Source organism: Microbacterium sp. Leaf159 (assembly GCF_001423615.1).
GTDB lineage: Bacteria > Actinomycetota > Actinomycetes > Actinomycetales > Microbacteriaceae > Microbacterium.
Genome location: NZ_LMOU01000001.1, coordinates 1247626 through 1361354 on the forward strand (window position 1 = coordinate 1247626; position 113729 = coordinate 1361354).

At 68.8% G+C, this 113729-nt stretch carries 102 protein-coding genes and 1 riboswitch (2 of these 103 only partly in view); of the genes, 61 read left to right on the forward strand and 41 right to left on the reverse strand.

What is annotated here, in order from left to right:
* On the reverse strand, nt 1-1230 hold the 5' portion of the coding sequence (locus ASF80_RS06015) for a glyceraldehyde-3-phosphate dehydrogenase (RefSeq protein WP_056308859.1). Its footprint begins 219 nt before the window's first position; 1230 of the gene's 1449 nt are visible here — the first part of the coding sequence; the start codon lies at nt 1228-1230; the stop codon falls past the left edge of the window.
* A 213-nt stretch (nt 1231-1443) separates the two neighbouring features.
* Between ASF80_RS06015 and ASF80_RS06020 the strand changes: the two genes are divergently transcribed.
* Both ASF80_RS06020 and ASF80_RS06025 read left to right on the forward strand, forming a co-directional pair.
* Nucleotides 1444-1815, forward strand: coding sequence for a DMT family transporter (locus tag ASF80_RS06020; RefSeq protein ID WP_056308862.1), 372 nt, complete (start codon nt 1444-1446; stop codon nt 1813-1815).
* On the forward strand, nt 1812-2135 hold the full coding sequence (locus ASF80_RS06025; RefSeq protein ID WP_157520980.1) for a DMT family transporter: 324 nt from the start codon (nt 1812-1814) through the stop codon (nt 2133-2135). The genes ASF80_RS06020 and ASF80_RS06025 overlap by 4 nt, the downstream gene beginning before the upstream one ends.
* On the opposite strand, the gene ASF80_RS18870 is transcribed toward ASF80_RS06025, so the two are convergent.
* Both ASF80_RS18870 and ASF80_RS06030 read right to left on the reverse strand, forming a co-directional pair.
* On the reverse strand, nt 2061-2324 hold the full coding sequence (locus ASF80_RS18870) for a hypothetical protein (RefSeq protein WP_157520981.1): 264 nt from the start codon (nt 2322-2324) through the stop codon (nt 2061-2063). The genes ASF80_RS06025 and ASF80_RS18870 overlap by 75 nt on opposite strands.
* Before the next feature lie 29 nt (nt 2325-2353).
* Nucleotides 2354-2884, reverse strand: a complete 531-nt coding sequence (locus tag ASF80_RS06030) for a hypothetical protein (protein WP_157520982.1) — start codon at nt 2882-2884, stop codon at nt 2354-2356.
* Nucleotides 2885-2949: 65 nt separating this feature from the next.
* On the opposite strand from ASF80_RS06030, the gene ASF80_RS06035 reads away from it, so the two are divergent.
* Both ASF80_RS06035 and ASF80_RS06040 read left to right on the forward strand, forming a co-directional pair.
* Nucleotides 2950-3534: a TetR/AcrR family transcriptional regulator gene (locus ASF80_RS06035; protein WP_056308866.1), complete on the forward strand. Its 585-nt coding sequence runs from the start codon at nt 2950-2952 to the stop codon at nt 3532-3534.
* Nucleotides 3535-3668: 134 nt separating this feature from the next.
* The gene (locus ASF80_RS06040; protein WP_056308867.1) at nt 3669-5648 is read left to right on the forward strand and encodes a primary-amine oxidase; all 1980 of its coding nucleotides are present in this window, start codon (nt 3669-3671) and stop codon (nt 5646-5648) included.
* A 70-nt stretch (nt 5649-5718) separates the two neighbouring features.
* Here the strand turns inward: ASF80_RS06040 and murQ are convergent, their stop codons facing one another.
* Nucleotides 5719-6654, reverse strand: a complete 936-nt coding sequence (gene murQ / locus ASF80_RS06045) for an N-acetylmuramic acid 6-phosphate etherase (RefSeq protein ID WP_056308869.1) — start codon at nt 6652-6654, stop codon at nt 5719-5721.
* Nucleotides 6644-7594: an N-acetylglucosamine kinase gene (locus ASF80_RS06050; protein WP_056308873.1), complete on the reverse strand. Its 951-nt coding sequence runs from the start codon at nt 7592-7594 to the stop codon at nt 6644-6646. The genes murQ and ASF80_RS06050 overlap by 11 nt, the downstream gene beginning before the upstream one ends.
* Nucleotides 7595-7672: 78 nt before the next feature.
* On the opposite strand from ASF80_RS06050, the gene ASF80_RS06055 reads away from it, so the two are divergent.
* Nucleotides 7673-8527 (forward strand): MurR/RpiR family transcriptional regulator, encoded by an 855-nt coding sequence (locus ASF80_RS06055; protein ID WP_056308875.1) that lies wholly within the window; start codon nt 7673-7675, stop codon nt 8525-8527.
* Between the two features lie 27 nt (nt 8528-8554).
* Here ASF80_RS06055 and ASF80_RS06060 read toward each other — a convergent pair whose 3' ends face one another.
* Nucleotides 8555-9661, reverse strand: a complete 1107-nt coding sequence (locus ASF80_RS06060) for a DUF998 domain-containing protein (RefSeq protein ID WP_056308878.1) — start codon at nt 9659-9661, stop codon at nt 8555-8557.
* Nucleotides 9662-9773: 112 nt separating this feature from the next.
* On the opposite strand from ASF80_RS06060, the gene ASF80_RS06065 reads away from it, so the two are divergent.
* The 8 genes from ASF80_RS06065 to ASF80_RS06100 all read left to right on the forward strand — a co-directional run bounded on the left by ASF80_RS06065 (nt 9774) and on the right by ASF80_RS06100 (nt 17650).
* Nucleotides 9774-10730, forward strand: a complete 957-nt coding sequence (locus ASF80_RS06065; protein WP_056308880.1) for a helix-turn-helix domain-containing protein — start codon at nt 9774-9776, stop codon at nt 10728-10730.
* A 254-nt stretch (nt 10731-10984) separates the two neighbouring features.
* A complete protein-coding gene (locus ASF80_RS06070; protein ID WP_056308885.1) occupies nt 10985-11776 on the forward strand; it encodes a MoaF C-terminal domain-containing protein in 792 nt (263 codons plus the stop codon).
* 53 nt (nt 11777-11829) lie between these two features.
* The gene (locus ASF80_RS06075) at nt 11830-12219 is read left to right on the forward strand and encodes a nuclear transport factor 2 family protein (RefSeq protein ID WP_056308887.1); all 390 of its coding nucleotides are present in this window, start codon (nt 11830-11832) and stop codon (nt 12217-12219) included.
* A gap of 127 nt (nt 12220-12346) precedes the next feature.
* Entirely contained in the window at nt 12347-13516 is a 1170-nt protein-coding gene (locus ASF80_RS06080; protein WP_056308889.1) for an ABC transporter substrate-binding protein, read from the forward strand.
* A 119-nt stretch (nt 13517-13635) separates the two neighbouring features.
* A complete protein-coding gene (locus tag ASF80_RS06085) occupies nt 13636-14496 on the forward strand; it encodes an ABC transporter permease subunit (RefSeq protein WP_056308892.1) in 861 nt (286 codons plus the stop codon).
* The gene (locus ASF80_RS06090; protein WP_056308894.1) at nt 14483-16255 is read left to right on the forward strand and encodes an ABC transporter permease subunit; all 1773 of its coding nucleotides are present in this window, start codon (nt 14483-14485) and stop codon (nt 16253-16255) included. Before ASF80_RS06085 ends, ASF80_RS06090 begins: the two co-directional genes overlap by 14 nt.
* Complete coding sequence (locus tag ASF80_RS06095) at nt 16252-16944, forward strand: ABC transporter ATP-binding protein (protein WP_056308897.1); 693 nt, start codon at nt 16252-16254, stop codon at nt 16942-16944. The genes ASF80_RS06090 and ASF80_RS06095 overlap by 4 nt, the downstream gene beginning before the upstream one ends.
* 52 nt (nt 16945-16996) lie before the next feature.
* Entirely contained in the window at nt 16997-17650 is a 654-nt protein-coding gene (locus ASF80_RS06100) for an HAD-IA family hydrolase (protein ID WP_056308899.1), read from the forward strand.
* Nucleotides 17651-17853: 203 nt separating this feature from the next.
* Here the strand turns inward: ASF80_RS06100 and ASF80_RS19565 are convergent, their stop codons facing one another.
* The 3 genes from ASF80_RS19565 to ASF80_RS06120 form a co-directional block, all read right to left on the reverse strand.
* A complete protein-coding gene (locus ASF80_RS19565) occupies nt 17854-19155 on the reverse strand; it encodes a DUF222 domain-containing protein (RefSeq protein ID WP_414845682.1) in 1302 nt (433 codons plus the stop codon).
* A 780-nt stretch (nt 19156-19935) separates the two neighbouring features.
* Nucleotides 19936-20751 carry an SDR family NAD(P)-dependent oxidoreductase gene (locus tag ASF80_RS06115; RefSeq protein ID WP_056308906.1) on the reverse strand — a complete coding sequence of 272 codons (816 nt, stop codon included), beginning with the start codon at nt 20749-20751 and terminating at the stop codon, nt 19936-19938.
* A 69-nt stretch (nt 20752-20820) separates the two neighbouring features.
* Nucleotides 20821-21567 (reverse strand): SDR family NAD(P)-dependent oxidoreductase, encoded by a 747-nt coding sequence (locus tag ASF80_RS06120; RefSeq protein ID WP_056308908.1) that lies wholly within the window; start codon nt 21565-21567, stop codon nt 20821-20823.
* A gap of 241 nt (nt 21568-21808) precedes the next feature.
* Here ASF80_RS06120 and ASF80_RS06125 point away from each other — a divergent pair, with 241 nt between their 5' ends.
* Genes ASF80_RS06125 through ASF80_RS06135 form a run of 3 tightly spaced genes read left to right on the forward strand, consistent with a single transcriptional unit; the run spans nt 21809 to nt 25799 of the window.
* The gene (locus ASF80_RS06125; protein WP_056308910.1) at nt 21809-23266 is read left to right on the forward strand and encodes an APC family permease; all 1458 of its coding nucleotides are present in this window, start codon (nt 21809-21811) and stop codon (nt 23264-23266) included.
* Nucleotides 23267-23308: 42 nt separating this feature from the next.
* Nucleotides 23309-24148 carry a molybdenum cofactor biosynthesis F family protein gene (locus ASF80_RS06130; RefSeq protein WP_056308912.1) on the forward strand — a complete coding sequence of 280 codons (840 nt, stop codon included), beginning with the start codon at nt 23309-23311 and terminating at the stop codon, nt 24146-24148.
* A 1-nt stretch (nt 24149) separates the two neighbouring features.
* Nucleotides 24150-25799, forward strand: coding sequence for an amidohydrolase (locus tag ASF80_RS06135; protein ID WP_056308914.1), 1650 nt, complete (start codon nt 24150-24152; stop codon nt 25797-25799).
* An 81-nt stretch (nt 25800-25880) separates the two neighbouring features.
* Here the strand turns inward: ASF80_RS06135 and ASF80_RS06140 are convergent, their stop codons facing one another.
* From ASF80_RS06140 to ASF80_RS06150, 3 genes are all read right to left on the reverse strand, one after another.
* Entirely contained in the window at nt 25881-27344 is a 1464-nt protein-coding gene (locus ASF80_RS06140; RefSeq protein WP_056308915.1) for a GMC family oxidoreductase, read from the reverse strand.
* Nucleotides 27341-28786 carry an aldehyde dehydrogenase family protein gene (locus tag ASF80_RS06145; RefSeq protein ID WP_056308918.1) on the reverse strand — a complete coding sequence of 482 codons (1446 nt, stop codon included), beginning with the start codon at nt 28784-28786 and terminating at the stop codon, nt 27341-27343. Before ASF80_RS06145 ends, ASF80_RS06140 begins: the two co-directional genes overlap by 4 nt.
* A 133-nt stretch (nt 28787-28919) precedes the next feature.
* Nucleotides 28920-29357, reverse strand: a complete 438-nt coding sequence (locus tag ASF80_RS06150; protein WP_200934745.1) for an Lrp/AsnC family transcriptional regulator — start codon at nt 29355-29357, stop codon at nt 28920-28922.
* 151 nt (nt 29358-29508) lie between these two features.
* On the opposite strand from ASF80_RS06150, the gene ASF80_RS06155 reads away from it, so the two are divergent.
* From ASF80_RS06155 to ASF80_RS06165, 3 genes are read left to right on the forward strand one after another with little or no spacing between them, the layout of a single operon-like run.
* Nucleotides 29509-30636 carry a thiamine pyrophosphate-dependent enzyme gene (locus tag ASF80_RS06155; protein WP_056311848.1) on the forward strand — a complete coding sequence of 376 codons (1128 nt, stop codon included), beginning with the start codon at nt 29509-29511 and terminating at the stop codon, nt 30634-30636.
* Complete coding sequence (locus ASF80_RS06160) at nt 30633-31676, forward strand: alpha-ketoacid dehydrogenase subunit beta (RefSeq protein ID WP_056308920.1); 1044 nt, start codon at nt 30633-30635, stop codon at nt 31674-31676. The genes ASF80_RS06155 and ASF80_RS06160 overlap by 4 nt, the downstream gene beginning before the upstream one ends.
* Nucleotides 31673-33052, forward strand: a complete 1380-nt coding sequence (locus tag ASF80_RS06165) for a dihydrolipoamide acetyltransferase family protein (RefSeq protein WP_200934746.1) — start codon at nt 31673-31675, stop codon at nt 33050-33052. Before ASF80_RS06160 ends, ASF80_RS06165 begins: the two co-directional genes overlap by 4 nt.
* Nucleotides 33053-33083: 31 nt before the next feature.
* On the opposite strand, the gene ASF80_RS06170 is transcribed toward ASF80_RS06165, so the two are convergent.
* Nucleotides 33084-34367, reverse strand: coding sequence for a sensor domain-containing protein (locus ASF80_RS06170; RefSeq protein WP_056308922.1), 1284 nt, complete (start codon nt 34365-34367; stop codon nt 33084-33086).
* A 262-nt stretch (nt 34368-34629) separates the two neighbouring features.
* Between ASF80_RS06170 and ASF80_RS06175 the strand changes: the two genes are divergently transcribed.
* The gene (locus ASF80_RS06175; RefSeq protein ID WP_056308925.1) at nt 34630-35949 is read left to right on the forward strand and encodes an MFS transporter; all 1320 of its coding nucleotides are present in this window, start codon (nt 34630-34632) and stop codon (nt 35947-35949) included.
* 37 nt (nt 35950-35986) lie between these two features.
* Here ASF80_RS06175 and ptsP read toward each other — a convergent pair whose 3' ends face one another.
* The 3 genes from ptsP to dhaK are packed head-to-tail and all read right to left on the reverse strand — an operon-like array spanning nt 35987 to nt 40124.
* Entirely contained in the window at nt 35987-38491 is a 2505-nt protein-coding gene (gene ptsP, locus ASF80_RS06180; protein WP_082488199.1) for a phosphoenolpyruvate--protein phosphotransferase, read from the reverse strand.
* The gene (gene dhaL / locus ASF80_RS06185) at nt 38491-39132 is read right to left on the reverse strand and encodes a dihydroxyacetone kinase subunit DhaL (protein ID WP_082488200.1); all 642 of its coding nucleotides are present in this window, start codon (nt 39130-39132) and stop codon (nt 38491-38493) included. Before dhaL ends, ptsP begins: the two co-directional genes overlap by 1 nt.
* Entirely contained in the window at nt 39132-40124 is a 993-nt protein-coding gene (dhaK, locus tag ASF80_RS06190; RefSeq protein ID WP_056311854.1) for a dihydroxyacetone kinase subunit DhaK, read from the reverse strand. The genes dhaL and dhaK overlap by 1 nt, the downstream gene beginning before the upstream one ends.
* A gap of 157 nt (nt 40125-40281) precedes the next feature.
* Here dhaK and ASF80_RS06195 point away from each other — a divergent pair, with 157 nt between their 5' ends.
* Nucleotides 40282-41049, forward strand: a complete 768-nt coding sequence (locus ASF80_RS06195; protein WP_056308929.1) for an IclR family transcriptional regulator — start codon at nt 40282-40284, stop codon at nt 41047-41049.
* Nucleotide 41050: 1 nt separating this feature from the next.
* Here ASF80_RS06195 and ASF80_RS06200 read toward each other — a convergent pair whose 3' ends face one another.
* The 3 genes from ASF80_RS06200 to ASF80_RS06210 all read right to left on the reverse strand — a co-directional run bounded on the left by ASF80_RS06200 (nt 41051) and on the right by ASF80_RS06210 (nt 44436).
* Nucleotides 41051-42583, reverse strand: a complete 1533-nt coding sequence (locus ASF80_RS06200) for a GMC family oxidoreductase (RefSeq protein WP_056308934.1) — start codon at nt 42581-42583, stop codon at nt 41051-41053.
* Between the two features lie 173 nt (nt 42584-42756).
* On the reverse strand, nt 42757-43761 hold the full coding sequence (locus ASF80_RS06205) for a helix-turn-helix domain-containing protein (protein ID WP_056308936.1): 1005 nt from the start codon (nt 43759-43761) through the stop codon (nt 42757-42759).
* A gap of 63 nt (nt 43762-43824) precedes the next feature.
* Complete coding sequence (locus ASF80_RS06210) at nt 43825-44436, reverse strand: TetR/AcrR family transcriptional regulator (protein WP_056308938.1); 612 nt, start codon at nt 44434-44436, stop codon at nt 43825-43827.
* Between the two features lie 111 nt (nt 44437-44547).
* Here ASF80_RS06210 and ASF80_RS06215 point away from each other — a divergent pair, with 111 nt between their 5' ends.
* Genes ASF80_RS06215 through paaI form a run of 5 tightly spaced genes read left to right on the forward strand, consistent with a single transcriptional unit; the run spans nt 44548 to nt 49859 of the window.
* Nucleotides 44548-45735 (forward strand): thiolase family protein, encoded by a 1188-nt coding sequence (locus ASF80_RS06215; RefSeq protein ID WP_056311855.1) that lies wholly within the window; start codon nt 44548-44550, stop codon nt 45733-45735.
* A complete protein-coding gene (locus ASF80_RS06220; protein WP_056308939.1) occupies nt 45732-46463 on the forward strand; it encodes an enoyl-CoA hydratase/isomerase family protein in 732 nt (243 codons plus the stop codon). The genes ASF80_RS06215 and ASF80_RS06220 overlap by 4 nt, the downstream gene beginning before the upstream one ends.
* A complete protein-coding gene (locus tag ASF80_RS06225) occupies nt 46460-47392 on the forward strand; it encodes a 3-hydroxyacyl-CoA dehydrogenase family protein (protein WP_082488201.1) in 933 nt (310 codons plus the stop codon). The genes ASF80_RS06220 and ASF80_RS06225 overlap by 4 nt, the downstream gene beginning before the upstream one ends.
* The gene (gene paaZ, locus ASF80_RS06230) at nt 47389-49470 is read left to right on the forward strand and encodes a phenylacetic acid degradation bifunctional protein PaaZ (RefSeq protein WP_056308941.1); all 2082 of its coding nucleotides are present in this window, start codon (nt 47389-47391) and stop codon (nt 49468-49470) included. The genes ASF80_RS06225 and paaZ overlap by 4 nt, the downstream gene beginning before the upstream one ends.
* Nucleotides 49471-49475: 5 nt before the next feature.
* A complete protein-coding gene (paaI, locus tag ASF80_RS06235; protein WP_082488356.1) occupies nt 49476-49859 on the forward strand; it encodes a hydroxyphenylacetyl-CoA thioesterase PaaI in 384 nt (127 codons plus the stop codon).
* An 88-nt stretch (nt 49860-49947) separates the two neighbouring features.
* Here the strand turns inward: paaI and ASF80_RS06240 are convergent, their stop codons facing one another.
* Nucleotides 49948-51357 (reverse strand): aldehyde dehydrogenase family protein, encoded by a 1410-nt coding sequence (locus ASF80_RS06240; RefSeq protein ID WP_056311860.1) that lies wholly within the window; start codon nt 51355-51357, stop codon nt 49948-49950.
* Between the two features lie 184 nt (nt 51358-51541).
* Here ASF80_RS06240 and paaK point away from each other — a divergent pair, with 184 nt between their 5' ends.
* Nucleotides 51542-52855 carry a phenylacetate--CoA ligase PaaK gene (gene paaK, locus ASF80_RS06245; protein WP_056308945.1) on the forward strand — a complete coding sequence of 438 codons (1314 nt, stop codon included), beginning with the start codon at nt 51542-51544 and terminating at the stop codon, nt 52853-52855.
* Between the two features lie 30 nt (nt 52856-52885).
* Here paaK and ASF80_RS06250 read toward each other — a convergent pair whose 3' ends face one another.
* Nucleotides 52886-55009 (reverse strand): RecQ family ATP-dependent DNA helicase, encoded by a 2124-nt coding sequence (locus ASF80_RS06250; RefSeq protein ID WP_157520984.1) that lies wholly within the window; start codon nt 55007-55009, stop codon nt 52886-52888.
* A gap of 158 nt (nt 55010-55167) precedes the next feature.
* On the opposite strand from ASF80_RS06250, the gene ASF80_RS06255 reads away from it, so the two are divergent.
* The 8 genes from ASF80_RS06255 to ASF80_RS06290 all read left to right on the forward strand — a co-directional run bounded on the left by ASF80_RS06255 (nt 55168) and on the right by ASF80_RS06290 (nt 61868).
* Nucleotides 55168-55587, forward strand: a complete 420-nt coding sequence (locus ASF80_RS06255; RefSeq protein ID WP_056308949.1) for a hypothetical protein — start codon at nt 55168-55170, stop codon at nt 55585-55587.
* 87 nt (nt 55588-55674) lie between these two features.
* Nucleotides 55675-56652: a 1,2-phenylacetyl-CoA epoxidase subunit PaaA gene (gene paaA / locus ASF80_RS06260; RefSeq protein ID WP_056308951.1), complete on the forward strand. Its 978-nt coding sequence runs from the start codon at nt 55675-55677 to the stop codon at nt 56650-56652.
* On the forward strand, nt 56652-56957 hold the full coding sequence (paaB, locus tag ASF80_RS06265; protein WP_056308954.1) for a 1,2-phenylacetyl-CoA epoxidase subunit PaaB: 306 nt from the start codon (nt 56652-56654) through the stop codon (nt 56955-56957). Before paaA ends, paaB begins: the two co-directional genes overlap by 1 nt.
* On the forward strand, nt 56954-57808 hold the full coding sequence (gene paaC / locus ASF80_RS06270; protein WP_056308956.1) for a 1,2-phenylacetyl-CoA epoxidase subunit PaaC: 855 nt from the start codon (nt 56954-56956) through the stop codon (nt 57806-57808). Before paaB ends, paaC begins: the two co-directional genes overlap by 4 nt.
* A complete protein-coding gene (paaD, locus tag ASF80_RS06275) occupies nt 57805-58308 on the forward strand; it encodes a 1,2-phenylacetyl-CoA epoxidase subunit PaaD (protein ID WP_235559899.1) in 504 nt (167 codons plus the stop codon). The genes paaC and paaD overlap by 4 nt, the downstream gene beginning before the upstream one ends.
* Entirely contained in the window at nt 58308-59486 is a 1179-nt protein-coding gene (gene paaE / locus ASF80_RS06280) for a 1,2-phenylacetyl-CoA epoxidase subunit PaaE (protein WP_056308961.1), read from the forward strand. Before paaD ends, paaE begins: the two co-directional genes overlap by 1 nt.
* A 10-nt stretch (nt 59487-59496) precedes the next feature.
* The gene (locus tag ASF80_RS06285; RefSeq protein WP_056308967.1) at nt 59497-60267 is read left to right on the forward strand and encodes an enoyl-CoA hydratase/isomerase family protein; all 771 of its coding nucleotides are present in this window, start codon (nt 59497-59499) and stop codon (nt 60265-60267) included.
* A gap of 77 nt (nt 60268-60344) precedes the next feature.
* Nucleotides 60345-61868, forward strand: a complete 1524-nt coding sequence (locus ASF80_RS06290; RefSeq protein WP_056308969.1) for an ATP-dependent DNA ligase — start codon at nt 60345-60347, stop codon at nt 61866-61868.
* A gap of 2 nt (nt 61869-61870) precedes the next feature.
* Here the strand turns inward: ASF80_RS06290 and ASF80_RS06295 are convergent, their stop codons facing one another.
* The 4 genes from ASF80_RS06295 to ASF80_RS06310 are packed head-to-tail and all read right to left on the reverse strand — an operon-like array spanning nt 61871 to nt 65870.
* Complete coding sequence (locus ASF80_RS06295; protein WP_056311861.1) at nt 61871-62380, reverse strand: phosphoribosyltransferase; 510 nt, start codon at nt 62378-62380, stop codon at nt 61871-61873.
* 48 nt (nt 62381-62428) lie between these two features.
* Nucleotides 62429-63274 (reverse strand): transglutaminase family protein, encoded by an 846-nt coding sequence (locus ASF80_RS06300; protein WP_056308971.1) that lies wholly within the window; start codon nt 63272-63274, stop codon nt 62429-62431.
* Complete coding sequence (locus tag ASF80_RS06305) at nt 63271-64197, reverse strand: alpha-E domain-containing protein (RefSeq protein WP_056308973.1); 927 nt, start codon at nt 64195-64197, stop codon at nt 63271-63273. Before ASF80_RS06305 ends, ASF80_RS06300 begins: the two co-directional genes overlap by 4 nt.
* The gene (locus tag ASF80_RS06310; protein WP_056308976.1) at nt 64191-65870 is read right to left on the reverse strand and encodes a circularly permuted type 2 ATP-grasp protein; all 1680 of its coding nucleotides are present in this window, start codon (nt 65868-65870) and stop codon (nt 64191-64193) included. The genes ASF80_RS06305 and ASF80_RS06310 overlap by 7 nt, the downstream gene beginning before the upstream one ends.
* A 204-nt stretch (nt 65871-66074) precedes the next feature.
* On the opposite strand from ASF80_RS06310, the gene ASF80_RS06315 reads away from it, so the two are divergent.
* From ASF80_RS06315 to ASF80_RS06325, 3 genes are read left to right on the forward strand one after another with little or no spacing between them, the layout of a single operon-like run.
* Nucleotides 66075-67838, forward strand: a complete 1764-nt coding sequence (locus ASF80_RS06315) for a thiamine pyrophosphate-binding protein (protein ID WP_056308978.1) — start codon at nt 66075-66077, stop codon at nt 67836-67838.
* A gap of 27 nt (nt 67839-67865) precedes the next feature.
* Nucleotides 67866-68720, forward strand: a complete 855-nt coding sequence (locus ASF80_RS06320; RefSeq protein WP_056308981.1) for a PhzF family phenazine biosynthesis protein — start codon at nt 67866-67868, stop codon at nt 68718-68720.
* 35 nt (nt 68721-68755) lie between these two features.
* Nucleotides 68756-69190, forward strand: coding sequence for an NUDIX hydrolase (locus ASF80_RS06325; protein ID WP_056308983.1), 435 nt, complete (start codon nt 68756-68758; stop codon nt 69188-69190).
* A gap of 19 nt (nt 69191-69209) precedes the next feature.
* Here the strand turns inward: ASF80_RS06325 and ASF80_RS06330 are convergent, their stop codons facing one another.
* On the reverse strand, nt 69210-69590 hold the full coding sequence (locus ASF80_RS06330) for a VOC family protein (protein WP_056311863.1): 381 nt from the start codon (nt 69588-69590) through the stop codon (nt 69210-69212).
* Between the two features lie 139 nt (nt 69591-69729).
* Between ASF80_RS06330 and ASF80_RS06335 the strand changes: the two genes are divergently transcribed.
* A complete protein-coding gene (locus ASF80_RS06335; RefSeq protein ID WP_157520985.1) occupies nt 69730-70944 on the forward strand; it encodes a hypothetical protein in 1215 nt (404 codons plus the stop codon).
* A gap of 3 nt (nt 70945-70947) precedes the next feature.
* Here the strand turns inward: ASF80_RS06335 and ASF80_RS06340 are convergent, their stop codons facing one another.
* From ASF80_RS06340 to ASF80_RS06360, 5 genes are all read right to left on the reverse strand, one after another.
* Complete coding sequence (locus tag ASF80_RS06340; RefSeq protein WP_056308987.1) at nt 70948-71577, reverse strand: response regulator transcription factor; 630 nt, start codon at nt 71575-71577, stop codon at nt 70948-70950.
* A complete protein-coding gene (locus tag ASF80_RS06345) occupies nt 71574-72788 on the reverse strand; it encodes a histidine kinase (protein ID WP_056308988.1) in 1215 nt (404 codons plus the stop codon). The genes ASF80_RS06340 and ASF80_RS06345 overlap by 4 nt, the downstream gene beginning before the upstream one ends.
* Nucleotides 72789-72824: 36 nt before the next feature.
* Entirely contained in the window at nt 72825-73580 is a 756-nt protein-coding gene (locus ASF80_RS06350) for an ABC transporter permease (RefSeq protein WP_056308990.1), read from the reverse strand.
* A 1-nt stretch (nt 73581) separates the two neighbouring features.
* Nucleotides 73582-74556, reverse strand: a complete 975-nt coding sequence (locus ASF80_RS06355) for an ABC transporter ATP-binding protein (protein WP_082488203.1) — start codon at nt 74554-74556, stop codon at nt 73582-73584.
* Nucleotides 74557-74636: 80 nt separating this feature from the next.
* Nucleotides 74637-76508: an FAD-dependent monooxygenase gene (locus ASF80_RS06360; RefSeq protein WP_056308992.1), complete on the reverse strand. Its 1872-nt coding sequence runs from the start codon at nt 76506-76508 to the stop codon at nt 74637-74639.
* A gap of 132 nt (nt 76509-76640) precedes the next feature.
* Between ASF80_RS06360 and ASF80_RS06365 the strand changes: the two genes are divergently transcribed.
* Entirely contained in the window at nt 76641-77342 is a 702-nt protein-coding gene (locus ASF80_RS06365) for an IclR family transcriptional regulator (RefSeq protein ID WP_056308994.1), read from the forward strand.
* A gap of 113 nt (nt 77343-77455) precedes the next feature.
* On the opposite strand, the gene ASF80_RS06370 is transcribed toward ASF80_RS06365, so the two are convergent.
* On the reverse strand, nt 77456-78835 hold the full coding sequence (locus ASF80_RS06370; protein ID WP_056308997.1) for an MFS transporter: 1380 nt from the start codon (nt 78833-78835) through the stop codon (nt 77456-77458).
* 141 nt (nt 78836-78976) lie between these two features.
* Here ASF80_RS06370 and ASF80_RS06375 point away from each other — a divergent pair, with 141 nt between their 5' ends.
* From ASF80_RS06375 to ASF80_RS06410, 8 genes are read left to right on the forward strand one after another with little or no spacing between them, the layout of a single operon-like run.
* A complete protein-coding gene (locus tag ASF80_RS06375) occupies nt 78977-80458 on the forward strand; it encodes a fumarylacetoacetate hydrolase family protein (protein ID WP_056308999.1) in 1482 nt (493 codons plus the stop codon).
* Nucleotides 80455-81141 (forward strand): GntR family transcriptional regulator, encoded by a 687-nt coding sequence (locus ASF80_RS06380; protein ID WP_056309001.1) that lies wholly within the window; start codon nt 80455-80457, stop codon nt 81139-81141. The genes ASF80_RS06375 and ASF80_RS06380 overlap by 4 nt, the downstream gene beginning before the upstream one ends.
* On the forward strand, nt 81138-82634 hold the full coding sequence (hpaE, locus tag ASF80_RS06385; protein WP_056309003.1) for a 5-carboxymethyl-2-hydroxymuconate semialdehyde dehydrogenase: 1497 nt from the start codon (nt 81138-81140) through the stop codon (nt 82632-82634). Before ASF80_RS06380 ends, hpaE begins: the two co-directional genes overlap by 4 nt.
* A gap of 14 nt (nt 82635-82648) precedes the next feature.
* The gene (hpaD, locus tag ASF80_RS06390; RefSeq protein ID WP_056309006.1) at nt 82649-83812 is read left to right on the forward strand and encodes a 3,4-dihydroxyphenylacetate 2,3-dioxygenase; all 1164 of its coding nucleotides are present in this window, start codon (nt 82649-82651) and stop codon (nt 83810-83812) included.
* Between the two features lie 38 nt (nt 83813-83850).
* A complete protein-coding gene (locus ASF80_RS06395; protein ID WP_056309008.1) occupies nt 83851-84636 on the forward strand; it encodes a fumarylacetoacetate hydrolase family protein in 786 nt (261 codons plus the stop codon).
* The gene (locus tag ASF80_RS06400) at nt 84621-85424 is read left to right on the forward strand and encodes an HpcH/HpaI aldolase family protein (protein ID WP_056309010.1); all 804 of its coding nucleotides are present in this window, start codon (nt 84621-84623) and stop codon (nt 85422-85424) included. The genes ASF80_RS06395 and ASF80_RS06400 overlap by 16 nt, the downstream gene beginning before the upstream one ends.
* Before the next feature lie 59 nt (nt 85425-85483).
* Nucleotides 85484-86731 carry an MFS transporter gene (locus tag ASF80_RS06405; RefSeq protein WP_056309013.1) on the forward strand — a complete coding sequence of 416 codons (1248 nt, stop codon included), beginning with the start codon at nt 85484-85486 and terminating at the stop codon, nt 86729-86731.
* 22 nt (nt 86732-86753) lie between these two features.
* Nucleotides 86754-87476: a DUF6882 domain-containing protein gene (locus ASF80_RS06410; RefSeq protein WP_056309015.1), complete on the forward strand. Its 723-nt coding sequence runs from the start codon at nt 86754-86756 to the stop codon at nt 87474-87476.
* A gap of 21 nt (nt 87477-87497) precedes the next feature.
* Here the strand turns inward: ASF80_RS06410 and ASF80_RS06415 are convergent, their stop codons facing one another.
* A complete protein-coding gene (locus ASF80_RS06415) occupies nt 87498-87974 on the reverse strand; it encodes a DUF4188 domain-containing protein (RefSeq protein ID WP_056309017.1) in 477 nt (158 codons plus the stop codon).
* Between the two features lie 66 nt (nt 87975-88040).
* Between ASF80_RS06415 and ASF80_RS06420 the strand changes: the two genes are divergently transcribed.
* Both ASF80_RS06420 and ASF80_RS06425 read left to right on the forward strand, forming a co-directional pair.
* On the forward strand, nt 88041-88601 hold the full coding sequence (locus ASF80_RS06420; protein WP_235559900.1) for a TetR/AcrR family transcriptional regulator: 561 nt from the start codon (nt 88041-88043) through the stop codon (nt 88599-88601).
* Nucleotides 88602-88659: 58 nt separating this feature from the next.
* Complete coding sequence (locus tag ASF80_RS06425) at nt 88660-89217, forward strand: hypothetical protein (RefSeq protein ID WP_056309019.1); 558 nt, start codon at nt 88660-88662, stop codon at nt 89215-89217.
* Between the two features lie 103 nt (nt 89218-89320).
* Here the strand turns inward: ASF80_RS06425 and ASF80_RS06430 are convergent, their stop codons facing one another.
* Entirely contained in the window at nt 89321-90199 is an 879-nt protein-coding gene (locus tag ASF80_RS06430) for a bifunctional methylenetetrahydrofolate dehydrogenase/methenyltetrahydrofolate cyclohydrolase (protein ID WP_056309021.1), read from the reverse strand.
* The gene (glyA, locus tag ASF80_RS06435; protein WP_056309024.1) at nt 90196-91470 is read right to left on the reverse strand and encodes a serine hydroxymethyltransferase; all 1275 of its coding nucleotides are present in this window, start codon (nt 91468-91470) and stop codon (nt 90196-90198) included. The genes ASF80_RS06430 and glyA overlap by 4 nt, the downstream gene beginning before the upstream one ends.
* Nucleotides 91471-91507: 37 nt before the next feature.
* A riboswitch (ZMP/ZTP riboswitch) is annotated at nt 91508-91592 on the reverse strand.
* A 52-nt stretch (nt 91593-91644) separates the two neighbouring features.
* On the opposite strand from glyA, the gene ASF80_RS06440 reads away from it, so the two are divergent.
* The 6 genes from ASF80_RS06440 to ASF80_RS06465 all read left to right on the forward strand — a co-directional run bounded on the left by ASF80_RS06440 (nt 91645) and on the right by ASF80_RS06465 (nt 99008).
* Nucleotides 91645-93156 carry a family 20 glycosylhydrolase gene (locus ASF80_RS06440; RefSeq protein ID WP_056309025.1) on the forward strand — a complete coding sequence of 504 codons (1512 nt, stop codon included), beginning with the start codon at nt 91645-91647 and terminating at the stop codon, nt 93154-93156.
* Nucleotides 93153-94319, forward strand: coding sequence for an N-acetylglucosamine-6-phosphate deacetylase (gene nagA / locus ASF80_RS06445; protein ID WP_056309027.1), 1167 nt, complete (start codon nt 93153-93155; stop codon nt 94317-94319). The genes ASF80_RS06440 and nagA overlap by 4 nt, the downstream gene beginning before the upstream one ends.
* A 474-nt stretch (nt 94320-94793) precedes the next feature.
* On the forward strand, nt 94794-96803 hold the full coding sequence (locus ASF80_RS06450; protein ID WP_082488205.1) for a sigma-70 family RNA polymerase sigma factor: 2010 nt from the start codon (nt 94794-94796) through the stop codon (nt 96801-96803).
* Between the two features lie 72 nt (nt 96804-96875).
* Nucleotides 96876-97247 (forward strand): YrdB family protein, encoded by a 372-nt coding sequence (locus ASF80_RS06455; protein WP_056309031.1) that lies wholly within the window; start codon nt 96876-96878, stop codon nt 97245-97247.
* Entirely contained in the window at nt 97244-98608 is a 1365-nt protein-coding gene (locus ASF80_RS06460) for an FAD-binding oxidoreductase (protein ID WP_056309032.1), read from the forward strand. Before ASF80_RS06455 ends, ASF80_RS06460 begins: the two co-directional genes overlap by 4 nt.
* Entirely contained in the window at nt 98601-99008 is a 408-nt protein-coding gene (locus ASF80_RS06465) for an NUDIX hydrolase (protein WP_056309034.1), read from the forward strand. The genes ASF80_RS06460 and ASF80_RS06465 overlap by 8 nt, the downstream gene beginning before the upstream one ends.
* 10 nt (nt 99009-99018) lie before the next feature.
* Here ASF80_RS06465 and nagB read toward each other — a convergent pair whose 3' ends face one another.
* The 5 genes from nagB to ASF80_RS06490 all read right to left on the reverse strand — a co-directional run bounded on the left by nagB (nt 99019) and on the right by ASF80_RS06490 (nt 106526).
* On the reverse strand, nt 99019-99798 hold the full coding sequence (nagB, locus tag ASF80_RS06470; protein ID WP_056309036.1) for a glucosamine-6-phosphate deaminase: 780 nt from the start codon (nt 99796-99798) through the stop codon (nt 99019-99021).
* Nucleotides 99791-100756 carry an ROK family protein gene (locus ASF80_RS06475; protein WP_200934747.1) on the reverse strand — a complete coding sequence of 322 codons (966 nt, stop codon included), beginning with the start codon at nt 100754-100756 and terminating at the stop codon, nt 99791-99793. The genes nagB and ASF80_RS06475 overlap by 8 nt, the downstream gene beginning before the upstream one ends.
* 40 nt (nt 100757-100796) lie before the next feature.
* Entirely contained in the window at nt 100797-101984 is a 1188-nt protein-coding gene (locus ASF80_RS06480) for an ROK family transcriptional regulator (protein WP_056309042.1), read from the reverse strand.
* A gap of 79 nt (nt 101985-102063) precedes the next feature.
* The gene (locus ASF80_RS06485; RefSeq protein WP_056309044.1) at nt 102064-105318 is read right to left on the reverse strand and encodes a family 20 glycosylhydrolase; all 3255 of its coding nucleotides are present in this window, start codon (nt 105316-105318) and stop codon (nt 102064-102066) included.
* Nucleotides 105309-106526 carry an alanine racemase gene (locus tag ASF80_RS06490; protein WP_082488206.1) on the reverse strand — a complete coding sequence of 406 codons (1218 nt, stop codon included), beginning with the start codon at nt 106524-106526 and terminating at the stop codon, nt 105309-105311. The genes ASF80_RS06485 and ASF80_RS06490 overlap by 10 nt, the downstream gene beginning before the upstream one ends.
* 25 nt (nt 106527-106551) lie before the next feature.
* On the opposite strand from ASF80_RS06490, the gene ASF80_RS06495 reads away from it, so the two are divergent.
* Together ASF80_RS06495 and ASF80_RS06500 are read left to right on the forward strand one after the other, a co-directional pair.
* Nucleotides 106552-106962 carry a RidA family protein gene (locus ASF80_RS06495; RefSeq protein WP_056309046.1) on the forward strand — a complete coding sequence of 137 codons (411 nt, stop codon included), beginning with the start codon at nt 106552-106554 and terminating at the stop codon, nt 106960-106962.
* Between the two features lie 94 nt (nt 106963-107056).
* Nucleotides 107057-108583 (forward strand): L,D-transpeptidase family protein, encoded by a 1527-nt coding sequence (locus ASF80_RS06500; RefSeq protein WP_056309048.1) that lies wholly within the window; start codon nt 107057-107059, stop codon nt 108581-108583.
* A 179-nt stretch (nt 108584-108762) separates the two neighbouring features.
* Here ASF80_RS06500 and ASF80_RS06505 read toward each other — a convergent pair whose 3' ends face one another.
* Nucleotides 108763-110982, reverse strand: coding sequence for an NADP-dependent isocitrate dehydrogenase (locus tag ASF80_RS06505; RefSeq protein ID WP_056311874.1), 2220 nt, complete (start codon nt 110980-110982; stop codon nt 108763-108765).
* Nucleotides 110983-111163: 181 nt separating this feature from the next.
* Here ASF80_RS06505 and ASF80_RS06510 point away from each other — a divergent pair, with 181 nt between their 5' ends.
* From ASF80_RS06510 to ASF80_RS06520, 3 genes are all read left to right on the forward strand, one after another.
* Entirely contained in the window at nt 111164-111622 is a 459-nt protein-coding gene (locus ASF80_RS06510) for a GNAT family N-acetyltransferase (protein WP_056309050.1), read from the forward strand.
* Nucleotides 111623-111829: 207 nt separating this feature from the next.
* A complete protein-coding gene (locus ASF80_RS06515; protein WP_056309052.1) occupies nt 111830-112843 on the forward strand; it encodes a LacI family DNA-binding transcriptional regulator in 1014 nt (337 codons plus the stop codon).
* A gap of 124 nt (nt 112844-112967) precedes the next feature.
* Nucleotides 112968-113729: the 5' portion of an ABC transporter substrate-binding protein gene (locus ASF80_RS06520; RefSeq protein ID WP_056309053.1), read on the forward strand. It continues 546 nt past the right edge of the window; 762 of the gene's 1308 nt are visible here — the first part of the coding sequence; it begins with the start codon at nt 112968-112970; its stop codon lies off the right edge, out of view.

Genomic DNA, 113729 nt, shown 5'->3' on the forward strand with positions numbered 1-113729 from the left:
GACGTAGTCGATCTGCTGGCGCAGCTTCGAGTGCAGCGAGACACGGCGCAGGTAGTCGTTCAGCTCGTCCTTGACCGCAGGGCGCTCGAGGCTCAGGTGCAGCACGGCCAGCGAGACGTCGGGGGTGGGCACCCGGATCGCAGAACCGGTGAGCTTGCCCTCGAGCTCGGGGAGCGCTCGTGCCACGGCCTTCGCTGCTCCGGTCTCGGTGATCACCATGTTCAGCACGGCCGAGCGACCCCGCCGATCACCGCTGTGGAAGTTGTCGATCAGGTTCTGATCGTTGGTGAACGAGTGCACCGTCTCGACATGCCCCCGGACGATCCCGTACGCCTCGTCGACAGCCTTGAGCACGGGCGTGATCGCGTTCGTCGTGCACGACGCCGCGGTGATGATGCGGTCGTCGGGTTCGATGGTGCTGTCATTGATCCCGTGCACGATGTTCTTCAGCGCACCCTTGCCCGGGGCGGTGAGAAGCACCCGCGCGACGCCGGTCGCCTCGAGGTGACGGCTGAGCCCCGCCTCGTCGCGCCAGCGTCCGGTGTTGTCGACGACGATCGCGTCGTCGATCCCGTAGGTGGTGTAGTCGATCGCCGAGGGGTCATCGGAGTAGATCACCTGGATGCGGGTGCCGTTCGCGATGATCTGCTCGGCGTCCTCGTCGACCGTGACGGAGCCGGCGAAGCGGCCGTGCACCGAGTCGCGCAGCAGCAGCGAGGCGCGCTTGACGAGGTCGTTGTCCGAGCCGCGGCGCACGACGATCGCTCGCAGGCCCAGACCGCTGCCTCCGCCGTTGTGGGCGATGAGGATGCGGGCGAGCAGCCGGCCGATGCGGCCGAATCCGTAGAGCACGACGTCGGTGGGTGCGGCGGCGATCGCCCCGACAGCGGGCGCGAGCGCCTCGGCGAGGTAGGCGTCGAGGGTCAGGCCGCTGTCGGCGTGACCGGCGACGAGGCGGGCGAGATCGAGAGAGGATGCGCCGGGCGCCAGCTCATGGACGCCCTCGAGCACGGCGAGGGTCTCATCGACCTCGAGGCGTTCGTGCCCGAGCTGCGCGACCCGGTCGTGCACCTCGACGATGCCCGTGGCCGAGAGCCCCAGCAGTCGGTGCCCGTGGAGCGAGGTGACCACGTCACGTTCGCGCTTGAGGGCACCGATCAGCGGGATCATCCGCTCGGCCAGCTCTTCTCTCGCCGTCCAGTCGTCGTGGGGTGCGGCGGTAACGTTCATCTGCGTCCTTGCATGTGTGAGCGCGCCGAGGTCGCCGGCGCGCGAGATTGCCGGGTGAGCTTCGGGGGATGCATCCAGGGTACGCGCCGTGCGCGAGTGTTCCGAATCGCGGTCTCCCGCCCGCCGTTCACCTGCACGACAGGGAATCGTGCGAGCATCCGATGCGTTCTCCCCCACGCACCCCTCGCGCATACCTCGTCGAAAGGCCCGCCGATGACAGAACGCCCTCGCCGATCGGCCTGGCCGCCGCTGCTGATCGCGATCGTTCTCGAGGTCAGCGCCACCCTGTCGTTACGCGCCGCCGAGGGCTTCGCCCATCCGCTGTGGCTGATCCCCGTCGTGATCGGCTACACGGGCTCGTTGTGGCTGCTGTCGATCGTGCTCGACCGCGGGATGCCGGTGGGTGTGGCCTACGGCATCTGGTCGGCGATCGGCGTCGTGCTCACCGCGATCATGGGCGCGGTGCTCTTCGGCGAGCTGCTCGGAACCGTGCAGATCATCGGGATCGGCGCGATCGTGGTCGGCGTGCTGCTCGTCGAGCTCGGATCCCACGCGCGCGAGACATCGACCGAGGTGGCGTCGTGATCTGGGCGCTCCTCGTCCTCGCGATCGCGAGCGAGGTGACCGCGACCCTCAGCCTGCGCGCATCGGAGGGCCTGCGGCGCAAGCGGTGGATCCCGGTGATCGTCGTCGGGTACCTCGCCGCTTTCACACTGCTCGGCACGATCCTCGCTATGGGGATGCCGGTGGGTGTCGCCTACGGCGTGTGGGCCGCCGCCGGTGTCGCGATCACGGCGATCCTGGGCCGAGTGATCTTCAAGGATCACTTCTCAGTCATGATGGCGATCGGCGTCGCGCTGATCGCCCTGGGTGTGGTGCTGATCGAGTTCGGCGGCACGCACTGACGCGTCCCGTCGACGGCGCTGGGCGTCACGACGGCGGTCGATGATCATGTACCACGTCACGAACACCGCGATGACACCGAGAAAGATCCCCAGCACCCCACCCATCCACAGTCCGCTCGCGCTGCCGTCGGCGGGAACGGCGAGGATGTCCGTTGCGGATTCTGCAGCCACGAGCAAGGATGCATCCATGGTGCGAGGCTAACGGAGCGCCTCGCCCTTCAGAACCCCAGGCACATCACGGTGACTCCGGCGGCCATCGCCCACGACTCGACGGTGAGCAGGCGGGCGGTACGCCCCTGATGCACGGGAACGAGAACCCACTCCGAGACGACCGTCCAGAGCACCACCCCGATGACCCCGACGATGACGAGCGCCGACAGCAGCCCGTCGAGTCCGTGCCCGCCGTGGCCGCCGGCCTCGACCAGGGATTCGCCCGTCGACAGGCTCTCGAACGAGCAGATCGCCATCACGAGCGACACCAGAGCGCGGTGGCAGCACGTCGCCGCCGCGGGCGTTCCCCGCACGCCGACGGTGCCGAGCATCGCCGACACGAGAAGGACGACCCCGAGCATGAGTCCGGTCATCGCGTCGCCGCCCGTGGCCGCGATCACGATCATCGCCGCCGCCATGATGAGGGCGCTCTGTCTCCCCTGCCACGGCACAGCCCGCCAGGCGGCGATGCACGCCGCTGCCGAGACGACGGCGGCGAGCGCCATCAGCCACCGCGCTGCGGGGAGGAGTGGATCCACACCCGCATCATATTGATCAGTCGCTCAAAATAGCCAGACCCCCCGCGATGCGACAGGATGGGCTGGTGCCCCGCGTCGTAGATCACGATGAGCGCCGACGGCAGATCGCCGAGGCGCTGCTCGCCGTGGCAGCGCGCGACGGACACGAGGCGGTGTCGTCTCGCGCAGTGGCCAAGGAGCTCGGCGTGGCGACGGGATCGCTCTGGCACTACTTCGACGGATTCGACGATGTCGTGCGCGCCGCAGCGGCCGAGATCACCCGCCGCACCGACGAGCGGATCAGATCGGCGACCACCGGGCTGCGCGGCCTGGCCAGACTCGACGCCCTCATGCGCGAGGTCCTTCCCGTCGATGACGGCACGCGCACCGAGGCCTACGTGGTGGTCGGCTTCTGGGGCCGCCTCGCCGCACTCGCCTCCAGTCCGGATGCGGGGTCACCGACGTTCGCGACCTGGCAGGACGGCATCAGCGAGTCACTCGACGAAGCCGTGGCCGACGGCGAGCTCTCGCCCGCGACCCCGAAGCATGCGCTCATGTCGCTGCTGCGTTCGATCACCTACGGGCAGCAGGTGCTCGAGGTCACCGAACCTCACGGCGCCGAGGCGCACCTCGCGGTGCTCGACAGCATCCTCTCGCCCTGGCGAGCCTGAGCCTCGACCTCAGCGACCCGCTCCCCCTCCACCGGAATCCTCTCCCCCGACACTCTTGTGCGCGTCGGCACCATCGGCGTACCATCATGCCAATCCGTTTATTGAGCGCTCGCTCGAAATAGTGAGGTACGACGATGTCCCACCCCCAGCCCGTCACGATCGACCGGATCGCCACGCCGCACCCGCTCGACCCGCTCACCGGCGAGGAGATCGCCGCAGCCAGATCCGTGCTCGAATCCGCCGGCCTTCTCGGAGAGACCGTGCGTGTGCCGATGCTCCTCCCGGACGAGCCCACCAAGCAGGAGCTCGCGACGTGGAAGCCCGGCGCGCCCATCGACCGACGGATCGACGCGACCCTGCTCGACACCGCGACGGGCGCAGCGACCGAGGTCATCGTCTCGATCACGCGCGGCGAGGTGCTTCGTACCGAGCGGGTGCCGAACGACGCCCCGCCCTACGGACAGCCGCAGTACCTCTTCGAGGAGTACGGCCGCGCGGAGGAGATCGTCAAAGCCTCCCCCGAATGGCAGGCCGCGATGACGCGCCGCGGTCTCGCGGAGCACATGGAGCTCGCCTTCTGCGGCCCACTCGCTCCCGGGTACACCGGCCGGGCGGACGAGGTGGGTCGCCGCGTGATCCGCTCGCTCACCTTCCTGAAGTACGACGAGAACGACTCGCCCTGGGCGCATCCGGTCGAAGGCCTCGTGGTGCACATCGACCTGACCGCGGGCAGCGTGATCCGCATCGACGACGAGGGCGACGTGCCGGTTCCCGCCGGCCACGGCAACTACTACTCGGAGGTGCAGGGCGCGGCCCGGACGACCCTCAAGCCGATCGAGATCACGCAGCCGGAAGGGCCCAGCTTCGCGGTCAGCGGATCGCTCGTCGAGTGGGAGAACTGGTCGATGCGGGTGAGCTTCAACGCCCGCGAGGGGCTCGTGCTGCACGACGTCGCCTTCGACGGACGCTCCGTGCTCAGTCGGGCGAGCGTGCCCGAGATGGTCGTGCCCTACGGCGATACCGCCCCGGGCAGATTCTGGATCAGCTACTTCGACGCAGGCGAGTACCTGCTCGGCAAGAACGCGAACCACCTCGAGCTCGGCTGCGACTGCCTGGGCGTGATCCGCTATCTCGACGGCTACGTCGCCGACGATCACGGCAACCCGGTGCGCATCCCGAACGTCGTCTGCATGCACGAGGAGGACTACGGGATCCTCTGGAAGCACACCGACCTCGCAGGGCGCTCGGACGTGCGCCGCTCGCGCCGCTTCGTGATCTCGTACTTCTCGACGATCGGCAATTACGACTACGGCTTCTACTGGAATTTCTCCCTCGACGGCTCGATCGAGGTCGTGGCCAAGGCGACCGGAGTCGTGTTCGCCGGCGCGGGTGAGCCCGGCGTGCGGCAGAAGCACGCCACCGAGCTCGCACCCGGAGTGTTCGCCCCCGTGCATCAGCACCTGTTCTGCGCGCGACTCGACGTCGCGATCGACGGTGACGAGAACCGCCTCTTCGAGGTCGACGCGCAGCGCATCCCGATGGGGCCGGAGAACCCGTTCGGCAACGCCTTCACCTGGTCCGAGACGCAGCTCCTCACGGAACTCGAGGCGCAGCGCGAGGCCGACACCTCGGTCGCCCGCGCCTGGGAGGTGCAGAGCACCACCCGCACGAACCACGTCGGACGGCCCACCGCGTACCACCTGATCCCCGAGCCGACGGCGCTGCTGATGGCGGATCCGGCGTCGTCCGTCGCCGCTCGCGCGACGTTCGCGACCAAGCACCTGTGGGCGACGCAGCATGAGCAGGGGCAGAACTGGCCGGCCGGTCGCTACCCCAACGCGCACCAGGGCGGCTCCGGTCTGCCCGAGTACTCGGCCGGTGACCGCTCGCTCGACGGCGAGGACATCGTGCTGTGGCACACGTTCGGCCTCACGCACTTCCCGCGCCCGGAGGACTGGCCGATCATGCCCGTCGACTACGCCGGATTCTGGTTCAAGCCGAACGGCTTCCTCGACCAGAACCCCGCGATGGACGTGCCCCCGTCATCTCAGGCGCACGGCTCGGCAGAAGCCGGATGCTGCGGTGGCGGAGAATCCTGCACCTGCGGCCACTGACCCGAGCCGGGGTTCGCGGCGTCGCTCTCGTCGGGTGCTCCCCGGCGGAAGCACGCGTCGAAGGTGCCCCTCACGAGAGGTCGGCGATCGCGACGCGCAGGATGCCGTCCGCATCACGGAGCGCCTGCGCCGAGCGGTCCGCCGATGCCCCGGTCGACAGCATCAGGATCGCGAGCTTGACCGAGCCGTCGGCCGAGGCGAGGGCAGCGGCGGCTTCGTCGACGGTGGAACCGGTGAGTTCGGTGACCGTACGGATCGAACGGGCGTGAAGCTTCTCGTTCGTCGCGAGAAGGTCGACCATCACACCGCGATGCGTCTTGCCGAGTTTGATCATCGACAGCGTGGTCAGCATGTTCACGACGAGCTTCTGCGCGGTACCCGACTTCAATCGCGTCGATCCCGAGATGAACTCGGGCCCCGTGACCACCTCGATCGCGATGTCCGCCACCGCGCCGATGTCGGATGCCGCATTCGAGGCGATCGCCACGGTGAGAGCGCCGACCCCGCGGGCGAACTCCAGTCCCCCCACCACATAGGGCGTGCGCCCTGAGGCGGAGATCCCGACGACCGTGTCCCACTCGGTCAGCCCGATCTCGCTCAGCGACAGACCCGCAGCCTCGGCGTCGTCCTCGGCGTTCTCGACCGCGGATCGGATCGCCGTCTCGCCCCCGGCGATGAGCCCGACGACCATCGACGGATCGGTGCCGAAGGTCGGCGGGCACTCGCTGGCGTCGAGCACGCCTACGCGGCCGGCGGTACCCGCACCGATGTAGATCAGGCGTCCGCCTTCGCGGAACCGCGCGGTGATGCCATCGACGGCGGCGGCGATCTCGGCGCGGCGTTCGGCGACCGCTTCGGGGACGCGGTGGTCCTCGGCGTTCATCCTGTCCACGAGCTCGATCGTGTCGAGCAGGTCGAGGTCGCCGCGGTCGGTCGACGATGCTTCGGTTGCGAGCGTCGACAGCACGTCGAGAAGGTCGGCCAGTCGGGAGGGATCATTCGGCACGGTGGACGAACCTTTCATGGGGAAGATCGGTGCGGTCTGCGATGAGCAGCGCCCCGTCGAGAGCATCACCGGCAGAAGCCACGACCGTCCGCCCCGCAGTGCGCAGGGCGTCTTCGATCCCGGCGCGGAACCAGACATGCTCGGTGAGGCCGCCGTGCAACGCCACCCGATCGGCGCGCGACGACGCGGCGACCGCTGAGGCGGTGAGGAGGCGAATGCTCTCTGCGGCGATCCCGGCGGAGACGACGTCACCGGACTCCGCGGCGTCGAGCACGAGCGGGGCGAGGGTCGCGAGGCGTCGGGGCAGCGAGCCGTCCTGAGCGAGCCAGCCGGGGATCGCGGACGGTGCGCCGATCGGCATCGCCACGGCGTCCGTGAGTGCGGTGCTCTGCCCGAGGCCGACGGATGCTCGCAGCACCGCGCGCAGTGCCTCGCGCCCGAGCCACGAGCCGCTGCCGAAGTCGCCGAGCTCAGGACCCCAGCCATCCACGAGCATGGCTCGACCGCTGTCGAGGCCGCCGTCGATCCCACCGTCGATCCCGAGGGCCGCCGCACCGGTGCCCGCGATCAGGAGCACTCCCGCGTCGCCGTCGAGGGCGCCGACATGCGCCGACACGACGTCGGACGCCACGGCGGCGGGGACGCCCAACGCGTCGGCGAGTCGCCGAGCGAGTTCGGATGCCGCGGTCGGTGCGGCCCAGGCGCCGGCAGCACCGACGGAGATCGACGAGATCGGCTCGTCGAGGTGAGCCGTCAGCGGAAGGATCGAGTCGAGCGCGGCGGTGACACCACCGGCTGAGGCGAGACCGGGCGCTCCGACCCCGTCATGAAGGGCGCGACGGGCCGATCGGCGGCCGGTGACGGCATCCGGCTCCGAGACGACCACGCGGCACCGTGACTTGCCGAGATCGACGGCCACGACGGCGGATGGAGGAGACATGGAAATAGTCTACGCACTGAGCACCCGACGTGAAATAATTATTCAGCAGTGTCCTGAATCGCCGAACGCAGGAGAGCGATGAGCATCCAGACGACGATCGCGACAGCGGCCGAGAAGCTTCCGCCGTCGCTCGCGCGCATCGCCCGCACAATCTCGAACGATCCGACGATCGTCGTCGACAGCACGATCACCGAGATCGCCGCGACCTGCGCCACCTCGGTCGCCTCCGTCGTGCGATTCTGCCGAGCGATCGGCGTGAACGGATACGCTGCGCTGCGCATGGCCCTGGCTGCCGAACTCGGGCGCGAATCCGCGCAGTTCCCCGCGTCGGCCGGTTTCGGTGCCGAGATCTCGGCGGCGGATTCACTGCAGGAGGCGACCGCGAAGGTGGCGGCGCTGGAGCTGCTCGCCATCGAGGAGACGATCGCCGGAGTCGACTACGACGTGCTCGCCGCAGCGGTGGATGCGATCGACGACGCCGACCGCATCCTGCTCTTCGGCATCGGTGCGAGCGGTCTCGTCGCGGCAGACCTCGGCCACAAGCTCCTGCGCATCGGCCATGCGGCGATCGTCCTCACCGACGCGCACGAGGCGAGCGCCGCGGCCGCACTCGGCGCCAAGAAGACCGTGGCGATCGGCTTCTCCCACTCGGGCACGACCCGCGAGACGCTTCACTTCCTGCAGACCGCTCGGTCGGCGGCGAGCACCACTATCGGCGTCATCGGCGCATCCGGCTCCCCGCTCGCCTCAGAGGCGGACCACGCACTGCTCAGTCACGCCCGCGAACCCCGTCTGCGAGCCGGCGCCATGGTCAGCAGGATCGCGCAGCTCGCCCTGGTCGACTGCCTCTTCGTCGGGGTGGCTCAGAAGCGCCACGCCCACTCCGTGCACGCTCTGCAGCGCACAGCCGAAGCCACGCAGACACTGCGCTGACCCGCACGCAGTGAACCCGCTCTGCCCTCAGGCGGCCACGGGATCGCTGCGGTGCTCGGTGCCGACCGAACCCGCGGTGCGCAGGAACACGATGATCCAGCTGAAGATCAGCACCGCGGCGATCAGCTCCACCGCCGTGAGGTTGTAGTACCCGACGGCGAAGAACGCCGCCAGCAGGATGATCACGAGCACGTAGACCCAGCCGAACACCACGAAGACCCGTGGGATGGTGCGCACGAACCACGGCATCCCGACGACGATCACCCCGAAGGCGACCGTCATCCCGGTGGCGACAGTGTTGTGCACGAGGAAGAACTCGTCGACGGGGAAGACACCCACGCAGGCGAGGAAGATGCCGATCAGGATCAGCCCTCCGCGCACGATGAATCGACCCCGTCGATCGACGGGGTCATCGACGGGCAGGCCCGCCGTCGCATATCGAGCGATCGTCGTCACCAGCACTCCGGCGATGATGAGCGTGGTGTTGAAGGCCAACGAGGCACTGTTCGTGCTCATGCCGAGCGCTGAGAGGTTGTCCCGCCACCAGTGCACGTCGCTCGAGGCGAGCATCGCCGCGAACGCCCCCACGACGAGGAACATCGCGAGCACGAGTGACAGCACGGTCGGCGAGAGCGCGACGGCGCTGAGGAACGTGACATAGGCGGTGAGTGCGAACGCCACCGCGACGAGGACGGCTCCCGGGAAGGGGAACACCGGAGCATCCGTGAAGCTCCGCTCGAGCAGCTCGGCGATACCGAGCCAGCCGAGATATGCGATGGCTGCATGCGCGAAGGCGATCGCGACGAGGTCGTACCACCGCAAGCGGTCGCCGGGAACGCTGAAGCCGTCACGTGTGCCGTCGGGCGCCACGGTCGCCGGCCGCGAGACGAGACGACCGAGTGCGAACGCGAGCACCGCGGTGACCGCTCCCCCGTACGCCGCGAACGAGCCGATAGACCCCGTGCCGCTGATCGCCATCTCATGCCCCCAGAAGACAGGGAATCCGATCGCGAAGCCCAGAAGCAGGAAGACGGCGCCGACGATCAGTGCGGTCGCCTCGAAGACGGCGTCCGAGGTGTCGGGTCCTCGCAGCTGCCGCAGGACCTGCATGACCCTCTCACCGATGTTTCTCATAGCCGGCCTCCGTCGACATCATAGAAGCCTCGCGGTTCCGAACGAGCCGGTGGTAGCATCACGACACGGATCGTATACAACGTCGTCGTTCCACCACCCGAGGTAGTCAGTCATGAACGGTGTGCCCGCAGCCCCCGCCGAATCGGTATCCACGCTCATCGCGCGCAACATCAGCGAGTTCAGAGCGGCCGTGTCGGAGTCGTTCGTCCCGCTTCAGGTGTCGACGTCGGGTCCCGACCACTTCCGAGGTGTGATCCGCGGCGCTTCCGTCGACGAGGTGCACGTGAACGAGGTGCGCGCGACCTCGCATGTCGTCGAGCGCACCCCCGAGCTCATCGCCCGCAGCGACAGGTCGTACTTCAAGCTCAGCCTGATGCTCGCCGGAACCGGAATGCTCATCCAGGACGACCGCGAAGCCGTACTGCAGGCGGGCGACCTGGCCGTGTACGACACAGATCGCCCGTACTCCCTCGTGTTCGACGACGACTTCCGCACCATGGTCGTGATGTTCCCCAAGCACCTCATCAGCCTTCCGGCCGACATGGTCGGTCAGCTCACGGCCGTGCGGATCTCAGGGCAGGGCGGACTCGGCGGAATGGTCGTGCCCTACCTCACGCAGCTCGCCGGCAACCTCGATCAGCTCGCCGGCACCACCGGAGCGCGCCTGGCACACAGCGCTCTCGACCTCGTCACGACGGTCTTCACGCGTGAGCTCGGGCTCGACGAGGTGTCGGCAGATCCGCACCGCGCACTGGTGCAGCGCATCCGCTCGTACATCGACCGCAATCTCGCCTCCACCGACCTCGGCCCCGCCTCGATCGCGTCGGCGCACTTCATCTCGACCAGGCACCTGCACGGGCTCTTCCAGGAGCAGGGCGTGACGGTCTCGACCTGGATCCGCACGCGGCGCCTCGAGCAGTGCCGCAAGGACCTGCTCGACCCGATGCTGGCGGATCGTCCCGTCGCGGCCATCGCCGCACGCTGGGGGTTCGTGGATGCCGCGCACTTCAGCCGCGCGTTCAAGACGGCCTTCGGCATCTCCCCCAGCGAGTACCGCGCCGCGCACTGATCGCCTGTTACGACGTGACCTGATCGCGCGTTCCGACACGAGCTGAGCGCGCGTTCCGATGCGACCTCTGTCCGTCATCGGCCGGTCCACCGGACACGCCTTGCCCCGGAGGGCACGCCGGTTGACTCTCGGCGCGCGATGGCACCGCATCCCTTGAGCGGATGCCGTGCAGCGCCGGAGCATGAGGCAAGCACACCGCGAGGATGCGGTGCCCGGAGCGAGGATGCTCCGCAGCATGCGACGTCAGGACCCCCATGATCGCCCCTGTCACGACCGATCCCGCGCTCGACGAATGGCGCACGTACGACGAGTTCGCCGCGGGGATCGACACGTTCCGCCTGCCGAACGCCTCACTCTCAGGCATCACGATCACGCTGACGCTCGATGACGATTCCACGCTGTCTCTCTCGTTCGATGCCGTGGCCGTCACGTGGTCGGGTCTCGGCGAGTCAGGCACAGACCCTTACGACGCCGTCGCGGTGCGCGATGACGTCGTGTTCGTCAACATCCCGCTCGAGAGTCGCGAACGCGAGGCGATCACCGTCGTCTACTCGACGACGACGCACCGCGCCACGGTCGTACGATCGCGCATCGCCGCCGAAGCCGTCGAGGGCACCCCGCAGGTCGGGCAGGACTTCTGGGCGGCCACCACCGATCGAGGCACGGCCACCGGCGAGGTGCCGGGGCCGAGCCGCGACCTGATCGGCAAGCGGAACGTCTACCGCTACAGCCCTCACCACCTCTACGAGCACGCGTACATCTCGAGCCGGCGCTATGCGTGGCAGTGCCTCGAGGGTGTGCAGCGCGGGCACGGCGACATGGACCTCTCGACAGTCTGGAAGTTCGCCGACGGCCTCTACCTGTTCTGCTTCCGGGAGTTCCGCATCGCGGTCGCCAGCGTCTGGCTGCACGATCTCGGCTATCAGCTGATGACGACCGGCATCTTCCTCGGCCTGAACGGCGACGGCGACGCCGAGCACTCGCGGGGCGGCGGGCACATCTATCCGCTCGGCTCGGTCGACTACCCCGACGCGCAGCCGGTCTGACGCGACCGCTGCCGTCGCACGCGCATCTGGACACGCAGACGAAGGGATCCCTCATGGGCAATGCAGACATCATCGCGGCGCACTACGCCGCCAACGACCGTGGAGACCTCGACGGCATGCTCGAGTCGTTCGCCGACGACGTGCGGTGGACCGAGGCAGCAGGATTCCCCTACGCCGGCACGTACATCGGGCCGGATGCCGTGACAGCCCACGTCTTCGCGCGCATCCAGGAGGAGTGGGATGACTACTCCGTCGCGATCGATGAGGTCATCGACGGCGGCGACGTGGTCATCGGAATCGGCACCTACTCGGGCACCTACCGCTCGACCGGCCGGTTCTTCGCCGCCCGCGTCGCCCACGTCTGGCGGCTGGCCGGCGGCAAGGTCGTCGGCTTCGAGCAATTCACCGACACCGAGCTCGTGAACCGCGCGCTGCGCGACTGAGGCCGCGGACCGCCCGACCACACAGCATCACCCGAACACAGAGCATCACCCGAACACAGAGCACCACCCGAACACACAGCACCACCCGAACACAGAGCATCACCCGAACTCGAGAGGCAGGAACCACATGAACAAGCGAGTATCCGGCACCGCGGCGCTCATCGCCGTGGCAGCCCTCACCCTGGCAGGCTGCGCCGGCGGAGACGGAAGCGGAGGCGGCGAAGGAGCCCCCATCGTGGTCGGCTCCGTGAACACGATCAGCGGCCCCGCGACCTTCCCCGAGGCGTCGCAGGCGGCAGCAGCGGTCTTCGACGCGTTCAACGAAGCCGGCGGCCTGGACGGTCGGACCATCGAGTACAAGACGCTCGACGACAAGGGTGACCCGGCGACCGCCACGGCATCCGCCCGCGAACTCGTCGGGAGCGACGGAGCGGTGGCGCTCGTCGGCTCGGCCAGCCTCATCGAGTGCGAGATCAACGCGAAGTACTACGAACAGGAGGACATCCTGTCGATGCCCGGCATCGGCGTCGACACCGGATGCTTCGCGAGCGACAACATCTCGCCCGCGAACGTCGGTCCGTTCAACGACATGACCCTCACGCTGCAGTACGGCTCGGAGGTGCTCGGGCTCGACGACATCTGCATCCTGCTCGAGATCGCAGGATCCACGCGTCCGACCTACCAGGCCGCGATCGACAAGTGGACCGAGATCACCGGCAAGGAGCCGAAGTACGTCGACGACACCGTGCCGTACGGCGCCTCGGACTACACCCCGTACATCGTGAAGGCGCGCGAACAGGGCTGCAAGGCTCTCGCGATCAACCCCGTCGAGCCCGACGCGATCGGCCAGGTCAAGGCGGCGAACGCCCAGGGCTGGGACGACGTGACGTGGCTGTACCTGACGAGCGTCTACAGCGAGAACTTCGCCGGCGCGATCGACAACGCGGGTGCGGGCATCTACGTCCCTGCCGAGTTCTACCCGTTCACGGATGACAACGAGATCAACTCCGAGTGGCGCGAGCTGATGGAGGCGAACGACATTCCGCTCACGTCCTTCAGCCAGGGCGGATACCTCGCGGCCAAGTACTTCATCGAAGTGCTCGAGGGCATGGACGGCGACATCACCCGCGAGAGCGTCACCGAGGCGCTGCGAGGCATGGATCCGATCGAGAACCCGATGGTCGGAACGCCGTATGTCTTCGGCACCCAGAACACCGCGGGCTGGCCGATCATCCTCGAATCCGGCACGAACGCCTGGGAGAAGGTCGCGGACGACTGGCTGCGCATCGGCGAGTAGCCACCCTTCGCCTGCCGCCGAGCGCATTCTCGGCGGCAGGCCCTCCCCCTCCCGGTTCCGAGCTCGTCGCAGAACAGATGCCCTCGGAGCCGAACCTCTCAGATCAGAAAGGACGCCTCATGCTGCAAGGCGCCATAGCCGGTCTCGCCGCCGGCGGTCTCTACGCCGTCCTCGGCGTATGCCTGACCTTGATGTCGCGTCTCGTGCGGGTCGTCAACTTCGCACAGGCCGCGACCGCGATGTTCGGTGCGTTCAGCGCCGTGTGGTTCGTCAGCGAACTCGGAGTACCGATCTGGCTCGGATCCGTGCTCGGTGTGCTCGTCGGCGGGCTGCTCTCGGCCGCGATCGGATGGATCGCGGCGACGTGGCTCTCCGAGGCATCCACGACGACTCGATCGGCGATGACCGTCGGGCCGCTGCTTCTGCTGATCTCCCTGTCGTTCATCCTGTTCGGCAACAAGCCGCAGCCGTTCACCCCGATCATCGCCGGTCCCGCCTTCTCGTTCGGCGGCGTCGTGGTCAGCCAGGTCACCGTCGCGACCGTCGTCATGGCCGTCGTCACCGCGATCGCCGTACGCGTGGTCCTGCGCCGCACGAGGGTCGGCACGCAGCTGCGCGCGCTCTCCGAGCGTCCGACCACGGCGGAGCTGCTCGGCATCCGCTCCCGTCCGCTCTCGATCGCCGTGTGGTTCGTCACGGGTGTGATCAGCGCGATCGCGATCATCATCGTGGCGCCGTCGCAGTCGAACGATGCGACGAGCCTTGCCATGCTCATCGTCCCCGCGGCGGCCGCCGCACTTCTCGGAGGCTTCCGCCGCCTCGATCTCGCCGTCATCGGCGGCGTGGTGCTCGGTGTGCTGAGCGGTCTCGTCGCGCAGATCGACGAGGTCGCCCTCGTGCGCAACTTCCTTCCGTTCCTGTTCATCGTCGTCCTGCTCCTGTGGACGCAGCGCAAGGAGGTGTGGGATGCCGCTCGCTGACCGTCCCTGGTTCCGTCTGTCCTGGCCCTTCGCCGTCGCGGTCGCCGCGATCGGGGTGGGCGCCATCCTGAGCACGGCACTGCCGGGCTACTTCGTCTTCCTCGCGATCAGCGCGGTCATCGCGGCGATCGCGATTCTCGGTCTCGGCATCGTCACGGGGTCGGCCGGCATGATCGCCCTGTGCCAGCTCACGTTCGCGGCTGTCGGCGCCTGGATCGTATCGCTGCTCAACGTCATGCAGGCCCCCGGCGGCTTCGTCGTCTGGCTGGTGTTCGGCGGCATCGCGGCGGGGCTCGTCGGCATCCTCGTGGGGTTGCCCGCCCTTCGGCTGCGGGGCGTCAACCTCGCAGTAGTCACTCTCGGGTTCGCCGCAGCGGCCGACGTGACTCTGGTGCAGATCCAGTTCCCGGGCTCCGCCGACGGCACCGCGATCGAGCGACCGGAATTCTTCTCGAACGATCGGGAGTTCTTCTTCCTGTCGATCGTCGTGCTCGCCGTCTGCGCTCTCGGCGTGTTCTTCCTGCAGCGCGGCCGGTGGGGCTCGAGCTGGAAGGCCGTCGCGTTCTCCGAGCGCGGCACCGCCGCGGCCGGGCAGAGCGTGCAGACCGCCAAGCTCACGGCCTTCGCGGTCTCGGCCGCGCTCGGCGGCATCGCCGGTGGACTGCTCGCAGGCCAGGTGCAGCTGCCGTTCGCGTCGAGCTTCACGCCTCTGCAGTCCCTCGCGCTGTACGTGCTCGCCATCATGTCGGGGGCGCACCTGATCGACATGGCGATCTTCGGCGGCATCCTCTGGGTTCTCGTCCCCGAGCTGCTCAAGCGCTGGGGCGTGCCCCAGGACTGGGCCTTCGTCGTCTTCGGCGTACTGGGGGTGCAGGCGCTCACCAGCGGCACCAACCTCGGGCAGGGAATCCGCAACCTGATCTGGAAGCGCGCGGATCGCAGGACCGCGACAGCGAAGCTGACGGCGCTCCCTCCGGATGCCGACGCCGAGGCCGCCGTGATCACCACGACGACGACCGCGACCGTGGACGAGCGTGCGCTCGACGGCGCTCCGGTGCTCACGGTCGAGGGGCTCACGGTGCAGTTCGGTGCGCTCAAGGCGTTGGATGACGTGTCCTTCGAGATGCCGGCGGCATCGATCATGGGGCTCATCGGACCGAACGGCGCCGGGAAGTCGACGTTCGTCGATGCGATCAGCGGGTTCCTGCCGAAGCACGGCGGTCGTGTGCTTCTCGGTGACCGGGACCTCGGCGGACTGTCGCCCACTCGGCGCGCGCGGCTCGGGCTGCGACGCACCTTCCAGCAGGACAGGGTGCCGCCGGCGCTCACGGTCGGGGCGTACGTGCGGTTCGTCGCTCGACGTCGACTCGCTGCATCCGACATCGACGAGGTGCTGGAGTTCTTCGGTTGCCCCTCTGCGCGCTCACGTCTGTCGAGCGTCGATGTCGGCACGCGCCGGCTCGTGGAGGTGGCGGCGAACGTGCTCGCGCGTCCCCGGCTGCTGATCCTCGATGAACCCGCCGCAGGGTTGTCGCACGACGAGCACCTGGCGCTCGCGGCGCGGTTGCGCGAACTGCCCGCTCGGTACGGGGTGGCGCTGATCATCATCGAGCACGACCTGGACCTCGTGCGCTCGGTCTGCCCGACGCTCACCGTGCTCGACTTCGGTCGGGTGCTGGCGTCGGGGCCTCAGGCCGAGGTGCTCGCCAACCCGGCCGTCGTGAAGGCCTACATGGGAGAGACGGAGCTGCTGAAGTGAGCGAACTCGTATTGGATTCGGTGACTGTCAGCCGTGGAGCGGGTCCCGTGATCTCCGACGTGTCGCTGACCGTCAGAGGTGGCGAGGTATTGGCCCTCGTGGGCCCGAACGGCGCCGGGAAGACGAGCCTGATCGAATCGGTGTCGGGGGTGACGCCGCATTCGGCGGGGACGCTCACGCTCGACGGCGAGCCACTCGACAAGCTGTCGCGAGTGGCGAGGGCACGCCGCGGCATCGTGCACATCGAACAGGGTCGCGCGGTGTTCCCCTCGTTGACCGTGCGCGAGAACATCTCGCTCACCGCACGAACGCAGGCGGAGGTGGATACTGCGCTCGAGCAGTTTCCCGAACTCGAGAAGCGCATCGATTCGCCGACCGCGCTCCTGTCGGGCGGTGAGCAGCAGATGGTGGTGCTCGCACGTGCGTTCGCCGCGAAGCCGAGGATCCTCCTGATCGACGAGATGTCGCTCGGGCTCGCGCCGGTCGTGTTCATGCGGCTGATGCCGATCGTGACCTCGATCGCGGAGTCGGGCGTCGGCGTGCTCCTGGTCGAGCAGTTCACGCAGCTCGCGCTGGGTCTCGCCCGCGATGCGGTCGTCGTGGCCGGCGGACAGGTGTCGTTCCAGGGCACCTCGGAGGCTCTGCAGGAAGACCCGCAGCTGCTCCACCGCGCGTACCTCGGCGGGTGAGGGTGAGGGTGATCTGAGCGCGCCTCAGATGCTCTCGCAGTAGCCTGAGTGGATGACCGAGACCATCAGCGCCCGCGCCGTCCTGCTCGACATGGACGGCACCCTCGTCGACTCGACGGCCGTCGTGGAACGTCTGTGGCTGGCGTGGGCTGCGCCGCACGGGATCGACCCCGCGAGGGTGCTGAGCGTCGTGCACGGGCGCCAGGGCCATCAGAGCATGGCGATCATGCTGCCGGAGCGCGATCACGAGATCAACATCCGCGAGAACGCCGTGATGCTGGCGAACGAGAGCCAGGACGTCGACGGAGTAGTCGCGATCGAGGGCGCGGACGTGCTGCTCTCGGCGCTGCTCCCCTTCCCGCACGCGATCGTGACATCGGCCGATGTCACGCTGATGAAGGCGCGTATGGGGCAGGCAGGACTCACCGTGCCCTCGCTGACCGTGACGGCCGAGAACGTGTCGGCGTCGAAGCCGGATCCTGAGGGCTTCCTGCTGGGCGCGAAGCTGCTCGGTGTGGACCCCGCAGACTGCGTGGTGTTCGAGGACTCGGGTGCGGGGATCCAGGCTGCTCACGCTGCCGGGATGCGTGTGATCGGGGTGGGCTCTCACGCCACCTCGCATGAGCCGACCTTCCATGTCGACGACCTCACCCAGGTGGCCGTCGTGCCGACGGCCGACGGTGGGTTCGAGCTCACTGTCCGGTGATGCGGTGACGCGCTGACGCGCTGACGCGACGACGCACCGACGCGACGACGCGACAACGCGACGACGCGACGACGCGACGACGCGACGACGCGACGACGCGACGATGCACCGATGCACCGATGCGACAACCGTCGTATCGGTGACGAGCCAGCCATCGCGTCGATGATCGAGTGATGAGGTCGCGTCGATGACACTCGCCCAGGTCATCCAGTGCGGGCAAGCCGCGCGGGGATTTTCGATCGCGCCCGGCTGAGTCGCGGGGTGCGCCATCGTTGCTCGGGATCCCACCATCTCGGGCCCCGCACCTGCGGGAGGCCGTCGTCCATCCGGATCTCCCACCCTGAGCTGCCGAGGGATCGGTGGTGCCACCAGCACAACGGCACACCGTTGTCCGTATGCGTCGGCCCACCTCTCGCATGCTCAACAACGTGATGGATCTCGCACCACGACGCCGGAACGTGACATCCGGGGATCAGGCACTCCTTGTCCCGGGCGACGATCGCCCGCCGTTGATGCACGGTGAACACGCGGTCGGTGGTCGAGATCCCGATGATCCGCCCCTCATCGAACAACACCCGTTGGATGGTGCCGGCGCAGCCGATGTGCGCGGCGACGGAGACGGGGAGGTGGGCACCCGATCCGGGGATCGTCGCCCACCCGCCATTGCCGCCCGCTTCGCCGGCAGCAGGCCCGAAGGGCGCCCCGGCGCCGTGACCAAGGTGAGCGGCGAGGTCTTTCGCGTCGACGTTCACGACGAGGACGGGTGATGACCCACCAAGGGTGGGCATCGCGTTGTGGCGGGCAGCGATCGCGCACACCATCGCCAGGGCATCGTGGCGCTTCTGCGCCGCGGTGCGGTCATCGAGCACGCACCGCGGGTCCGAGTTGAACGGATCCGTGTCGTCACCCTCGGCGCCACCCTCCGCCTGCGCCTCTGCGTTCGCCTCCGCTCCCCCGTCCGCATCCGCATCCGCATCGACGTCAGTGTCAGTGTCGGCGTCCGCCCCATCGCTGGGTGCGAAGTGCACGCCGGGCATCGGCGGGCCATCACCTTTCGGGTTCAAGATCGCGTCGATGATCAGCTGCAACTGCGCCGCGACGTCCGGGGTCAGATACCCGCGGATCGCATGCACACCGTCTTTGAGACGGCCGATCGTGATGCCCCGCCGACGCTTCGAGTCCTCATCCTTCGGCTCTTCCCCGTCCGGGTCGAACATCGACGCGAGATCCTCCGCAAGCGCCTTCAAGTCCTGAGCCGTCGGCGCCGGACCCGGCGCATCAGCCCCGAAATCGTCAGCATCTGCATCGTCAGCATCGCCATCATCGTCGACCACGAGACCGTGCCCGCGCGCGCACCCGGCCAACGCGACATCGGCCGCCAGGCGTTGATCGACCGTGAGGCGATCCCACACCTTCTCGATCGGCGCGGTCGCCGCCAGGAACCCCGCGACACCGACCACCCCGTCGAGCAGCGCGAGCCGCAGCTCGGACCAGCGGGCCGGCATCCGCTCCCCCGACAGACTCGTCGGGCGCCGCACCAGATCGACGACCGTGTCGACCCGGGACGCTCCCCGCACATCGACCCGCACCGTCCGCTGCAGCAACNGGACGAGTGCGGGAAGTCCACTGCATCGCCCGTCGCGATGGTCTCCACGATCACGGCTTCCGCACGGCGGAAGGCCGCCCCCGCGCCCTGCAGAACCGTGATCCGGTCCGCGTCGGTCAGCCCGGCGAGCGCGTCGTCGGACAGCACTGTGTCGAGGTCGGCGATGACCCGATCCAGAAGCTCCGCGGTGCTGTTCATACCCGTAAGTCAACCCGGGACCACCGACATTCAAGACCCGAAACCACCCCGTTTTACCCCAGATCAGATCCGTATTCCAATCTCCCGGAATGACACAGCAGGAGGCGCCCAGATCACTCCCGAGAAGCGATGGTGAACTGCAAAAAAGGTGCGACCGAGCAGGGAGATGGCGAGTGACGCGAACCCGAGACGCGAACCCGAACCTCGGGATGCGGAACTCGTATGCGGGACTCAGATGCGGGGCTCGGAAGCGGGACGCGGGACTCGGAAGCGGGACTCAGATGCGGGACTCAGATGCGGGGCTCGGAAGCGGGACGCGGGCTCGGGATGCAGGACTCAGATGCAGGACCCGGAAGCGGGACTCAGATGCGGGACGCGGGCTCGGGATGCGGGCGCACAAGCACAAGCACAAGCACGGAACGGGGAGGCGTCACCGGAGCGGGAGGTCCGACCCAGAATCCCAGACGAACGAACGAAGCCCCTACATCCCCGCGTGATCGAAGGCGATGGTCGGCACGTCCACGACATGCGATCCGCCGTCAGCCACGATCACGGCCCCGGTGATGTACGACGACTCCCCCGATCCGAGGAACCGCACCACCGAGGCGATCTCCGCGGGCCGTGCCGGTCGACGCAGCGGCACGTCGGCCGTCACAGCCGCATACGCCTCCTCGCGCGACCCGAGCCCTGCATGGGTCGCGAACTCGTCCATCTCGTCGTCGGCCATCGGCGTCTGCACCCACCCGGGGCAGATCGCGTTCACCCGGACCCCCTGGCGTCCGTAGTCGCGCGCCAGGGTGCGAGTCAGGCCGATGAGCGCATGCTTCCCCACCGTGTACCCGGCCACCGACGGCCCCGCGAACAGCCCCGCCAACGACGAGACGATGACGATCTGCCCCTTGGCCTCGATGAGCGCGGGGAGCGCCTCCCTCGCCATGATGAACGCGGTCGTGAGGTTGGCGCGGATTGCGGCATCCCAACTGTCGTCGTCGGTGTCTGCGACGGGCGAGAACCCGTGGCCTCCGGCATTGGCGACGAGCACGTCGAGACGGCCGAAGGTGGCGAGCACCTCGGCGACGGCGGCTCGAGCAGATGCCGTGTCGGCGGCGTCCGCGACGATCGGATGCGCCCCTACCGCGGCTTCGACTGCGCGCAGCGGTTCTGCGCGGCGCCCCACCACGACGACGTGCGCCCCCTCGGCGGCATACCTCTCGGCGATCGCCGCACCGATGCCCGTTCCTCCCCCGGTGATGACCACGACACGTCCGGAGACGGTGGATCCGACTGCAAGTCCCATTTCTGCTCCTGTTCTTCTGCGCTCTCGCGCGGTTCTCCGCGCTCTGCGCGATCATCCGGTCGATGGGGATCAGGCGGGGAAGCCTGACCGGGCTGAGTACCCGAAGTCGCTCACGACGGTCGTGCCGTTGATCGCACGGCTGCGAGGCGACACGAGATAGGCCACGTGCGAGGCCACCTCGTCAGCGGTCTGCACCGGAAAGGACGGTGCTGCGAACGCCTCGGCTCCGAGGTCGCCGCGACTCATCGGCGTGTCCACGATCGACGGCGCGACCGTGTTCACTCGGATGCCGTCGTCTGCCAGGTCGACCGACAGCGCGCGACCGAACTGCATGAGCGCCGCCTTCGACGCGCAGTACGGCACCATGCCGGCGGAGGCGACGAACGCCGAGTCGCTCGACAGCAGGACGACGGATGCTGCGGCGGCGGCGCGCAGCGCGGGAAGCGCTGCCGACACCACGAGGAACGCCCCCGTGACATTGACCGCGAACACCGCATTCCACTCAGCCAGTGAGATCCCATCGATCGGTGATCCCACAGGTCCTGAGATCCCCGCGCAGCACACGACCGCGTCCAACCCGCCGAGCGCATCCACCGCCGTCTCGACCGCCCTGGCGACCTGCGCCTCATCCGTGACGTCGGCCACGAGCACGACCGCTCCTCCGATGACGCCGGCCACCTCGGCGAGAGATGCACCGTCGCGATCGAGCAGCGCGACGCGCACACCTTCCGCGGCGAGCACCAGCGCGATTGCGCGGCCGATGCCGCTTGCCGCTCCCGTGACCAAGGCGGTGGTGCCGTGCAGCTGCAGATCCATGGTCTCCCCGAGACTCCGCCGCTGCGCCGGTGGCGCGGTGAGGACGGCGGTGTCTTCACCGTCATCCTGCTCCCGGCCATCCGCTCCGAGAATGCGCCGAGGATTGCTGTGCGCGCTGGAACCATCGTCCTTCGCTCAGCGTCAACCGCCACGGGCACCACCCGAGCAGAATCGCTCTATCGGCGACGTCTCTCGTCGTCGAGGCCGTCTCGCACGGCCGTCACCGAGCAAAGGAGCCGACGTGGCAGACCCGACATCTGCGTCCACGACGCAGCAGGACCACACCTCTCTCCGACCCGGCGCACTGGGCGTCGCCGGGATCGTCTTCCTCGTCCTCGCCGCCGTCGCTCCGTTGACCGGCATCGTGGTCGTCGCCTCCCTCGCGATCGCGCTCGGCAACGGCGGCGGCACTCCGATGTCGTTCTTCCTCGTGGCGGTGATCCTGCTGCTGTTCGCCGTGGGCTATGCGCAGATGTCGAAGCAGCTGGTCAACGCCGGCGGCTTCTACGCCTTCGTCGTGAAGGGCCTCGGACGCACGGGCGGACTGATCGCCGGTCTGATCGCGACGCTCGGCTACAACTTCTTCGTCGTCGGCACGATCGGCACCAGCGGCTTCTTCATGCAGAACATCATCCGCGACCTCACCGGCCTCGACGTGCACTGGTTGGTCTGGGGTCTGCTGTCGATCGCCGTGTGCTTCGTGCTGGCGAGGGTCGGCGTGGACTTCTCGTCGAAGATCCTCGGTGTGTGTCTGGTGCTCGAGGTGCTGATGCTGGTCGTCTTCGACGTGTCGGTGCTCGTCCAGACGGGATACGACCTGGCGGCGTTCAGCCCCGAGGCCGTGTTCTCGGGCTCGCTGCCGATCGGGCTGCTGCTCGCTGCCACCGGCTTCCTCGGTTTCGAGGCGACCGCGCTGTTCAGCGAGGAGGCGAAGCAGCCGCTGCGCACCATCCCCCGGGCGACCTACACGTCGATCATCGCGATCGGCGTGATCCTGGGCGTCACCACATGGGCCGTCGTCAGTGCGACCGGCGTCGCGCAGGCACAGGCCACGGCTCTCGAGCACCTGCCCACCGGCGACCTGATCTTCATGCTGTCCCAGCAGTACCTGGGCGGCCCGCTCACCACCGTCATGATGGTCCTGCTGCTGGTCAGCCTGTTCGCGGCCATGCTCGCGTTCCACAACTCCGCGACCCGCTATCTCTACTCCCTCGGACGCTCGCGGATCCTGCCTCGCGCCCTCGCCCGCACGCGCGCCAACGGCGCCCCGCAACTGGCCGGCATCGTGCAGGCGTCGTTCGCCGCGCTCGTCGCGATCATCTTCGCGATCGCCGGAGCCGACCCGATCCTCACCCTGGTCCCCGCGATGCTGGGCTTCGGAACGCTGAGCGTACTGATCCTGCAGGGACTCGCAGCGATCTCGATCGTCGTGTACTTCCGGCGCAAGGGCGACCCCCGCTGGTGGAGCACGTTCATCGCTCCCGGCATCGGGTTCCTCGGGATCGCCGCGATCTCGGTGCTCGCGATCGTGAACTTCAACATCGTCGCGGGCTCTGAAGAACTCGCGATCCGCCTGATGCCCCTGCTCCTCGTACTCGCGCTGATCGGCGGCATCGTCTACGGCGCCTATCTGAAGCGATCGAAGCCGGCCGTCTACGAGGGACTCGCCTCGGACCTCGAGCGCTTCAGCGACCGCTGACGCATCCGCACACCTCACAGCCACTCACATCCAAGGAGAGACATGACGACTCTGAACCCCGCAGACACCTCCACCTGGCTGCCCCTCGAAGGCCTCGCCCCCGGCTTCGATGCGAACAAGGCACCGCACTCCACCGCTCTCAGCGGCACGGAGATGACGGTCGTCGATGCACGAGGAACACGCATCTCGCACCGGTTCGCCGACACCACGGTGACGTGGGACTACCGCCCGGGCGCAGAGGACACCACGGAGGCCACCACCGACACCGATGACTACGAGGCTTTCGAGGTCGATGACGACCTCTACTTCGTGCAGTTCCACCACGACTACCTGCCGAACGAGGCTGTCTCGCTGGTCGTCGATCTCCGCCACGGCCGGGCACTCGCGATCATCTCGCTGATCCTGCCTTCTCCGGAGCAGGGCCGCACCCGTGTGCAGCATGTGTTCGCGCCGTCGGTGATCGAGGGTGCGACCGTGACCGGGGTGGAACCCGCACCCACCACGACCCTCATCGGCCGCAGAGTCGAGTGGGTGTACAGCGAAGAGCACGCATACGAGCACGTCTACCTCTCGGAGCGCTGGTACTCGTGGCAGTGCCTGGCCGGCCCCGAGCGCGGGCTCGCCGACACCGACGAGAACAGCGTGTGGGAGGTGCGCCCCGGCATCTACATCTTCGCGTGGCGAGAGAAGGTCATCCCCTGCGCATCCGTGACGATCGCCGACCACCGCGACGTGAACGCGATCCGCTCGCACGGCGTGCTCTTCGGCCTCGACGAGTCGGGCGAGGTGCCGACGCACTTCACGTTCGGCGCTCACGGCCGTCTGCTCTCCACCACCCACCACGCGGCGGGTCTCGAGCCGGCGCTCTTCGGAGCCGTCTGACATGGCGGCGGCCGAGGCCGATCTGATCGTCACGGGATCGGTGATCCGCACGGCGGATCACCGGCATCCGGTCGTCGAGTCGTTCGCGGTGCGTGAAGGGCGGATCCTCGCCGTCGGCACCAGGGGCGAGATGGATGCTCATCGCGGGCCGCACACACGGATGCTGGATGCCGGGGATGCCGCGATCTACCCCGGCTTCGTCGACGTGCACAATCATCACGCGATGGCCGGTCGCACCGAGCTCTTCGAGCTCTCACTGCCGCCGTCACTGACCCTCGACGAGATCCTCGACCGAGTGCGGGACGAGGCATCGACGTTGCCGCCCGATGCCTGGATCATCGGCGGGGTCGTGGCCACGACATTGCTGTCGACCCTCGCGAACACGGCGAGCCGGCAGCGACTCGACGAGGCCGCAGGCGGACGCCCCGTCGTCATCGTCGAGGACTCACGCCACAACCGGTGGGCGAACACGCGTGCGCTCGAACTCGCGGGGATCACCGCCGACAGCATCCCGTCCGGAGGTGTCACCGTGCTCGACCCCGACGACGGGACGCCGACCGGTGTCCTGCTGGAGGCAGCGGGCATTCCGGTGCAGGAGGCCTATGACCGCAGCGGTGGATTGACCAGCGAGCAGCACGTCGCCGCCTCCCGCCGGGGGGTCGAGATCCTGAACTCGTTCGGCATCACGACGTTCCAGGATGCCGGGGTCTCGACCGACATCCTGGGCGCCCTGGCCGCGCTCGACCGTGCGCAGGAGCTGAACGCCTGGGTCGTGTCGTCCCTGCTGATCAATGACGAGATCTTCGGATTCGATCCGATCGGAGAGCCGCTCATCGCCCGCGGGGAGGAGTTCCGCACGCCTCACCACCGACCGGACTTCGTGAAGATCTTCCTCGACGGCGTTCCGCCGGCGCGCACCGCGACGTTCCTCGAGCCGTACGTGGCCGATGCGGTGCACGGCGCGCACTTCCACGGCGAGACCACGATGACGTTCGACGAGCTCTATGCCTGGTTGCGTTCTGTGGCAGAGCGGGGACTCGGCGCCAAGGTGCACTGCACGGGCGACGGGTCGGCCCGGCTCGTGCTCGACGTCGCCGAGAGAATCCGCGCCGACGGCTTCACGACCCCGATCCAGATCGCGCACGGACAGTTCCTCGCGGACGACGACATCCCTCGCCTGCGCGCGCTCGAGGTGTCGGCCGACATCTCGCCGTTCATCTGGTTCCCGGGGGTCATCCCCCAGGCACTGGCCGAGGTCCTCGGCGACCGCGCGCAGCACTCGCAGCCCAACCGCGCGCTGCTCGACGCCGGTGCTCTCGTCGCCGGCGGCTCGGACTGGCCGGTCAGCGAATCGCCGAACACTCTCGAGGGGCTGCAGGGGCTCGTCACGCGCGCCGACCCCCTCGGCCGCGCGCCGGGTGTGCTGTGGCCCGAGCAGGCGATCACGGCGGAGGAGGCCCTGGAGGTCTTCACGATCAACGCCGCGACGGCCATGGGGCTCGGCGCAGAGACCGGATCTCTGACACCCGGCAAGTCCGCCGACTTCGTGGTGCTCGCCCGCGATGCGATCACCGGCCCCGCCGACGCGATCGTGCGCACGCGCGTGCTCTCGACCTGGTTCGAGGGCCGCGAGGTGTTCACCGGGAGCTGACCGTCGCAGAACGCCGAGACCCCCTCCTGCGCACGTCTGCAGGAGGGGGTTTCGGCGTTCGCGGAGGGCTCGGTGCCGGCCTCAGCCCGCGAGCAGGAAGCTCGCGCCCCGCTCGCCGATCATCGCCGCGGGCGCATTCGTGTTGCCGGTCGGCACGGTCGGGATCACCGAGGCGTCGATCACGCTGAGCCCCGCGACCCCTCGCACCCGCAACGTCGGATCGACCACCGCCTCGGCATCCGACCCCATCCGGCAGGTGCCGACCTGGTGGTGGTAGGTGATGGCGGTGCGGCGCACCCAGTCCTCGATGTCGGCGTCCCCCACCTCGCGGCCCGGATACGCCTCGGTCGCGCCCCACTGCTCTGCGAGGGCGGGCTGCGCACCGATGCGGCGGCACTGACGGACGGATGCTGCGAGCGCCGCGACATCTCGCTCGTCTTCGAGAGCCGCGAGGTCGATCAGAGGCGGGTCGGCGAGTTCGGGGCCGGAGAGCGTGAGCGCGCCACGGCTGTGCGGGGTCACGAGCCCGGCCATGAGCGTGAACCCGTCGTCGCCTCGCGGTTCGAGGTCGCCCCACATCGGCACCGAGAAGTGGATGGGCTGAGTGTCGGGTTCTGCGAGCCCCTCGCGACTGCGCCAGAACAGATGCGACTGCGTGACGGAGACCCCGGTCTGCGGCGGGCCGACAGGTCGCTCAGTCGTGAAGATGACCGGCGAGAGCAGATGGTCGTGCAGGTTCTTGCCCACCGAGGGCGAATCCACGACGAGGGGGATGCCGAGCGCCGCGAGTTCCTCGGCCGGGCCGATGCCCGACCGCAGCAGGATCACGGGGGAACCGATCGCGCCGGCGGACAGCACGATCTCGTCGGCGAAGAGCTCTTCGGAGTCGATCCCCGACCCGAGGCGCACGCCGACGGCGCGACCCCCTTCGACGATCACCGAGTGCACCTCGCGACCGGTGACGATCGTGAGCCTCTCGGCGATCGGCTGCGCATACGTCATCCACGTGTTCACGCGCCGCCCGTCTCGGATCGTCACCTGCTGCTGCGAGACGCCGTCGAGCGTGCCCCCGTTGTAGTTCGGGTTGTGCGGCAGCCCCTCCTCGACCGCGGCGTCGATGATCGACGCCTGGATCGGAGACAGCGCATAGTCGTCGGTCACCGGCAGCAGGTCGTTCTCGATCGCGTCGTACACGGGTTCGACCGCGTCCCATCCCCATCCCGTCGCGCCGGCGCGCTCCCAGGAGTCGTAATCGGATGCGGCTCCCCGCACCCAGATCATCGCGTTCAGCGCGTGCGAACCGCCGGTGACCTTGCCGCGAGGCAGATGCAGTCGCCGGCCGGCCGCGTGCTCCTGGGGCACGGTGAAGAAGTCCCAGTCGTCGGCGGAGTGCCAGAGCTCCCCCGCCCTCGACGGATCGTGGATGGCGGGGTTCGAGTCATAGCCGCCGGCCTCGATCAGCGTCACCTCGACACCGGCATCCGCAAGCCGCCGCGCGACGATCGCGCCCGAGGTGCCGGCACCGACGACGATCGCGGTCTTCATGCCTGAGCCTTCCGTCCGGGGCCGGACACGACCTGCGATACGGCGACGGATTTGAGCCCTTCGATACCGAACTCCAGGCCGTAACCCGAGCTCTTCACCCCGCCGAACGGCACCATCGGATGCAGTCCTCCGTGCGAGTTGATCCACACCGTGCCCGACTGCATGCGGGTCGCCGCCTCGCGCGCGGCATCCGGATCGCTCGACCAGACCGAGGCTCCGAGACCGACGTCGACCGCATTGGCGAAGGCGAACGCCTCGTCGACGTCGCTGTAGCGGATCACCGGCAGCGCGGGGCCGAACTGCTCCTCCTGCACGAGGGCTGCGTCGTTGTCGATGTCGGCGACTATCGTCGGGCGATAGAACAGCTCGCCGAGTTCGGGAGCCGCTTCACCACCGGTCACGATTCGAGCACCGCGGCTCTTCGCCTCCTCGACGAGCCGCGACACGATGTCGAACTGCGCCCGGTTCTGCAGCGGCCCCAGCACGTTGTCCTCGTCGAGCCCGTTGCCGATCGGCACGGAGGCCGCGATCCCGGCGAGCGCCTCCACCACCTCGTCGTAGACCGAGTCGTGCACGTAGAGGCGCTTCATCGCCGCACAGGTCTGCCCCGTGTTGATGAAGGCACCCCAGAAGAGATCCTCCGCGATCGCCGCCACATCCGTCCCCGGCAGCACGATCCCGGCGTCGTTGCCACCGAGTTCGAGGGTCAGGCGCGCGAGGTTGCCGGCCGAGCTCTCGATGATCCGGCGACCGGTGGCCGTCGATCCGGTGAACATGATCTTGTCGATGTCGGGGTGGGATGCCAGGCGAGCCCCGACCTCGCGGTCTCCCGAGACCCCGATCAGCACATCGGCCGGGAGCACGTCGTTCATCACCGCCAGCAGCGCGAGCACGCTCAGCGGGGTGTACTCACTCGGCTTCGCGACCACCGTGTTGCCCATGCGCAGCGACGGCCCGATCTGCCAGATCGTGATCATCAGCGGCCAGTTCCACGGACCGATCGCCCCGACGACGCCCGCCGCCTTGTAGACGAGCTCGGCGTGCAGCGTCTCGTCGTCGACGAGCACCTGGGGTTCGATCTCGATCGCGGCATTCGTGCGCAGCCAGGCCGAGCAGGCGCCCAGCTCGAAGCGCGCGTTCGGCCCGTTCAACGGTTTGCCCTGTTCGCGCGAGAGCAGGTGGGCGAGTCCCTCCGCATTGGCGTCGATCGCGTCAGCGGCGGCGACGAGCAGAGCGCTGCGCTTCTCGTGGCCGAGCGCCTCCCAGCCCTGCTGGGCCGCCTTCGCCCGCACGATCGCGTCGTCCAGATCATTCACCGAGTGCACGGGTGCGCGACCGATGACGTCACGCGTCGCGGCATCCGGGATCTCTCGCCCACCACCCTCCGGTGCCTGGATGCGGTCGAGCAGCGCGGCGGCTGCGGATGCGGCGGATTCGGACATCGGAACTCTCCTTCGAGCGGATGCGTGCCAAGGATCCGGCGCGCTCGTCTCATTGTCGAATGGCTCGCGACGGCGCGCTTGTCGAGGAGTGCGCCGCAGATGTCCGAGTGCGAAGGGATGCCGTCTCAGACGCTCAGATCAGGGTGAAGTCCTCGAAGATCAGTGTCGTCCGCGTCGAGCGGATCGACGGGATCGCCTGGATGTCCTCGAGGACGATGCGTCGGAGGTCTCGGGCATCGCTCGCCCGCACGAGCAGGATCACATCGAAGTCACCGCCGACGAGCGCCATGTGCTCGATCTCGGGGATCGCCCGCAGTCGCGCGCTGACCTCCTGCCAGGTGGCCTGCTCGATCGCCAGCGTGACGTACGCGCTCGCATGGTGCCCGAGCAGCACCGGGTCTGTGCGCACCGAGTAGCCGGTGATGATGCCCGCATCGGTGAGTCGCTTGATGCGCGCGTGCGCTCCTGCTCGCGAGATGTGCACCGCCTCGGCGATGGACGTCATCGAGGCGCGGGCGTCGCGTCTCAGCTCGCCGAGGATCGCGTCGTCGGTCTCGTCCAGCGTGATCATGGCACCCCTTCGTCCGGTCACGGAATTCTGACATTTTGGCACGAAGAACAGCAAGCTGCGCGCATCCGTCCACGATCCGATGAATCCTCTTGGACGAGTGTCGCGTGCGGGGCAAGCTGGCCTCATCGAGTTCGGCAAGGAGGGCGAACGGATGGAACACGCAGATCTGCTTCCGCGCGACGCGGCGGTGCAGCTGATCGATGCCGACGGTGCGACCGTCGTCGACGAGCAGTACGCGATGCCCGGCGCAGACACGCTGCTGGCCGCATACCGGGGGCTCGTCGAAGGACGCCGCATCAACGACCAGGCCAGTGCCCTCGTGCGTCAGGGACGCCTCGCCGTCTACCCGTCGTCGCACGGCCAGGAGGCCTGTCAGATCGGCGCAGCGCTCGCCATCGCCGCCGATGATTGGCTCTTCCCGACTTACCGGGACTCCGTGGCCGTGATCGCGCGGGGCGTGGCCCCTGCCGAGGCGATGGTGCTGTTGAAGGGCGATTGGCACTCGGGCTACGACGTGCGCGCGCACCGCGTCGCCCCGCAGGCCACTCCCCTGGCCACGCAGCTGCTGCACGCCGTGGGCTTCGCGTACGCCGCGAAGCAACGAGGAGAGGACACCGTCGTCATCGCGCTATGCGGAGACGGCGCCACCAGCGAGGGTGACTTCCACGAGGCCATGAACTTCGCCGCGGTGTTCCACGTGCCTGTCGTCTTCTTCGTGCAGAACAACGGGTTCGCGATCTCCGTGCCTCTCAGCCGGCAGACCGCCGCCCCCTCTCTCGCGCACAAGGCGATCGGCTACGGCATGCCGGGCCGGCGCGTCGACGGCAACGACGTCGCCGCGGTGCTGGCCGTGCTCGGCGAGGCCGTCGACCGCGCCCGCGCGGCGGGCGGCCCCACTCTGGTCGAGGCGCACACCTATCGGATGCAGGCGCACACGAACGCCGACGACGACACCCGCTACCGCGAGCGCGCCGAGGTGCAGGCATGGGTCGCTCGAGACCCGCTGGCACGTCTGCGAGCGCACCTGAGCGACATCGGCGCACTCACGGCCGAGCTCGAGGCCGAGTATGCGGCCGGGGCCGAGCGCATCGCGGCCGCGATGCGAGAGGCGCTCAACACAGATACCGACATCGACCCCGAGGATCTCTTCCGCTTCGTGACCGAGACGCGTTCCCCGCAGCTCGAGGAGCAGTGGCAGATGCTTCGAGGCGAGGTCGAACGGACCCGTGCCGCGGAGACCGGAGCGACCGCGCAGGCGACCCCCGGAGGTGCCCGATGACCATCGCACACGACGACGTCCGCGTCGATGAGCGCTCGACGAGCGTGTCGACCATGAGCATGGCGGCTGCGCTGAACCTCGCCCTCGCAGACGCCATCCAGTCCGACCCCGAGGTCGTGGTCTTCGGTGAGGACGTCGGCGCCCTCGGCGGAGTCTTCCGCATCACAGACGGGCTCACCGCGCGGTTCGGCGAGGAGCGCTGCTTCGACACCCCGCTCGCCGAGTCCGGCATCGTGGGCACCGCGGTCGGCATGGCCATGAACGGCATGCGACCCGTCGTCGAGCTGCAGTTCGACGCGTTCGCCCTGCCGGCGTTCGAACAGATCGTCAGCCATGTGGCGAAGCTCGGCAACCGCACCCGCGGAGTCGTGCGGATGCCGCTGGTGATCCGCATCCCGTTCGGCGGCGGCATCGGCGGGGTCGAGCATCACTGCGACTCGTCCGAGGCCTACTACGCGCACACTCCGGGACTCACGGTCCTCAGCCCGTCGACGCCGCAGGACGCGTATTCGATGCTCAGAGCAGCCATCGCCTCGCCGGATCCGGTGGTCTTCCTCGAGCCGAAGAAGCTCTACTGGACCAAGGGCGAGGTCGACACCTCCGTCATGGCCGAGGTCGGCACCGCCCGCATCGCTCGCGACGGCACCGACGTCACGCTCCTCGCCTACGGCGCGTCCGTGCCGCTCGCTCTGGAGGCGGCCGAGGTCGCCGCATCCGAAGGCCGCAGTGTGCAGGTCGTCGACATCCGCTCGCTCTCGCCCTTCGACGATGCCACCGTGACCGCAGCCGTGCGCGCGACCGGTCGTGCCGTCGTGATCGCCGAGGCGCCCGGCTACGCCAGCGTGGCATCGGAGATCCAGGCACGGGTCTTCGAGCGCTGCTTCGAATACCTCGAAGCACCCGTTCGCCGCGTGACCGGCTTCGACACCCCCTTCGCGCCGCCGAAGCTCGAGCACTGGTACCTGCCGGATGTCGACCGCGTCCTCGACGCGATCGACTCGCTGCACTGGGAAGACGAATGCCGGGAGGACGAGTCATGACCGCCCTGACCACCCGGGTATTCCGTCTGCCGGACCTCGGTGAGGGGCTGACCGAAGCGGGCCTCGTGCAGTGGCTCGTCGCGGTCGGCGACACCATCGTCACGGATCAGGCGATCGCCGAGGTCGAGACCGCGAAGAGCATCGTCGAGCTGCCCTCGCCGTTCGCGGGAGTCGTCACTGCACTGCACGGAGAGCCGGGCGAGACCATCGACGTCGGAGCCCCCGTGCTCGAAGTGGACGATGGCGCAGGCTCAGGTTCGCGTCCTGCTTCCCCCGAGTCCGTCGAGCACGACGCCTACCGCGAGGAGGAGCGCGCGGGGTCCGGCAACGTGCTGATCGGCTACGGCACGTCCGAGCGCGCCACATCCGGCCGGAGGAGGCCCCGTGCCGGCGCGAGGGTCGATTCCCCACCCGCACCGCCCTCGACCGAGCAAGCGCGGAGCACGCCTGAATCGGATGCCTCGGCACGACGCCCCGTGGCAGTCCGCTCACCGCTCGTGCGACGCCTCGCACGCGACCTCGGACTCGACGTGCACACCATCGCCGCAACAGGACACGACGGCGCCGTGACCCGCGCCGACGTCCTCGCCGCGGCGGTCGACGTCGCGGTCGACGGCGCCGCCGCCCAGCATCACGGCACGGGCGCAGGTGCGAGCACCGATGAAGGCGTCCTCGACGGCCTCTCCGTCGCGTCACGCGAGCGCCTGTCTCCGCTGCGCAAGGCCGTCAGCGCGAAGCTCGCCCGCAGCCGCTCCGAGATCCCCGAGGCGACCGTCTGGGTCGATGTCGATGCGACCGAGCTGTGGAACCTGCGCGCGCAGATGGCTCCCGAAGGAGGCAAGGCGCCGTCCGTCACCGCGCTCCTCGCCCGGTTCGTGCTCCTCGCGCTCGAGGACCACTCTGTGCTCGCGTCCCGTCTGAGCGACGACGCCTCGGAGCTCATCTCCTTCGAGGGCGTGAATCTGGGCGTGGCGGCAGACACCGACCGCGGCCTGATGGTGCCGGTCATCCCGCGGGCGCACGAGCTCAGCATCGAGCAGCTCGACACGACACTGCGCGAACTGTCGGCGACCGCACGATCCGGGTCCATGCCGGCCGAGCGCCTGCGCGGCTCGACCTTCACGCTGAACAACTACGGCGGGCTCGGCGTCGACGGCTCCGCGGCCATCATCAACCACCCCGACGTCGCGATCCTCGGAATCGGACGCATCATCGAGCGCCCCTGGGTGGTCGATGGGCAGATCGTCGCGCGCCGCATCGTGCAGCTCTCACTCGTGTTCGACCATCGGGTGTGCGACGGCGGCTACGCCGCGAGCTTCCTGCGCCGAGTGACGGAGCTCATCGAGCATCCGATGCGTGCATTCGGGAGGGTGTGAGGGTCGCCCGCACGCGGACGACCCTCACTACTCAGCTGAAGACGGCCGCCTTGCGAGCCGTCGCGTCCTCGACGGTGATACCCACGATCACGGCGTCATCCTCGACGACGTCGCGGTCCGATACGAACCGGAAGACCTGCCCGTCGCGGGTGGTGACGGCGTAGAAGTCCTCACCGGAGGACACGACGTCGACGATCGTGCCACCGGGGAACGCGGCGATCGCGGATGCGACAGGAGCGCCGATGCGGATGTCCCCTCGCGCCGGAAGCGCGGCACCATCCTGCACCGAGTCGAGGCTTCGCGCATCCCCGACCGTCACCGACCAGACGGCACTGCCATCCTCGACGGGCTGCACGAGGATCGTTCCGTCTCCCTCCGGATCGACGAGCGTCCACGGCCCGCCGCTGTATGTCGGATCGATGACCTCGGCCCCGCCGGCGGCGGCGAGAGCATCTTCCACCTCGGCGCCGAGCCGGAGCGGTCCGACGCCGCCGACTTCGATCTTCCAGTCGCTCCACAGTGCTCCCGGGTCGGTCGACGACTCCTCCTCGGCGACCGGCGGGTTCTCTGTGAGCGCCTCGATGAGGTCCGCTCGCGCCTCCGCGGCGCGGCTCTGCAGAAGGAGAGCAGCGGCCTCGGCGTCGAACGAACGGTCACCGGTGAACGGCTGCATCACCTGCACGATCACGTTCCCTGTGGAGGCGAAGGCATGGAACACACGCCAGTCGTAGCCGGCGTCGACATCGATCAGCGTTCCGGCGAAAGCACTGACGTCGTCTGCGCTCTCGGGTATGACGGCGTCGAAGGTGGCAGGGGCCTCCTTGGTGAACTGCCCGCACTGCTGGGCGGCCTGCAGCAGCTGGTCCATGCGCGACTGCGCCTGTGCCTCGTCGGCGAACTGCAGGATGTACAGTTCGCCGGACCCGTAGTCCGGATCCGTCGGCACCTTCCACTCGACCGTTCGGGCGCCGACTGTGCCGAGGGACTGCTCCGCGTAGAGCGCATCGCAGATGGCGGGAGTCGCGGGCATCCCCCCTCCGTCCGAGATCTGCTCGAGCACGGGCGACACGTCGCCGATGTCTGTGGCCTCCGGGAGCAGCCCGGTGATCTCGGATGGCGTCAGCAGGAAGCCGTCCAGCTCGTCACCGACGAACACCACGGGCCCAGCGTAGGGCGTCGGCTCCGAGGTCTCGGGTGTCGGCGACGATGTCGTCCCTGCCTCCGGCGAGGGCGCACAGGCGGTCAGCGCGAGGAGCGCTCCGACGCCGATGAACCCGAGTGCGGCCCGCCCTCGACCATGATTCTGAACATGCATGATTCACCCTCCGATACGCCCTTCACACCGTGATCCGGTGCCCCTGCGGCGAGCATATGGGCGCTCCGGGCGTGATGGGGAGGGCTGCGTTCATGTCGATATCAGAATGAGAGAAATCACATTCCGGAATCCGCATACGTCGAGGTCGGTACTTGGGCTGCGTGCCCGTGTGCGCTACTCTCGCTTTACTGACCGATCATTCGGTAAGTGACCCGGGCGATGGTGCATCGCTCTTGCCCCACCGCAGAACAATGGAGTTCGCATGACGTCAGCAGTATCCGCACGCAGTTCGACCACCCGGATGCCCTCCGAGGAGCGGCGGGTCCTCGCCAGCACCCTCGTCGGCACCTCGATCGAGTGGTACGACTTCTTCATCTACGCGCAAGCCGCCGGCCTCGTGCTCGCTCCCCTGTTCCTCGCGCCGATCGCCGAGGAGAACAAGGGGTTCGCGCAGATCCTGTCGTTCGCCACCATCGGAATCTCCTTCCTCTTCCGTCCACTCGGAGCCATCGTCGCCGGGCACCTCGGCGACAAGCTGGGCCGCAAGAAGATGCTCGTCTTCACGCTCGTGATGATGGGACTCTCCACCTCCCTGATCGGCCTGCTGCCGACCTACGCGGCGATCGGCGTCGCCGCCCCGATCCTGCTCATCCTGCTCCGCATCCTGCAGGGATTCTCGGCCGGAGGCGAGTGGGGCGGGGCAGCACTGATGGCCGTCGAGCACGCGCCGACCACCCGCCGGGGGCTCTTCGGCGCGTTCCCGCAGATCGGCGTCCCGATCGGCATGATCCTCGCCACGGCCACGCTCTGGGTGCTCACGAGCTCGATGTCGCCCGAGGCGTTCCTCGAGTGGGGCTGGCGCATCCCCTTCCTGCTGTCGATCGTGCTGATCGCCGTCGGCTACGTGATCAGGCGCGCGGTCGACGAGAGCCCGGTCTTCGAAGACCTGCGTCGTCGCCGTCAGGAGGCCTCGGCCCCGCTGGGCCGCCTGTTCCGCAAGAACACCAAGCAGGTCGTGCTCACCGCGCTCATCTTCATCGGCAACAACGCCGCCGGATACCTGCTCATCGCGTTCTTCGCCACGTACGCGGTCACCGCCCTCGGCATGGAACGTCCTCCCGTGCTGCTGGCCACGACCCTCGCCTCGTTCGGATGGCTCATCTTCACGCTCTGGGGCGGTCATCTCTCCGATCGCCTCGGACGCGTCCGCACCTTCCAGATCGGGTACATCGCGCTCGCGCTCTGGGCGGTGCCGATGTGGTTCCTGATCGACACGGCGAACATCCTCTGGTACTTCGTCGCGCTGTTCGTGATGACGTTCGCGCTCGGCCTCTCCTACGGTCCGCAGGCGGCACTCTATGCCGAGATGTTCCCCGCCAACGTCCGATACTCGGGCGTCTCGATCGGTTACGCACTGGGCGCGATCCTCGGCGGGGCGTTCGCCCCGATGATCGCGGAGGCTCTGATGAATCAGTTCCAGGCAGCCTGGACCATCGGCGTCTACATCGCCATCACGGCCGTGATCTCCCTCATCGCCGTCTCGATGGTGAAGGAGACGAAGGGCGTGGACCTGCACGCCTGAGCGGAAGCTCGCCAGACACTGTCGGCGGGTCGGTCGCTCAGTCGACCGACCCGCTGACGCTCTCGGATCCGAGCAACGCGACTGCCGCCGCACGGGCGTCCGCGGTGGTCGCCGCCTTCAGCACGGCCTCCGCCGCCGCTCGACACTGCGCTTCGGTGACGGCCTCGAGTGCTGCCGCCACACGACCCAGCGCCCGCGGCGTCATCGAGAGCGAGGTGACGCCGAGGCCCACGAGCACCGGCGCGAGAGTGGGATCCGCAGCGGCCTCGCCGCACACTCCGACCGGAAGATCCCACGTGCGACCGGCCGCACCCACCGCACCGATCAGGCGGAGGACGGCGGGCTGCCACGGATCGTTCAGCTCGCCGAGCTCGGCGAGCAGACGATCCGCCGCCAGCGTGTACTGGGCGAGGTCGTTGGTGCCGAGGCTGACGAAATCGACGACCTCGAGCATCTCCGAGGCGAGCAGCGCCGCCGAGGGCGTCTCGATCATGACGCCGACAGTCATGAGCCCGACCGCACGAGCGCTCTCGGCGAAGGCACGAGCCTCGTCGACCGTGGCCACCATCGGAGCGATCACCTCGACGACCGCCGATTCCGCCTCAGCCGCCCGTGCCAGCGCGCGCAGCTGATCGTCGAGCAACGCGGGCGACCGTCGGGCGATACGGAGGCCGCGAACTCCCAGAGCGGGATTGTCCTCGTGATCCGCGTTCGCGAACGGCAGAGGTTTGTCGCTGCCCGCATCGAGCGTGCGCACGACGACCCGGCGACCGGAAAACGCTGCGAGGACACCGCGGTAGGCCGCCACCTGTTCGTCGATGGACGGCGCATCGACCCGGTCGAGGAAGCAGAACTCGGTGCGGAAGAGCCCGATGCCCTCCGCGCCGGCGGCAGCAGCGGCCACCGCCTCCGCCGCTCCCCCGACGTTCGCGAGCAGACGGATGCGTTTCCCGTCGGCGAGCACGCCCTCCCCGTCGAAGGGCACCACGACCGATTCGGCCCTCGCCGCGTCGGCGCGCACCGGGTCAGGTTCGACCTCCGCGGTGCCGCGGTCGCCATCGACGAGCACGACGGCATCGGGCGCGATCCCCGTCGCTCCGGCCACTCCGACCACAGCCGGGATGCCCAGCGAGCGCGCGATGATCGCGGTGTGCGAGGTGGGACCGCCCTGCTCGGTCACCAACCCGACGCAGCTGCCGCCTTCGAGGGCGGCGGTGTCGGCCGGGGCGAGGTCGACGGCCACCAGCACGAACGGCTCCTCACGCTCAGGGACGCCCGGGACGTCGACCTCGAGGATCTCCGCGACGATGCGATCACGGACGTCGCGGATGTCCGCCGCCCGCTCGGCCATCCGTCCGCCGAGTGCCGCGAGGCCCTGCTCGTGCGAGACCGCGGTCTCCCACACGGCCCGCGCCGCTGTGCGCCCCTTGATCCGGACGAGCGCCGAGGCCTCGGCCACGAGCTCCGGATCGGAGGCGAGCAGACGCGAGGCATCGAGGATCGCCCGTGCTTCCCCGGTCGCTGTCGACGTACGCGCACGGAGCTGGTCGGCCACCGCCACCGCAGCCCACTCGATCGCGGACACCTCGCTCTCGCGATCAGCCGGCGCGACGACCGCGCTCGCATCCGGCTCGTCGAGTGGCGCGGCGAGGATCACCGCCGGGGCCGCGACCCGTCCGCCGCTCACTCCCCTCCCGCGCAGCACGGTTCCCGCCGCGATCGGCGAGCGAGCCGGCGTCTCCGTCTCGACCGACGGCGTCGCCGCGGCCACCGGAGAGTCCGTGACCTCGGTCGTCCCCTCCCCGAAACCGTCGTCGAAGAGAGCCGCGAGACGCTCGACGACACCCTCCGCGTCGGCTCCGGTCGCAGACAGCTCGACTGAGTCACCCTGTCGAGCGCCGAGGATCAGCAGTCGGGAGAGGCTCGCCGCGGCGGCGTCGGGTCCGTCCGGCAACTTGCGAAGTCGCACATCAGCTCCCGCCGATGTCTCGGCGATGAGCGCGGCCGGACGCGCATGGATGCCGAGCGGATTCCGCACGGCCACCACGCGCACGACGGCATCCGGGCGAGCGTGCGAGCCGTCATCGACGGGATCCGTCTCGACAGCCGGAGCACCGGCGTTCGCGTCGCCGAGCTGACCGGTCTTCGCGCCGAGGGCGGCCGAGGCCTCCTGCGCGACGACGTCGAGCGATCCGCCCGCCGCAGCCGACACCACCGCCGCGAGCAGTCCCTCCACGAAGGGCGCGGGCGCCAGGCGCACCGGCACGTCGCTCATCCGCAGCTCGAGCGCGAGTTCGGCGCTGAGCACCGCAGACCCCAGGTCCATCAGCACGAGCACCCCGTCGCAGTCTGTCGCGAGTTCGTCGATCGCCGCGGCCACTGCGACCGCGTCCGTGCCGAGGACGGGTGCGCCGTCGGCATCCGATCCCGCACCGGCTGCGACCCGCACGCGCACTCCACCCCCCTGCACCATCTGCAAGGCGAGCTCCAGCGCCGCCTCCCCGAGTCGAGCACTGTGGGAGACGGCGACGATGCCGATCATCAGGACGATTCCGCGGTGGCCCGGGCGAGTGTCTCGAACAGCAGCGTGGTCGATGCGGCGCCGGGGTCGAGATGACCGGCGCTGCGCTCACCCAGGTAGCTCGCACGTCCCTTGCGGGCGACGAGAGCCTCGGTGGCATCGCGACCGGATGCCGCGGCCTCCGCTGCGGCCGCCGTCGCCGCCCCGAGATCCGCTCCGCCGGCGATCGCCTCATCGAGCGCGTCGACCGCCGGAGCCATCGCGTCGAACATGGTCTTGTCCCCCGCTTCGGCCTTGCCGCGAGCGACGATCCCGTCGAGTCCTGCCCGCAGTGACGCGGCGAGCGCGGAGGAATCGAGCTCGGTGACCGGGCCCGCGGCCATCCCCATGCGCAGGAACAGCGTTCCGTACAGGGGACCGCTCGCGCCGCCGACGGAGCTCACCAGGGTCATGCCCACCGTCTTGAGCAGCTCGTCGACGGTGGCCGGCGCTCCTGCGTCGAGCTTCGCGACGACCGCCTCCATTCCTCTCGACATGTTCGCGCCGTGGTCGGCGTCGCCGATCGCCGAGTCGAGCTCGGTGAGCCACTCGCGCTTCTCCGCGATCACGTCGCGGAAGCGATGGATCCAGTCGATGAGCACTGCCGTGTCGACGCCCGTCATCATGCTCCCCACCGGAGGCCCGGGGTGCTGACCGGAGCATCCCACAGCCGCAGCAGCTCGTCGTCGGCCTTCAGCACCGTGAGCGAGCAGCCGGCCATGTCGAGCGAGGTGATGTAGTCGCCGACCAGGTTGCGGGCGATCTGCACGCCGGCCTTCTCGAGCAGCGGCACGACCTCGCCGTACATGAGGTACAGCTCGATCAGTGGCGATCCGCCCATGCCGTTCAGCATCACGATCGCAGGACCTGCGGCGTCGAGGTCGGCGAGGATCGGATCGACGAGCTGGCGGGCGATCTCGGCTGCCGGAGCCAGCGGCTCGCGGTGACGACCGGGTTCGCCGTGGATGCCGATGCCGATCTCCATCTGATCCTCAGGCAGGTCGAACGTCGGCTTGCCGGCGGCGGGCACGGTGCAGCTCGTGAGCGCCATGCCCATCGAGCGGCCCTGGCCGTTGATGCGCTTCGCGAGCTCGACGATCGAGGCGAGATCCTGACCCTCCTCCGCGGCTGCGCCGACGAGCTTCTCGAGCAGCACGGTGAGTCCGACGCCCCGGCGACCAGCCGTGTAGAGCGAGTCCTGCACGGCGACGTCGTCATCGACGATCACGGTGCCGACCTCGATGCCCTCCATCTCGGCGAGCTCGGCGGCCATCTCGAAGTTCAGCACGTCTCCGGTGTAGTTCTTCACGATGTGCAGCACTCCGGCACCCCGGTCGACCGCCTTGGTCGCGGCATGCACACGATCGGGAGTCGGCGAGGTGAAGACCTCGCCCGCGACGGCGGCGTCCAGCATCCCGACGCCCACGTAGCCACCGTGCAGCGGCTCGTGCCCGGACCCTCCGCCCGAGACCACCGCCACCTTGCCCGCGTCCTTCGGCGTGGCCCGGGTGATCACGCTGTTCTCGAAGTCCACCGACAGCTCCGGATGCGCGAGGGCGACGCCCCGCAACGATTCGGCCAGCACATCGGCGGGGTTGTTGATGAGCTTCTTCATCGTTCGATCTCCCTTGATCTCTGCGGTGGCGATCTTTCGCAATATTGGAAAGTTATTCGTCAATGTCGAATATGCTCGGGCGCAGTCGAGTTGTCAAGATCTACCTGGCGGCCGACGAGACCGCCCGGCTCGACGTCGACCGGAGGGAGGAGCCGCTGTGATCCAGGCCATCGATCGCGCAGCCAAAGTGCTCGAACTGTTGCAGGGCGCGCGCCACCTCGGCATCACCGATCTGGCTCTCGCGCTGAACCTCCCGCCGTCGACCGTGCACGGGATCGTCAAGTCCCTGCGCGAGCATGGACTGGTCGCGAAGGAGCGCGGAGGGCAGCGCTACATGCTCGGCCCGACGCTGCTGCGCCTGAGCAACGTGTACCTCGACACCCTCGATGTCAGGGCGCGCGCCATGCGATGGACGCAGGAGCTCGCGCGCCGGACGAACCTGCCCGTGCGACTCGGGGCGCCGCACTTCCATGAGGTCCTCGTCATCCACCACGACCTGCGTCCGGACGACAGCCAGCAGATGCTCGAGACCGGCGTCGCCATCCCCGCTCATGCCTCCGCGATGGGGAAGGTCCTTCTCGCGCACGATCTCGGCTTCCAGCGCACCGTCTTCGAGCGCCCGCTGCCCAGCCTCACCGGAGACACCATCACCGACGTCGCACGTCTGATCCTGGAACTGCCGGTGATCGCCGAACGTGGCAGCGCCACCGAGGTCGACGAGGCTGTGCTCGGCGAGTCGTCGATCGCAGCGCCCGTGGCCGACTCCTCGAACGACATCGTCGCGGCGGTCGCCGTCGTGATGCCCACCTCTCACGCTCCCGCCTCGGATGCCGTGCTCCACGCGCTGCGAGAGACCGCGCGGAACATCTCGCGGGAGCTCGGCGCGACGTCGTGGCCGCCGCGCGTCGCTCCCGCAGACGACTGACCTACTCGGCCAGCAGCAGATCCGCCGCGCGCTCGCCGATCATGATCGAGGGTGCGTTCGTGTTGGCGCTCGGCACGAACGGCATCACCGACGCGTCCGCGACCCGGAGCCCTGCGATGCCCCTGACCCGGAGCTGGGGGTCGACGACCGCGAGGTCATCGACGCCCATCCGGCACGTCCCGACCTGGTGGTGATAGGTCCCGACGGTCCGGCGGGCGAAATCGCGCAGCTCCTCGCGGGTCGTGACGCTCTCACCCGGGGCGAACTCGGACGCACGGAAGGGTGCGAACTCGTCGCGACCGCCGATCGCCCTGACCAGCTCGATCGCGTCGACCATCGCCTCGAGATCCCTCTCGTCGGCGAACACGTTCGGATCGACGAGAGGCGCGACCGACGCATCGGCAGCCGCCAGCCGCACGCTGCCCCGCGAGTGGGGCCGGACGATTCCGGCCGCGATCGTGTAGCCCTGCGCCGGAGCGGCACCGCCGTCCGTCGGATACGGAACATGGATGAACAGCGGCTGCAGATCTGGGGCGTCACCGGCGGCCACGACACTCGAGCGGGCATACAGCTGACTCTCGAGCAGGTTCCACTGCGGCGGGGCCACCGGGTCGACGGCGTCGTACAGCACGCTGACGAGCAGGTGGTCATGGAGGTTCTCCCCCACGCCCGGGATGTCGGCGACGACCTCGATGCCCAGCTGCTCGAGATCGCCCCGCGATCCGATCCCCGAGCGCAGCAGCACGGCGGGCGAGCCGATCGCTCCGCCGGACAGCACGACCTCGCGCCGCGCCTTCGCGAGGTGACGGACTCCGTCGACCTCGTACTCGACGCCGACCGCTCGGCCCTCCTCGACGACGATCCGGTCGACCAGCGCGTTCGCGGTCACCGCCAACGCCTCATGCCCCAGGATCGGTGCCACGAACGACTGCCAGGCCGATGCCCGCTTGCCGTCCTTGGTCGTCGTGTGGTTGAACCCCGCCCCGTCGAGGGTCTCCCGGTTGAAGTCCTCGGTGCGCGGGATGCCGCTCGCCACCGATGCTTCCACGAACGCCGCCGCGAGCGGATGCCGCTTGTCCGCAGGGATCCGCTCCACATGCAGCGGACCACCGGCTCCGTGGAACTCGTCGGCGCCGTCGACATGATCCTCCGACCTGCGGAAGTACGGGAGCACGTCCTCCCAGGACCAGCCGCTCGCGCCCTGCGCCGCCCAGCCGTCATAGTCACGGCGATCACCGCGCATGTAGATCATGCCGTTCAGGGAGCTCGATCCGCCGAGCGTCTTGCCCCGCGGCCAGTAGAGGACCCGCCCGCCGAGCTGCTCCTGCGGTGTCGTCATGACCGCCCAGTCGTTCGGCGACATCAGCAGCCCCGGCCATCCCTGTGGCGAGTGGATGTTCGGATCGCTGTCGACGGAGCCCGCTTCGATCACGTGCACGCTGTGCCCCGCATCCACGAGTCGACGTGCGATCGCACTGCCTGCGGATCCCGCGCCGATCACGATGTAGTCGGCACCCTCTGTGAGCTCGGTCATCACTCGTTCCTCTCTGAACGACAGGCGGTCACCGCCTGCTCTCAGACCAGGATCGCTCGCGTCGGGCGCTCCTGACCGGCCACCGGCGAACAGCGATATGCCGGATGCGCACGGATGTTCGTCCTCATGCGAAGCTCCCGCGCGCAGCGGAAGACGGCTCGGCCGGAGACGGCTCAGTGAGCGACGCTGAGCGTCTGCGCGCGGTACTCGCTGGGAGTGATGCCGAACCGGGTGCGGAACGCGCGGGTGAAGGCGGTCGCGTCCGTGAAGCCCCAGCGCGCGCCGATCGACGAGATCTGCTGTCCGCTCTGTGTCGGGTTGCTCAGGTCGCGCCGCGTGGCGTCGAGCCGGCGGTGCCTGATCCAGGCGCTGACGGTGTCGTTCTTGCCCTCGAACAGCTTCTGCAGGTACCGCACCGAGATGTGGTGGGCGACCGCGATCTGCGTGACGGTGAGCTCCGCGTCGCCGAGATGCGCGGCGATGTACAGCTCGATCCGCGTGAGCAGTGCGCGGCGGCCGACCTCCTCGCCGCCGTCCAGCTCCAGTTCGAGCCGCTCGCCCAGTGCGGCGGTGAGCAGGTCGAGCACGGCGTCGGACAGCGGCATCCGATTCTGCAGCGTGCCGTTCTCGAGCGTCGTGTCATAGGCCCGCAGCATCGACGACGCGATCGCACCGACGCCCTCGCGCCCCGAGAACCGCGAAGCCGTGAGTGCGCGCAGGCGTGCCCGATCGATGCGCAGCGTCTCGAGGGGGAACATCACCACGAGCATGCGGAAGGGCCCGTCGAAGTCGAGTGCGTACGGCCGCGTGGTGTCGTAGACGGCGAAGTCGCCGGGCATCAGGATCGCATCCCGGCCGTCCTGGCTGATCACGCTGCGCCCCTGCAGCTGCACGCCCAGCTTGATGTGGCCGGGGTCGTCTCGGGCGATCTCGGCCTTCGTCCGGCTCACCCGCACGGCAGACCCCGCGACGCTCGATACCGACAGCGGCCCCACGGGTTGAGCGACCAGCTTTCCTTCGAACCCCGACCGCACGGCACCGTCGGTCGACCAGGCGCGCAGCGGAACGAAGCTGCGGTTCACGGCATCGGTCCACATGTCGAACCGCTCGGCGGAGGGCACCGCACCGCAGTCGACGACGACTCTGCCGGCGACCGCCTCGGGTGTGCGATCGTCCATTCGTCACTCCTCGCTTCATCGCGTGTCGGACAGCATACGCGCATCACCTCGGCGTGGAGGGGGTCAGCGCGACTGCAGACCGTCCAGGCTCACCCGCAGGATGTCTTCGCCCAGCTCGTCAGGATCGACCGGTCCACCGGGCCGATACCACTCGACGACCGAGTTGATCATGCCGAAGATCAGCCTGGTCGCGACCGCGGCATCGACATCGTCGCGGATCAGCCCCTCGGTCTGAGCCTCGGTGACGATCGCGGTGACCCGCTGGTCGAACGCGCGGCGGCGCACGAGTGCAGCGGTCTCGACATCGCCGTTGCCCCGCACCCGCAGCAGCAGGGTCACCGACGGGAGCTTCTCGGTGAGCACGCGAACCGCCCCGCGGATGATGGATCGCAGCCGATCGGCGGCGAGCGGATGCCGTGCCGTCGCGTCGTCCACGACGGCCTCGAGAGCGTCGAGGGCGTCGGTCAGCGCGAGTTCGAGGATCGCCGACTTGGATTCGAAGTGATGGTAGAGCGCGGACTTGGTGAGCCCGAGGGTGGCGCTGAGGTCGGCGACGCTGGTCGCGTCGTAGCCCTGCTCGTTGAACACCTTCACGGCGACCGCGAGCACCTGCTCGCGGTCGTAACCTGGCCGGCCGCGCTTCGGGGCCGGCGCGTCGAATCCGGGCTGCGCCATGGGCCCAGTCTGTCATTCCCGATGAGTTGCCATTCGTCCGCCGATCTGAGATCGTATTCCTGACCGATCGGTCTGAAATTATCGCCAGCGTTGGTGATCGAGAGGATGACGATGTCCGAGGCCTATCTCGTCGATGGCGTCCGCACCCCCGTCGGCCGCTACGGAGGAGCACTCGCGTCCGTCCGTCCCGACGATCTCGCAGCCCTCGTGGTGGGCGAGACCGCCCGCAGATCCGCGGTGCCCGTGGAGGAGATCGACGAGGTGATCCTCGGAGCCGCGAACCAGGCGGGTGAGGACAACCGCAACGTCGCACGCATGGCCGTGCTGCTCGCGGGCCTCCCCGACTCGATCCCCGGCTTGACCGTCAACCGCCTCTGCGCTTCGGGGATGTCGGCCATCGCCCTCGCCGCGAACGCCGTTCGCGCAGGAGACGCCGACCTCGTCGTCGCCGGCGGCGTCGAATCCATGACCAGAGCGCCCTGGGTGCAGGCCAAGCCCGAGAGATCCTGGGCCAAGCCCGGTGCGGCCTTCGACACATCGATCGGCTGGCGCTTCACCAACCCCCGGCTCAGCGAGCGCGACAAGGCGACCTTCTCGATGCCGGAGACGGCGGAGGAGGTCGCCCGCATCGACGCGATCAGTCGGGCGGATGCCGACGCCTTCGCCTTCCTGAGCCATCAGCGGGCCATCGCCGCGATCGATGCCGGGCGCTTCGCCCCTGAGATCGTCGGAGTCGAGACGGGCCGCGGAATCGTCGACACCGATGAGGGGCCGCGACGGGACACCACCCTCGACGCGCTCGCACAGCTGCGAGCTGTCGTCGCAGGCGGCGAGGTCGTCACCGCCGGCAACTCGAGCTCCCTGAACGACGGAGCCTCCGCGATCGTCGTGGCGAGCGCCGAGGCCGTCGAACGTCACGGGCTGCGTCCGCGCGCGAGGATCGTCGCTTCGGCGACGGCTGCGCTCGCCCCCGAGATCATGGGGCTGGGGCCGGTGCCTGCCACGCAGAAGGCGCTCGCGAAGGCGGGCCTGCAGGTCTCCGACCTCGGGGCCGTCGAGCTGAACGAGGCCTTCGCGTCGCAGTCCCTCGCCTGCATCCGCCGCCTGGGGCTCGACCCGGCGATCGTCAACGCCGACGGCGGCGCCATCGCGCTCGGCCACCCGCTCGGATCCAGCGGGTCTCGCCTGATCGTGACGCTGCTCGGTCGACTCGAGCGCGAGAACGCACGCTACGGACTGGCCACGATGTGCGTCGGCGTCGGGCAGGGCACCGCCATGATCGTGGAGCGTCTGACGTGACCCTGCACATCGACGAGCAGGACGACCGAATCGTCGCCACACTCGACCGACCCGACAAGCGCAATGCCATCGACCAGGCGACGGTCGATGCGCTGCACGAGCTGTGCGCGATGCTCGAAGAGGCTCCGCGCACGCTGATCCTCACGGGGTCGGGCAGGGTCTTCGCCGCCGGTGCGGACATCGCCCAGCTGCGCGATCGCACCGCGGACGACGCCAGGCGCGGCATCAACGCGACGGTGTTCATCCGCATCCAGGAGCTCCCGATGCCGGTGATCGCGGCGATCGACGGGTACGCGCTCGGAGGCGGAGCCGAGCTCGCCTACGCCGCAGACATCCGCATCGCGACGCCGTCGCTCCGCATCGGCAACCCCGAGACCGGGCTCGGCATCATCGCGGCGGCCGGTGCGACCTGGCGGCTTCCCGAGATCGTCGGCGACGCCCGCGCGAGCGAGCTGCTGCTCACCGGGCGAGCGCTCGATGCCGAGGAGGCGCTGCGCTGGGGGCTGGTCTCGTCTCTGCATCCGGCCGAGGAACTGCTCGCCGCCGCGCACGGGATCGTCGACCGGATCGCGGCGAACGACCCTCTGGCGACGCAGTACACGAAGCGCGCGCTGCGCACCCCGCGCGCGCAGCATCCGGCGATCGAGCTCGAGCTGCAGGCCGAGCTCTTCGAGTCGCCAGAGAAACGCCGACGCATGACCGCGTTCCTGGAGAGGAAGAGCCGATGAGCGACACCGATGCCCGGTCGTCGAGCGAGCCCCACCCCCGGTCGTTGAGCGAGCGAAGCGAGACGAAACGCACAGACCGCGCGCCTGCGATCGTCGGAGTGCTGGGCGGCGGGCGCATGGGAGCCGGCATCGCGCATGCGTTCCTGCTCGCAGGCTCGCACGTCTGCGTGGTCGAGCGCGATGCGGCGAGCGCTGACACGGCGCACGCCCGCATCGGCGACAGCATCCGCAGATCTGTCGAACGTGATCCCTCGCTGGACGAGACGGAGCTCGCCGGCCGCCTCACGACCGGCAAGGATCTCGCAGCCTTCGCCGCGGTCGACCTCGCGATCGAGGCGGTGCCCGAGGACCGTGCGCTGAAAGACGACGCACTCGCCCGTGTCGAGGCGGCGTTGCCCGAGCACGCGACACTGGCGAGCAACACCTCGTCGATCTCGATCGATGACCTGGCTGCCGGCCGCCTGCGCCCCGAGCGGTTCCTCGGTCTGCACTTCTTCAACCCCGTGCCCGCATCGGCGCTCGTCGAGATCGTGCGCGGCGCTGCGACCGACGCGGCGACCGTCGAGAGCGCGACCGGATGGGTGGCCGCGCTCGGCAAGACGCCGATCGTCGTCAGCGACTCCCCCGGGTTCGCATCGTCTCGACTCGGCGTGATGCTCGGCCTGGAAGCGATCAGGATGCTCGAGGAGGGGGTCGCGTCGGCTGCTGACATCGATGCGGCCATGACACTCGGATACCGGCATCCGACGGGCCCGCTGCGCACGACGGACGTGGTCGGTCTGGACGTGCGCCTGGGCATCGCCGAGGAGTTGGAGCGCACGCTCGGCGCGCGGTTCGCTCCGCCGGATCTGCTGCGACGGATGGTCGCCGAAGGAAAGCTCGGCCGCAAGAGCGGCGAAGGGTTCTACGCATGGAACGAGGAGAGATGACCGAGTATCTGCCGAGTTACGTCCGGGGCGAGTGGTGGACGCCGTCGTCCCCCGAACGCTCCACCGAAGTCCGTGACGCGTCGACCGGAGACGTCGTCACGCTCGTCTCCACCGAGGGCCTGGATCTCGCGGGGGCGCTGGAGCACGCTCGCTCCGTGGGGCAGAAGAGCCTCGGGGCGCTCACGTTCCACCAGCGCGCCGTACTGCTCAAGCAGTTCGCCCTCGCACTCACCGAGCGCAAGGACGAGCTGTACGCGCTGTCCTCCCGCACCGGCGCCACGAAGAACGACTCGTGGGTCGATATCGACGGCGGCATCGGGGTGCTCTTCTCGTACTCCGGCAAGGGGCGACGCGAGCTGCCGAACAGCCGTGTGCACGTCGACGGCCCGGTCGAGCCGCTCTCGAAGGACGGGTCGTTCCTCGGACGCCACGTCTACACGACGCTGCCAGGCGTCGCCGTGCAGATCAACGCCTTCAACTTCCCGGTGTGGGGATCGCTCGAGAAGTTCGCTCCGGCGTTCCTCGCCGGCATGCCGACCGTCGTGAAGCCCGCCACCCCCACGGGATACCTGGCCGAGGCGATGGTGCGCATCCTCGTCGAGTCCGGTCTGCTGCCCGACGGATCGCTCCAGCTCATCAGCGGCAGCGTTCCCGACCTCTTCGAGAACCTGAGGCTGGGTGACATCGTCGGCTTCACCGGCAGCGCATCGACGGCGGAGAGCCTCAAGGCCCACCCCGCGGTGCAGACGGGCGGCGTGCGGTTCACCGCCGAGACCGACTCGATCAACGCCTCGGTGCTCGGCACCGACGCGGTCGAGGGCACGCCCGAGTTCGACGCCTATGTGCGCCAGCTCGTCACCGAGATGACGAGCAAAGCCGGTCAGAAGTGCACGGCGATCCGCCGCGCGATCGTGCCCACGGGGTCGGCGGATGCCGTGGTCGCCGCCGTGCAGGCGCGCATCGCCGACAAGACCGTGCTGGGCGATCCCCGCGCGGAGGGCGTCACCATGGGCCCTCTCGCGTCGACCGCACAGCGCGACGAGGTGCTGCGACAGGTGGGCAGGCTGCAGACGGCGGGAGGACGGATCGTCGTCGGGACGACGGATGCTCCCGAGGTGCGGCTCACCGACGGCAGCACGAGTGTCAGCCCCGAGGGCGCGTTCGTCTCGCCGCTGCTGCTGCGCTTCGACGACTCGCAGTCCGATGCAGCGCACTCGATCGAGGCCTTCGGCCCTGTGTCGTCGCTGCTCACCTACGACACCACCGCCGATGCCGCAGCGCTCGTGGCGCGGGGCGGCGGCTCGCTCGTCACCAGCATCGCGACGCACGACCCTGTGCAGGCTGTGGATCTCGCGGCGCGCATCGCCCCGTTCAACGGCCGGATGCTGCTGCTCGACCGCGATGACGCACGGTCGTCGACCGGTCACGGCTCGCCGCTGCCGAACCTCGTGCACGGCGGCCCCGGCCGGGCCGGCGGCGGCGAGGAGCTCGGCGGCATCCGTGCGGTGCTCCACCACATGCAGCGCACCGCGGTGCAGGGTTCGCCCGAGATGCTCACAGCGCTGACAGGCGTGTGGCATGCGGGGGCCGCCGCGCACAGCGACGGACGGCACCCGTTCCGCAAGTCGCTCGCAGAGCTCCGCATCGGCGACCAGATCGTCTCGGCATCGCGTGAGGTGGCGCTCGCCGACATCGAGACGTTCGCGCACTTCACGGGTGACACCTTCTATGCGCACATGGACGAGACGGCCGCTGCGGCGAACCCGTTCTTCCCCGGACGCGTGGCGCACGGCTACCTGCTCGTCTCGTGGGCGGCCGGTCTCTTCGTCGACCCGGAGCCCGGACCCGTGCTCGCGAACTACGGGCTCGAGAACCTGCGTTTCATCACGCCCGTCTCTCCCGGCGACACGATCCGGGTCGAGCTCACCGCCAAGCAGATCACCCCGCGCGAGACCGACGAGTACGGCGAGGTGCGCTGGGATGCCGTGATCCGCAACCAGAGCGACGAGCTCGTCGCGACCTACGACGTGCTCACGCTGGTGAACAAGGAGCCGACGCCCGAGGTCGTGGCCGCATGAGGTCGATGATGCAGCGCGATGCCGCCTCGGCGATGCTCGGCATGGTCATCGAACTCGATGCGCCGGGAGAGGCCGTGGTCTCGATGACGGTGCGCGACGACATGCTGAACGGCTTCGCGATCACGCACGGCGGGCTGGTCTTCACGCTCGCAGACACCGCTTTCGCGATCGCCTGCAATGAAGACGAGCGGGTCACCGTCGCCGGTGGCGCCGACATCACGTTCCTGAAGTCGACCACCTCGGGCGACCGCCTGACGGCACGAGCCGTTCGCCGGGTCGTCAGCGGCCGCAACGGGCTCTACGACGTGACCGTCACCGACGGCTCCGGCGACGTCGTCGCCGAGGTCCGTGGCCGCTCGCTCACGACGAACCGTTCGCAGGCGGGGTGAGATCGTGCCGGACGCCCTGCATGGTGAGGGCCGGAATCGGTGTCGTCACGATTCCGGCCCCGGTCCTGTGCCGCGCTGCGGTCGGTCCTCAGCGCTGGATGACCTTGGGGGCCGCGACCGCCTTGAGCCCTGCCACGCCGAACTCCTGCCCGTAGCCGCTGGCCTTGATGCCGCCGAACGGCACGTGCGGGTTGATCGCCCCGTGCTGATTGATCCACACGGTGCCGGCCTGCACGCGGCGGGCGACCTCGCTCGCGGCATCCGGATCGTTCGACCAGACCGACGCTCCGAGCCCCTGGGTCGAGTCGTTCGCCCGACGGACGGCGTCGTCGACGTCGGCGTAGCGGATGACCGGGATCACGGGACCGAACTGCTCCTCGTCGACGAGCGCGGCACCGTCGTCGATGTCGGCGACGACCGTGGTGCGGTAGAACAGCGGCCCGTGCTCTGGGGCGGGCTCACCTCCGGTGACGATCCGCGCACCCCGTTCCCTCGCGTCATCGACGAGTCGGGACACGATGTCGAACTGCTTCTCGTTCTGCAGCGGCCCGAGGACGTTCGCCTCATCGAGGCCGTTGCCGAGCGGCATCGCGTCGGCGAGCTTCGCGAGCGTCTCGACCACCTGCTCGTACTGCGACTCGTGCACGTACAACCGCTTGAGAGCCGCGCACGTCTGACCCGTGTTGATGAAGATGCCCCAGAACAGGTTCTCGGCGATCGCGTCGATGTCGGTGCCGGGCAGGATGATGCCGGCGTCGTTGCCGCCGAGCTCGAGGGTCAGGCGGGCGAGGCTGTGGGCGGACGCTTCGACGATCCTGCGGCCCGTGGCCGTCGACCCCGTGAACATGATCTTGTCGAGGTCGGGGTGCGCAGCGATCGCCGCTCCCACCTCGCGATCCCCCGAGATCACCGTCAGCACGTCTTCCGGAAGGTGCCGGTTGAAGATCTCCACGAGCGCGAGCACCGACAGCGGCGTGAACTCGCTCGGCTTGACGACCACCGTGTTGCCCATGCGCAGCGACGGTGCGATCTGCCAGACCGTGATCATCATCGGCCAGTTCCACGGGCCGATCGCCCCGACCACTCCAAGCGGGTCGTAGTGGACCTCTGCGCGGGATTCGCCTGCTTCGAAGACGACCTCCGGTTCGAGCGGGGTGTCTGTGGCCGTGCGGGTCCAGGCCGAACACGCCCCGACTTCGAAGCGCGCGTTCGGACCGTTCAACGGCTTGCCCTGCTCTCGCGAGAGCAGCACGGCCAGCTCCTCGGCGTTCGCGTCGAGGTCGTCGGCGATCGCGTTGAGGATGCGGCTGCGTTCGGCGTGACCGAGAGCGGCCCACGCGGGCTGCGCGGCGCGGGCGTTCACGATGGCGCGGTTCAGGTCATCGACCGAGTGCACGGGCGCATGGCCGATCACCTCGCGCGTCGCGGCGTCCGGGATGGGGCGCCCGACGCCCTCCGGCGCGGTGATGGACTCCAGGATCGTCGTCGTCGTGGTCACAGCATCCTCCTTGATCGCGGACTGCTCCGTCCGGTATTCGGAGCCTACGAGCGCGGACGCCGGCCGGTACAGGCCCGACGACCCTTCGTGCACACGCGGCACAGGGTCGTACGCCTCGGGCAGATCGAGCCCTCGACATCCGCGATCTGATGGAATACGCCCCCCTGCGACGAAGGAGTCGACGATGACCGAAACACGCACCGAGACCGAAAGCCGTGCTGAGATCGGAACCGAGCCGGAGCTGCACGCACCCGATGCGCTCGCACGCCTGCAGCTGGAGCGTCTGCAGTGGACGCTGCACCACGCATACGAGAATGTGCCGGTCTATCGCCGTAAGTTCGATGAGCACGGCGTGCACCCCGACGACATCCGCACGCTCGACGACGTGCAGAAGCTGCCCTTCACCACCAAGGCCGATCTGCGCGAGAGCTACCCGTTCGGGATGTTCGCCGTTCCCATGCCCGACGTCCGGCGCATCCATGCCTCCTCCGGGACGACGGGGCGTCCGACCGTCGTCGGCTACACCGAGGGCGACCTCGACCGATGGAGCGATCTGATCGCGAGGTCGCTGCACGCCGCCGGCATCCGCGCGGGGATGAAGGTCCACAACGCCTACGGCTACGGACTCTTCACCGGCGGCCTCGGCGCGCACGCGGGCATCGAGCGGCTCGGCGCCACGGTGATTCCCGTGTCGGGAGGACAGACCGCGCGGCAGGTGCAGCTGATCACCGATTTCGAGCCGGACGCGATCCTCTGCACCCCCAGCTACCTGCTCACGATCGCTGACGCGATGGAGGCAGCAGGGATCGACCCGACGACCACGTCGCTGCGGGTGGCGGTGCTCGGCGCAGAGCCCTGGACGAACGAGATGCGGCGGGAGATCGAGCGACGACTGAACATCGACGCGGTCGACATCTACGGGCTCAGCGAGGTCATGGGCCCCGGGGTCGCGAGCGAGAGCGTGCTCACGAAAGACGGGCCGCACATCTGGGAGGACCACTTCCTGCCCGAGATCATCGACGGCGACACAGGCGATCGCCTGCCGGACGGAGCGCTGGGCGAACTGGTGTTCACGTCTCTCACCAAGGAGGCGTTCCCTGTCATCCGATACCGCACACGCGACCTGACGCGACTTCTTCCCGGCACGACCTACCCCGCTCTGCGGCGCATGGAGAAGATCACCGGACGCAACGACGACATGATCATCCTGCGCGGCGTGAACCTCTTCCCCACGCAGATCGAGGAGCTCGTGATGGGGATCGAGACGCTGACGCCGCACTTCGTGCTCGAGCTGCACCACGTCGCGCACCTCGACACCATGACAGTGCGCATCGAGCGGCACCCGTCGTTGAGCGCCGAGGAGTGCGACGCCGCGGCGGCGGTGCTCCACCACCGCATCAAGATGCACATCGGCACCAGCGTCGACGTCAAGGTCGAGGAGCCCGGCACGCTGCCTCGCAGCGAGGGCAAGTACAAGCGCGTGTACGACCTGCGCTGAGGTGCTCCGGTCGGAGCTGCGTCGCCGGCGTCAGCCGCGGAGCGCGAGCACGAACGGAAGCACCTCCGTGGCGCCGGACTGACGCAGTGTGCGCGCGGCGACCGTCAGAGTCCACCGGCTGTCGGCCATGTCATCGACGAGGAGCACCGGACCCTCGGGGATGTCGAGGCCCTGCGCGCTGAACCTGTCCCACAGACCGGCGAGACGGAAGACGCTGTTGCCACCGGGCTGCCCCGTGGGTCCCCCGTTCACCAGGTCGAGCGCACCGAGGTACGGAAGCCGCCCGATCTCCGAGATCCCGCGGGCGAGCGAATCGACGAGCAGCGGATGCGAACGCGACGGCATGGCCACCACCGCGACCGGGCGTTCTGCCCATCCCCAGCCGGCGAGGACCCGCACACAGCCGCCGAGCACCTGCGGAGTCACTGCGGCGTCGGGTGCTCCTGCCGCGAAGAGCTCCCGCAGGGTGCCGCCCCAGCCGAGATCGGTCAACCGGGCGAGGGCGCGCCCCTCGCCTGCCTGCTCCCCCGCGGGGATGCGGCCCTTGACCGGGACGTCGAGCTTGTCTGCCCCCGTCGGCCAGGCGCGTCGCGGTTCGACCGGTACCCCGACCCGATCGAGCGACTCCGCAGCCTGGGTTGTCGCAGCCTCGCCGATCTCGCTCGGGAACCAGATGCCCGCGCAGTTGTCGCACCTGCCGCACGGTGCGGCGGTGTCATCGTCGAGAGAGCGCTGCAGGAACTCCATCCGGCAGCCATCGGTCTGCTCGTAGTCGATCATGTGCTGCTGCTCGGCCCGGCGCTCACCCGCGATGCGTTCGTAGCGTTCGGCGTCGTACGTCCACGGCTGACCGGTCGCGACCCACCCGCCCTGCACCCGGCGCACCGCACCGTCGACGTCGAGCACCTTGAGCAGAAGTTCGAGGGGTGTGCGCCGGATGTCGACCATGGCCTCGAGCGCGGGAGTCGAGATCGGCTGGTCACCGAGCGCTCCGATCACGCGCTCGGCGCGCTCACGGTCGGGCATCGACGCCGTCGCGAAGTAGTGCCAGATGTCGCGGTCTTCGACCCCCGGCAGCAGCAGGACGTCGGCGCTCTCACTCGCACGACCGGCACGACCGACCTGTTGGTAGTACGCGACAGGCGAAGACGGCGCCCCCAGGTGCAGCAGGAACCCGAGGTCGGGTTTGTCGAACCCCATGCCGAGTGCGCTCGTGGCGACGAGCGCCTTGACCTCGTTGCGCTTCAGCATCCCCTCGGACTCGGTGCGCTCGTCGGTGTCGGTCTGCCCCGTGTACGCACGCACCTCGTGGCCGTGATCGCGCAGCAGCCGCGCGGTGTCGACCGCCGCCGCGACGGTGAGCGTGTAGATGATGCCGGAGCCGGGGAGGTCGTCGATGTGGCTCAGCAACCACGCCAGCCGGCTCGCCGAATCGCGCAGGCGCAGGACCCCCAACCGCAGCGAGGTGCGGGCGAGCGGGCCTCGGATCGTCAGCACCTCTGGTCGGTCGCCTGCGGATTCCACACCGCCGGTGCCGAGCTGCTCGGCGACGTCTGCGACGACTCTGCTGTTCGCCGTCGCCGTGGTGGCGAGCACCGGAACCTGAGGCGGCATCTGCTCGATCAGATCGCGCAGCCGCCGATAGTCGGGGCGGAAGTCGTGCCCCCAGTCGCTGATGCAGTGCGCCTCGTCGACTACCAGCATTCCGATGCGCCGCACGAGTGCCGGCAGCTGCTGCTCGCGGAACGCAGGGTTGTTCAGTCGCTCGGGAGACACGAGCAGCACGTCGACCTCGTCACGGTCCAGCTGCTCCATCACCTCCGACCACTCGTGCGCGTTGGTCGAGTTGATCGCGACGGCGCGCACGCCCGCCCGCTCGGCGGCGGCGATCTGGTCTCGCATCAGCGCCAGCAGCGGCGAGACGAGCACGGTGGGGCCGGCGCCCTGTCGCCTCAGCAGCAGGGTCGCGACGAAGTACACGGCCGACTTTCCCCAGCCCGTGCGCTGCACCACGAGCGCACGGCGTCGCCCCTCGACGAGGGCCTCGATCGCCTCGTACTGGCCGTCGTGGAAGTCGGCATCGGGACGACCGACCAGCTCGCGGAGCGCCGAGAGGGCAGCGGTGCGGGTGTCGACAGCGGCGGGGGAAGTCATGTCTCCACTGTGCCTCATGCCACCGACGTCAGGGCCTCATGCCACCGACGTCAGGGCCTCATGCCACCGACGTCAGGCCCTCATGCCACCGACGCCAGGGGGCCGTTCCCCACACGCAGAACGCCCCTGCACCCGATCGCGTCGTCTAGCGTGGAACGATGATCACCCGCGAACTGGCCGTATCCCTGCGCGACGCCGGTCTCGTGTGGCATCCGGCCGAGGGCGATCGGTTCCAGCTCGATCTGCCGGACGAGGTCGAACTCGAAGCCGAGGCCGACGTCTTCACGGTCAGCGAGATGACGATCGAAGCTCGTCAGACGCCCAGCGGCACGGATCTGGCGTTCAACGGCACGACCGAGTGGGCGCTTGATGCCGTCACCCTCGCCGATGCGGTCTGGCTTCCGCGCGAGGACCAGCTGCGCGAGCTGCTGCGGGGCACCTTCCGCGCGCTGACCCGTGTCGCCGACGCCTTTGTCGTCGAGGTGGAGATCGCCGGCGAGGCGCTGAGATTCGAGCATCCCGATCCTTCTGAGGCCTACGGCAGAGCTCTTCTCGACCTCGTGTCGCGCTCTCGTTGAGCCCTTCGCCTTGCGAACCGACGACCTCCGTGTCAGAATTACCTAACGACCGGTCAGTAAAGCCGATCGGACACCGAGGAGTCGATGATGACCAGCCCCGCAGATCTCTCCCTCGTCGAAGACGAGCTCTCCGCTGACGAGCGCCTGTTCGACGAGCTCATCGCGAACGAGCAGCGCATCGAGCCTCGCGACTGGATGCCCGAGGCCTACCGCAAGACCCTGATCCGTCAGATCTCGCAGCATGCGCACTCGGAGATCATCGGCATGCAGCCGGAGGGCAACTGGATCACCCGAGCCCCGAGCCTCAAGCGCAAGGCGATCCTGATGGCGAAGGTGCAGGACGAGGCCGGTCACGGGCTCTATCTCTACTCCGCAGCGCAGACCCTCGGGATCACGCGCGACGAGATGATGGACCAGCTCATCAGCGGCAAGGCCAAGTACTCGTCGATCTTCAATTACCCGACCCCCACCTGGGCCGACATGGGCGCGATCGGATGGCTCGTCGACGGCGCTGCGATCGTCAACCAGGTTCCGCTGTGCCGCGCGTCATACGGGCCCTACGGCCGCGCGATGGTGCGCGTGTGCAAAGAGGAGTCGTTCCACCAGCGCCAGGGCTTCGAGATCCTGCTCTCCCTGATGCAGGGCACCGACGAACAGAGGCAGATGGCACAGGATGCGGTGAACCGCTGGTACTGGCCGAGCCTGGCGATGTTCGGACCGCCGGATGACCAGTCCCCCAACTCGGCTCAGTCGATGAAGTGGAAGATCAAGCGCTTCACCAATGACGAGCTGCGCCAGCGCTTCGTCGGGATGCTCGTGCCGCAGGCCGAGATCCTCGGCGTCACCCTGCCCGACCCCGATCTGCGCTTCGATGACGAGACAGGGCAGTACGTCATCGGCGAGATCGACTGGGACGAGTTCTTCGAGGTGCTGCGCGGCAACGGTCCGTGCAACGCCGAACGACTCGAGCGCCGCCGCACGGCGCACGAGGAGGGCGCGTGGGTGCGTGAGGCCGCGGCCGAGTACGCCCGCAAGCAGGCGCTGAAGACGAAGGCGGTGGCATGATGGCGACGCCGGGGGCCGACGAACGCGAACCGTGGCCCCTCTGGGAGGTCTTCGTCCGCGCGAACCGCGGGCTGAGCCACGTGCATGTCGGATCCCTGCATGCCCCGGATGCCGACATGGCGATCCGCAACGCCCGCGACCTCTACACGCGCCGCGGCGAGGGCGTGTCTATCTGGGCCGTTCCGGCGGATGCGATCACCACAAGCGACCCCGATGCCAAGGGCGCCTACTTCGAGAGCCCCGCGGGCAAGAACTACCGGCATGCCGTGTACTACACGGCCTCCGAAGGGGTGCCGCACCTGTGAACGACATCCACGCAGACATCCACGGCGACATCCACGCTGATATCCACGGTGACGTCTCGGTCGACGAGCTGCGACTGAGCGAGGAGCTCACCGGAACCGGCTCCGCCGCAGCATCCGCCGACATCGCCGAGTACGCGCTGTGGCTCGGCGACGACGCACTGATCCTCTCTCAGCAGCTCGGCGAGTGGATCGCGCGCGCGCCGGAGCTCGAAGAGGACGTCGCGCTCGGGAACATCGCCCTCGACCTGCTCGGCCATGCCCGCTCGTTCCTGCACTTCGCGGGGTCGTACGATGGGCGCTCCGAAGACGACCTCGCGTACTTCCGCGACGAGCCCGACTTCCGCAGCGCGTGGATCGTCGAGCAGCCCAACGGCGACTTCGCGCAGACGATCGCGCGTCAGTTCGTCGTGTCGACCTACATGTTCGAGCTCTACTCCGCCCTGCGGGAGAGCACCGACCCGACTTTCGCGGCGATCGCCGAGAAGTCGCTCAAAGAGGTCGATTACCACCGCGACCACGCAGTGCAGTGGGTGCTTCGCCTCGCCGGGGGCACCGACGAGTCGAGGCGGCGTATCGTCCGCGCGCTGGGCGATGTCTGGCCCTACGTCGACGAGCTCTTCCGCGATGAGCCCCTGATCGATCGGCTCGGCGATGCCGCTGCGCGGCCGTCGACGCTGCGCCCCGGTTTCGACGCGGTCGTGAACACCGTGCTCGCCGAGGAGGAGCTCGAGACACCTGCCGTCTCGGCATCCTCCGCAGGCGGCAGACGCGGCGCTCACGCGACACCGCTCGGCCATCTGCTCGCCGAGATGCAGGTGCTCGCCCGGCGCCATCCGGGAGCATCGTGGTGAACGGCACGCTGCACACCGATGCGCAGGCGACAGCCTGGCGGATCGCCGCGGCCGTCGCCGACCCCGAGGTGCCGGTGCTCACGATCGAGGATCTCGGTGTGCTCCGCGCCGTCGCGGTCGACGGCGACAGGGTCACGGTCGACATCACGCCGACCTACAGCGGATGCCCGGCGATGGACACGATCCGCGACGACGTCATCCTGGCCCTGACCGCCGCCGGCTATGAGAACGTCGAAGTGCGACTCGTGCTCTCGCCCGCGTGGACGACGGACTGGATGTCGGATGCCGGCAAGCAGAAGCTGTCGCAGTACGGCATCGCCCCGCCGTCCGGACGCTCGGCCATCTCATCCGGCCCGATCCGCCTGGCGATCAGCGTGCGCTGCCCCCGGTGCGGATCGCTGGACACCCGCGAGGTCTCTCGCTTCGGATCCACCTCGTGCAAGGCACTGTTCGAATGCCGTGCGTGCCTCGAGCCCTTCGACCACTTCAAGGTGCACTGATGTCACTGTTCGCCTCCCCCGGCATCGCTCCGGCGGCCGCCGCTCACCGAGCCGCGTCGACGACGAAGAAGCGCGCACGCTTCCATACGCTGGCCGTCGAAGAGGTGCGGCCGCTCACCGACGACTCGGTCGAGGTGACCTTCACCGTCCCCGCCGACCTGGCCGAAGACTACGACCACCAGCCCGGCCAGTACGTGGCGCTGCGCACGACGCTCGAGGGCACCGAGGTGCGCCGGTCGTACTCTCTGTGTCGGGCCCCCGAGCATCGCACGGATGAGCAGATCGCGGCCGGAATGCCGACCCGGCTGAGCGTCGCTGTGAAGCGCGACGAGGGCGGTCTGTTCTCCACGTGGGCGCAGACGGGCCTGCACCCGGGCTTCGAGATCGACGTGATGAGCCCGCAGGGCACGTTCACCTCGGGCCTGGACGACCTCGATCAGCGCCACGTCGTCGGCATCGCCGCGGGCTCGGGAATCACACCGCTCATGGCTCTCGCGCACACCGTACTGACCCGCTCCGAGACCTCGCGTTTCACGCTCCTGTACACGAACCGCTCGACACTCGACGTGATGTTCCTCGAGGACCTCGCCGATCTGAAGGACCGATACCCGACTCGCCTGACGCTGCACCATGTGCTCTCCCGCGAGCAGCGCACGGCGCCGGTGCTGTCCGGCCGGATCGACGAGGAGAAGCTGCGGACGATCCTGGGCATGCTGATCGACCCGACCGACGTCGACGAGTGGTTCCTGTGCGGCCCGCTCTCGCTCGTCGACCTGTGCCGAGAGGTGCTCGCCGATGTGGGGGTGCCGCGGGAGCACATCCGATTCGAGCTCTTCACGACCGGCGATGAGCCGGTGCGTGCAGCACGCCCGGTCCAGGTGCGAGCCGGAGAGAAGACGATCCGGATCGAGGTCAACCTCGACGGCGTCTCCTCGACCGCCGAGAGCCCCGTCGATGCGCATGAGTCCGTGTTGAACGCCGCACTGCGGGTGCGCCCCGACGCCCCGTTCGCCTGCGCGGGCGGCGTCTGCGGTACGTGCCGCGCACGAGTCCTCGAGGGCAGTGTGACCATGACCGAGAACTATGCCCTCGAGCCCGACGAGCTCGACCGCGGCTACGTGCTGACCTGCCAGTCCCACCCGACGAGCGACCGCGTCGTCGTCGACTACGACGTCTGAGGAGCATCCGATGATCGATCTCACCATCGAGGACGACGTCGCGACGGTCGTCCTGAACGCACCGTCGAAGCTGAACTCGCTCGACGAGCAGGCGCTTCGCGATCTCGGCCGCGCCTACGACGAGGCCGATGCCGCAGGCGTTCGTGCACTCGTGCTGCGCGGCGAGGGACGCGCGTTCTGCGCCGGCCGCGACATCTCGGCGGTGGACCCGCGCGACGATGACGTGATCGGCTATCTCGGCGGCCTCGTCACGCCGCTGTTGCAGAGGATGTCGCGCTTCCCCTCGCCGACCTTCGCGGTCGCGCACGGCGCATGCCTGGGCGTCGGACTCGGACTCCTGATCGCCACGGACGTCGTCTATGTCGCGGAGTCGGCGAAGATCGGCTCGCCGTTCGCCGCGCTCGGGGCCACACTCGATTCCGGAGGCCATGCGCTGTTCATCGAGCGGCTCGGAGCGCACAAGACGCTCGACCTCATCTATACGGGGCGATTGATGACCGGCGCAGAGGCTGTGACGTCGGGGCTGTTCTCACGCGTCCTGCCCGACGACGAGGTGCTGCAGACGACGACGGATGCCGCAGCCACCGCAGCGCGCGGAGCCACCGCCGCCTTCCTCGCGAGCAAGCAGCTGGTGGCCCGGATTCGCGACGAGCGCCTCGCTCTCTGGGACTCGATCGAGATCGAGAACGCCGCGCAGGCAGCCCTCTGCGACACCGATGACTATCGCGAGGGCTTCGCGGCGTTCCAGGAGAAGCGGAAACCGGAGTTCCGCGGGCGCTGAGCCGACGTTCATACTGCGGCTCGACGGGCGAAAGCAAGGCCGTCGTCGATGTCGGATGCCGATGCGAGACTGCATGCATGTTGCTCTCGGAGCTCGTCACCACCGCAGACACCGTCACCGCGACCTCATCGCGGCTCGCCAAGATCGATGCGCTGTCGCAGCTGCTCGCGCGCGCTGATGCGGAGGACGTCCCCGCCCTGGTCGGACTGCTTCTCGCGTCGCCTCGTCAGGGGCGCCTCGGCGTGGGCTGGCGAGGCATCTCAGCTCTCGACGTGCAACACGCCGATGCACCGTCGCTGTCGATCAGCGATGTCGACGACGCGTTCGAGACCCTGACCCATGCGTCGGGCTCAGGATCTGCGTCCGCACGGAGCGGCCTCCTCTCCGTCCTCGCCAGCCGCGCCACCACCGGCGAATGGGACTTCCTGTCGCGCGCGATGCTCGGGGAGTTGCGCACCGGTGCACTCGGCGGTGTCCTGCTCGACGCGATAGCACGCGCCTCCGATCGTCCGGTCGCCAGCGTGCGCCGTGCCGCGATGCTGTCCGGCGACCTGGGCGAGACCGCCGTGCTCGCCCTCCACGGAAGCGCCGATGCTCTCGAGGCCGTCGGCCTGCAGGTCGGTCGCCCGGTGCTGCCGATGCTCGCCTCGACCGCCGCCACTCCGACTGCTGCGCTCGAGGTCACGGGGCGCGCCTCGGTCGAGTACAAGCTCGACGGTGCGCGCATCCAGGTGCACCGCCACGGCGACGACGTGAGCGTCTACACCCGCAGCCTCGCCGACATCACGCACCGCGTGCCCGAGATCGTCGAGATCGTGCGAAGCCTCCCCGCTCGCGACCTGATCCTCGACGGCGAGACCCTGTCGCTCGATGAGGACGGCGGCCCCCGCCCTTTCCAGGAGACCATGTCGCGGTTCGGAGCCGACGTCTCGCGCGACCTGGTCCTGCGGCCCTGGTTCTTCGACGTGCTGCATGTCGACGGGCGCGATCTGCTCGACGAACCGCTCTCGACCCGACTGACCGAGCTGGAGAGGGTCGTGGGCGAGTGGCGCATGCCCGGCATCGTGACCGACGATCCCGCAGCCGCCGAGCAGCTGTCGCGTGACGCTCTGGCAGCCGGACACGAGGGAGTACTCGTCAAGGGCATCGACGCTCCCTATTCGGCCGGCCGCCGCGGCAAGTCCTGGGTGAAGGTCAAACCCGTGCTGACGTACGACCTCGTCGTGCTCGCCGCCGAGTGGGGTTCGGGTCGTCGCCGAGGGTGGCTGTCGAATATCCACCTCGGCGCCCTCGATCCCGACGGAGAGTTCGGCGAGCCGGGCGGATTCGTGATGGTCGGCAAGACCTTCAAGGGACTCACCGACGAACTGCTGCGCTGGCAGACCGAGAAATTTCCGCCACTCGAGACACGGCGCACCCAGAGCACGGTGTTCCTGCGCCCCGAGTTCGTGGTCGAGATCGCCGTCGACGGCGTGCAGCGATCGTCTCGCTACCCCGGTGGCATCGCCCTGCGTTTCGCCAGAGTCAAGGGCTATCGACCCGACAAGACGCCGTCCGGCGCCGACACGATCCAGACGCTGCGCGCGCTGCTGCGAGGCTGAGCTCAGGCGCTCGGCTCAAGCCCGAGGTCCTCTTCGCGGACGGTGCCCTGGAACGACCACGGGAAGTTGATCCAGAGATCCGTGTCCTTCCAGGCGTAGTCGGGCTGGATGATCGTGGAGGGTTTCGTGTAGATCGTGACCGAGCGCACATCGGCGCCCTTGTCCTTGAGCAGCTGCACGGCCAGCGCGAGGGTGCGCCCCGAGTCGGCGACGTCGTCGACGAGCAGCACGCGCCTCCCGTCGAGATACGCCATGTCGAGCTCGGGCGGCAGCACCTCGGGCGCATCGAGCACCGTCCCGATGCCGGTGTAGAACTCGACGTTGATCGCCCCGCAGTTCTTCGCACCGAGGCCATAGGCGATCGCGCCGGCCGGCAGCAGACCGCCTCGGGCGATCGCCACGACGACCTCGGGCATGAAGCCGCTGTCGAGGATGCTGCGCGCGAGATCTCGCGTCGCCGATCCGAAGCCGTCCCAGGTGAGCGTCTCGCGCTCGATCGAAGCATCCGTCATCGTCTCATTCTTCCCCACCGACGCCCTCCTCCAGGCCACGCCCGCCCCTCATCCGAGACGGGTGACCTCGACGGACACGAACAGCGCCGAGACGCTCGGGCCGGCGTACACACCACGCAGCGGCGGCACGTCGGTGTAGTCGCGTCCGTGCCCGACGTAGACGTGCGATTCGCCGACCTCCACGAGGTTGGTGGGGTCGTATCCCCGCCACTCGCCGGAGTACCACTCCACCCAGGCGTGCGACTCCCCCGTCACCGGCTGACCGATCGCAGCTGTCGGGTCGGGGTGCAGGTACCCCGAGACGTAGCGCGCCGGGATCCCCGCCGCGCGCAGCACGCCGAGCGCCACGTGGGCGATGTCCTGACAGACACCCGAGCGCGTCGGCCAGGCGTCGCGCGCCGTGGAGCTCACCCCGGTCACGCCGCTGCGATACTCCATCGCCTCCCCCACGGTCTTGCAGATCTCGAAGGCCGTCTCATCGACCCCGCCGCCCTCCGCTTCGATCCGCAGCGCGAGCTCGCGCATCTCCTCGTCCGGATCGGTCGCCGGCGTCTGCGTCACGCATTCCGCGAGCGCGAGCGACTGCGGGATCCGAGCCGCGAGCTCATCCCAGTCGATGCCGACACCCGCGTGGGGCAGCGGTCTGACGTCGACCACGCTGGTCGCCGTGACCGAGAGCTCCTGATGCGGGGTGAGCACCTCGAACGTCGAGACGCGCGTGTCCCAGTAGTCGGCATACGAGTGCTGCGTCGCCGTCGGCGAGATGTCGAGAGTCGCCTGCAGCACGAACTGCCCGTCACGCGAGTGCGGCAGCATCCGCGCCTCGTTGTAGGACGCCGTCGCCGGCTGCTCGTAGCGGAATCCCGTGCGGTGCACGATCCGAAGCCGGCTCACAGCGCCTCTCCGATCCACACCGGCATCGCGATCGACGGGAAGTACCGCTCTCTGATCGCATCACTCGCCATCGACATTCCCACCTGGACCTCCTCCATGCTCTCGGACAGACGATGCACGGTGTCGCCGATCGGTCGGTATTCCAACTCGGATCGCATGCGACCCAGCACCCTGTGGGCGCGATCCGGAGTTCCGAAGGCGCCGGCGGGATCGATCCCGCGCAGGCAGTCCTCGGCCTGGAGGATGCTCGAGAGCACCGACCGCGGGAACAGCCGATCGACGAGCAGGAACTCCACCGCGGAGGCGCCGGTCGGCACGGCCCGATGGCTGCGCAGGTGGGCCTCGTAGGCACCGCAGCTGCGCAGCAGTGTCGTCCAGCTGGGTCCGCCGGCCTCTGTGAGCGACCGCGTCGCCAGCAGACGAGCAGTCATGTCGGCGCGCTCGATCGAGCGGCCGAGGACGAAGAAGTGCCAGGCCTCGTCCCTGCTCGTCGATGAGTCGACGACCCCGAAGGCGAGCGCCGATCGATCGCGCACCCACCGAAAGAACGGGTGCGTCTTGTCGGAGGCGATCCGCCGCGGCATCCGCGCGTTCGACTCGTTGAGCGTCTCCCAGAGATCCGTCGAGATGATCTCGCGCGCACGGCGCGCGTTCTCCCTCGCGGAGGCGATCGAGTGGGCGATCGAGGCGGAGTGGTCCCGGTCCAGCGCGAGCAGCCGCACCACGTCGTCACGGCTCAGCACCGTGTCATCATCGGCGGTCGTGCCCATGACCGAGAGGAGTGCACGGCAGGCGGTGTCCTCCTCGACCCACGGATCCTCGAGCAGCAGCTGCAGGTGCACGTCGAGGATGCGTGCCGTGCCGTCCGCCCGCTCGACGTATCGTCCGATCCAGAACAGCGCCTCCGCGATACGACTCAGCACGACGCACCCCCCTGCTGCTGCTGTTGCTGCTGTTGCTGGTGGTGACGCAGCTCGAGGTCCTCGTCCTGCGGCGAGGAGAGGAACGGCTGATGCGACTCCTCCCGATGCGGTGACACGATCGAGATCGCCCCCGTGGCGAGAGAGACCTCATCGGCGGCGGGATCGGGCTCTCCCGTCACGGTCGTCGTCGGTCCGGTGAACAGAGACGGGTCCAGCACCCAGGTGTCCTTCGATCCTCCGCCCTGACTGGAGTTCACGACCAGCTGCCCCTCGGGCAGCGCCACCCTCGTGAGTCCGCCGGGGAGCACCCAGATGTCCTGTCCGTCGTTGACGGCGAACGGGCGCAGATCGACGTGCCGCGGGCGGAACCCGTCCTCGACGAGAGTGGGGATGGTCGACAGCTGCACGACGGGCTGCGCGATCCACCCTCGCGGATCCGCGAGCAGCGTCTTGCGGAGCTCGTCGAGCGTCTCGCGGGATGCGTCCGGTCCGACGACGAGCCCTTTGCCGCCCGAGCCGTCGACCGGCTTCACGACGAGTTCGTCGAGCCGATCGAGCACCTCCTCGAGAGCATCCGGTTCCTCGAGCCGCCAGGTGTCGACGTTCGGGAGCACCGGCTCCTCCCCCAGGTAGTAGCGGATCAGGTCGGGCACGTACGTGTAGACGAGCTTGTCGTCGGCGACCCCGTTGCCGATGGCGTTCGCGAGTGTGACATTGCCGAGCCGGGCGGCGAGCATCAGCCCCGGCGCCCCGAGCACGGAATCCGGTCGGAACTGCTGCGGGTCGAGGAACTCGTCATCGACTCGTCGGTAGATCACGTCGACGCGGGTGGGACCGGCCGTGGTGTGCATCCACACGCGACCGCCCGAGCAGAACAGGTCGCGTCCCTCGACCAGTTCGATGCCCATCATGCGGGCCAGCAGCGTGTGCTCGTAGTACGCCGAGTTGTGCACGCCGGGGGTCAGCACCACCACCGTCGGATCGTCGACGCCCGCGGGCGCTGCCGCGCGCAGAGCCTGCAGCAGGTGGCCGGGATAGTCGACGACCGGACGCACGCGCAGACTCGTGAACAGCTCGGGGAGCGTCTGCGCCATGACCCGCCGGTTGGCGAGCACGTAGCTGACGCCGCTGGGCACGCGCACGTTGTCCTCGAGCACCCGCCAGGCTCCCGCCTCATCGCGGATGACGTCGATGCCCGCCACGTGGATGCGCACGCCATTCGCGCCCACGATGCCCGCCGCCTGACGATGGAAGTGCGAGGACGAGCTGATCAGCGGCGCGGGGATCACCCCGTCCTGCACCGCCAGCTGTGGCCCGTAGGCGTCAGCCAGGAACGCCTCGAGCGCCCGGACGCGCTGCTTCACGCCGGATTCGACCAGCGTCCAGTCGTCGGCGGCGATCACCCGAGGAACCACGTCGAGAGGGAACGGACGCTCCTCGCCTGCGAAGTCGAACGTCACTCCCTGCGCGAGATACGAGCTCGCGAGCGCATCCGTGCGAGCCCGGAGCTCCGCGTCGTCCATGCGTGCGAGCGCCGGGTACATGTCCTTATAGGGAAGGCGGACGCCCTCGCCCCCTGGTGCCGCATCCGCGGGGAACATCTCATCCCACGGCGCGGCCCCCGCCCGCTTCGGTGATCGGCGCGAGGTGTATCCGTTGAACAGCGACTCCATGACCGCATGTTTCCCTGTCACCGTTTCGGCGGTGTTACGCGCGAAAGACGGAGCCGCGACAGCGCTCACGGCTGTAGGATCGACTCGTCCGGCGCTCTCTGTCGCCGGTGCCTGAAAAAGAGGCACGAAGCACCCCACGATGACGCGGGGGCGAGACACATACGGAATCGCACGTTCTCCGTCCCTGTCTCGAAAGGCTTCCCCATGCCCACCGTCTCCGCGCACGTCGCCCACACCCTCGCCCAGCACATCGACGCCGTCTTCGGTGTGATGGGCAACGGCAACGCCTACTTCCTCGACGCCATCGAGACCCAGACGGATGCGGTCTTCACGGCAGTCCGCCACGAGCAGGGCGCAGTCGTCGCGGCCGACGCGCACTTCCGGGCCTCCGGACGCATCGCCGCCGGAACCTCGACCTACGGCGCGGGCTTCACGAACACGCTCACGGCGCTCGCCGAGGCCGTGCAGGCCCATGTGCCGCTCGTGCTCGTGGTCGGCGATGAGCCGACCTCCGGTCCTCGCCCGTGGGACGTCGATCAGATCGCACTCGCCTCGGCCGTCGGCGCCCGCACATATACGGTCGGTCGCGCGGATGCCGCCGCGACCACCGTGATCGCGATCGAGCACGCGCTGACCTACCGCGTGCCGGTCGTCCTGGCCATCCCCTACGACGTGGCCGCGCTCGAGGCCGGTGCTGTGCCCGAGGCGCCGGCGCCCCGCCTCCCCGCGCCGCTCGCTCCTCGCGGCGAGTTCGCCGAGGGCACGCTGGGTGAGATCGCCTCGGCGCTGGCCGGAGCATCCCGCCCGTTCCTGCTCGCCGGCCGTGGCGCCTGGCTGGCAGGTGCCGGTGAGGCGCTGGGCGAGCTCGCCAGCCAGACCGGTGCCCTGACCGCATCGTCGGCCCTCGGTCGCGGCGTGTTCCCCGAGTCGCAGTACGACCTCGGCGTCACCGGCGGATTCGGTGCCGACGGTGCCATGGATCTCGTGCGCAGCGCTGACGTCGCGGTCGTGTTCGGCGCCTCCCTCAACCAGTTCACGATGCGCTTCGGCGAGCTCTTCGCTCCGGGCACCCGCGTCTTCCAGATCGACATCGCCCCGGCTGCCACGCATCCTCACGTCGGCGGCTTCGTCCGTGCGGACGCCCGCCTCGCAGCCGAGGAGCTCGTCACGCGCGTCGGCTCCCTCGTCTCCGGTTCAGGTCCCGAGATCGCCCCTGCCGAGCACAACTTCGGAGCTGAGGCACGCCACACCGAGACATCAGGACTCGCGGACGGCGAGTCGCGGCCTGCATCCGAAGCTGTGCCGGGAAGGCCGTGGCGCGAGACCGTCGACGTCGCTGTGGCACGCACGTACGACGAGGGCGACGACCTCGCCGCGGACGGTCGCCTGGATCCCCGATCTGCCGCACGCCGCATCGCCGAGCTGCTGCCCAGCGACCGTGTCGTCGTCTCCGACGGCGGGCACTTCATCGGCTGGGCGAACATGTACTGGCCGGTCGCGGCACCCGATCGCATGATGATGGTCGGCACCGCCTTCCAGTCGATCGGACAGGGCTGGCCGAGTGTCGTCGGTGCGGCCCTCGCCCGCCGCGAGTCGACCGTCGTGCTGACGTCGGGCGACGGCGGCGGCCTGATGGCGATCGCCGACCTCGAGTCAGCCGTCCGTGCCGCCCAGGGCCGTGGCATCGCGGTGATCTGGAACGACGCGGCGTACGGCGCCGAGGTCAACCTCTACGGCCTCAAGGGACTCGCAGAGGGGCCGATGCGGATTCCCGAGGTCGACTTCGCCGCATTCGGCGCTGCTGTCGGAGCCGAGGGCGTCGTCGTGAAGACACTCGCGGATCTCGATCGGCTCAGCACCTGGGCACTCGAGGATGCCGCGACGCGACGATTCCTCCTGCTCGACCTCCGCATCTCGGGCGACGTGATCGCGCCGTACCAGCAGGAGATCATCCGCGTGAACTCGTGAGGCCATCCGGTCGCTAGGCTCCTCGTCATGACCGATGACCTCGACGTCCTGCGCTACAGCGCCTTCGCGGCGACCCCCGCCGGAGGGAATCCTGCAGGGGTCGTCCTCGACGCAGGCGGCATGACCGACGAGCGGATGCAGCGCATCGCCGCCGACGTCGGATATTCCGAGACCGCGTTCATCGTCGGCCGGGCCGCGGATGCACCGGTTCCGCGTTATCGGGTGCGCTATTGGTCACCTGCTGCCGAAGTGCCGTTCTGCGGTCACGCGACGGTCGCGACCGCCGTCGCCCTCGCCGAGCGCGACGGTGTCGGCGACGTGGTCTTCGACACGGATGCCGGCGCCGTCACGCTGCGGTCGGTCGCCGACACAGGCGGTCGCATCACCGTGTCGTTCACGAGCGTCGAGCCCCAGGTGCGCGATCTCGACGCGTCGGTGCTCGAGAGGCTCTTGAGACTGCTGAGCATCGAGCTCGCGGACCTCGACGAACGCTTCCCTCCGAAGGAGGCGTTCGCCGGCAATTGGCATCCGGTCATCACTCTCCGTGACCGAGAGCTGTTCGATCAGTTCCGCTTCTCCCCCGCCGACGTCGCCGCCCTCATGCGCGAACAGGGGTGGCTCGGCACCGTGACGGTGCTGCACGCGGTGGGTCCTGCGGACTTCGACGCGCGCAACCTGTTCCCGGTCGGTCGCATCACCGAAGACCCGGCGACGGGATCAGCGGCGGCATCCGTCGGCGCGTACCTGCGGGACCTGGGGCACCAGGAGCACAGTGTCCGGATCCATCAGGGCGCGCACGTGCGCAGGCCGAGCCTGCTCAGCGTGACGATCCCGCCGACCGGCGGCGTCGTGGTGTCCGGCGGCGCGTTCCGCCTGTCATGAGCCCCGCGCCTATGCTCCTGCGTTAGCCTTCCGGGATGCCTGCCATCCGCAACATCGCCGTCGGCCTCCCCGTGAAGGACGGGCATCTGCTCGCCCTCGAAGGACACGACCGCTCACGCGGACTCGACTTCCTCCGTGCGATCGGCGGGGGGATCGAGTTCGGTGAGACGGCGGTGGAGGCGCTCCGGCGAGAGTTCATGGAAGAGCTCGGCGTCGAGCTCGAGGGCGCCGAGCCGCTCGGCGTCTTCGAGAACATCTTCACGTACGAGGGCGAACCCGGGCACGAGATCGCCCACGTCTTCGCAGTGTCGTCCGCAGCGCTCGATGCCGTGCCTCTCGACGCAGAGCTCCGCATCCTCGATGAGGGCAGTCCTGTGCGCTGGGTGCCCCTCGCGGACATCGAGTCCGGCGTCCGCGTGCTCTTTCCGGAGGGGGCGCCAGAGGCCCTGCGCACGATCGCCGCACGCTGACCTCGGGTCTCCCGCCGCGTCAGGCCTGCGCGCTGTAGTCCGGCAGCTCCTGAAGTGTCCAGGTGTTGCCGTCCGGGTCGTCGAACCAAACGAAGCGCCCCCAGCCCAGGTCTTCGACGCCCTTGGTCGTCACGCCCACGGCTTCGAGCTGTGCCTTGGCCTCATCGGCGTTCGGCACCACCACCTGGATCGTCTTCTGCTGCCCCGGCTCGAGAGGAATCTCGAGCCCCGTGCCGAAGGCTATCGAGCAGGCGGACCCCGGCGGAGTCATCTGCACGAAGCGCAGACCCTCGTACGGAACCTGGTCGTGGTCGGGGTTGAATCCGATCTTCGTGTAGAACTCCTTCGAGCGGTCGACGTCGGTCACCGGCACGAAGATGAGCTCGATCTTCCAAGTCATCATGCGCTCCTCGCTGTGGGCGTCGGCGCCCATCGGCCCTCAGGCTACGCGGGGCTTCCGACACCCGCCAGAGCGGTGGCGTATCCCGAACCCCGATGACTGACCGCGCGCGTGCTCATCGGTGACGGATACTGGTCCGGTGACGCGACGACGAGAGCATGACCGGATGCAGCTGATCATCGAGGCACTCGGCAAGCCGCAGGGCGACCTCGCCGTGAGAGATCTGATCGCCGCGTTCGGCACCGCACCTGCAGAGATCGCCGCGTATCGGATCGGGGAGCCGGTCGTGCTCTCGCAGCACCTGCGATTCGGATCCGGTGGGGAGATCGTGCTGCATGACGACGCGGTCTTCGCCGTGATCCTGCACCTCACACCCACGTCGTTCGCCCCGCGGGGACTCGACGTGGCCGAGTGGATCCCCGGGATCGGCAACAGCGCGACGTTCGCCGACTTCAGAGCGAGCTTCGACGTCCCGTGGAGGTTCGCAGAGGGCGACCGCTACTTCGTGCTCGAGGCCGCGTATCTGCGCCCGGAGTTCGTGAAGTACGGGGGCCGCCGAGCCGGTGACCTGCAGCGGGTGGCCTTCACCGTGGATGACCCGAAGGACACGTGCCGTCCGGCCCACGACGGCTGCCCGGTGTGCCGCGAGTTGATCGCACACGCCGAGGACGGTCTTTTCGATCTGGACGGCACGATCCACCGTCTCGTCCACGGCCTCGAGGCAGGAGTGCTCACGAGCAAGGACGGGCCGGTGCCCCTCGCCGACCTCCGCCCCCTGCACGCCTCCGCCCTCTTGGAGCGGGTGGAGAGCCAGGTCACCTGCACCGCGTGCGGTCGGGTCGCATGTCTCACCCTGTATCGCGACTCCTCACCGACGTTCAGCCATCACCCTCTGGATGCCGCACTGCGACGACCCCACGAAGCGATCCCTCCCGTCGAGCGATGGGGCGACGCCGCTCGCATCGCCGCGGCGCGAGAGGCGATGCGCTACGTCGACCATGAGCCCGGATCGTGGTTTCTGGTCGAACAGCACGGCGACCTGTACCTCGACTCCCGGTACACGATCAGCTCGATCCTCGACGACTCGTGCCTGATCCGCTTGGATGACGCCGAGCGCCGCCAGTACCGCGAAGCGGGCCGCGACACCCTCACCGAGCTCGCCCGGCGCATCGACAGCACCGGACCCCATCGGGAAGAATCACCCTTCCATCTGCGGAACCTCCGTCGATACCCCGACGACGGAAAGGACTACACCACCGAACTCCGAGCTGCGATCGCCGACCACACCTGGCTCGCCCGGCAGAAGCAGGCAGCGGCGCAGCACGCGCGTGCCGCATCCGCCGCGGAGGGATGAGCGTCAGATCCAGCCCTTGTCGAGCGCGATCCGCACGGCCTGCGCGCGGTTCGCCGCGCCCGTCTTCCCGATCGCCGCGGAGAGGTGATTTCGCACGGTGCCCGCAGACAGGAACACCTCGGCCGCGACGGCAGCGGCCGATCGGCCGTCCGCAGCGAGACGGAGCACCTGGCGCTCCCGCTCGCTCAGTGGGTTCGCACCGTCGAACAGGCTGTCTGCGGCGAGCGCCGGATCGAGCACGCGCACGCCTCGATGCACCCGACGCACCGCCTCCGCCAGCTGCTCGGCAGGGGTGTCCTTCACGATGAACCCGCTGGCTCCGGCATCCAAGGCCGACCGCAGATATCCGGGGCGAGCGAAAGTGGTCACGATGAGGATCTTCGTCGTCGGGCTCGCCTCGCGGACCCGACGCGTCGCCTCCACGCCGTCCATGCCCGGCATCTGGATGTCCATCAGACACACATCCGGCCGCAGCTCCTCCGCGAGCCGCAGCGCCTCCGCTCCATCTGATGCCATGCCGATCACGGTGAGGTCGGGCTCGAGGTCGAGCAGCGCCCCCAGTGCGCCGCGCACCAGCGCCTGATCGTCGGCGATCAGCAGACGAATGCCTGCGCCCTCGCTCGCGGTCGTCACCAGGTCACCTCCACTCTGGTCCCCGAGCGTTCGGCGTCACGAGCTCCGGCGATCACGAAGCCGGCTCCTGCTGCCGCCGCACGCTCGCGCATGCCACGGATGCCGTTGCCCGCGCCTTCACCTGCGCCTTCAGGCATGCCGATCCCGTCGTCGTCGACCACCAGCCGCCCGGGCGCCAACAGCACTCCCACCGTGCGGGCCTGCGAATGACGCAGCGCATTGGTCGTCGCCTCACGCAGGATCCAACTCGCGGTGATCGCCTGCACCGGTGAGAGGGCATCGGCCTCGCCATGAACCCGCAGGTCGATGTCGGCCGCGCGGAGCGAGTCCCGAGACGACGCGAGCTGCTCGACGAGCGTCGTCGCCCGCGCACCGGACACCGACGACCTCACCCCGGCGATCGCCTCCGCTGTCAGCCGCTCGATGTCGGCGAGCTCCGCCTTCGCGCGCTCCGGATCGGAGTCCATGAGGCGGCGCACGAGCTGCGCCTTGAGACCGACGACCGTCAGCGAGTGGCCGATCAGGTCGTGCACGTCGCGTGCGACGGCTTCGCGCCCCGCACTCGTCGCCAACTCGAGTCCGAGCTGCTCGGCCTCTCCCGAGCGGATGATGAGCCAGGTCGACACCGTGTTGACGACGCCCAGCAGTCCGATGATCGCCAGCACCGACAGATAGCTGAGGCCTCCGGGGAGCAGGAAGACGCACAGCGCCGCGACCGTCAGGGCGGCGACCGTCGTGATCCAGTGCCACACACGCGTCAGCCCGTAGGAGGCGAACGACATGATGAACGGAAGGAAGCTGAGCGCGGAGCCGCCTTCTGCGGGCACGGAGATCAGCGCGCAGACGATGAGGAGCGCGAACGTGACCCACTGCCGCGCAGACGGCGGTCGCCCCAACCCACCCCCGCCGCGCATCCCGTGCATGAAGCCGGTGACGTACAGCACCACGAAGGCGATCAGCGCGATCCAGCCCACGACGATCCACGCGGACGGCGCCTCGGAGCGCAGCAGCGCCAGCACCGGATAGACGAGGAAGACCAGCCAGATCACGGCCATCAGCCAGCCGAACCGCGACCAGGGATCCTTCCCCACCGGTCGACGTGGGGCGCGCGCTCCTGGTGCCGACCATGCGGCCGGCGGGGCTCCCAGGGCGGCGAACCGCCGTGCCTCCCCGGATGCTTCCGAGGATCCGCCCTTCGAGTGCTGCATCATCCGTCCAACCTATCGACGACGGGCAATTCCGGGCTCCTACTGACGCGCCCGAGAACGCTTCATCCCCATGGTCACCAACAGCGCGAACAGCGCGAGCCACACGATGACGTTCAGGAACAGCATCCACAGCTCATCCGTCTGCCCCGTGGTGAGGACACCGTCGGTCAACGGCCAGCGACTGAGGGCGACGAAGCCGTACAGGGGCGTGAAGCGGGCGATGTCGAGCATCACGCCGTCGAGCGGCATGAAGACATTGCCGAAGAACGCGAAGAACGTCATCGAGATCGAGGCCAGCGCCGCGGCGGAGTCCGAGCTGAAGAACAGGCCGACGCCGAGTCCGAACAGCCCGTACATCAGGCCGATCCCGAGGATGATGGCGGCGGTGGCGACCCAGCGCCACGCATCCTCGACCTGCGCGCCGGTCATCATGCCCGCGGAGAAGACCGCCACCAGTGCCAGCGCAGCGAAGACGACGGATGTGAGCAGCTTGGTCAGTGCGTAGCCTGCGGTCGTCAGCGGGGTCATCGCGAGCTGACGACCCCAGCCCTGCTTCGCCTCAGTCGCCGCGAGCGAGGTCAGCGAGCTCATCGCGACCGCCGTGCCGTAGGCGGCCATCGAGGTCATCACATAGAAGGAGACGTTGCCATGGCCGGCCGAGAGCGAGCCGTAGCCCATTCCCGCACCGAACAGCAGGTACATCGCGACCGGCATCGCCAGCGTGAATGCGAGCGTGTATGGGTTGCGCAGCTGACGGATGCCTTCGATACGCAGCATGGTGGGTGAGACGAGCATGTCAGTTCTCCGTCAGGGCCGTGAAGGCGGTTTCGAGGGTGGCGGCGGCGATCTCGATGTCATGCGCGCCGTTGTCGAGCAGAAGGCGGGCGGCGGCGTCCGAGTCCGCTGCCCGCAGGCTCAGTCGGTCCCCGTCCAGTCGCACGTCGACGACGCCGTCTTCGTCTTTCAGCGTCGCGACGAGCGGGGCATCGGCCGGATCGATGGTCGCGGAGAGGCTCCGCTCGCCCAGACTCGCCCGCAGCAGCGCCGTGGGGGCGTCCGCGACGATCGCGCCGCGGTGCATCACCACCGTCCGACGCGCGAACTGCTCCGCCTCCTCCAGGTAGTGGGTGGCGAAGACGATCGTGCGCCCGGCATCCGCATCCGCCCGCATCACATCCCAGAAGTGCCGCCGGGCTGTGACGTCCATGCCTGCCGTCGGCTCGTCGAGCACGAGGATGTCGGGGTCGGAGACCATCGCGAGTGCGAACTTCACCCGCTGCTGCTCTCCACCGGAGCACTTCGACACCCGGCGGCGGGCGAGGTTCTCGAGATCGGCACGGGCCATGACCTCGGGCACGCGTGCGGCGGCTGCTGCCCCGTACAGCGAGGCGATGAGGCGCACGGTCTCGCCCACCGTCAGGTCGCCCAGCAGGCCGCCGGACTGCAGCACCGCGCCGATCGCGCCGCTCGATGTCGCCCGCTCGGGCGTGACCCCGAGCACCTGGACGCTGCCGGTGCTCGGTTGCGTGAGTCCCAGGAGCATGTCGAGCGTCGTCGTCTTGCCCGCGCCGTTCGGCCCCAGCAGAGCCACGACCTCCCCCCGGCGGATCGACAGATCGACGCCGGCCACGGCCTGCACGCGGCTGTCGCCCGAGCCGAAGTGGCGCGTGACGCCGCGCAGCTCGAGCACGACCGGATCATAGTTCGGGGCGTCGGATGCCGGCCGAGCGGTGGCCTGCGTCGCCGGCCGACTCGCGGAGGTGTTGTTCATGCCTCCAGCCTTCCGGAGCGGCGACGACGGCGCCGGAGGGCGGTGTCATCTCCTTGCCATGACACGTGTCATGCTGCCCCTCAGGATGCCGGCAGCAGTGCTCCCTCGAAGAACGACGTCAGCTCATCGACGGCATCGAGCGGAAGGATCGCGGCGACGTACTGGTCGGGGCGCACCACGACCACGACACCGTCCCGCGACAGCTCACGCGCCTCGAAGATGTCGGTCTCCGTCCACTTCGACGGCCCGGCCGCGTAGACCTTCTCCCAGTCGGTGAGTCCGAGCGGACCGGTCTTCGGCTGGAACAGGGCGGGAGCAGAGGTGACCTCGACCTCCTCATACGGCTGCTGGTAGATCGCTTTGACGTCGAAGACGGAATCCTGATCGGCATCCGCCGGCGTGAATCGCGCCAAGGCCGGCCCCGCCTGGGAGGCCCAGGCGTCGAGCTTCGCGGCATCTCGACCGCCGAAAGCGTAGACGCGCCAACGTCCGTCGGCCTTCGCATGGTGGCCGAGGTGCACGACGTTGCCGTCGCCCACCCGCACGACCTCTGCCGACTTGAAGCGCTTGCCGAGCGGGAACCCGGCGGCGAGCGCCTGGTGCGCATCGGAACCCGTGATCATCGACGACGTGTACTGCGTCATGAAGCCGGAGGGGAACTCCGCCGTCGCGAGGTAGTACGTCGCGAGATCGTTGGGATCGGTGATCTCCGAGGGCTTGCGCGCCATCAGCGTGGACCACTCGCGGTCGAAGTCGATGAGCTGCTGCGCCACGGGTCGACGCTCGGCACCGTAGGTCGCGAGCAGCGCCTCGGGCGCCCGCCCGGTGAGCACCGATCCGAGCTTCCACCCGAGGTTGAAGCCGTCCTGCATCGAGACGTTCATGCCCTGGCCGGCCTTCGCGCTGTGCGTATGGCAGGCATCCCCGGTGAGGAACACCCGCGGAGTCCGACCGGATCCGTCGATCACGTCGTCGAACCCGTCGGTGACGCGGTGCCCGACCTCGTAGACGCTGTGCCACGCGACCTCCTTGACGTCCAGCGTGTAGGGGCTCAGGATCGCGTTCGCCTTGCGGATGATCTCCTCGATCGGCGTCTGGCGCACGCGGTGATCGTCGTCCTCTGCGACCTCGCCGAGGTCGATGTACATCCGGCTGAGGTATCCGCCCTCGCGCGGGATGTGCAGGATGTTGCCCGCCTCCGAGTTGATCGCGCACTTGGTGCGCCAGTCCGGGAAGTCCGTGTTCACGAGCACGTCCATGACGCCCCACGCGTGTGCGGCGCTCCCGCCGACGTGCGTCCGTCCGATGGCCTGACGCACGCCACTGCGCGCGCCGTCGCACCCTGCGACGTACTTGGCTCGGATCGTGCGCTCCTCGCCCGCCCGCTCCCCCGCGACGTATCGCAGCGCGACCTCGACCGGGTACTCGCCCTCGTCGTGCACGGTCAGCCCCACGAACTCGATGCCGTAGTCGGGGGCGATGCGGCCCGGGCCGTTCGCCGCGGCCTCTGCGAAGTAGTCGAGCACGCGAGCCTGGTTGACGATCAGATGCGGGAACTCGCAGATGTCGTAGGCGTAGTCCGCCGTGCGCGAGGTGCGCACGATCTCGCTCGGCTCATCGGGGTTCGGGCCCCAGAAGTTCATCCACCCGATGTTGTAGGCCTCGGCGATGATCCGCTCGGCGAAGCCGAAGGCCTGGAACGTCTCGACGCTGCGCGGCTGGATGCCGTCGGCCTGGCCGAGCACCAGGCGGCCCTCACGCTTCTCGACGATGCGCGTGGAGACACCGGAGTATTGGGACATCTGTGCTGCGAGCAGCATTCCGGCGGGGCCGGAGCCGACGATGAGGACGTCGATCTCGTCTGGCAGATCTGCGGGACGGTCGGTGCCGATGCCCGCGGCATCCTTCACGCGGGGGTCTCCGGAGACATAGCCGTGGTGGTGGAACTGCATCGTCGTCGATTCCTTCCGGACTTCTCTGTCAGGTGTTGCCATCGAACGCATCGTGTTCTATATTCGAACACACCGTTCTACTATTGAACACAGCCTAGAGCCACCCGTCGATCACCGCAAGGGAGCGCACGCATGCCCGAAGGCACTCCGGCCTCGCAGACCCTCAGTCGCGGCATCCGCATCCTCGAAGTGCTCGCCGACGCGCGCACTCCCCTCACGATCGACGAGATCGCCGCGCGACTCGACGTGCATCGCTCGATCGCCTACCGGCTGCTGCGCACGCTCGAGGACCACCGGCTCATCGGGCGCGACGCGTCGGGTTCCGTCACCCTCGGCCCCCGCATGGCTGCTCTCGCCGCCGGCGTCGCCCACGACCTGCAGGCCGAGGCGCTCCCCGAGCTCACCGCGATCGCGAACGAACTCGGCATGACCTGCTTCCTCGGAGTGCTCGACGGCGACGATTGCATCACACTCGCGAGCATCGAACCCCGGCACGCGATCGCGAGCGTCGCTCAGCGCCCTGGCGCCCGCCACTCCGTGACCGTCGGTGCACCGGGCAAGGCGATCCTGACGCAGCTCGCCGCGTCGGAATGGCCAGACCACACGAGCGCCGCGCTGCGCGCCGACGTCGACGAGGCACGCACGCGCGGATACGCGACGAGCCACGACGAGGTCATCCCCACCGTGCAGTCGGTCGCGGTCCCGCTCGCCCTCCGCGGTCAACGCCCCGCGGCGATCGCCGTGGTGCACGTCGCGACAGACCTCGACGACGCCGAGATCGCCGACCGCCTCCGGCTCTCGGCATCCGCGATCCGCGACGCGCTCGAGGGCTGACGCCGTTCACAGTTCAGCATGAGCGGGAGACGGCGGATGCGTCGCCCCGATAAACCGGAGCGACGCATCGCCTGCACCATCGTCGATACTGAATCGTGGACGGCTGACCGAGGTCAGGCCCTGGCGACGCCGTAGATCGGGCTCACGGACTGCTCCTCCTCGTGGTCCGGCCCCAGAGGGATTCCGGAGCGGTCGCGCAGCAGCAGTGTGGCGATCAGGCCGAGCACCGTCATACCCGCGAGATACCAGGTGACCGCCTGCGTCGAACCGGTCGCCTGCACGATCGCGGTCGCGATGGTGGGCGCGAACGCACCGCCGGCGATCGCGCCGATCGCGTACGAGATCGAGACTCCCGAGAAACGGATGCTGGCAGGGAAGAGCTCGGCGTACAGCGCCGCCTGCGGCCCGTAGGTGAATCCGAGGCCGATCGTGAGGATCGCGAGACCCGCGAACAGCAGGCCGATCTCGCCGGTGTTGACCAGCGGGAACAGCGTGAAGACGCCGACGAGCTGCATGGCCCACCCGATGATGTAGGTGGTACGGCGACCGATCCGGTCGGAGATCCATCCCGCCAGCAGTGTCGTGAGCAGCCAGGTCACCGCAGATCCGGCGACCGCCCAGAGCACGGCGCCGCGGTCGAGACCGATCGGCCCCTCGGGGTTCGTGGCGTACCCCTGGATGTAGCCGCCGGTCGTCATGTAGCCGACGGCGTTGTTGCCGGCGAACACGAACGCCGCGATGATCACGAGCAGCAGGTGCTTGCGGAACAGCTGCACGATCGGCATCGTCGCCTTCTCCTTGCGCTCGGCCAGCTCGGTGAAGACCGGGCTCTCCTCGACCTTGCGACGCACGTAGTAGCCGACGAGGATCAGCACGACGCTGAGCAGGAACGGAATGCGCCAGCCCCAGATCGCGAACTGGTCACCGGGAGCGATCGCCGTCATGAGCGCCATGACGCCCGACGCGAGCAGCAGACCGAGCGGAACGCCGATCTGCGGTGATGCGCCGAAGATCCCTCGTTTGGTGCGCGGGGCGTGCTCGACGGCCATCAGCACGGCGCCGCCCCACTCGCCACCGGCCGAGATGCCCTGGATGATGCGCAGCAGCACCAGCAGGATCGGCGCGGTGATGCCGATCGCGTCGTACGTGGGCAGGATTCCGATGAGCGCGGTCGCCGCCCCCATCAGGATCAGCGTCCACATCAGAACGGTCTTGCGGCCGAGCTTGTCGCCGAAGTGTCCGGCGAGGAAGGCCCCGAGCGGGCGGAAGAGGAAGCTGACGCCCACCGTCGCGAAGGCGATGATGGCGCTGTTCGCACCCAAGGGCTCGAAGAACAGCTGTCCGAAGACCAGGCCGACGGCCGTGGCGTAGATGAAGAAGTCGTACCACTCGACGGTCGTTCCGACGACCGTGGCGAAGACGACACGGCGCCTGTCGGCTGCCGTCGCGATGGTTCCGGTGGGGGTGAAACCCGCCTGTGACTGCCCGCTCATAGGGGTGTCTCCTTTGATTGTGACCGCATTGTCACGGCTCGCTCACGAGGTGATTCGAGTTGCTTGCCGAGGGGTGACACGATGATATATGATTTCGAATACGACGCACAAGGCGTCGACGAAAGCGCGAGGAGGCGCACCGTGACGGCATCCATCACCCGCCCCGGAAAGATCATCGCGATCCACCTGAGCTATGCCTCACGTGCGGATCAGCGAGGGCGCAGGCCCGCATCCCCCTCCTACTTCTTCAAGCCGTCCAGCTCCGTGGGCGTCTCCGGCGGCACCGTCGAGCGTCCAGCCGGCACAGAGCTGCTCGCGTTCGAGGGCGAGATTGCTCTGATCATCGACACCGCAGCGCGGAACGTCTCGCTCGAAGACGCCTGGGCCCATGTCGGCGGGGTCACCGCGTCGAACGACCTCGGACTCTACGACCTGCGCGCCAACGACAAGGGCTCCAACGTCCGCTCCAAGGGCGGCGACGGGTACACCCCGCTCGGCCCCGAGCTCATCGACGCACGCACCGTCGACCCCGCGGCTCTTCGCGTCCGCGCCTGGGTCAACGGCGAGCTGCGCCAGGACGACACGACCGCCGGGCTGATCTTCCCGCTCGCGCAGCTGGTCGCCGACCTCTCTCAGCACTTCACGCTCGAGCCCGGCGACGTGATCCTCACCGGCACGCCCGCAGGGTCCTCCGTGATCGTCCCCGGTGACGTGGTCGAGATCGAGGTCGATGCTCCGGATGCCGCAGGCTCCCCCTCCTCCGGCCGGCTCGTGACCACGGTCACCCAGGGCGAGGTCCCGTTCGACGGCGACATCGGCTCGTTGCCCGCCGTCGACGACCTGCAGAGGACCGAGGCCTGGGGCTCACGCCAAGAGGCGGGCCTCCCTGCCGAATCTCCAGAGCCCGCTCTCTCCCCCGAGCTGCGCACGAAGCTGATGGAGGCGCCGACCGCCGGCCTCTCGGCCCAGCTGCGCAAGCGGGGGCATCATTCGTGCTTCATCGACGGCGTGACCGCGAACATCCCCGGCAGCAAGATCGTCGGCACCGCCAAGACGCTGCGATTCGTCCCCTTCCGTGAAGATCTGTTCAAAAGCCACGGCGGCGGCTACAACGCACAGAAGCGCACCTTCGACGCCGTCGACGAGGGCGAGATCATCGTCATCGAGGCCCGGGGCGACGCGACGACCGGAACGCTCGGCGACATCCTCGCCCTGCGCGCTCGGGCTCGTGGCGCGGCCGGCGTCGTGACCGACGGCGGCGTGCGCGACTTCGACGCGGTCGCCGAGATCGGACTTCCGGTGTTCTCGCAGGGCGCACACCCCTCTGTCCTCGGACGCAAGCACGTGCCGTGGGATTCCGACATCACGATCTCCTGCGGAGGCGCCACGGTGCAGCCGGGCGACATCATCGTGGGCGACGGCGACGGCGTCATCGTGATCCCGCCGGCGCTCGCCGAGCAGGTGGCGGACGACGCGCTCGCCCAGGAGGTCGAAGACGCCTGGATCGCCGAGCAGGTCGCCGCCGGGCACCCCGTCGACGGACTGTTCCCCCTCAACGCCGCCTGGCGCGAGAAGTACGAGGCGGCGACCGGTTCGGCCCCCGAGGGCGGGACCCGGTCATGACCACCGTCGCGAACGCCAGCAAGTCCGAGCAGGCGTACACATGGATCCGCTCGCGCATCTCGGGCCATGTGTTCGGCCCCGGTTACCGGCTCGTGCTCGGGTCGTTGGCCGAGGAGCTCGGCATGAGCGTCGTGCCGGTTCGTGAGGCCATCCGGCGCCTCGAGGCCGAGGGTCTGGTGACCTTCGAGCGCAACGTCGGCGCCCGCGTCACTCTCGTCGACGAGAACGAATACGCACACACGATGCAGACGCTGGGCCTGGTCGAAGGCGCAGCCACTGCACTGTCCGCTCCGCTGCTCGACGCTGAGGCGCTCGACGCGGCAGAGGCGGTCAACGAGCGGATGATCCAGATGCTCGGACACCTCGACGCGCACGCGTTCACCGAGCTCAACCGACAGTTCCACTCGCTGCTCTTCGAGCCGTGCCCGAACCCGCACCTGCTCGACCTGGTGCACCGAGGGTGGGCGCGACTCTCAGGCATCCGCGATTCCACCTTCGCGTACGTGCCGGGGCGTGCCCAGCACTCCGTCGAGGAGCACACCGAGATCCTCGAGCTGATCCGCGCGGGTGCGGACCCGCTCGAGATCGAGCTCGCCGCCCGCAACCACCGCCTTCGCACGAGGGATGCCTTCCTCGATGCCCTCCACGCACGTTCTCACCACAACCCAGGAGACGAGTCATGACCGATTCCCGCATCCCCGCCGACCTGCCCGATCACATCCAGCACTACATCGACGGCGCGTTCGTCGACTCGGTCGACGGCGACACGTTCGACGTGCTCGACCCGGTGACGAACAAGACCTACACGACCGCCGCCGCCGGCAAGAAGGCCGACATCGAGCTCGCCGTCGCCGCAGCGAAGCGCGCGTTCGACGAGGGCCCGTGGCCGCGGATGCTCCCCCGCGAGCGCTCGCGGGTGCTGCACAGGATCGCCGACATCGTCGAGTCGCGCGATGCCCGCCTCGCTGAGCTCGAGTCCTACGACTCCGGACTCCCGATCACGCAGGCCCTCGGCCAGGCCCGCCGCGCCGCCGAGAACTTCCGCTTCTTCGCCGACCTGATCGTCGCCCAGTCCGACGACGCCTTCAAGGTTCCGGGCAAGCAGATGAACTACGTCAACCGCAAGCCGATCGGCGTCGCAGGCCTCATCACGCCGTGGAACACGCCGTTCATGCTCGAGTCGTGGAAGCTCGGCCCCGCGCTCGCGACCGGCAACACCGTGGTCCTGAAGCCTGCCGAGTTCACGCCGCTGTCGGCCTCGCTCTGGGCAGGCATCTTCGAGGAGGCAGGTCTGCCTGCGGGAGTCTTCAACCTCGTCAACGGCCTCGGCGAGGACGCCGGAGACGCGCTGGTGAAGCACCCGGACGTGCCGCTCATCTCGTTCACGGGCGAGAGCTCGACCGGGCAGCTGATCTTCGGCAACGCCGCTCCGTTCCTCAAGGGCCTCTCGATGGAGCTCGGCGGCAAGTCGCCCGCCGTCGTGTTCGCCGACGCCGATCTCGAAGCGGCGGTCGACGCCACGATCTTCGGTGTCTTCTCGCTCAACGGCGAGCGCTGCACCGCAGGCTCCCGCATCCTCGTCGAGCGCTCGATCTACGAGGAGTTCGTCGAGCGCTACGCCGCGCAGGCGAAGCGCGTCAAGGTCGGCTACCCGCACGACCCGGCGACCGAGGTCGGCGCGCTCGTGCACCCCGAGCACTACGACAAGGTGATGAGCTACGTCGAGATCGGCAAGACCGAGGGCCGCCTCGTCGCCGGCGGTGGACGCCCCGAGGGGTTCGATACGGGCAACTTCGTCGCACCGACCGTGTTCGCCGATGTATCCCCCGACGCCCGCATCTTCCAGGAGGAGATCTTCGGTCCGGTCGTCGCGATCACACCGTTCGACTCCGACGACGAGGCGCTCGCCCTCGCGAACAACACGAAGTACGGCCTCGCCGCCTACATCTGGACGAACGACCTGAAGCGCGCGCACAACTTCGCGCAGTCCGTCGAGGCCGGCATGGTGTGGCTGAACAGCAACAACGTGCGTGACCTGCGTACCCCGTTCGGCGGTGTCAAGGCCTCGGGCCTCGGCCACGAGGGCGGCTACCGCTCGATCGACTTCTACACCGACCAGCAGAGCGTGCACATCACGCTCGGCGGCGCCCACAACCCGACCTTCGGCAAGAACTGAGCAAGGACCCTGCGATGACCGACAAGACTGCGAAGACGCTGACCTCATCGGGCTACTACGTGAGCCAGGAGGCTCCGATCCGGACCGACAACCCCGTCCCGACCCCCGAGAGCACGCCACCCGATGTGCTGCGCTGCGCCTACATGGAACTGGTCGTCACCGACCTCGCGGCGTCCAGGGTGTTCTACGTCGACGTACTCGGCCTGTATGTGACGGAAGAGGACGACGAGGCGATCTACCTCCGCTCGACCGAGGAGTTCATCCACCACAACCTCGTTCTGCGCAAGGGACCGATCGCCGCGGTCGCCGCGTTCTCGTACCGCGTGCGCGACGCCTCGGATCTCGACCGGGCAGTGGAGTTCTACACCGAGCTCGGATGCGATGTGCGCCGCAACCCCGACGGGTTCGTCAAGGGCGTCGGCGACTCCGTGCGCGTGGTCGACCCGCTGGGCTTCCCGATCGAGTTCTTCCACCAGTCCGACCACGTCGAGCGGATGTCGTGGCGCTACGACCTGCACATCCCCGGCGAGCTCGTGCGTCTCGACCACTTCAACCAGGTCACCCCCGATGTCCCCCGCGCCGTCAAGTTCATGCAGGACCTCGGCTTCCGCGTGACGGAGGACATCCAGGACGACGAGGGCACCGTGTACGCCGCCTGGATGCGCCGCAAGCCCACCGTGCACGACACCGCGATGACCGGCGGCGACGGTCCGCGCATGCACCACGTCTGCTTCGCGACGCACGAGAAGCACAACATCCTCGCGATCTGCGACAAGCTCGGTGCCCTCCGCCGTTCCGACGCCATCGAGCGTGGCCCCGGCCGTCACGGCGTCTCGAACGCGTTCTACCTGTACCTGCGCGACCCCGACGGGCACCGCGTCGAGGTGTACACGCAGGACTACTACACGGGCGACCCCGACAACCCCGTCATCACCTGGGACGTGCACGACAACCAGCGTCGTGACTGGTGGGGCAACCCGGTCGTGCCCTCCTGGTACACCGAGGCTTCGCTCGTGCTCGATCTCGACGGCAACCCGCAGCCGGTCATCGATCGCACCGACAGCTCCGAGATGGCCGTGACGATCGGCGCCGACGGGTTCTCGTACACGCGCCCCGACGACGACGAGGGCATGCCCGAGTACAAGCAGGGCGAGTACAAGCTCGGCCACCAGCTCTGATCGATTCGCACGCAGGTTCAGACACAGAGGAGACACGGATGCTGTCCGCAGACACCGTCGCGCAGATCGCCGCGGAACTCGCCGAGGCCGACCGGAACCACTCCGTGATCCCGCGCATCACTGCGCGGTATCCGGAGGCGACGGTCGAGGACTCGTACGCGATCCAGGGCGTGTGGCGCGACACTCAGATCGCCGCGGGGCGCCGCCTCATCGGCCGCAAGATCGGCCTGACGTCGAAGGCGATGCAGCAGGCCACCGGCATCACCGAGCCCGATTACGGCGTGATGTTCGACGACACCGTGTACGAATCGGGCGCCGAGATCCCGGTCGATCACTTCTCGAACGTGCGCATCGAGGTCGAGCTCGCGTTCGTGCTCAAGCATCCGCTCGAAGGCCCCGACTGCACTCTCGACGATGCCCTCGCCGCCATCGACTACGCGGTGCCGGCGCTCGAGGTGTTGAACTCGCACATCGAGCTCGAGGGGCGCACGATCGTCGACACGATCAGCGACAACGCGGCCTACGGCGCGATGGTGCTCGGCACCGTGCACAAGCGTCCTGACGAGATCGATCTCCGCTGGGTGCCCGGTGTGCTCGCGCGCAACGGCGAGATCGAGGAGACCGGAGTCGCCGCCGGTGTGCTCGGCCACCCCGCCACCGGCGTCGCATGGCTCGCCAACAAGTTCCACCAGCACGGCGCGCGTCTGGAGGCCGGGGAGATCATCCTGGCAGGATCGTTCACACGCCCGATGTGGGTGTCGCGCGGCGATCAGGTGCTGTGCGACTACGGACCGATGGGAACGATCGAATGCCGCTTCATCTGAGCCCCTCCTTCCGCGAGCAGCTCGCCGCCTCCGACCGCTCGCTGATCGGCATGTGGGGCTGCTCCGGCAGCCCGCTCGTGACCGAGGTGGCAGCGGGATCCGGCCTCGACTGGCTGCTGATCGACATGGAGCACTCGGCGAACACGCTCGAGTCCACGCTGCTGCAGCTGCAGGTCGTCGCCGCATACCCGATCGCCCCCGTCGTGCGCGTGCCGTCGAACGACACGGTGGCGATCAAGCAGGTCCTCGACCTCGGCGCACAGAACCTCATCGTGCCGATGGTCTCGTCGGCCGACGAGGCGCGTGCGGCCGTCGCCGCCACCCGTTACCCGCCCGAGGGCGTGCGCGGTGTCGGCAGCGCGCTCGCGCGCAGCGCCCGCTGGAACAGGGTCGACGGGTACCTCCAGGACTCGGCTCGACACACGTCACTGACCGTGCAGATCGAGACGGCCGCGGGGGTCGCGGCCGCCGCCGAGATCGCCGCCGTCGACGGTGTGGATGCGGTGTTCGTGGGGCCCTCCGACCTCTCGGCGTCGATGGGACTGCTCGGACAGCAGACGCACCCCGAGGTCGTGTCGGCGGTCGAGCAGGTCTTCGCCGCGGTGAAGGCCGCGGGCAAGCCCGTCGGCGTCAATGCCTTCGACCCGTCAGCCGCCGATGCCTACATCGCCGCAGGGGCGGACTTCGTGGCGGTCGGCGCCGACGTGGCGATGCTCGCGCGGGCATCCGAGGCGCTCGCCGCCCGCTTCATCCCCGCCTCCGACGGCGCGACGCGCGCCAGCTACTGACGCCGGCGCCGCCCGGCGTGGTGGCAGGATTGACGGATGCAGAGAAGCGAGGCGCCGTCATGATCCGCGCGCTCGCCGCGATGCAGGACAAGGGATTCCGCTGGTTCTTCCTCGCCCGCGCGATCACGCTGATCGCCGGGTCGATGTCGTCGATCGCCCTGGCCTTCGCGGTGCTCGAGATCGACAACGACGCCCGTTCCCTGTCGCTCGTGCTCGCCGCCTTCACGGTCAGCAACATCGTCTTCCTGCTGTTCGGCGGAGTGATCGCCGACCGGCTGCCGCGCGCGCTCATCATCCAGTCCTGCTACGTGATCGACATCCTCACCGTCGGGGCGATGGCGGCGCTCCTGTTCAGTGGCACCGCCACGGTTCCCCTGCTCGCGCTGCTGTCGGTCGTGAACGGCGCATCCACCGCGTTCGTGCTGCCGGCGATGCAGGGGATCATCCCTCAGCTCGCCTCTCCCGAGCACCTGCAGCAGGCGAACGCGATGCTGTCGTTCGTGCGCTCCGCGACCACCATCGGCGGCCCGATCATCGCCGGCATCGTCGTCGCTGCCGCCGGCCCCGCCTGGGCGATGGTCGTGCAGGGGATCGGCTGGGTCGTCGCGATCCCGGTCCTGGCGATGGTCAGGCTCCCACCGCCTGATCATGCCGGCGGAACCACGATGTTCCATGACCTCCGCGTCGGATGGCAGGAATTCTGGGGTCGTACCTGGCTGTGGGTGGTCGTGCTGGCCTTCATGGTGATGAACGCGATCCACATAGGCGCCTGGGGCGTCGTCGGTCCGTACATCGCGAAGAACGACGAGCGCCTCGGGATCGCCGGGTGGGGGTGGGTGGTCAGCGCCGAAGGCGTCGGCATCCTGCTGATGACGCTCATCCTGATGTGGTTCCCGCTGAAGCGTCCGCTGCGTTACGGGATGATCGGCATGGCCGCGTTCGCGATACCGCTGACGGTGCTCGGCATCCACCCTGCCGTGATCCTGCTGGCCATCGCCGCGTTCCTCGCCGGCGCCGGTGCCGAGGTGTTCAGCACCGGGTGGAACCTCGCAATGATGGAGAACGTGCCCGGCGACAAGCTGTCGCGCGTCTCGAGCTACGACATGCTCGGGAGCTACGTCGTGATGCCCATCGGCACTCTCGTGTACGGCTGGCTCATCACGCACAGTGACGTCGAGACGGTCCTGATCACCTCGGGGATCCTCTACGCATCGATCGCGGTGGTGACCCTGCTGGTGCCGAGCGTCTGGCGCATGGGCCGCCCTGCGGATGCGGTGCCCGCACACGAGGAGTTGGCGGATTCATAGCAATCCGGGTGAGACTGGGGGCATGACCTTCGCCGCGCTCCAGCCGCTCGCAGACCGTGCCGCACTGTTCACCGCTCTCCGCCAGGATTCGCTGGCCACCGCGCTCGAGAGCCTCGGCGACAACCGCTGGGATGCGGACATGTCCGCCGGAACCCTCACGTTCACGTCGAATGACGACGCCTCGCGTCAGCTCGTGACGCGCGCGCACCTCGTCGCGACGATCGCGCCCGGACCCCGTTCGCTGCTCTGGGCGTGGGCGCACCCGCAGGGAGACTCCGCCGGTGTCGCCGCGCAACTGCGCGACTACGGCACCGAGCACGGCATCGTCGAGCTGAGCCAGACCGAGCTCCCCTTCCCGGAAGACGCCTCTGGCGATGCCGAGTGGATCACGCGGGCGGCCCACACGGTCGGCGGCGTGGCCGTCGAGCTCACCGGACGGGCGCCGTATTACCTCGCTCCCGTCGGCGGCGGCACGTACGCGGTGTTCCTGCTCGACGCGCCACTCCCCCCGCTCACCGTCGCATCCGCGGCGATCGTCCTGCCCCGCATCCTGGCGGGCCTCGCGATGTCCGACGCGCGCACCGCGGTCTGGGATGCCGCTCGACTGGCCGGGTGGACCCTCACCTGGACCGATGAGTCCTTCACGGGAGCCACGATCGCCGACAGCACCGGCACGGCGACGTTCCGTTTCGACGAGCAGGCGCGCATCACGAACATCGAGAGCAGCCTGCACCCGCAGGGCTGATCTCCCACCGAGAACAGCGCGTCAGCGGCCCAGCCGCTGGCGCGCTGTCTTCGTTCCGGGGCCGACCGGTGCATGCGCGGTGGCCGCCGCGAGTCCGAACATCGGCATGTCGACGTACACCGCCTCGAGGTCGGTCACCGGCACCTGATAGGTCTCGTGCCAGACGCCCACGCTGCCGCTCCCCTGCAGCGTGCGCATGAAGTCGCGCCACGGCTGCAGGTGCGGCGCATCGCGGTCGGCGGCGAAGCGCTGCAGATGCTCCGGGCTCTCCCAGTACGACAGCAGGATCGTCGTGCGACCGAACCAGCTGTGAGCGCCGAGCATCCCCGCATCCTCATGCGTCGCGAGATGCCGCAGCATCGGCGGCATCTTGCTGGCCGTGCGCATGACGCGCCCCAGCTGCCACCACCGATTCGCCCGCATCCCGATCAGGAAGACCGTGACGTCCGCGCGTTCCGGTGATGCGATGAATCGACCGGGGAAGACCTGCTGAGCCATGAGCCACTCCTTGCAACATTGTTATGTAACTTCGTTATACAACAACGTTACGATAAGCTCGACTCCATGGCAAGACCTCCTCTGTACGACGACGCGCTGCGCGGCCGCCTCCTCGATGCGACCGCCGAGATGGTCGACCACAAGGGCCCCGAGCGGATCAGCCTGCGCGACATCGCGCAGAACGCCGGCACCTCGACCTCAGCGGTCTACGCCCTCTTCGGGGGAAAGACCGAGCTGCTCGTGGCCGTCATCGAGCACGGGTTCGCGTCGTTCGGCGACGCACAGGCGGCATCCGAACCACAGGGGCTGCGCGCCCTCGGGCTCGCGTACCGGTCGTGGGCCATGGCGAACCCGGCACTCTATCGTCTGATGTTCGGCGGCGGGGTGGCCACTGAAGACTGTCGCCCCGACGATGCGACCATGAGCACGGCGATGGCACCCCTCGTGCGCGCACTCGCGGCACGCGTCGACGAGCCTGCGGTGATGACCGCAGCCCTCACCGTCTGGGCGCAGGTGCACGGCGCCGTGAGCCTCGAGCTCGCCGGCGTCACTCCCCCGCTCGTCCCGTGGGACTCCGTCTACGACGCGGTGGTGGATGCGGTCGAACGGGCTTTCCCCGCCCGCTGAGCACTCCAGGGTCGCCCGAAAGGTGCCACGGCATCCGGGAGTGTGGAATTCTGGTCGCATGAAGAACGGAATCGTCCGGTTCGCCGCCCTCTACGTGTTCAACGTCGCGGTGCTGCTGCTCATCGGCCTGCTGTCCGCTGGCGTCTCCGTCGGGTTCCACGCACTCTGGGCCGCGGTCATCCTGACTCTCGCGGCACTGTTCGTGAAGCCGCTGCTCACCGGCGCGTTCCGCAAGGCTGCGGCCAAGTCCGCGGCCGACCGCACGAAGACGGGCGAGAAGGTCGTGCAGTACGTCCTCGTCTACCTCGTCGAGCTCCTCATCTGGGTGGCCGTCGTATGGCTGAGCGGCGTCCGCGCCTCCGGGTTCTGGAGCTACGCGCTTCCTCCGCTGTTCCTGCTCTTCGGCTGGATGATCTACGACCAGGTCGACGACAAGCTGCGGGCGAAGGCGGGCGAGCTCTACGACGCGGTTCAGGGCAGGGTGTCGGGCAAGAAGTCCGCACCTGCCGCCGCAGCGCCCGGCTCCCCCGCCGCACCGGCCACCGCCGAGGCGCGCGCGGAGCTCGACGACGGACTGACTCCCGAGCAGCGCCGGATGCTCGACGAACTCGGCTGAACGCAGAGGGTCCCGACCTGCAGACCTCGCCCCGGTTCGCGGACGAACCAGCGGGAGAAATCAGCAGATCGGGACCGGATGCGCAGATCGGGACCGATGAGGGTCAGACGAGGCGTTCCGCCGCCTCGACGACGTTGGTCATGAGCAGCGCGACGGTCATCGGACCCACGCCGCCGGGGTTGGGCGAGACCCATCCCGCGACCTCGGCGACGCCGGGGTGCACGTCTCCGAAGACCAGGTTCTTGCCGGTCTCGGGGTCGGTCTCGCGTGTCACGCCCACATCGAGCACGGCAGCACCGGGCTTGACGTCCTCGGCACGGATCAGGTGCCTTACGCCCGCTGCAGCCACGATCACGTCGGCCTCACGCAGGTAGCGCGGCATGTCGACCGTGCCGGTGTGCGTGAGCGTGACCGTGGCGTTCAGGTCGCGGCGGGTCAGCAGCAGGCCGATGGAGCGACCGATGGTCACGCCTCGCCCGACGACCACGACGTGCTTGCCCGCGAAGTCGTAGCCGTTGCGCAGCAGCAGCTCGATCACACCGCGCGGCGTGCACGGCAGCGGAGTGTGGATCGGGTTGTTGACGTTGAGCACGAGCCGGCCGAGGTTGGTCGGGTGCAGGCCGTCGGCATCCTTCGCCGGGTCGATCCGCTCGAGGATCGCGTCGGTGTCGATGTGCTTCGGCAGCGGCAGCTGCACGATGTAGCCGTGGCAGTCCGGATCGGCGTTGAGCTCATCGATCAGCGCCTCGACATCGGCCTGCGTGGCGTCGGCCGGCAGCTCGCGCTGGATCGAGTTCATCCCGATCGCCTCGGACTGACGGTGCTTCATGCCGACGTAGAGCTGGGATGCCGGGTCGGCGCCCACGAGCACGGTCGCGATGCCCGGGACGATGCCCTTCGCCTTCAGCGCGGAGACCCGCTCGGTCAGCTCGGCCTTGATCGCGGCCGATGCCGCCTTGCCGTCGAGGATCTTCGCGGTCACTGCTGCAGTTCCGGGTAGAGCGGGAAGCCTGCGGCGAGCGCGTCGACGCGAGCACGGAGGGCCTCGACATCGGCACCGGGGAGCAGCGCGAGCGCGATCACGTCGGCGACCTCGGTGAACTCGGCATCACCGAAACCGCGGGTCGCGAGCGCGGGGGTTCCGATGCGCAGGCCCGAGGTCACCATGGGCGGACGCGGGTCGTTCGGCACCGCGTTGCGGTTGACGGTGATGTGGATGTCGTGCAGGAGGTCTTCCGCCTGCTTGCCGTCGATGTCGGCGTCACGAAGGTCGACCAGCACGAGGTGCACGTCGGTGCCACCCGAGCGCACTCCGATGCCCGCGTCCTTCACGTCCTGCTGCGAGAGGCGCTCGGCGAGGATCGATGCGCCGCGCAGGGTGCGCTCCTGGCGCTCCTTGAACTCGGGGGTGCCCGCGAGCTTGAACGCGGTTGCCTTGGCGGCGATCACGTGCATGAGGGGGCCGCCCTGCTGCCCCGGGAAGACGGCCGTGTTGATCTTCTTCGCGAGGTCGGCGTCGTTCGTCAGGATGAATCCCGAGCGGGGGCCGCCGATGGTCTTGTGCACGGTCGACGAGACGACGTGTGCGTGCGGCACCGGGTTCGGGTGCAGGCCCGCGGCGACGAGGCCTGCGAAGTGCGCCATGTCGACCCAGAGCAGCGCGCCGACCTCGTCGGCGATCGCGCGGAAGGCGGCGAAGTCGAGCGTGCGGGGGTATGCCGACCAGCCGGCGATGATGACCTTGGGCTTGTGCTCGATGGCGAGGCGACGCACCTCGTCCATGTCGATCGTCGAGGTCTCGGGGTCGACGCCGTAGGCGACGATGTCGTAGAGACGGCCCGAGAAGTTGATCTTCATGCCGTGGGTCAGGTGACCGCCCTGGTCGAGGGCGAGGCCGAGCAGCGTGTCGCCGGGGCGGGCGATCGCGTGCAGGACTGCGGCGTTGGCCGATGCGCCCGAGTGCGGCTGGACGTTGGCGAACTCCGAGCCGAAGAGGTCCTTCGCGCGCTGGATCGCGAGCTCTTCAGCGACGTCGACCTCTTCGCAGCCACCGTAGTAGCGGCGGCCGGGGTAGCCCTCTGCGTACTTGTTCGTGAGCACGGAGCCCTGTGCCTGCAGCACCGAGACGGGGACGAAGTTCTCGGATGCGATCATCTCGAGGAACGTCTGCTGGCGAGCGAGCTCGCGGTCGAGGACCTGTGCGATCTCGGGATCGACCTCGGCGAGCGGGGCGTTGAAGTAACGATCGGTCATGACATGCTCCTCTGACAACGGATTCGAAAGGGGTATACCTATCGGCCCAGGCGCGCGGTCGAATTCCGTGGTCAGTCGCTCCCCGGTGGTAGTCCACCCAGACGCCAGTCGCGACGGTTACGAGCATAGCCGATTTCCCTGTGCTCCCGGCGCGGCGCAGGGTAGGTTTTGTTCATGGTCCTTCCCCATTCCATGCCTCTGGTCCCCCTGCCCGTTTCCGTCATCGTCGGCGATGGCCGGATGCCCCTCTCCCAGACAGATCGAGTCGTCGGCGACTCCCCTGTCGCAACTCACCTGATCGATGCGGTCGCTCGCCGCAGCGGCATCCGCCTCACCCGTTCCTCCGACGCGACGGGAGAGATCCTCCTCCGCATCGATGCAGAGGCAGCTGCCCCCGAGGGTTACACCCTCACGGTCGCGGACTCGGTCGAGGTCGTCGGAGGCGACGAGGCCGGCCTGTTCTACGGCGTGCAGACACTGCTGCAGCTGCTCCGCGAGGACGACGACGGCTGGGGGCTGCTCGGCGCGGCGATCACGGACGCCCCCCGATTCGCACGCCGCGGCGTGATGCTCGATGTCACCCGTCACTTCTTCTCCGTCGACGAGGTCAAGAAGTTCATCGACAGCACGAGCGCCCTCAAGTTCAATCACCTGCACCTGCACCTCACCGATGACCAGGGCTGGCGCATCCACATCGACTCCTGGCCCAAGCTCACGGAGCTCGCCTCCTCGACCGCGTCGCTGGGCGACCCCGGCGGCTTCTACTCGAAGGACGACTACCGCGAGATCGTCGCGTACGCCGCGGAACACCACATGCTCGTGATCCCCGAGGTCGATCTGCCAGGGCACACGCACGCGATCGGCGTCGCCTACCCCGAGCTCGTCGAGGCCCCGGTCATGAACGACAGTCTGCTCGCGGAGTCCGAGCGTCTCGGGCAGCCGCTGCCCGTCGCCGGTGAGCCCTACCTCGGGTGGGGAGTCGGACATTCGAGCGTCCGGATCCACGAGGAGCGCACCTACGAGTTCGTGAGGGATGTCGTGCGCGAACTGGCCGAGCTGACCCCTGGTCCGTACATCCACATCGGCGGAGACGAGTCGTTGGGCACCCCACAGGCGGATTTCGATCTGTTCGTGGAGCGCGCGACGGCGATCGTCGTGGAGGAGGGCAAGATCCCCCTCGCCTGGCACGAGGTCGGCGCCGCCGGGGAGATCGCCGAGGGCACCGTCGGTCAGTACTGGGGCAAGACCACCCCGGAAGGCACGCATGCCGCAGAGGCCACGCACTTCGTCGAGCGCGGCGGCGCGCTCATCATGTCGGCCGCCGACGTCGCCTACCTCGACATGAAGTACTCGGCCGACTACCCGCTCGGACTCACGTGGGCTGCGATCATCGACGTCCGCTCCGCATACGAGTGGGAGCCCACCGAGGTGCTGGACGTTCCCGACACCGCGATCCTCGGCATCGAGGCTCCGCTGTGGAGCGAGACCACACGCACGTTCGGCGAGGTCGAGCAGCTGGTGTTCCCGCGCGCGGCCGCACAGGCCGAGGTCGCGTGGTCCCCGCGCGACGCCCCCGAGCGCGACTGGGAGTCGTTCCGGGTGCGTCTCGGGTCGATGGCTCCGCTGTGGAAGGCTGAGGCCGTCGACTTCCACCGCGCAGAAGAGATCCCCTGGAGCACACGATGACACCCGATTCCTCCGCGACCGGCTCGCTCGTCATCCATTCGGCCCGACTGGTCGACGACGGCGCGATCGTCGACGACGCCTGGGTGCGGATCGAGCGCGGTCGAATCGCGGCCCGCGGCGTCGGCGGCACCTGGACTCCGGCCGAACAGGTCATCGATGCGACGGCGGTCGCCGGTCCTGCAGCCGTGCTCACCCCCGGATTCATCGACATCCACGGTCACGGAGGCGCCGGCGCGTCGTTCGACGACGGCGTCGAGGCGATCCGCACGGCTCGAGCCCTGCATCGCCAGCACGGCACCACGCGTGCCGTCGTCTCGCTCGTGACGGCACCGCTCGACGACCTCGCGCTGCGAGTCGGAGAGATCGCCGACCTCATGCAGACGGATGCCGACATCCTCGGGTCGCACCTCGAGGGCCCGTTCCTCGATCCCGCTCACCATGGCGCCCACGAGCCGACGTTGCTCCGGGATCCCGTCGGCTCCGATGTCGCCCGACTGCTCACGGCAGGCCGGGGCACGATCCGGCAGGTCACGATCGCTCCCGAGCTCCCTGGGGGCCTCGATGCGATCCGACTGATCGTCGACTCGGGCGCTGCAGCCGCCGTCGGCCACACGAGCGCGGATGCAGCGACCGCGGTCGCCGCATTCGAGGCCGGCGCGTCCGTACTCACCCACGCGTTCAACGCGATGCCCGGCATCCACCATCGTGCCCCTGGGCCTGTGCTCGCCGCGGCTGCCGACCACCGTGTCGTGCTCGAGGCGATCGCCGACGACGTGCACCTCGACCCGCACGTGATCAAGCTCGTCTTCGACTCCGCGCCGGGGCGCGTCGCGCTCATCACCGACGCGATGGCAGCGGCCGGAAGTGCCGACGGCCACTACGACCTGGGTGCCGTCAGCGTGACGGTGAAGGACGGCGTGGCCCGCGCCGACGACACCGGCTCGATCGCGGGTTCGACACTCACGCAGGACGTCGCTCTGCGCAGGGCGATCGCCGCGGGCGTCGCGCTGCCCGAGGCTGTGCAGGCGCTGACCGCGACTCCTGCCCGCGCGATCGGATACGGCGACAGGCTCGGACGTCTCGTCGACGGCTTCGTGGGAGACGCGGTGCTGCTGGATGCGCAGCTGCGCGTCGTGCGCGTGTGGGTGGGCGACCGACCGTAGGCGGACGCCGCGCGCGCATCGACGCGCAGCTCTGCGTTCTCCGGTCGCGCCCCTCGTGGGTGAGGGGCCGCCGTTCCCCAGAGCGGCGGCCCCGTCACATTCCCCCACGTCGAGAGCTGGCGGGCCGAGCGCTCCTCCCCCGAGGTGCCCGACCCGCCATGCCGGTGCACTTACCCCTTGCACCAGCGCCTGAGCTCCGCCCCCCGGTGGAGCTCCATGGCTGTCTCTATGTGATGAGACGAAGGCGACCCGGATTCATTACGCGACTTCTCAGATATTTTTTCGAGATTCTTCTCAATGCCGTCCCGTTTTCCATCTGAACTGGGATTTCTCCGGGAAGACTCGATCAGGCGAAGTTTCCTTCAAGGGGTGGCGACCCTGGGAGATTGGAGAGAGAATGGAGAAGACGCGTGATGAAAATGGGGTTCACGCGTCTCTTCATGTGGAGGCGCACTCGCGCTCCACGACAGATGGATGACAGTGGACCAGGACAGCACTTCGCACGAGGAATCGATCGCAGACGCCGATCTCGTCCTGCGCACCCGTTCGGGTGACGCGGCGGCGTTCGGAGAACTCTGGAGGCGGCACTACCCGTCGGGGATGTCCGTCGCGCGGTCGATCACGTCGTCGATCGATCCAGACGACCTCGTGCAGGAGTCGTACACCCGCATCTATCAGGCGATCATCAAGGGCGGCGGCCCGAACGGCTCGTTCCGCGCGTACCTGTTCACGAGCATCCGCAACACCGCCGCCGCATGGGGACGCTCCCGCCGCGAGTCGGCGATCGACGAGCTCGACACCGTCGCCGACCCCGACAGCACCGAGCAGGCAGCCAACGAGGCCCTCGACCGCAGCCTGACCGCCCAGGCGTTCCGCAGTCTCCCCTCCCGCTGGCAGGAGGTGCTCTGGTACACCGAGATCGAGCAGATGAAGCCGCAAGAGGCGGGCCCGCTGCTCGGGATGAAGGCCGGCGCCGTCTCTCAGCTCGCGTTCCGCGCCCGCGAGGGACTCCGCGAAGCGTGGATCCAGGCGCACCTGCGCAGTGCCGCACCGGGCTCCGACTGCCAGTGGACCATCGAGCACCTCGGCGCATACTCGCGTGGCAACCTCAGCACCCGCGACCACAAGCGACTCGAACTGCACCTCGATGAGTGCGCGCGATGCATGATCGTCGCCGCTGAGGCCAAGGACGTGTCGAAGCGACTCGCCCTCGTGCTGCTCCCGCTCGTTCTCGGTGTGGCCGGCTCCGCCGGCTACCTCGCCACCCTCCAGGGCGGCGGCACCCCGATCGTCGCCCTCGCGGCGATGCCGTCGGGCATCACCCAGGGCGCAGCAGTCGTCGCAGGCGGAGGAACCGCATCCGGAGGCGTCGCCGCCGGTGCGGGTGGGTCGGCAGGTGGCTCCGCCGGCGGAGGCGCCGGAGGCACCGGAGGCGCGACCAGCGGGGGAATCTTCAGCGGAGTCGGCGCGCTCGTCGGAGCCGGATCCGCCGCACTCGTCGTGGCAGGCGTCGTCGCCGCGGCCACGATCATCCCGGGGCTCGCCGGAGCGAACCCTGCTGCGTCTCTGCCGAGCGCCGGCGACAGCGACTCCTCCTCGATCAGCTCCGATGTCGGTCCTGACGAGGCGATGGCCGAGGACAAGCCGGTGATCGTCGACGACACCGAGCCCGAGAAGCAGCCGGAGGCACCACCCGTCGAAGCGCCGGTGACTCCGGAGCCCGCCGAGGACACGGCTCCTGCGCTCGTGGCTCCTGCCGCTCCGGTCGAGATCGTCAAGCCCGCGCCGCCCGTGGAGCCGGGCGCTCCGGAAGAGCCGACGGATCCCACGGATCCCGTCGACCCGACCGATCCGACGGATCCCACGGATCCGGCCGTTCCGACCACGCCGATCGAGACGCAGGGCGCGAGCATCTGCGTGGACGATGACGGCGACGGGGCCACGCACGTCTCCGTGCCGGTCCTCGGGCAGCCGGGCGCCGAGATCGAGGCGTTCCTGGGCCGCGGAGGCGGCGGAGACAACCTGTCGTTGAGCGACGCAGGCACCGGCACGGTCGATCTTCGACCGAATCTCGGTCAGATCATCCTCGGCACGACAGTCGAGATCCGCTATGTGACAGATGCAGGGCCCGTGCTTCCGCACAACACGACCCTCGCCGGACTCGGCGTGACCATCGACACCGTGCTGACCGCGCCCTCGTGCGACGGTCAGGTCGACGAGGTCCTCGACGAGACGCCCGCCGACGACCCGGCGCCCGTCGACCAGACGCTCGTCGCCCCCGTGCAGACCGAAGACCCCGCACCGGCCGAGACGGCCCCTGTCGAGGCGCAGGCTCCTGCTGAGGTGGCAGCCGAGTCTCCGGCTCCTGTCGACGCCCCCGCAACGGCGCCCGCCCCCGCGCCGGTCGAGGCGGTCACACCCGAAGACGAGGCCCGCGTCGACGAGCCCGTCGCCGTCGCGGATGAGGCCGTACCCGCGCTCTGACCCTGCGTCTGCGGCGAACAGCCCTGCGTCGGCGGCGAATAGCCCTGCGTCTGCGGCGAATAGACTGGGTCCATGCCCCAGGATCCCGCCTCAGTACCCGGCGTCGACCGCCCGAACTTCACCGCCCTCGACATCGTCCGCTCGATCATCCTGGTCGTCGCCGTCGGCACTCTCGCGCTGTGGGGCTTCGCCCTGTGGTCGTTCCCGTGGAACATCATCATCGGCATCGGAGCTCCCGTCGTCGTGATCCTGATCTGGGCTCTCTTCCTCTCCCCTCGTCCGGTGCTGCGACTGCACCCGTTCCTCCGCGCGGCCGTCGAGCTGCTGATCTACGTAGGTGTGACGATCGCCTGGTGGCTGATGGAGCAGCCGATCATCGGCATCGCCTTCGCCGTCGTCGCCGTCGGCGCCGGGGTGGTCAGCGGACGGCGCCGCATCGCATGAGCGTGCTCGCACAGCTCACGGCGGCTCTCGGCGAACTCGTCGACACGACCCCGATCGCCCTCGACGACGCTCGCGCCGACAAGTCTGGACACGCGGCCCCCGGCCGTCCGCTGGCGGTCGTGCACGCCGAGACGGTCGAACACGTCCAAAGCGTGATGCGCATCGCCACCCAGACGCGCACTCCCGTCGTCGTGCGCGGCGCAGGCACCGGCCTCGCGGGTGCTGCGAACGGCGGCGAGGGCGAGATCGTGCTCTCCACCCGGCGCATGACCGCGATCCACGAGATCCGCGCCGACGACCTGCTCGCCGTCGTCGAACCGGGCATCCTCAACGCCGACCTCAACGATCTGCTCGCCGAGCACGGCCTGTGGTGGGCGCCCGACCCCGCGAGCCGCGCGATCTCGACCGTGGGCGGCAACATCGCCACCGGCGCAGGCGGTCTCCTCTGCGCGAAGTACGGAGTGGTGCGCGATGCGGTGCTCGGCCTCGATCTGGTGCTCGCCGACGGGCGCCTGCTGCGCCTCGGCCACCGCAGCGTCAAGGGCGTGACCGGGCTCGATCTCACCTCCCTCGTGATCGGCTCGGAGGGCACGCTCGGCGTCGTCGTCGGCGCCACCCTGAAGCTCCGCCGACTCGTCGAGGGAACGACCTGCACCGTCACCGCGACCTTCCCCGATGTCCGCTCCGCCGCAGCCGCCTCTGCCGCCGTGACCGCTTCGGGCGTCCAGCCCGCGATCATGGAGCTCATGGATGCAGCGAGCCTGGCTGCCGTGGCCGCCCTGCTCGATCTCCCCTCCCCTGCTGCCGGCAGCGCCCAGCTGACCATCCAGACCGACGGGCCCGCGGCCGTCGCCGAGGCCACGACGATCGAGGCGATCCTCTCGGCACACCACGGTGTGACGCAGGTCTCCCACGACCGTGAAGAGGGCGAGCGTCTGCTGGCCATCCGCCGTGCCATGCATCCGGCCATGTCCGCTCTCGGCACGACCCTCATCGAGGACGTATCGGTGCCCCGCAGCGCCATGCCGGCGATGTTCGACGAGATCGCCCGGATCGAGAAGGCCTACTCGATGAGCATCCCGACCGTGGCGCACGCCGGTGACGGCAACCTGCATCCCAACTTCATCTTCGAAGGTGCGGAGCCGCCGGCCGAGGTGTGGGCGGCGGCAGACGAGCTGTTCCGTGCGGCGATCGCCCTCGGCGGCACACTCACCGGCGAGCACGGGATCGGGACGCTGAAGAGCCGCTGGCTGGCCGACGAGCTCGGCGACGACCAGTGGGAACTGCAGCGGCAGATCACCCGCGTGTTCGACCCGCTCGGCATCCTGAACCCCGGCAAGGTCTTCGCGGTCGATGCCTGACATCCACGTCAGCGCGGCGGTGATCATCGACGACGAGGGCCGGGTGCTGGTGGTGCGCAAACAGGGCACCACGCGCTTCATGCAACCGGGAGGCAAACCCGAACCGGGTGAGACCCCATCGCAGACCTTGATCCGCGAGCTGCACGAGGAGCTCGGGCTGCGACTCGACGAGGGCGACCTCGAGCCGTTGGGCACGTTCGTCTCCGAGGCGGCGAACGAACCGGGTCACCGCGTCGTCGCGGAGGCGTTCTCCGTGTCGATCGCGGCAGCGGAGGTCACGGTGCAGGCGGAACTCGCCGAGCTCCGCTGGATCACTCCGGCTGACGTCGAGACTCTGCCTCTCGCCCCGCTCAGCCTGGAGCACCTGCTGCCCCTCGCATGGCCCTCGTCGGGGCGCTGAGGCAGAGCCCTCAGATGCCCTGCCAGGCGGGCTTGTTCGCGTACGTGTAGCGGTAGTAGTCGGCGAGCTTCAGACGCGATGCCGCAGCCTCGTCGACCACGACCGTCGCGTGCGGGTGCAGCTGGATCGCGGAGCCGGGCAGGATGGCCGAGAGCGGCCCCTCGACGGCATTCGCGACGGCCTGCGCCTTGCCCTCTCCGAAGGCGAGCAGCACGAGGTGACGCGCGCGCAGGATCGTGCCCAGCCCCTGCGTGATGCAGTGCATCGGCACGTCGTCGATCGAATCGAAGAAGCGTGCGTTGTCCTCACGGGTCTGCTCGGTGAGGGTCTTCACGCGCGTGCGCGAGGCGAACGACGAGCCCGGCTCGTTGAAGCCGATGTGACCGTCGGTGCCGATGCCGAGAATCTGCAGGTCGACGCCGCCGGCCGCATCGATGGCGGTCTCGTAATCCTCGCCGGCGTGCTGGATGGTGGCCTGAGCTCCGTTCGGCACGTGGATGCGTCGAGGGTCGAGTCCGAGCGGCTCGACGACCTCCCGCGTGATCACCGAACGGTAGCTCTCGGGGTGCGCCGGGTCGAGGCCGACGTACTCGTCGAGGGCGAATCCGCGGACCTGCGACACGTCGCGACCCGCGAGCCTGGCACGCAGCGCCTGGTACACGGGAAGCGGGGTCGAGCCCGTCGCGAGTCCGAGCACGGCATCAGGACGACCGTCGATCAGCTCGACGATCTCGGCGGCGACCAGCGCGCCCGCCGCTTCGGCGTTCTCGACGATGACGACTTCAGCCATGGGAAACAGTCTCCTTGGTGGGGGTGGATGATCCGACGAGAGCGGCGCCGAGGGCCGCAGCGGGAGAACCCGCCGGGAGCAGTTCGATCCGCTCGTCGAGGTGCAGCGAACGCATGAACGCCGAAGCCTCGGCTCCTGCCTGGAGGGCACTGCGCACGCCCGCGTACAGACGATCGCCGAGGGAGGTGAGGCCGCCGCCGATGATCACACGTTCGACGTCGGCCGAGAGCACGAGAGCGCGCACCGCGGCCGCAGCGCCGTGGAAGAGATCGGCGCGAAGTTCCAGCGCGCGCTCGTCTCCGGCCTCCGCGGCGTCCAGGATGTCGCGCACCGGAAGTGCACCAGGACGATCCCAGGCGCGTGCCAGCGCACCTCCGCCGCAGAAGGTCTCGATGCACCCGCGCTGGCCGCAGCCGCACAGGCGTCCGTGCGGATCGACCGAGAGATGGCCGACCTCGCCCGCGGTCCCTCGCGCTCCGCGCCAGATGGTGCCGTCGACGACGATCCCTGCGGCGACTCCCGTGCCGAGATTGAGGTAGGCCATGGAGCCGTCGATGCCGCGGAGCACGGCGGCGCCGAGTGCGGCCGCCTTCACGTCGTTCTCGACCCTGACCGGGATGCCGAGCCGGCGGCCGGCGAGACCGGAGAGGTCGAGCGATTCGACGCCGAGGTTCACGGCGTGCAGCACGCGCCCCGTGTCGGCGTCGACGAGTCCGGGGATGCCGACACCCACCGATTCGACGGCGGAGCGTGCGAAGCCGCCTTCCGCGGCCAGCGCGTCGACGGCGTCGACGATGCTGACGACGACCGCGTCCTCGCCCCATCCCGTCGCACGGCGGAGGCGCGCGAGGATGTCCCCTTCGGGAGACACCGCCACCGCGTCGATCTTGGTTCCGCCGACATCCAGGCCCACTCGAATCCGCCGACCGGAGAGGTCGACGGCGATCGCATCCGTCATCGGATGTCGCTCCTGCTCGTCTTCGAGTCGCCCACGCGCATCACGAGACGCCCAGCTGACTGGACAGCACCATCACGGCCGCACCTCGCAGAACGATGTCGTCCTGCTGCGTGCGGCGGATGAGAGCGTCTTCGAAGACACCCTCGAGCGTGCGGGCGTGGAGGGTCTCGACGGCGGCATCGATCAGCACGCCGTCGAGCAGATCGCCGGGCCCCGAGAGCACGACCTCCGACAGGTCGAGAGCCGCGACGATCGGTGCGATCGCGATGCCCATGCGGGTGCCGGCGTCGCGGAGGATCTCGTCGCGTGATCCGGGAGAGGCGTCGATGGCCGGGCGGAGTCGTGTCTCACTGAGCCAGGCTTCGAGGCAGCCGTCCTTGCCGCAGGCGCAGCGAGGACCGCCGTCGGTGCCGACCACCACGTGACCGATCTCACCCGCGGCGAACCGGCTGCCGAGAAGCGGCTGGCTGCCCGTGATGACACCGGCGCCCACGCCTCGACCGATCTTGATGAGCATGAAGTCCGCCTTGGCCTCGCCGAACGTGTACTCGGCGAGAACGGCGGCGTTGGCGTCGTTGCGGACGAGCACCGGAAGGTCGAGGTCGATCCCGAGCTTGGCCTCGAGCGGGAGGTTGCTCCACCCGAGGTTCGGGGAGCTGAGCACGACGCCGTCGGGGCGGACGACCCCCGGCGAGCCGATGCCGACGCCGAGGATCGGCTGGGTCGCGGTCGCGGCCAGGGCGCGCGCGAGCTCGAGCGTGGCGGCGTAGGCGGCATCGCCGTCTGCGGTCTCCGGACGAGGAACCTCTCGGCGTTCGAGCACATCGCCGTCGAGGCTGAGCAGCGCGCCCACGAAGGCGTTCGGACCCGACAGATCGAGGCCGATGATCTGGTGCCCCACGCGATCGATGTCGATCAGGATCGGAGGCTTGCCCGGACCGACGGTCTCGCGCACTCCCATCTCGATCACGATGCCGTCGGCGATGAACTCCGCGACGAGGTCGGAGATGGTGACTCTCGTCAGCCCCGTCTCGCGCGAGAGGTCCGCCCGGCTCATGGCACCGGAGTGGTAGAGCGTCTGCAGGACGAGCGCGCGATTGTGGCCGCGCGCGTGCTCCGGGAGCACCTTTGAGCGCGAGCGCAGGTGGCGCCCGGGGCCGAAGGCGTGTGCGCTCGCAGCGACGTAGTCTGACGACGTCGATGGACGAGGATCATCCGATACGGACATGTTTGTTAGTAGACCTTACGAACAAAAATTGCGCAACCCCTGCCTCGTGTAGCACAGGGAGGGTTACGGAAACGTTACATTATGCCGAGAGTGGCTCGTCGGCACTTGTGGACGGGACATTCAGACGAGCCACGAGACCCGCCACGATCTCCTCCCGTGCCTCCCGCGTGAGTGGCTTCCCCGGCACTCCGGGACGCCGTTGCACAGGCGTCGGCCCGTCGAGAGGACGATACCGCACCCCTGCATCGGCGAGCCGCCGGAGGTGGGTGGGAAGCCGACGGGCGAAGCCCTCGAAAGGAGGAGGATCGCCACCGTCCCAGAGCCGCTCGGCGATCGCCGCGAGCCTGGGGAACATCGCGAAGTCGACACGGTCCCTGGTCGGCAGATGCTCGGTCCAGACGTTCGCCTGGCCACCGGACGCCCCGTCCTCGATGCGGAGCGTGTACGCACGCTCGATCGGAAGAGGCGGCCCGACGCGGATCGGCTCCTCGGCCGAATCGGATTGGGGGTAGTCGAGGTACACCTCGAGGTCGGGACACGCGATGACCGGGATTCCGCGCCGCAGCGCCGCGCGCATCGCGATCGGACCGCGCCAGGCGAGGATCTCGACGCCGTCGGGAACGTCACCCTCCAGCACTTCGTCCCACGCCAGCGCCGTGCGGCCACGAGCTCGCACGTGTGCGACGAAGTGCGACGTGAACCACGGTTGGACGTCGTGCGGTGTCGCAAGACCCAGCTCGCGCATCCGCTCCCCCGCAGCCGCGCTCTGCGCCCACTCGGTCACCGGCACCTCGTCACCGCCGATCCCGATCCACGGCGAGGCGAACAGGTCGCACAGTGCGTCGATCGCGGCTCGTCCGAACGCGAGAGCATCCTCTGTCGGCGCGAGGGTCCGAGGATTCACGCCGAACCGCTCCCAGGGCGCCGTCACCCGTTCGCCCACGTCGGTGTTGCCGAGCTCCGGGTAGGCGGCCAGCCCCGCCTGGATGTGCCCCGGCAGTTCGACCTCCGGCACGATCGTGACGAAGCGCTCGGCGGCGTACGCGACCAGCTCGCGCAGCTCTGCATCCGTGTAATGCCCCTCGTGCACGCCGGGTTCGACGGTGGCGAGCGGGCCGTGGCCCCGTTGCGTCGACTCGCGGCGAGCGCCGATCTCGGTGAGCCTCGGGAATCCGGGCACCTCGAAGCGCCAGCCCTGATCATCGGTCAGATGCAGGTGAAGCACGGTGAGGTGGTGGTCGGCGAGCAGGTCCACGAGCCGGCGCACATCGTCGACGGGGCGGAAGTGCCTGGCGACGTCGAGCATCACGCCGCGCCATCCGTGGGCGGGCGCGCCCTGCCACGTGCCTGCGGGGATGCGCGACCGTTCCGCACCGGGTTCGCGCAGTTGCCGCAGCACCGTGACGCCCCGGAAGACGCCGACCGGGCTCGCGCCGCTGACCTCGATCCCAGACGCCGAGACCTCCACTCGGAAGGCCTCCTCGCCGATGCGTCCACTCGCGAACGGCTCCCCTGCCAGGGACTCATCCACGCGGAGCGTGATCGCGGGATCAGATCCCTCTTCCTCCTGCGGATCGCTCAGGCGAGCGGCGGTCGAGGCGAGCGAGGCCGGCGCGACGACCGGGGTGCGCGCCGTCCAGTGGAACGGTGCTGCGGTCGCGTCGATCTCGAACGACGCGAGGGGAACGGTGGCGCGGTGCGCGGGCGGGATCATGCGCAGAGCACGACCCGGCGTCGATCCTGTGACCGAATCGTCGGTGACCACCGGCACTCCGTCGACGAGCACTTCGACTATCCCGAGCGGGGCGCCGTGCGGCGATTCGAACGTCGCCCCGGCGGCGATGGTGTCCGGGTCGAACAGCACCAGATCTGCAGTCGCCCCTTCGCGGATGATCCCCCGCGGCGCATCGCCCCGGTCGAGCCCCAGACGCGAAGCCGGCGTGCCGGACAGGTGGCGGACCGCCTCTTCGAGGGTGAGCACTCCGAGCTCTCTCACGTAGTGCCCGAGGTAGCGGGGGAAGGTGCCTCGACCTCGAGGATGAGGCCGCGCGCCGATCAGGATCCCGTCGCTGCCCCCGCTGTGGCGGGGGTGTCGCATGATGGCACGGACGTTGTCCTCGTCGCCGATGTGCATCAGGATGCCCGTCGCCCCGGCATCCGAGAGGATCGTGTCGAGCACCACGTCCACGGCACGCTTCCCCGACGACGAGGCGATCTCGGAGACGGTGCGTCCCACCAGGTCCGAGAGCCGCGGATCGGCGGTCCCGGAGATCTGGATGGCATCCCAGTCGGCACGCTCGCCGTGGAACCCGTCGCACCCGATCTCTTCCAGCTCGACACGCACGCCTTCTCGCCCGGCGTCGTCGAGCGCGGCGATCGTGCCCAGCAGATCGCCGCTCTCCGCGAGCCTGCTCGGCAGCAGCGCCGCGAGGGTCGTGGCACCGGGGAGATACGGATAGGTGTCGAGAGTGACGTCCACCCCGTCGTCGACGGCCGCGTCGACGAGAGCCAGCAGCTCTGCCGCGCGGCCGCGGTTCGGCGCGAAGTTCATCGTGGCGTGAGTGAGGTGGATGGGGCATCCGGTCCGTCGGCCGATGTCGAGCGCCTCGCGGTAGGCGTCGAGCGCCGCCCCGCCGTAGCTGCGGGTGTGGGGTGCCCAGTAGCCTCCCCGCTCCGCGACGATCCGGCAGAGCGCTTCGAGTTCAGCGGTATCGGCGTACATCCCCGGCGTGTAGGTCAGTCCGCTCGACATCCCGAAGGCGCCGGCATCCATCGCCGCGCCCAGGATCTCGGACATCTCGCCGACCTCCGCCGCGGTCGCCGCACGGTTCTCGTGTCCGACCACCATCATCCGGAGATTGCCCTGGGGCACGAGCACCGCGGCATTGGCGACGGAGACGGCGTCGATCGCGGCGAGCAGATCATCCATCGACCGCCACGGCACGTCATCGGGAAGGCCGTTCCAGCCGGCGATCTGCGCGGGGATGATCGCCGCGGTGGCGTCGTCGAGGGGCGCATAGCCCAGGCCGTCCTGCCCGAGCACCTCGGTCGTCACGCCCTGACGGATCTTCGCCTCGTGGCTCGCACCCCGGAGGACCGCCAGCTCGCTGTGCGCATGCATGTCGATGAAACCGGGGGCGAGCACCAGCCCCGTGGCAGGGATCTCGACCGCGTCGGCCGGGAGCTCGAGCTCCTGCTCTTCTCCCTCTCGGAGGACTGCGACCACGCGCGCGCCCTCGACGGCGACATCGGCGACGAAACGAGAGGCTCCCGTCCCGTCGACCACCGTGACGCTCCGGTAGATCCTGACGGGCTTCTCGCCGCTCAGAAGCATGTCGCCACCGCTCCGATGACACGCGGATCCGCGGCATCCGGGTCGTCGATGACCGCGACGACCCGCCACTTGTCGAAAGCGGTGCACGGGTGCGAGAGCCCGAGACGCACCACATCGCCCTGCGAGACGGATGCCCCGGGCGCGAGGCTCAGGAAGGCGTGCTGGTCGTTGAGCGCCGTGATCTCGCCCTCGACGCTCTGGGGCACCGGCAGGTCGAGATCGAACGGCACATCGCGGCGCCCGGCGTCGAGCAGGGCGAGTCCGTCCTCGGGCTGAGACACGACCCTCGTCCACGCGTGCATCGCAGACCGGAGCGGGGCCGTCGACGTCAGCGCGCCGAACGGAGACATCCGCGAGTAGAAGCCGTCGTCGTGGATCTGGAACGCCCCCGACCGCAGCACGATGTCGGCGTCGCCGCGGTGCGGGGCCAGGATCGCGGCCGCACGATCGGGGAACGAGCTTCCGCCGGCGCTGAGCACGGGGCGGATGCCGCTCGGGTAGGTGAGTCGCTCGTGCAGTTGCACGAGCGTCGACAGATACGCGTCGACGGATGCGACGGACGCATCACTGCGATCCGGACCGAACGGCCCCTCATAGCCCGTGACTCCGGCGAGACGGAGGCCCGGCGATGCGGTGATCGCCCGGGCGATGCACTCCCCCTCCTCCAGGGTGCGCGCTCCCGTGCGACCTCCGGCCCCACCGAGCTCGACGAGGACATCGAGGGGACGCGATGCGTCAGCGAGCGCGGCGGCGAGGATGTCGACGGTCACCACGGAGTCCGCCCAGCAGAGGATGCGGAGGCCGTCGTCTGCGGCGAGGAGGTCGCCGAGGTGGCGCACCGCCGCGGCATCGGTGACGGCGTTCGCGATCAGGACGGTTCTGACCCCGGCGTCGACGGCGACCTCGGCCTGCCACGGCGTGGCGACCGAGATGCCCCACGCCCCCGCATCGAGCAGTCGCTGCCAGAGCGCCGGCGCCATGGTGGTCTTGCCGTGCGGGGCCAGCAGCACCCCCCGCGCCGCCGCCCAGCCGAACACGGTCGACTCGTTGTGGGCGAGCGCCGCCTCATGCACGGTGAGTACGGGGGTCACGAGGTCCGACAGGTGCAGATCCGCGCCCGGCACCTCCGAGAGACGCAGGCCCGAGGCATGCGCGGGAAAACCTTTGGTCCAGGGGCCGAGAACAGGATCCGGGATTTGTAGAGGCATCTAACAAGGCTACTAGGCTGGTCACATGACTGCGAAGATCCGCGTTTCGACCGACGCCGCCCCCGCTCCCGCCCACACGTTCTCCCAGGGCATCCGCAAGGGTCCGATCGTGCAGGTCTCCGGTCAGGGGCCCGTCGACCCCCGGACCAACGAGTACCTCTTCCCCGGCGACGTCGCAGCGCAGACCACCCGCACCCTCGAGAACGTCAAGGCGATCGTCGAGGCCTCCGGCGCCACGTTCGACGACGTCGTGATGCTGCGCGTGTACCTCACCAAGCGCGAGGACTTCTCGATCATGAACGATGCGTACGGCGAGTTCGTCACGGCCCACACCACCAGCGGCGTGCCGCTGCCCTCACGGACCACGGTCTTCACCGGTCTGCCCCGCGAAGAGATGCTGGTCGAGATCGACGGGCTCGCTGTCGTCACGGACTGATCGACGCGGGGATTCGCCCCGACCTGTGGACCGTTGCCTCCCCGTTACCTGCGATCGCGTAGCATATCGCTAAGGACACGTGAGAAACCGGGGGGTGAAGTTCGTGACCGATCTGATCTCAGCGCAGGATGCGAAGACCGAGAAGCTGACCGAGGCGACCGCCTCCGGCGACCGGCCCCCCGTTGACGCGCCCACGCACTCCGGCGACGATACGCCCACCGACTCGATGCCGCCGAACGGCGGTGACCCTGAGCTCGCCTGGGCACCCATCGAACCCGCTCCCAAGAAGAAGCGCCTCGGCCTGTGGATCGGTCTCGGGGTCGGCGTCCTCGCGCTCGGCGCGGGTGCTGCGTCGATGATCCTGATCGCACCGGGAACGACGGTCGCGGGGATCCCCGTGGGCTGGCTGACCCCCGGCGCCGCGGCGGACACCATCCAGGCGCACGTCTCGCAGACCGAGATCACGCTGACCGGAGCAGGCGACGACGCCGTGCTCACCGGGGCAGACCTGGGCGCCACGATCGATGCGACCGCTCTCGCCGACCAGGCTTTCGCCGAACGACCGCTCTGGAATGTGAGCATGTGGATGGGCGACCCCGTCCCCGCCGAGATCACCCTCGACCCGGCGAAGGCGGACTCCGCACTGCGTGAGGCTGTGCCGTCGAGCTTCGAAGACCCCCTGGACGCCGGCGTCGTGTTCGACGCGGCGACAGGCGCCTACGTCATCACGCCGTCCGCCACCGGCACCGCCGTCGACGTCGACGCACTCGCTGCGGCGATGGTCGACACCATCGCCGACGGCGGCAGCAGCCTCGAGTTCCCGGGCGACCCCGCCGAGGCGGCACCGGCTGTCACCGATGAGGACGCGACGACCGTCGCGACATCGCTGAACACGATGCTCGGCACCATCGGCTTCTACATCGGCGAAGAGCGCACCGTCCCGGTGGATGCCGCGACCGCCTCGACCTGGTTCTCGGTCGTCGACGAAGACGGCGAGCTTCGCATCGTCGCCGACGAGACGGCGATCCAGGCCACGATCGCCGGGCTCCCCGCCGCGGTCGACCGCGCTCCCGTCAACGCCACGAACATCGTCGACTCCGCGGGCAAGATCCTCCGCACCGAGTCCGAGGGCATCAACGGACGTGCGATCGGCGACACGTCGAACCTCGCCTCCGAGGCCGCATCGAAGCTGGAGGCCGGAGACGGCGTCATCCCGATCACGGTCTCCGAGACCCCGTTCGAGTCCGTCAACCTGGTTCGAAAGATCGATGTCGATCTGGGTTCTCAGACGGCGACTCTCATCGAGAACGGCGCCGTCGTGCGCTCCTGGAAGATCTCGTCGGGCAAGAGTGCGACGCCCACGGACACCGGGAACTTCAAGGTGTACGCGCACGTGCGGATGCAGACGATGAAGAGCCGTGAACCGGACGGCTCGATCACCGAGACGCCGAACGTCCCGTGGGTCACGTACTTCAACGGCGACGAAGGCTTCCACGGCACGTACTGGCACAACGCCTTCGGATCCCCGCGCAGCCACGGCTGTGTGAACATGCCGATCGACGTCGCGAAGTTCGTGTACGAGTGGTCGCCGGTCGGCCTCGAGGTCTCGGTCCACAACTGATCGCCGTGCTCCGCTGAGCCGGAGAATCGGGTCTTCTCACCGTCGATGCGCGGTCGATGCTTCGTCGTGCGCGCTTCCCGGTGACCCGTCCAGCGCGTCTTCTGACACGGGTTCGCGTCTTCCCCGAGCAAGCGCAAGAAAGGGCCGGATGCTCGCGCATCCGGCCCTTTCTGCTGTCGTCAGCTCAGCGCGTCGACGATGCCGTTCAGCGTCGCGGACGGGCGCATGACGGCCGTCACGAGCGCGTCGTCGGGGCGGTAGTAGCCGCCGATCTCGACGGCCTTGCCCTGCACGGCGTTGAGCTCGGAGACGATCGTCTCCTCGTTCTCGGCGAGCGTCGCGGCGATCGGAGCGAACGCCGCTGCGAGGTCGGCATCCTTCGTCTGCGTCGCCAGCTCCTGCGCCCAGTACAGGCCGAGGTAGAAGTGGCTTCCGCGGTTGTCGATCGTGCCGAGTGCACGGCCCGGTGACCGGTCCTCTTCGAGGAAGGTTCCCGTTGCCGCATCCAGCGTCTCCGCGAGGACACGTGCCTTCTCGTTGCCGGTGCGGTCTGCGAAGTGCTCGAGCGACGCGGCGAGAGCGAAGAACTCGCCCAGCGAGTCCCAGCGCAGGTAGTTCTCCTCGACGAGCTGCTGCACGTGCTTGGGAGCGGAGCCGCCGGCGCCGGTCTCGAACAGGCCGCCACCCGCGAGAAGAGGCACGATCGAGAGCATCTTGGCACTCGTGCCGACCTCGAGGATCGGGAACAGGTCGGTGAGGTAGTCACGCAGCACGTTGCCCGTCACCGAGATGGTGTCGAGGCCGTGACGCATACGCGCGAGCGTGTAACGAGTGGCCTCCTCGGGGGCGAGGATCGTGATCGTCAGGCCCTTGATGTCGAGCGTGGCGAGTCCCTGGTGCACCTTGGCGATGATCTGCGCGTCGTGCGAACGGTTGGCGTCGAGCCAGAACACGGCAGGGTCGCCGGTCGCACGAGCACGGGAGACGGCCAGCCTGACCCAGTCCATGACGGGGATGTGCTTGGTCTGGGTCGCGCGCCAGATGTCGCCGGCGCCGACCTCGTGCTCGATCAGCACGGTGCCCTCGCTGTCGAGCACCTGGACGGTGCCGGCGGTTGCGATCTCGAACGTCTTGTCGTGGCTGCCGTACTCCTCGGCCGCCTGCGCCATCAGGCCCACGTTCGGGACCGTTCCGATGGTGGCGGGATCGAGCGGGCCGTTGGCGATCACGTCGTCGATGACCGCCTGGTAGACGCTCGCGTACGAGGAGTCGGGGATGACTGCGAGCGTGTCCGCCTCGCCGCCGTCCTTGCCCCACAGCTTGCCGCCGTTGCGCACGAGCGCGGGCATCGAGGCGTCGACGATCACGTCGCTCGGGACGTGCAGGTTCGTGGTGCCCTTGTCGGAGTTGACGTACGACAGACGCGGCCCCTCGGCGATGGCCTTGTCGAACGCGGGCGCGATGTCGTCGCCGCCGGCGATGTCGCCGAGACCCGCGAGGATCGATCCGAGGCCGTCGTTGGCGTTCAGGCCCGCAGCGGCGAGCTTGTCGCCGTACTGCGCGAACACGTCCTTGAAGAAGGCGCGCACGACGTGACCGAAGATGATCGGGTCGCTGACCTTCATCATCGTGGCCTTGAGGTGCACCGAATAGAGGACGTCGTCGTTCTTGGCCGTCTCCAGCGTCTCGGCGAGGAACGCGTCGAGGTGCGCGGCAGACAGGAACGTGGCGTCGATGATCTCGCGCGGCAGGACCTTGAGCCCCTCCTTGAGGACCGTCACGGTGCCGTCTGCGGCGGTGTGGCGGAAGCTCAGCACGTCGTCATGAGCGGCGACCCACGAGCGCTCGTTGTGCTTGAAGTCGTCGTGGCCGAGTGTGGCGACGCGCGTCTTCGAGCCCTCGGCGAAGGGCTTGTTGCGGTGCGGGTGCTTCTTGGCGTAGTTCTTCACAGCCAGAGGCGCACGGCGGTCGCTGTTGCCCTCACGGAGCACCGGGTTGACCGCGGATCCCTTGATGCGGTCGTAACGTGCGCGGACGTCCTTCTCCTCGAGCGAGGACGGCTCGTCCGGGAAGTCGGGGATGTCGTACCCCTGCGACTGCAGCTCGGCGATCGCGCCCTTGAGCTGCGGGATCGAGGCCGAGATGTTCGGGAGCTTGATGATGTTCGCCTCGGGCAGCGTGGCGAGGCCACCGAGCTCGGCGAGCGAATCGCCGACCTGCTGCTCGGGCGTGAGCTTCTGCGGGAACGCCGCGAGGATGCGGCCGCCGAGCGAGATGTCGCGGGTCTCGACCTCGATGCCCGCCTGACCCGTGTAGGCCTTGATGATCGGCAGGAAGGAGGCGGTGGCGAGAGCCGGAGCCTCGTCCGTGTAGGTGTAGATGATGGCGTCGTCGGTCACCAGGAGGTTCTCCGTTCGCGAGGGCATATTTGTCTCGATACCAAGATACCTGAGGCGCTCCCGACGTATGTCCGCCGACCTGTCGGGGCGCGCATCGACTTCCGGCATCGCACACTCGCCCACCCCTGACGAAAGTCGACGTTTCCGCACAGGTGACCACCGAAGGGGTTAGCCTGTGACTATGTCCGAACTGCGCATGGTCGAACTCTCCGCTGCGACGATCGTCGCCGTGAACAACCTGTCGCTCAAGCCCGGACAGGAGCAGTTCCTCGCTCCGGTGTCCTACGGCATCGCTGCGACCGTCATCAATCCGCAGACCTCCTGGCAGCGGGTCGTCCTCGACGGCGATCACGTCGTCGGGTTCGTCAGCGCCAACTTCGATGCGGAGGCTCCCGAGGAGCACTTCCGCTCGGTTCTCTGGCGTATCAACGTCGACGCCGAGGGCCAGGGCAAGGGTGTCGGGCGCTTCGCGGTCGAGAGCCTTCTCGAAGAGGCGCGTGCCCGCGACTTCGATCACGTCAACGTCATCTATGAGGCCGGAGAAGACGGCCCTGAGGCGTTCTTCCTCCGCGTCGGGTTCACCCCGGTCGGCGAGACCGAGTACTCGGAAGTCATCGCTCAGATCCGCATCACTTCGTAGACCGGCGGCGGGGTCTCGAATCCCCTCCCCCATCGAGGCTCCGTCGCCCTGTCCGGTCTATCCGTGGGAACGCTCCGCGCTGTCCGTCGTCAATTTGTTGCGAGCAACCACAAAAGTCTTGCTTTCGGTGGATGAGGGTGTCTATCATCGCTCCAGAGGCGTTAGCGAAACGCTTCGATGATTCACACACACGACGATGGAGTCCTGATGACGACGATCCACCAGGTGGCCGAGGCCGCCGGCGTATCGATCAGCACCGTCTCCTATGCGCTGAGCGGCAAGCGCCCGGTATCGGAGAAGACCCGACGCCGCATCGAAGACGCCGTGCAGACACTGGGCTACGAGCCTGATGCAGGTGCACGGATGCTCGCCGGACGGCGCACGAACATCTTCGGCCTGACCGAGCCGCTGCGCGCCGACACCCACGCACCGACACACATGGCCTTCGTGCTCGCGACCGCGGTCGCCGCCCGTCGCCGCGGGTACGACATCCTCCTGCTCACGGACGAGCAGGCGTCGGAGGGCATGAATCGCGTGGCCGCGAGCAACCTCGTCGATGCCATCCTCGTGCTCGACGTCGCGCCGGACGACGAGCGGGCCGACATCGCACGTTCGCTGCGCTCCCCCACGGTCTTCATCGGAATCCCTGACGAGGCAGACGGTCTCACGTGCGTCGACCTCGACTTCGAGGCCGCAGGGCACCTCGCCGTGGATCGACTCGCGGATGCCGGCCACACCGCTGTCACCCTGCTCGGGCAGACAGAGGTCTCCTACCGCAAATCGAACTTCCCCCGTCGCCTGCTGCGCGGAGTGCAGAGCCGCACGCGGGATCGGGGGCTGTCCCTCGAGTGGGCGACGACCGGAGTGACGACCACGGACGCGTCGGCCGTGCGCGCCACTGTCGGACACGCACTCGATCGAGGCGAGAGAGCCTTCATCGTCCACGCCGTCGGCGACGTGCACGAGGCGCTTCTCGAGACGCTCTCCGCCCGCGGATTGAGCGTCGGCGACGACGTCTCGGTGATCTCGGCGGCGGCGTCCTTCGACACCTCGGGTCTTCCTGTGCCGATCGACACAATCCCGCTCGTGCCGCAGCAGTCGTGCGAGCTCGCCGTCGATCTCGCCGTCCAGCACCTCGAAGCGCCGGGCATGCCCGCGCAGATCCACCTCATCCCTCCCGAATATCACTCCGCCGGTTCCGTGGCTCGCTCACGCGAGTGACCGCGGACGGAACAGACTTCCGCATCGCCGTCATCGAAACGCTTCGACGATGGCTTCCTCACAACTGAAAACCCGACCCACCGATGTGTCCGGCCTCAGGGCCACCGAGAAAGGAGTGCCGACGATGGCACGCAATATCCGCAGGACAAAGACGTTGGCGGCTCTCGCCGCCCTCACCGTGACCGGTATCGCGCTGAGCGGCTGCACCGCCGGATCGTCCGACGAGGGCGGCGACGGGCAGACCCTCAAGCTCTGGCACTACGAGGGCGCCGACAGCGCTATGGGCAAGGCATGGGCCGAAGCGATCACCATCTTCGAGGAGGAGACCGGCGCGACGGTCGAGTTCGAGGAGAAGTCGTTCGAGCAGATCCAGAAGACCGCCAGCCAGGTGCTCGACACCGACGCCGCACCCGACCTCATGGAGTTCAACAAGGGCAACGCGACAGCCGGCTTCCTCGCCTCCACAGGCCTGATCGCCGACATCTCGGATGCCGTCGACGAGTACGGCTGGGACGAGAAGCTCGCGCCGTCGCTGCAGACCACCGCGAAGTACTCGGAAGACGGAGTCATGGGCGGCGACACCTGGTTCGGCGTCCCGAACTACGGCGAGTTCGTCGGCGTCTACTACAACCAGGACGCCTTCGCGGCGGCGGGGCTCGAGATCCCCACCACGTACGAGGAGTTCGTCGACGTGCTCGACGCGTTCGTGGCGCAGGGCATCACGCCGCTGGCCGAGGCCGGAGCCGAGTACCCTCTCGGCCAGCTCTGGTATCAGCTCGCGCTGCTCGAGGGCGACCGCAGCTTCGTGGATTCGTACCAGCTCTACGACGGAGAGGTCGACTGGCAGGGCCCCGAGGTCACCGCGGCGACCGAGACTCTTCAGGAG

Bases quoted from the DNA above. Each gene is read 5' to 3' on its own strand.
- ASF80_RS06020 (WP_056308862.1), top strand. From the start codon at position 1,444: ATGACAGAACGCCCTCGCCGATCGGCCTGGCCGCCGCTGCTGATCGCG.
- ASF80_RS18870 (WP_157520981.1), bottom strand. From the start codon at position 2,324: ATGGATGCATCCTTGCTCGTGGCTGCAGAATCCGCAACGGACATCCTC.
- ASF80_RS06040 (WP_056308867.1), top strand. From the start codon at position 3,669: ATGTCCCACCCCCAGCCCGTCACGATCGACCGGATCGCCACGCCGCAC.
- ASF80_RS06050 (WP_056308873.1), bottom strand. From the start codon at position 7,594: ATGTCTCCTCCATCCGCCGTCGTGGCCGTCGATCTCGGCAAGTCACGG.
- ASF80_RS06055 (WP_056308875.1), top strand. From the start codon at position 7,673: ATGAGCATCCAGACGACGATCGCGACAGCGGCCGAGAAGCTTCCGCCG.
- ASF80_RS06060 (WP_056308878.1), bottom strand. From the start codon at position 9,661: ATGAGAAACATCGGTGAGAGGGTCATGCAGGTCCTGCGGCAGCTGCGA.
- ASF80_RS06065 (WP_056308880.1), top strand. From the start codon at position 9,774: ATGAACGGTGTGCCCGCAGCCCCCGCCGAATCGGTATCCACGCTCATC.
- ASF80_RS06070 (WP_056308885.1), top strand. From the start codon at position 10,985: ATGATCGCCCCTGTCACGACCGATCCCGCGCTCGACGAATGGCGCACG.
- ASF80_RS06075 (WP_056308887.1), top strand. From the start codon at position 11,830: ATGGGCAATGCAGACATCATCGCGGCGCACTACGCCGCCAACGACCGT.
- ASF80_RS06080 (WP_056308889.1), top strand. From the start codon at position 12,347: ATGAACAAGCGAGTATCCGGCACCGCGGCGCTCATCGCCGTGGCAGCC.
- ASF80_RS06085 (WP_056308892.1), top strand. From the start codon at position 13,636: ATGCTGCAAGGCGCCATAGCCGGTCTCGCCGCCGGCGGTCTCTACGCC.
- ASF80_RS06090 (WP_056308894.1), top strand. From the start codon at position 14,483: ATGCCGCTCGCTGACCGTCCCTGGTTCCGTCTGTCCTGGCCCTTCGCC.
- ASF80_RS06100 (WP_056308899.1), top strand. From the start codon at position 16,997: ATGACCGAGACCATCAGCGCCCGCGCCGTCCTGCTCGACATGGACGGC.
- ASF80_RS19565 (WP_414845682.1), bottom strand. From the start codon at position 19,155: ATGCCGGCCCGCTGGTCCGAGCTGCGGCTCGCGCTGCTCGACGGGGTG.
- ASF80_RS06115 (WP_056308906.1), bottom strand. From the start codon at position 20,751: ATGGGACTTGCAGTCGGATCCACCGTCTCCGGACGTGTCGTGGTCATC.
- ASF80_RS06120 (WP_056308908.1), bottom strand. From the start codon at position 21,567: ATGGATCTGCAGCTGCACGGCACCACCGCCTTGGTCACGGGAGCGGCA.
- ASF80_RS06130 (WP_056308912.1), top strand. From the start codon at position 23,309: ATGACGACTCTGAACCCCGCAGACACCTCCACCTGGCTGCCCCTCGAA.
- ASF80_RS06135 (WP_056308914.1), top strand. From the start codon at position 24,150: ATGGCGGCGGCCGAGGCCGATCTGATCGTCACGGGATCGGTGATCCGC.
- ASF80_RS06140 (WP_056308915.1), bottom strand. From the start codon at position 27,344: ATGAAGACCGCGATCGTCGTCGGTGCCGGCACCTCGGGCGCGATCGTC.
- ASF80_RS06145 (WP_056308918.1), bottom strand. From the start codon at position 28,786: ATGTCCGAATCCGCCGCATCCGCAGCCGCCGCGCTGCTCGACCGCATC.
- ASF80_RS06150 (WP_200934745.1), bottom strand. From the start codon at position 29,357: ATGATCACGCTGGACGAGACCGACGACGCGATCCTCGGCGAGCTGAGA.
- ASF80_RS06155 (WP_056311848.1), top strand. From the start codon at position 29,509: ATGGAACACGCAGATCTGCTTCCGCGCGACGCGGCGGTGCAGCTGATC.
- ASF80_RS06160 (WP_056308920.1), top strand. From the start codon at position 30,633: ATGACCATCGCACACGACGACGTCCGCGTCGATGAGCGCTCGACGAGC.
- ASF80_RS06165 (WP_200934746.1), top strand. From the start codon at position 31,673: ATGACCGCCCTGACCACCCGGGTATTCCGTCTGCCGGACCTCGGTGAG.
- ASF80_RS06170 (WP_056308922.1), bottom strand. From the start codon at position 34,367: ATGCATGTTCAGAATCATGGTCGAGGGCGGGCCGCACTCGGGTTCATC.
- ASF80_RS06175 (WP_056308925.1), top strand. From the start codon at position 34,630: ATGACGTCAGCAGTATCCGCACGCAGTTCGACCACCCGGATGCCCTCC.
- ptsP (WP_082488199.1), bottom strand. From the start codon at position 38,491: ATGATCGGCATCGTCGCCGTCTCCCACAGTGCTCGACTCGGGGAGGCG.
- dhaL (WP_082488200.1), bottom strand. From the start codon at position 39,132: ATGACGGGCGTCGACACGGCAGTGCTCATCGACTGGATCCATCGCTTC.
- dhaK (WP_056311854.1), bottom strand. From the start codon at position 40,124: ATGAAGAAGCTCATCAACAACCCCGCCGATGTGCTGGCCGAATCGTTG.
- ASF80_RS06200 (WP_056308934.1), bottom strand. From the start codon at position 42,583: ATGACCGAGCTCACAGAGGGTGCCGACTACATCGTGATCGGCGCGGGA.
- ASF80_RS06205 (WP_056308936.1), bottom strand. From the start codon at position 43,761: ATGGACGATCGCACACCCGAGGCGGTCGCCGGCAGAGTCGTCGTCGAC.
- ASF80_RS06210 (WP_056308938.1), bottom strand. From the start codon at position 44,436: ATGGCGCAGCCCGGATTCGACGCGCCGGCCCCGAAGCGCGGCCGGCCA.
- ASF80_RS06215 (WP_056311855.1), top strand. From the start codon at position 44,548: ATGTCCGAGGCCTATCTCGTCGATGGCGTCCGCACCCCCGTCGGCCGC.
- ASF80_RS06225 (WP_082488201.1), top strand. From the start codon at position 46,460: ATGAGCGACACCGATGCCCGGTCGTCGAGCGAGCCCCACCCCCGGTCG.
- paaZ (WP_056308941.1), top strand. From the start codon at position 47,389: ATGACCGAGTATCTGCCGAGTTACGTCCGGGGCGAGTGGTGGACGCCG.
- paaI (WP_082488356.1), top strand. From the start codon at position 49,476: ATGATGCAGCGCGATGCCGCCTCGGCGATGCTCGGCATGGTCATCGAA.
- paaK (WP_056308945.1), top strand. From the start codon at position 51,542: ATGACCGAAACACGCACCGAGACCGAAAGCCGTGCTGAGATCGGAACC.
- ASF80_RS06250 (WP_157520984.1), bottom strand. From the start codon at position 55,009: ATGACTTCCCCCGCCGCTGTCGACACCCGCACCGCTGCCCTCTCGGCG.
- ASF80_RS06255 (WP_056308949.1), top strand. From the start codon at position 55,168: ATGATCACCCGCGAACTGGCCGTATCCCTGCGCGACGCCGGTCTCGTG.
- paaA (WP_056308951.1), top strand. From the start codon at position 55,675: ATGACCAGCCCCGCAGATCTCTCCCTCGTCGAAGACGAGCTCTCCGCT.
- paaB (WP_056308954.1), top strand. From the start codon at position 56,652: ATGGCGACGCCGGGGGCCGACGAACGCGAACCGTGGCCCCTCTGGGAG.
- paaE (WP_056308961.1), top strand. From the start codon at position 58,308: ATGTCACTGTTCGCCTCCCCCGGCATCGCTCCGGCGGCCGCCGCTCAC.
- ASF80_RS06285 (WP_056308967.1), top strand. From the start codon at position 59,497: ATGATCGATCTCACCATCGAGGACGACGTCGCGACGGTCGTCCTGAAC.
- ASF80_RS06290 (WP_056308969.1), top strand. From the start codon at position 60,345: ATGTTGCTCTCGGAGCTCGTCACCACCGCAGACACCGTCACCGCGACC.
- ASF80_RS06295 (WP_056311861.1), bottom strand. From the start codon at position 62,380: ATGACGGATGCTTCGATCGAGCGCGAGACGCTCACCTGGGACGGCTTC.
- ASF80_RS06310 (WP_056308976.1), bottom strand. From the start codon at position 65,870: ATGGAGTCGCTGTTCAACGGATACACCTCGCGCCGATCACCGAAGCGG.
- ASF80_RS06315 (WP_056308978.1), top strand. From the start codon at position 66,075: ATGCCCACCGTCTCCGCGCACGTCGCCCACACCCTCGCCCAGCACATC.
- ASF80_RS06320 (WP_056308981.1), top strand. From the start codon at position 67,866: ATGACCGATGACCTCGACGTCCTGCGCTACAGCGCCTTCGCGGCGACC.
- ASF80_RS06325 (WP_056308983.1), top strand. From the start codon at position 68,756: ATGCCTGCCATCCGCAACATCGCCGTCGGCCTCCCCGTGAAGGACGGG.
- ASF80_RS06330 (WP_056311863.1), bottom strand. From the start codon at position 69,590: ATGACTTGGAAGATCGAGCTCATCTTCGTGCCGGTGACCGACGTCGAC.
- ASF80_RS06345 (WP_056308988.1), bottom strand. From the start codon at position 72,788: ATGATGCAGCACTCGAAGGGCGGATCCTCGGAAGCATCCGGGGAGGCA.
- ASF80_RS06350 (WP_056308990.1), bottom strand. From the start codon at position 73,580: ATGCTCGTCTCACCCACCATGCTGCGTATCGAAGGCATCCGTCAGCTG.
- ASF80_RS06355 (WP_082488203.1), bottom strand. From the start codon at position 74,556: ATGAACAACACCTCCGCGAGTCGGCCGGCGACGCAGGCCACCGCTCGG.
- ASF80_RS06360 (WP_056308992.1), bottom strand. From the start codon at position 76,508: ATGCAGTTCCACCACCACGGCTATGTCTCCGGAGACCCCCGCGTGAAG.
- ASF80_RS06365 (WP_056308994.1), top strand. From the start codon at position 76,641: ATGCCCGAAGGCACTCCGGCCTCGCAGACCCTCAGTCGCGGCATCCGC.
- ASF80_RS06370 (WP_056308997.1), bottom strand. From the start codon at position 78,835: ATGAGCGGGCAGTCACAGGCGGGTTTCACCCCCACCGGAACCATCGCG.
- ASF80_RS06380 (WP_056309001.1), top strand. From the start codon at position 80,455: ATGACCACCGTCGCGAACGCCAGCAAGTCCGAGCAGGCGTACACATGG.
- hpaE (WP_056309003.1), top strand. From the start codon at position 81,138: ATGACCGATTCCCGCATCCCCGCCGACCTGCCCGATCACATCCAGCAC.
- hpaD (WP_056309006.1), top strand. From the start codon at position 82,649: ATGACCGACAAGACTGCGAAGACGCTGACCTCATCGGGCTACTACGTG.
- ASF80_RS06395 (WP_056309008.1), top strand. From the start codon at position 83,851: ATGCTGTCCGCAGACACCGTCGCGCAGATCGCCGCGGAACTCGCCGAG.
- ASF80_RS06400 (WP_056309010.1), top strand. From the start codon at position 84,621: ATGCCGCTTCATCTGAGCCCCTCCTTCCGCGAGCAGCTCGCCGCCTCC.
- ASF80_RS06405 (WP_056309013.1), top strand. From the start codon at position 85,484: ATGATCCGCGCGCTCGCCGCGATGCAGGACAAGGGATTCCGCTGGTTC.
- ASF80_RS06410 (WP_056309015.1), top strand. From the start codon at position 86,754: ATGACCTTCGCCGCGCTCCAGCCGCTCGCAGACCGTGCCGCACTGTTC.
- ASF80_RS06415 (WP_056309017.1), bottom strand. From the start codon at position 87,974: ATGGCTCAGCAGGTCTTCCCCGGTCGATTCATCGCATCACCGGAACGC.
- ASF80_RS06420 (WP_235559900.1), top strand. From the start codon at position 88,041: ATGGCAAGACCTCCTCTGTACGACGACGCGCTGCGCGGCCGCCTCCTC.
- ASF80_RS06425 (WP_056309019.1), top strand. From the start codon at position 88,660: ATGAAGAACGGAATCGTCCGGTTCGCCGCCCTCTACGTGTTCAACGTC.
- glyA (WP_056309024.1), bottom strand. From the start codon at position 91,470: ATGACCGATCGTTACTTCAACGCCCCGCTCGCCGAGGTCGATCCCGAG.
- ASF80_RS06440 (WP_056309025.1), top strand. From the start codon at position 91,645: ATGGTCCTTCCCCATTCCATGCCTCTGGTCCCCCTGCCCGTTTCCGTC.
- nagA (WP_056309027.1), top strand. From the start codon at position 93,153: ATGACACCCGATTCCTCCGCGACCGGCTCGCTCGTCATCCATTCGGCC.
- ASF80_RS06450 (WP_082488205.1), top strand. From the start codon at position 94,794: ATGACAGTGGACCAGGACAGCACTTCGCACGAGGAATCGATCGCAGAC.
- ASF80_RS06455 (WP_056309031.1), top strand. From the start codon at position 96,876: ATGCCCCAGGATCCCGCCTCAGTACCCGGCGTCGACCGCCCGAACTTC.
- ASF80_RS06460 (WP_056309032.1), top strand. From the start codon at position 97,244: ATGAGCGTGCTCGCACAGCTCACGGCGGCTCTCGGCGAACTCGTCGAC.
- ASF80_RS06465 (WP_056309034.1), top strand. From the start codon at position 98,601: ATGCCTGACATCCACGTCAGCGCGGCGGTGATCATCGACGACGAGGGC.
- nagB (WP_056309036.1), bottom strand. From the start codon at position 99,798: ATGGCTGAAGTCGTCATCGTCGAGAACGCCGAAGCGGCGGGCGCGCTG.
- ASF80_RS06475 (WP_200934747.1), bottom strand. From the start codon at position 100,756: ATGACGGATGCGATCGCCGTCGACCTCTCCGGTCGGCGGATTCGAGTG.
- ASF80_RS06480 (WP_056309042.1), bottom strand. From the start codon at position 101,984: ATGTCCGTATCGGATGATCCTCGTCCATCGACGTCGTCAGACTACGTC.
- ASF80_RS06485 (WP_056309044.1), bottom strand. From the start codon at position 105,318: ATGCTTCTGAGCGGCGAGAAGCCCGTCAGGATCTACCGGAGCGTCACG.
- ASF80_RS06490 (WP_082488206.1), bottom strand. From the start codon at position 106,526: ATGCCTCTACAAATCCCGGATCCTGTTCTCGGCCCCTGGACCAAAGGT.
- ASF80_RS06495 (WP_056309046.1), top strand. From the start codon at position 106,552: ATGACTGCGAAGATCCGCGTTTCGACCGACGCCGCCCCCGCTCCCGCC.
- ASF80_RS06510 (WP_056309050.1), top strand. From the start codon at position 111,164: ATGTCCGAACTGCGCATGGTCGAACTCTCCGCTGCGACGATCGTCGCC.
- ASF80_RS06515 (WP_056309052.1), top strand. From the start codon at position 111,830: ATGACGACGATCCACCAGGTGGCCGAGGCCGCCGGCGTATCGATCAGC.